This is a genomic window from Ochrobactrum soli, assembly GCF_003664555.1.
Lineage (GTDB): Bacteria > Pseudomonadota > Alphaproteobacteria > Rhizobiales > Rhizobiaceae > Brucella > Brucella teleogrylli.
In genome coordinates this window covers 286,022-401,364 of the sequence record NZ_RCHH01000001.1, presented here as the reverse complement: position 1 = coordinate 401,364, position 115,343 = coordinate 286,022, and the positions used below count along the sequence as shown (strand labels likewise).

The following is a 115,343-nucleotide window of genomic DNA, read 5'->3' as shown; positions in this document are numbered from 1 at the left end:
AATAGTCCGCTTCCAACTCTTCCGGAAGCAAAGCCTTCTCGCCCTCCTCGCACCGCCAGGTGTCTCCGTCGCGATGCCAGATCGTCATGGCGATCTGTTCCGAAAACTGCGGCATTTGCAGGCACGGGAACTTGTTTCCGGGATTGAAAGCGAACGATGCGCCATCGAAAATCAGCTCATCCTGACCACCAACCTGATTGGCGTAAAGCATCGGCAGTTCGGACAGCATCACCTGCTTCAAAACGACCTGATACCGGCGGTCCATCTTGGCGCGGTGATAGGGTGAACCATTCGGCACGAGCAGGAATTCTGCACCGCTTTCGGCAAGCGTTTCGGAAACGCCGAGATCGCCCCAGATATCCTCGCAGATCGGAATACCGATGCGCACGCCACGGAAATTGACTGGTCCCGGCAGCGGACCCGGCTCGAATACGCGCTTTTCATCGAATTCGCCGTAATTCGGCAGATCGACCTTGAACCGCTCAGCAATCACTTCGCCGCCATCCAGCACCATGACCGAATTATGCAAGCCACTCTCGCGGCGCAGAGGGGTTCCGATGATAACGCCCGGCCCACCATCCGCCGTATCGGCTGCAAGGTCTCGGACGGCCTTCTCGCAGGCTTCGACAAAAGATGGTTTCAGCACCAGATCCTCAGGAGGATAACCGGCAATGAACAGCTCTGTGAACAGGATCAGATCGGCTTTCATGTCGGCAGCCTGCACGCGAGCCGCGCGGGCCTTGGCCAGATTTCCGGCAATATCGCCCATGACGGGATTGAGCTGCGCGACTGCAATACGAAGCATAATGAGATTCTCACCAACACTATTTCTGCGCAAGATTTAGCGTGGGAGTGGAGGGGATGCAATGACCGGCACGCCTCCCCTCCGGTGTTTAATCTGCAGATGAAAACGAAATATCCAGAGACCACTTCAATCAGAAGAGTTTTCCTCCAGAAACTTGCGTAACATCAACCAGAAGCTATTTTCTATTCGCAAATGGATTGATGGCTGTCGCGAAGCAACCGACATACCCCCAATCACTTGAACTTTTTGCGCAGTCTTGTCCGCACTTAAACACGTTTTCACCGGAAAGAACACAAGCATTCGCCGATGCAGCACCAAAAGAGAAAACAGAAGCCACAACAACAAAAGACATAATAAACTTACTCATCAGTATTTCTCCGTTTTTAATTTACGTTTTCAGAATACGCAAATTGAAAAATTTCAAAATACCAATAATAATTAAATTACTAGCAAGATATATTTAATTTATAAAAAAGAATATTATAAATTATAAATATATAATAATGCGATATATCCCTAAATCGTTGCAGGGAATAAATCACACCATATCTGCCTTCGGGGATCTGAGGATACAACGTGTATAATCCGCCAAGTTTTCACAACTATCGCAATGATGTGCATTCGGCTGCGACGGTGCAGTATCCGCAGCATTGGCATCAATAAAATAAAGCCCAGCTGAAATTAAGAACACCAAAAACAAAAAAAGATAAATTATTCTCGTCATTTATATCTCCTGGAATCAACCCCAAAGAAGATATCAATTATAGAAATCCGCAAAACCGCAATTATGAACGAACTTTTGCTATTTTATCTATTTCAACTGCCATTATATTTATTTTAATAATAGAAAGACGATATGATTATATAGCCCCATGTGGCCACAACAAATATAATCGCGATCAGCACGGCCAATGAACCACAGTCCTTGGCAATCTGGATTTCCTTATGAAAATCGCGGGACACCGCATCGCATGTCGCCTCTATGCCGGTATTCAGAATTTCGACCATCATCAGAAACAGGATCGAGCCGGTCATCAGCAGGAAGGCCAGCCATGTGGGCGCAAGGAAGAAAGCGACAGGCAAGGAGACCAGAAACAATACCAGTTCCTGTTGCACGGCTTTTTCATTGCCCGCGAGATATTTCAGCGCGCGCATTGAGTTCAGAAAAGCCAGAAAAATGCGCTGCATAAATACCCCCAGAAGCCATGGACACGATTTCGCGCTTTGCCGGAGAATGCTTTAGACAACTCTGCTTCAAAAGCAACAGGGCGGAGATCGAAACCTCCGCCCTGCCCAAATGATTACAATCCAAGAGCCTTTCAGGCGCTTGCGACCTGCTTTTCAGTGCCCGCATCGCGCTCCTTCTTGAGGAGTTCGGCCAGCAGGAACGCCAGTTCCAATGCCTGATCGGCGTTAAGGCGCGGATCGCAATGCGTGTGGTAGCGATCCTGAAGATCGTCTGCGGAGATGGCGCGGGCGCCGCCCGTGCATTCCGTGACGTTCTTGCCGGTCATTTCGACATGAATACCGCCCGGATGCGTGCCTTCGGCGCGATGGATCGCGAAGAAGGATTCTACTTCCTTGAGAATGCGGTCGAACGGACGCGTCTTGTAGCCGCCAGCGGTGATCGTATTGCCATGCATCGGATCGCAGGACCAGACGACCTTGCGGCCTTCCTTTTCGACAGCGCGGATGAGCTGCGGCAGGTGATCGCCCACCTTGTCGTAGCCGAAGCGCGCGATAAGCGTCAAACGGCCAGCTTCGTTTTCCGGGTTGAGCAGGTCGATCAGGCGGATGAGATCATCCGGCTGCAAGGACGGGCCACACTTGAGACCGAGAGGGTTCTTGATACCGCGGCAATATTCGATATGTGCATGGTCGGCCTGGCGCGTGCGATCACCGATCCAGATCATGTGACCAGACGTGCCATACCAGTCGCCCGACGTGGAATCGACGCGGGTGAGCGCTTCTTCATAGCCGAGTAGCAGCGCTTCATGGCTCGTGTAGAAGTCAGTCTCGCGCAGCGAATGGTTGCTGTCAGACGTGATGCCGATAGCGCGCATGAAGTGCATCGTTTCCGAAATGCGCTGCGCCAGAGCCGTGTAACGTTCAGCCTGTGGGCTCTTGCCGACGAAGCCGAGCATCCACTGGTGCACGTTTTCCAGATTGGCATAGCCGCCCTGCGCAAAAGCGCGCAGCAGGTTCAGCGTTGCTGCGGACTGGCGGTAAGCCATGTCCTGGCGCTGCGGATCGGGCGTGCGCGAGGCTGCGTCGAAATCGATACCGTTGATGATGTCGCCACGGTAGGACGGCAGCTCGACGCCATCCTTCGTTTCCATGTCCGTCGAACGCGGCTTGGCGAACTGACCGGCAATACGACCAACCTTCACCACCGGTTTGGAAGCACCGAAGGTGAGGACGACGGCCATTTGCAGGAACACGCGGAAGAAGTCGCGAATATTATCCGCGCCATGTTCAGCGAAGCTTTCGGCGCAATCGCCGCCCTGAAGCAGAAATGCCTTGCCTTCCGCCACAGCGGCCAGCTGCTGCTTAAGCTTGCGCGCCTCGCCTGCAAAAACCAAAGGCGGATAGGTGCGAAGACGGGCCTCAACGTCGGTCAGAGCCTGTGCGTCCGGATAAAACGGCACTTGCTTGATCGGTTTGTTTCTCCAGGAATGCGGGGTCCAGTTCTTCGTCATTAGAGCACCTGTTTTGCGTTATCCGCTCGATAATCCTCGGATTATATCCTCCTTACACGAAAGCCGGAATTCCAATCATGCAGCCTGCACCTGAAGAAGATGCCAGCCACATGTCTAATCCCGGCGTGCGTGGGTCGCGCTGATATAATGCACGCGCGGGTTTTATACCAGCAATAATCGTTAATGATATTCTCCTGCGGCGAAAGGGTCAGCCTTCGACCTTTTCGCCATTTACGACGCGATAACTTGGCTTGTACATCGTGACCAGTTCTTCGGCGGCGGTCGGATGCACGGCCATGGTGCGGTCGAAATCATCCTTGGTCGCGCCAGCCTTCAGCGAAATCCCCAGAAGCTGCCCCATTTCACCGGCATCCGGTCCCATAATATGGGTGCCCAGGACGCGGCGGCTTTTGGCATCGACGACGATCTTCATCAGCATCTTTTCGTTGCGGCCCGAAAGCGTGTTCTTCATCGGACGGAACAAGGCGCGATAGACTTCGACTTCCGGATATTTCTTCGCTGCCTCTTCCTCGGTCAAACCGACAGTGCCAATTTCGGGCTGGGAAAAGACAGCCGTTGCGATCAATTCATGATCGGGCTTGGTCGGATTGTCCTTGAAAACTGTTTCAAGGAAGCACATTGCCTCGTGAATGGCCACAGGCGTCAGCTGCACGCGGTTGGTGACATCGCCGACCGCCCAGATATTGGCGGTGCTGGTGCGCGAATAGTCATCCACTTCCACGGCGCCGAGCTTGTCCAACTTCACGCCAGCGGTTTCAAGGCCGAGTCCTTCCGTGTTGGGCATGCGGCCAAGCGCCAGCATCGCCTGCCCGGCTTCGAGTGTCTCGCCATTCGACAGGGCAATGGACAACAGGCCGTTTGCCTGCTTCGTAACCTTCTCGAAAACCGCCTCACAAATGATGCGAATACCCTTGGCTTCCATGGTTTCATGCAGCAAATGGCGAACATCGCCGTCGAAACCGTTCAGGACTTCCTTGCCGCGATAGACAAGTGTGGTTTCCACGCCGAGACCATGGAAGATATTGGCGAATTCGACCGCGATATAGCCACCGCCCGCGATGACAATTGCCTTTGGCAATTCATCCAGATGAAAAGCCTCGTTCGAGCTGATGCAAAGCTCATGGCCGGGCAGAGCCGCGTGCGGGTTCGGACGTCCACCGGTGGCGATCAGAATATGTTCAGCAGTAACGCGTCGTCCATCAGCCTTCAGCTCGACCGTATGTTCATCGACGAGCACGGCGCGACTTGCAAAAATCTCGACCTTCGAATTTTCAAGCCCCTTGCGGTAGAGCCCTTCCAGACGGTCGATTTCCTTGTCCTTGGCAGCGATCAGCTTCTTCCAGTCAAAGCTGCTTTCGCCCACCCTCCAGCCGTAACCGGCGGCGTCCTCGAAATGTTCGGGAAACTGCGAGGCATAGACAAACAGCTTTTTCGGTACACAGCCGCGAATGACGCAGGTGCCGCCCATGCGATATTCCTCGGCCAGACCGACCTTCTTCCCCATGGCGCCCGCCAGTCGGCCTGCGCGCACACCACCGGAACCGCCACCGATAACAAAAAGGTCGTAGTCATACCCGGCCATGGGGAATCTCCTTCAGAATTACTGACGATGATATGTAGGCAAAAGAAAAAGCCCGGCCAAGTCGCCGGGCTTTCAAATTATTTGATCTGAGCCGTGATTTACTGCTGTGCAGGCTGCTGCGTCTGCTGGCCAGCTGCCGCACCGGCCTGAGCGGCCAGAACTTCTGCAACATCGCGAGCGAGGTCACGGGCAACACCATTTTGCCAGACATTGGCGGCCTTCACGACTTCACGGGTCACAATCGGGCCTTCCGACAGAAGCTTCTTGCCAGCTGGCGAGGTGTAGAAGGTCGAGATCGCCTTCAGTTCCTCTTCCGAAAACGCCTTTGCGTAAGCGCGTGCGGATTCGGTTTCGAGGTCCGAACGGCGGGCAGCGAGAGCCAGAGCCTTTTCATCGACGGTCTTGGTGATCAGACCTTCGAGATTGGGGTCCTTCTGGATCAGCTCGCCCTTGAGCGCGCGGGCTGCGTTCGGCAGAATCTCGTCGAACTGCTCGGTCGCGTGGATCGCGGAGATCGCTTCGCGGGCAGCCTGCAGATGGGCATCAGTGATTTCCTGCGCCGAAGCCGCATGAACGCCGGCCATCAGGGCGAATACGGAAAGCGGTGCAATCAGACGACGAAAGCCAGTTGCCGGGATCATATGCTCAATACTCCGTTCAATCAGTTCAACACCAGTAATAGCACTGGCAGTTCAAGACCGGTTCAGGGTTCGGATGCCGTCGGTGCCTGCAATTACTGCCGCACGCGCCAGCCCGATGAAAAGTCCATGCTCGACGACGCCGGGAATGGCGAAGAGAGCGTCAGATAGTGTCTTTGGCTCGGGAATGCGGCCAAAAGATGCATCGACGATGTAGTGTCCACCATCCGTTACAAAAGGCGAACCATCTTTTAAGCGCAGGTTCAGCGGGCCTGCAAGGCCGCATTTCGCGGCTGCCGCCTCGATTGCGCGCATCGTGGCGCCAAGACCGAAGCGGTTGACCTCGATGGGCAGCGGAAAACGACCCAGGGTTTCCACAACTTTCGATTGGTCGGCAATGACGATCATGGCGTCCGAGGCTGCGGCCACGATCTTTTCGCGCAACAGCGCGCCGCCGCCGCCCTTAATGAGCGACAGTTCGGAATCGACTTCGTCCGCGCCGTCAATGGTCAGATCGAGATGCGGAGTTTCTTCCAGCGTCGTCAGCGGAACGCCCAGTTCCTGACACAGGCTGGCGGTGCGTTCAGAGGTCGGCACGCCGACGATCTTGAAGCCGCCCTGCACTTTTTCGGCCAGCAGACGCACGAATTCTTCTGCCGTGGAGCCCGTGCCGATGCCAAGACGCATACCATCCTTGACATGCGTCAGCGCCTCGGCTGCGGCGGCGATCTTCAGCTTGCGTGCTTCGTCCATGAAAGAAATCCTAGCATATCCTCCGGGTTGAACCGGCGGATTCTCGTCCCAATTCGGTTCGCGTCTAGCATGCGCAGGCATGACAACAAAGCATCTATTTAAATATGACGCAGAATTTCACATCTGCGCGACCGGACTACCTGCCCTTGAGCCGTTGCACGCTATCGGTTACGTATGCCTGACGTCATCTATCCGAAAGAGACATTATGTCCGTTGCCAGTGCCAAGCCCATCATCGTTTTCGATCTCGACGGCACACTCGTCGATACCGCGCCGGACCTTCTCGACAGCCTCAATCACTGCCTGTCCATTTCCGGTCTCAAGGCCGCCGATCGGGCAGCGTTGCGCCGGTTTGTCGGTCAGGGCGGACGCACCATGATCGAACGCGCTTTCGCGGCGCAGCAGACGCAGATCGATGACACGCGCCTCGACCAGTTGGTGGAAGAGTTTCGCGAGCATTATGCGGACAACATGCCCGGACATTCCGTGTTCTTCCCCGGGGTACTGGAAGCGCTCGACCGCTTTCAGGCGCATGGCTTCGAGCTGGCTGTCTGCACGAACAAGTTCGAATCTCTTTCGGTCAAGCTGTTGACGTCAATGGGCGAAGCCGCGCGCTTTGCCGCGATCTGTGGGGCGGACACTTTCGCCTGGCGCAAGCCGGACCCGCGCCATCTGACCGACACCATTGCGCGCGCTGGCGGCAATCGTGATCGCGCGCTGATGGTCGGCGACAGCCGCACGGATATCGACACGGCCAAGGCGGCGGGTATCCCGGTAGTAGCCGTCGATTTCGGTTATACTGACCTTCCGGTCCAGCATTACGAACCGAGCCGGGTGATTTCGCATTATGACGAATTCACCCTCGAAATGGCCGAGCAGCTGATCGACGCGGTTGCAGACCCCGTCTGAAAGGATCGAGAACGGTGAAAAATACAGTTTCTCAGTTTGTTACGCTGGCTTTTTCAACCGCTATGGCATCAGGCGCTTTCGCTCAGGAAAAATCCGCGCCCGGCCTTCCGGGCGTTGAACCGCAAAAGCCTCTCGTCTCGGCGCCACCGCCCGCCCCGGAGCCGGATGGAACGCCAGCAGGCAGCTGGAAGAATTTTCGGGTCGGCAATACCGATGTGTCTGTCTCGGGCGATATCATTATTGATGTCGGCACCGGCAGAGGCGGCTCCCGTCACCGATAATCCTTAGCTTCGCGCTGAAACTGCCAATGCGGACCAGACGGCGGGCAGCAGGTCGGGCAAGTCTTCAGCGATCAATCCGTGACCGAAGCGCCGTCCCGCATCGGCATGAACCCAGACTGCCGCGCAGGCCGCCTCAAGAGGCGGCATCCCCTGCGCCAGCAGACCGGCCACAATGCCTGCCAGAACATCGCCGGAACCGGCGGTCGCCAAAAACGGCGTTCCATTTGCATTGATCGCGGCGCGACCATCCGGGGCGGCGATGACCGTATCCGGCCCCTTATAGATCACCACCGCATTGGCAAGGGTAGCCGCCTTACGGGCCTTATCGAGCTTTGACGCATCATCCTTGGCCACATCCGGGAAGAGCCGACGGAATTCTCCCTCATGCGGCGTCAAAACAAGCGCTGTCGCCGCGCCTTTTCGCGCCTCAAACAATTCTCGCGGATTCTTTTCGAATGCCGTTATGCCATCCGCATCAAGCACCAGCCCATTGAGCGCCGGAAATGCCGATGCCGAGCGCCCGCCCAGCATCAGGGCATGCTCGCGTGCGAATGCTGCGTTTCCGTAACCGGGGCCGAGCACAGCCGCCGCGACTTTTCGATCTGCGATGAACTCCCGTACATCGCTGGCACTGCGGGTTTCGCGCACCATGATGCTGGTGACATGCGCCGCATTGATTGGCACGGCATCCGGTGGCGACAATAGCGTTACGGCTCCCGCGCCGCTTCTGGCCGCAGCCAGTGCCGACAGCCGCGCTGCGCCCGTCGCGTGCATGCCACCAGAAAAGACGGCGACATGTCCGCGGCTATATTTATGCGCATTGACGTTCAAGGCAGGCAAGCTATCCACCCATAAAGCGGGAGCATTTTCGTGCGCCTGCGGGCGGATCGTGTCCAGCACACGGTCTGGAATGCCGATATCCGCCACATGCAGAACGCCGCATAAGGCCCTGCCCGGCTGCAGCAAATGGCCGGGTTTCTTGCGGAAAAATGTGACGGTTGCCCGCGCTTTGACCGCCGCGCCCAGGAGTTGCCCGCTGGCGCCCGACACGCCGCTTGGCAGATCGACGGCGATAACCGGAATGTCTGATGCGTTGATCGCGTCGATGGCCACGGCTTCGGCCCCATGAACCTCACGCGTCAGTCCTGCACCGTAAATGGCATCGATGACACCGGAAAAACTGGCGGGCGAAAATTCGTTGATGCTGCGCACCTCGCCCTTGTGAAACAGCGAGGCACGAAGCGCGTCGCTGCCTTTTCGCGGCGGCGCGACGCTGAAGCACACGACCTCGAAACCCGCTTCCAGAAGATATTGCGCTGCGACATAACCGTCACCGCCATTATTGCCCGGTCCGCATAAAACCGCGACCGGCCCTTTGTCGGCGAACATGCGTTGTGCGACTTCCGCCACCGCCCGCCCCGCCGCCAGCATCAGCGAAAAGCCGTCACGCACCCCGTTATCCATGGTCCAGCGGTCCGCGGCTGCCATTTCATCGGGGTTTAGCAATTCCAACATCGCGCACCTGTTTCGTAAGACGGATTTCGCGGTGATTAAACACGCGGCAGAGCGCTTTGTGCAAGAGAGCCTATATTTGTCGCAAATTGATTACTTTTTAATCATACATTCAATATCAGGATAGCTCTTCCACACCCCAACGATAGGCACCTCCTTGCAAAGGTGCCGCCTTTAGTGCCACTCTGCTAAGGAAATGGAAGAGAAGAGAAAATTTTGCCTAGTTTTTTCAAACTGGCACGCTTCATGCTTCTCCAACAGTGAAACGGGCACAACGCTCATTTCTGAAGAAAAGCGGAGACCATTCTCTGATGAAAAAGATCGAAGCCATCATTAAGCCCTTCAAACTCGATGAAGTGAAGGAAGCCCTTCAGGAAGTCGGCTTGCAAGGCATCACTGTCATCGAAGCCAAGGGCTTTGGACGACAGAAAGGTCATACCGAGCTTTACCGCGGTGCCGAATACGTCGTCGACTTTCTTCCCAAGGTGAAAGTCGAAGTCATTGTAGCGGATGAAACCGTGGACAACGCGATTGAAGCCATCCGCAAGGCAGCCCAGACGGGTCGCATCGGCGACGGCAAGATTTTCGTCTCCAACATTGAAGAAGTCATTCGTATCCGCACCGGTGAATCCGGCGTCGATGCCATCTGATTAACACCTGCATACCTCTCCTTCGTCGTGCAAACAGGGAATTAAAATGACGACCGCCAACGATATTCTGAAACAGATCAAAGACAACGACATCAAGTTTGTCGACCTTCGCTTCACCGACCCGAAGGGCAAGCTCCAGCACGTTACGATGGATATCGGCCTCGTTGACGAAGAAATGTTCGTTGACGGCGTCATGTTTGACGGCTCCTCGATCGCCGGCTGGAAGGCCATCAACGAATCCGACATGGTTCTGATGCCTGATCCGGCGACGGCCCATATCGACCCGTTCTTCGCCCAGTCCACGCTGGTCATTCTTTGCGACATTCTCGAGCCGATCTCGGGCGAGGCTTACAGCCGCGATCCGCGCACGACCGCAAAGAAGGCAGAAGCCTACATGAAGTCGCTCGGTATCGGCGACACGGTCTATGTCGGCCCGGAAGCTGAATTCTTCGTCTTCGACGACGTCAAGTACAAGGCAGATCCGTACAATACCGGATTCAAGCTCGATTCCACCGAACTGCCGTCCAACGACGACACCGACTATGAAACCGGCAATCTCGGCCACCGTCCGCGCGTCAAGGGCGGCTATTTCCCGGTTCCGCCGATCGACAGCTGCCAGGACATGCGTTCCGAAATGCTCACCGTTCTGACGGAAATGGGCGTAACAGTTGAAAAGCATCACCACGAAGTGGCATCGGCCCAGCACGAACTCGGCGTCAAGTTTGACTCGCTCGTTCGCAACGCCGACAAGATGCAGATCTACAAGTATGTCGTGCATCAGGTTGCCAATGCCTATGGCAAGACCGCTACCTTCATGCCAAAGCCGATTTTCGGCGACAACGGCTCGGGCATGCACGTTCACTTCTCGATCTGGAAAGACGGCAAGCCGACCTTTGCTGGCAATGAATATGCTGGTCTGTCGGAAAACTGCCTGTTCTTCATCGGCGGCGTCATCAAGCATGCCAAGGCTGTGAACGCATTCACCAACCCGTCGACCAATTCGTACAAGCGTCTGGTTCCGGGCTATGAAGCTCCGGTTCTGCTGGCCTACTCGGCACGCAACCGTTCGGCTTCCTGCCGTATTCCTTTCGGCTCTTCGCCGAAGTCGAAGCGTCTTGAAGTCCGCTTCCCGGACCCGGCTGCCAATCCGTATCTCTGCTTCGCAGCGCTGCTGATGGCTGGCCTCGACGGCATCAAGAACAAGATCCATCCGGGCCAGGCCATGGACAAGGATCTGTATGACCTGCCGGCAAAGGAACTGAAGAAGATCCCGACCGTTTGCGGCTCGCTTCGTGAAGCGCTCCAGTCGCTCGACAAGGATCGCGAATTCCTCAAGGCCGGTGGCGTGTTCACCGACGACCAGATCGACTCGTTCATCGAACTGAAGATGGCCGAAGTGATGCGTTACGAAATGACCCCGCATCCGGTCGAATTCGACATGTACTACTCGGTCTAATAACGGAGATGCGGGAGCGCTTGCGCTCCCGCCATTCCATGAGTTACCGAGGGGAACGACGCGTTTTTAAAAACGCGCAAAAGAAAACCCGGCTTTATGGCCGGGTTTTCTTTTTGTAATCAATGCTTTGGATAAACTATTTGAGAAATAGTTTCAGTTGGCTCAAAGCGCCTTGAGTACCCGCGCTGCGATCATCATTTCGACCGCGCGCGCCTTGCGCCGTGCAGCCGCTTCCGCGTCTTCGCCCCACTGTTCGGTCGTCCAGTCTTCGTCGATATGCGCCAGTGCCCAGCCGTCTTCGGCGGATACTTCGCCCTTGGCGATGGCCAGCGCGATGATGGCCGAACCGGTTAGCGTCGTCATCGTATGGAGCGAAGCAAGCGCAATCGGGTCGGTGAATGCGGACAGATGAATGCCAAATGCCGTAATCGCCTCACGCGACTGCTCCACATGCATCACGCCTTCGGCAAGCGTAAAGCGCGCGCCCAGCGTTTCCGCCCAGTCGATCAGCGGGTCCCACCGCGCCGTCTGGCGCGACACCAGTTCCTGTGGCGCGTCGGCGCGATAGCAGAGCAAATCCGTGCCTGCGAAACGCAATATGTCTTCAAGCACCGCCTGCGGGTCCTGCGCGATGCCGTCAATGGCCGTGTTCACAAGGCGCGTTGCGGGCATTTTACCCGGATCGATAACCTTTTCCTGCGCACGGAATTCTTCAGCAACGATCTCTGCCGCCGAAGCCGTCGGAAGCATGAGGAGACTGCGCGCTGGTGTCTTTACCGGGCGACCGTCGAGATGAACGGCAAAACCACCTTCCACTTCAGCGACTTCCACCTGCTCATAGAACCGCTTCGGCAGTTGCGCCTGCATCAGCTTCTGCGCTCGTATGATGGGATTCTCGTCGGAAAGCTGCTTTCCGGCTTCAAGATCGCTCAAAGTATCACGCATGGGGTCTTTCCAACTTTTAAAAGTGCATCCATTGCTTTCAGCAGCGGATGAAGGTCGTGCGGCGTAGCCAATATGTGGTGCGCACCGGCTTCGACGAGCGCATGCCGGTCATGATAACCCCATGACACGCCCGCCGCCATGGCTCCTGCCGAGCGCGCCATCTGCATATCGTAAATCGCATCGCCGATAACAATGGTTCGGTCGGGTTCTATCCCCATTTCCGCGCAGGATTCAAGCACCATCGCCGGATGGGGTTTGGACGGGCAGTCGTCCGCCGTGCGAATGACCAGAAAATGCTTGCCGATGCCATGGCGTTCGAACACCGCATGGACGCCGCGACGCGATTTGCCCGTGACGATCCCCAACAAAAGATCGTCCCGCTCGCCGAGTTCGGTCAGAAGCGGCAGAATGCCGTCATAGAGCGGCTCCGAGAAATCCGGCGCCTGCCGCAGTCGCACGAAATTATCCTTGTAGCGCTGCGTCAACCAATTGACCTGTTCATCAGGCTCGCGGCCCAGCAATCGCGCAATGGCCAACGGAAGCGACAGACCGATGATGGAATGCGTCTGGGCTTGTTCCGGTGGCGTCAATCCCGCATCGGCAAAGCTCTCTGCCATGCAGCGATGGATGAAGTCACCGCTATCGACCAAAGTGCCGTCGCAATCGAAAAGAACAAGTTTCATCGTGCTGCTGCCGCCTTTGCCGGTCGATTGATGATTATCAAGCCAAGGCCGATCAGGATCAAGGCTGCGAATATCTTCAAGCTCAAGGCCTCGCCGAGCACGATTCCGCTCAGCAACACGCCAAAAGCGGGCGTGAGAAAGGCAAAGTTGGAAAGCTTCGACGCCGGATAGCGATTCACCATCCAGAACCAGAGCGGATAGGTGAATGCGACCACAAAGAAGGACTGAAACAGCAGCGAGATTACCGAAAGAACATTCGGATCGCGCACGAGTGGGCCGGCAAGGCCGATAAACGGTAGCGGCACCAACGTGGCGACGACCAGCTGATACAGCAGGATTTTCTCAGGAACGGCATAAGCGAGTTTGCTGCGCTTGATGACCAGCGTGGTCAGCCCCCAGAGAATGCCCGAAACAAGCGCCAGCAAATCGCCATAGAACGCATAGGGCCCCGGTCGGCTGACATGATCAGAAAACACCACAAACACACCCAGAAACGCCACGCACATGCCGATGAACGCCCGGATCGACATGCGCTCGCCGAGCAGGAAATGGCTGCCGATCGCCACCCAGAACGGCATGACATTCATCATCAGTGTCACGCGACTGACGCTGGTGAGGTCCATCGCGAGAAAAATCAGCACAAACTCGGTGCCAAACAACAGCCCCGCAAGAATGCCCGGCAGCAGGGTTCCATCATTTCTGAACAGCGGAATGCGCCGCCAGAAACACCAGAAAAACACGCACATGCCGCCCAAAGCGGAACGCCCGGCGGCCATCAGCATCGGATTGAAACCCTGATTGCCGATCTTCACGGCAACCTGATTAAGCCCCCAGCTGAACATGATGAAGATGACCAACGCCACGGCCAGCCCATCGAAAGAAGCCCGGCCCGGCGCCAGCGCTTCAACTTTCCCCTGCCCCATTTTCGCACCGAAATCGTCAGTTTGACTTTATTGGTTAATCTTCCGCACTGTCCTCATCGAAACCAAGCAGGTTCCACGACTGAACCATGTGCGGCGGCAGCGGCGCGGTCACATCAATGATCCCGCCCGATGGGTTGGGGATGCGGATGCGGCGCGCATGCAGATGCAGGCGCTTCTGGATGCCGCCGGGAAACTCCCAGTTCTGGTCGGCTTCGAAATATTTCGGATCGCCGATGATCGGATGACCGATATAGGCGGCGTGAACGCGCAGTTGGTGCGTGCGGCCCGTATAGGGCTCCATTTCCAGCCATGTCAGATTGTTGCCAACCTTTTCGATGATGCGATAATAGGAAACTGCGTGATCGGAATCCGGTTCGCCATGCTGGCAAACGCGCATCTTGTCGCCATCGGGCGTCTGTTCCTTGACCAGCCAGGTCGAAATCTTGTCTTCACGCTTGCGCGGTACACCCTTCACCAACGCCCAGTAGGTTTTTTTGGTATCACGTTCGCGGAAAGCGGCGGTCAGAGCCTGCGCCGCGCCGCGCGTGCGCGCCACCACAAGCACGCCCGATGTATCGCGGTCGATGCGATGAACAAGACGCGGCTTTTCGCCCTTCTTGTTGCGCCACGCTTCCAGCATACCGTCAACGTGACGGGTCAGTCCTGAACCGCCCTGCACGGCGAGACCCGCTGGCTTGTTGAAGACAAACACCTTCGGATCTTCATAAATCAGCATCTGCGAGAGAACGTCGCCGTCCTGCTGGCTGCGGATGGTACGCGCTGTGACTGGGCCAGTTGCCTTTTCATCGACACCGAGCGGCGGGATGCGAACCATCTGGTTCGCCTGAAGGCGCGTATCGGCCTTGGCGCGACCGCCATCGACACGAACCTGACCTGAACGCAGCAATTTTTGCAGATGGCCGAAGCCCAGCCCAGGAAAGTGAACCTTGAACCAGCGATCGAGGCGCATGCCCGCTTCGCTTGTATCCACAATCTTCTGTTCGACGCCTGCCATGAGAAACCCGATCAATATCTTTCTGCCACGCGCAATCGGCGTGTCTGAGTGTTATTCCTGTCAATAGACGTGAGTTTCCACGATTGCTAGTGCTCTGATGCCGACATTTGATTTCCGCCATCCTCAGAGCGGATTTTGACGCCGAATTCGAATGCGTGGCGTAGAATTCCATAAAACTTGAATCTGCAAGCTTTAAGTTTAGTTTTCGCTCATATTGGCGCGAAATCCGCTGAATCTTCACACTCAGTTACATACGTTTTTAATTTATGGCCGGTTTTGACACCCCATAGCCACTTCTTGCAGTCATAGAATATTGATACAAAGGCGGGGCTATACCATGTAGCCCCGTAAATAGAACGAGCGGGAGTGCGAAAGTGTCATTGCTCAAAATATACTGGCGAGCCATGGAATATCTTGCGGTCGAGAAAGCCGCAACGATATCGATGTGTGTCGCGAGTGTCCTTGTTGCCCTTGTAACGCTGGCCGAGCCTATCCTTTTCGGTAAGGTCATTCAGGCCATTTCCGACAAGGGAGATATCTTCTCCCCGCTGTCGATGTGGGCAGCGCTTGGCGTTTTCAACATCATCGCAGCCGTTTTCGTGGCGCGTGGTGCGGATAGGCTCGCGCATCGCCGCCGTCTCGGCGTAATGATCGACTCCTATGAGCGCCTGATCACCATGCCGCTTGCCTGGCATCAGAAGCGCGGCACGTCGAATGCCCTGCACACGCTGATCCGCGCGACGGACTCGCTCTTCACGCTCTGGCTCGAATTCATGCGTCAGCACCTGACCACGGTTGTGGCGCTGGCGACGCTTATTCCGGTTGCCATGAACATGGATATGCGCATGTCGCTCGTCCTGATCGTGCTCGGCGTCATTTATGTCATGATCGGCCAACTGGTCATGCGCAAGACCAAGGACGGCCAGATGGCCGTTGAGAAGCATCATCACAAGCTTTTCGAACATGTCAGCGATACAATCAGCAATGTTTCGGTCGTGCAGAGCTATAACCGCATTGCCTCTGAAACGCAGGCGCTGCGCGACTATGCCCGCAATCTGGAAAAGGCACAGTTTCCGGTTCTCAACTGGTGGGCACTTGCCAGCGGTCTGAACCGGATGGCTTCAACCTTCTCCATGGTGGTCGTGCTGGTTCTCGGTGCCTATTTCGTGACCAAGGGTCAGATGCGCGTTGGCGACGTGATTGCCTTTATCGGCTTCGCACAGCTGATGATCGGCCGTCTCGACCAGATCAGCGCCTTCATCAACCAGACTGTGACGGCACGCGCCAAGCTCGAAGAATTCTTCGAAATGGAAGATGCAACTGCCGACCGTCAGGAGCCGCAGGACGTCGCCGATCTGGAAAACGTCAAGGGCGACATCGTCTTCGACAATGTCACCTTCGAGTTCCCGAATTCGGGTCAGGGCGTCTATGATGTTTCCTTCGAGGTGAAGCCCGGCCAGACGGTGGCCATCGTCGGCCCGACCGGTGCAGGCAAGACCACGCTGATCAATATCCTTCAGCGCGTGTTCGATCCGGCTGCTGGTCGTGTGCTGATCGACGGCGTCGATACGCGCACTGTCAGCCGCCGCTCGCTGCGCCATGCGATTGCCACTGTGTTTCAGGATGCCGGTCTCTTCAATCGTACCGTGGAGGAAAATATCCGCGTCGGTCGTGAAGATGCCACGCATGAAGACGTCCATGCCGCAGCCAAGGCTGCCGCCGCGCACGACTTCGTTCTTGCCAAGGCAAACGGTTACGACACGGTTGTCGGCGAGCGCGGCTCGCAGCTTTCGGGCGGCGAACGCCAGCGTCTGGCGATTGCACGCGCCATCCTGAAGGATTCGCCGATCCTCGTGCTCGACGAAGCGACAAGCGCGCTCGACGTCGAGACCGAAGAAAAGGTGAAGCAGGCTGTGGACGATCTGAGCCAGAACCGCACAACCTTCATCATCGCGCACCGTCTTTCGACGGTACGCTCAGCGGATCAGGTTCTGTTCATGGACAAGGGCCATCTGGTCGAACGCGGCAGCTTCGATGAGCTTGCAGCCCGCGGCGGTCGTTTCTCCGATCTGCTCCGCGCCGGTGGTCTTGCTCTGGAAGACAAGCAGGCCAAGCCCGCAGAAGGCAGTAATGTGATGCCTTTCCCGGCCCGTGCCTGATCGCTGATGACAGCAAACACGAAAAAGCCCGGCAGAGATGCCGGGCTTTTTCGTTTTAGAGCGGGATTTCAAACCGGAGTCCATCATATCCGGGCTCAACATTCTCAGGCGTTTCACGCAACACCGTCTCATAATCCAGCGGCACATGCATGTGTGTGAGGATTGCCCGCCTGGGCGCGAATAGTTCGATCCATTCCAGCGCCTGTTCAAGCGAGAAATGGCTCGGATGCGGGCGATATTGCAAGGCACCAAGGATCAGCACATCGGCGTGGCGGATATGGCGCAGGCTCTCATCCGGGAACGCGCTGACATCCGTGCAATAGACAACATTGCCGATGCGGAAGCCGAGCGACTCGATATCGCCGTGGATCTGCCGGAACGGCTCGAACCGGATCTCACCACCCGCGCCGTCGATGGTGAAGGGTGTTTCGGCTGCAATATCATGCATGCTCAGGATCGGCGGATAGCTTGAGCCCGCCGGCGTCTCAAAACAATAGCCAAAGGCGTCGTAGAGCCGGTTACGCGTGAAGCGGTTGGCATAGACATCCATCAGCCGCCGATTATCCACCACATAGGTGCGCAGATCGTCGATCCCGTGAATGTGGTCGGCATGCGGATGGGTATAGACCGCCGCATCGAGCGCGTGCACGCTGGCATTGATCATCTGCGTGCGAAAATCCGGCCCCGTATCGATCACCACCGTGGTGTGGTTGCCGCTCTCATTAAAACGCTCAACCAGCAGCGAGGTACGCGTGCGACGGTTTTTCGGGTTTTGCGGATCGCATTTCCCCCAATCGCCATTGACGCGCGGCACGCCGGGCGACGAACCGCAGCCCAGAATCGTAAATCGCAGGCAATTTCGGGGAGAAGTCACGCTCAAACTTCCTCTGAAGGCCGGGGCATCTTGGAGAAGAGCCTGAACACGTTGTCGCTCGTGATGCGGGCGACTTCTTCATTGCTCACGCCAATCGTCTCGGCCAGCATGGCAGCGGTGTGCTGCACGAAAGACGGTTCGTTGCGCTTGCCACGATGCGGCAGCGGCGCAAGGAACGGCGCATCCGTTTCCACCAGCAGACGGTCACGCGGAACGATGGTCGCAATTTCGCGGATTTCCGGCGAGTTCTTGAAAGTCAGAATGCCGGAAAACGAAACATAGCCGCCCAGTTCAACACCTTTTTCCGCCAGTGCGCGACCGGACGAGAAACAATGGAGAATGAAGGGAAACGCGCCCTTGGCGGTTTCTTGCTCCAGAATTTCGGCCATGTCGTCATCGGCGCTGCGCGCATGGATGACCAGCGGCAGTTGCGTGCGGCGCGCGGCTTCGATGTGGACGAGAAACCCCTGGCGCTGCGCTTCCGGCGGAGCGTAGTCGTAATGATAATCGAGACCCGCCTCGCCTATGGCGACAACTTTCGGGTGTTCCGCGAGGCGCACCAGATCGTCAGCCGTAATGTCCAGTTCTTCATGCGCATTGTTCGGATGGGTGCCGACCGAGCAGTAGACGGACTCGTAAGATTCAGCGATGGCGCGGATCGTATCGAATTTACGCACCCGTGTGGAGATCGTCACCATGCGCTTGATCCCGGCGTCGAGCGCGCGCTGCACAACAGCATCGCGCTCCGGCTCGAAATCGGCAAAATCCAGGTGACAATGGCTATCGACAAGCATCATCGCACTCAGTTCTGCTCTTCGGTTTCCACATAGCGCGGGAAGACCGGCTGCGGGGCTGGCAGATCGGCGCCACCGATGAGCTGGCTTGCTGCCACGTCAGTGAACTGGCGCTTGTCGGCAGGGATGGCCAGAATATCGAGCAGCTTTTCCGCCGACTGCGGGATGAAAGGCTGCACCATGATGCCGACACGGCGAATAACTTCCGCCGTCACATAAAGCACAGTGCCCATGCGCGCCGGATCGGTCTTGCGCAGTGCCCATGGCTCCTGCCCGGCGAAATAGCGGTTCGCTTCGGCGACAACCGCAAAGATCGCGCCGAGCGCCAGATGCAGCGCCTGATCATCCATGGCCTTGCGCGCTGTTTCCAGCGCCGCATTGGCCTGATCGAGAATGGCCTTGTCGGCATCCGAGAATTCGCCCGGCTGCGGCACCTTGCCTTCGCAATTCTTGGCGATCATCGACAGCGAACGCTGTGCAAGATTGCCGAGGTCATTGGCAAGATCAGCATTGGTCCGGTTAACGATGGCGTCATGGCTGTAGCTGCCGTCCTGACCGAACGGCACTTCGCGCATCAGGAAGTAGCGTAGCTGATCGAGGCCGTAACGCTCCACCAGACCGAACGGATCGATGACATTGCCGAGCGACTTCGACATTTTCTCGCCGCGGTTGAACAAGAAGCCGTGTGCAAACACGCGCTTCGGCAGCGGAATGCCTGCCGACATCAGGAATGCAGGCCAGTAGACGGCGTGGAAACGCGAAATATCCTTGCCGATGATATGCGCATCGGCAGGCCAATAGGCCCACTTGTCGCTGGTCGTATCGGGATAGCCGAGTGCGGTGATGTAGTTGGTCAGCGCATCGACCCAGACATACATGACGTGCTTTTCGTCGCCCGGCACCGGAATGCCCCAATCGAAAGTGGTGCGCGAAATCGACAGGTCCTTCAGACCGGACTTCACGAAGCTCACAATTTCATTGCGGCGTTCGGCAGGCATGATGAAGCCCGGATTCTTTTCATAAAGATCGAGCAGCTTGTCCTGATATTGCGAGAGACGGAAGAAATAGCTTTCCTCTTCAACCCACTCGACAGGCGTGCCTTGTGGACCGTAGCGAACATTATCCGCGCGGACTTCGGTTTCTTCCTCGCCGTAATAGGCTTCGTCGCGAACCGAGTACCAGCCCGCATAGCCGCCCTTATAGATGTCGCCATTGGCGGCCATTGCCTCCCAGATGGACTGGCTGGCCTTGTAGTGACGCTCTTCGGAGGTGCGGATATAATCGTCGTTCGAGCTGTTCAGAACCTCGGCCATGCGACGGAAAGCTTCGGTATTGCGGTCTGCAAGCTCGCGAGGCGTGATGCCTTCCTTGCGCGCGCTTTGCAGCATCTTGATGCCGTGTTCGTCCGTACCGGTCAGGAAATGCACATCCTTGCCGTTCAGGCGCTGAAAACGCGCCATCGCGTCGGTTGCGATCAGTTCATAGGCATGACCGATATGCGGCTTGCCGTTGGGGTAAGCAATCGCGGTGGTGATATAGTATTTTTCGCGGCTCATTATGGACCCGGTCTTTCGATGTTTGAAAGCGCGCCTGACCGTTTGCGGGAACGATCACCAGACACACACAAGAAAAAATCGTCGGCTGTGACATAACCCATGTGAGCAGTCATGTCACGCCGCAGTGCAGCAAGTTGGGCCGATCTGAAGCTATGATCCAGCGCCAGTGTGAAAAGCGCGATGCGTCTTCTCCAGCAAGATCACAACCGCTTGCTTGCGATCAAGATTATAGGTTTCAGCATCGATGATCTCGCGACCGAGATCGCTCCAAAACCGCGACCACTGATCGGCCTCCCGCAATTGCCCTGCCTCGGCGCGCTGGCGCGCTTCCGTGGCGATGCGCTCCATCAGATGATCGCGGAAAAGTTGATACTGAATTTCCGCCTCACGCCCCGTCAGGACGCTGGCCAACGCCTGCGCCTTGGGCAGATCGAAGGCCGGCCTCTCCAGTATCCCATCGACGGTGTCGGAAATCTCAATGCCGCCATGCGCCAGAAGCAGAAGCGCCTTGCGCACGCTGCCTTCGGCGCGTTCCAGAAGCGTCGGCGTGACACCGGATGCATCCAGCCCGATATGCGCGCCGACATAAGTCAGCGCATCCTTCATGGCCCTCTCGTCCAGCGGACGCAGCTGAATGCTCTGGCAGCGGGAACGGATGGTCGGCAAAAGGCGACCGGATGAATGCGACACCAGCACGAACAGCGCGCGCGCTGGCGGTTCTTCCAGTGTCTTCAATAGCGCATTGGCCGCATTGCGGTTCATGTCGTCAGCGGGATCGACGATGACGATGCGCCAAGCATGGTCCGAGGCGGTGCGGGTCAGAAAATGCGTGACGCGACGGATTTCCTCGACCGTGATACCGGTGCGGAATTTGCCGGTCTTCTGGTCGAACGGGCGATTGATATGCAACACTGCCGGGTGCATGCCACCCGCGATCTGCCGCCAAAGAGGCCTCGAAAAATCCGGCGTACCGATATCTTCCGGCGCATTGGTCTGATCGCCGTGGGTCAGCATATGCCCCGCCAGATGGAAAGCGAGCGTCGCCTTGCCGATGCCCTGCTCGCCCTCGAGCAACAAAGCATGGTGCATCCGGCCTTCGCGATAGGCCTGCGCCAGAAAGCGTGTCACCTCCCCGTGACCGGTCAGATAATCACTCGCGGATGGTCCCGGAATACCTTCAATGGAATCATGCGCCTTGGGGACGTCGAGTTCGTCGATCACAACAGCCCCTTCTTTTTCAACAATTCGCTGGCCAGTGCGCCGATATCTTCAGCTATTTCTTCCTGCGATCGATCAGCTGCAACAACCTTGCAGCGCTCTGGCTCCGCAGCCGCAATGGCCAGAAATGCCTGACGGCGCGCCTCATGCACGGCAATGTCTTCCTTCTCAAATCGATCCGCAGTCTCGTTACCGCGCCGTTTTCCGGCACGGGAAAGCCCTTTTTCAGCCGGAATATCGAGAATGATTGTCATGTCGGGAACAGCACCGTCGATTGCAATACGTTCAATGGCTGCCATATAGGTCGCATCGAGATTGCCCGTCACGCCCTGATAGGCACGGCTGGAATCGATAAACCGATCACACAGCACCACGCGCCCTTCGGCAAGCGCCGGGCGTATCAGCTGGTCAACATGATCGGCGCGGGCAGCAGCGAACAACATTGCCTCCATGGCCGGACCATAGCTTTCGGCATTGCCGCTCAGGATGACGTGCCGCACAGCCTCTGCGCCCGGCGAACCACCGGGTTCGCGCGTAATGACGGGATCAAATCCGTTTGCGCGCAAATACTTGGCAAGCAAGGCGATCTGCGTCGACTTGCCTGCACCCTCGCCGCCTTCGAATGTGATGAATAATCCTGACACTCTGGCTTCCGCATTACGTTCTGAAAAGATTCAATAGCTACAAGAACTTGATTCAAGTTCATACCGGCCTTTGGCGGTGAGGTCGAGAATTTTGAGCATGTCCCGAAAACTGTCTAAAGATATTTGCGCAACCAGCCGGTCGAAAGTTCCACCGCGCTGCTCCATGCTCTTTGCGCAAGACTGCCTTTCTCGACGGATTGCGCAGCAAACAGCGGCACTTGCTGAACCATATTGCCGTTGAGATCAAACTCCAGCATACCGACCTTGCTTTCAACTGCGACCGGCGCATGCAGCGGCCCCTCATAAATGAACCGTGCCTTCAGCTTTTCCCGCCCCTCTTTGGGCAGCAGTAATTCGACATCGTCCTTCACTTTCAGCGAAACACTGGCCTGTGTCCCGCCGAAAACCTGCGCTTCACCCACAATATCGTTTGCCGAATAAAGACGCATATCGTCAAACGACGTCATGCCCCACTGGATCAGCTTTCTGGCTTCCTCTTCGCGCTCCTTGACGCTGGCAAGACCGCTCAACGCAAGAAACAGCCGCCGCCCGTTCTGCTCAGCCGATACGACTAGAGCGTAACCAGATTCTTCCGTGTAACCGGTGCCCATGCCATCCGCGCCAACATCCAGCCGCAAAAGCGGATTGCGGTTGCGCTGGGTGATGTTGTTCCAGGTAAAGGCTTCCTGCGCGTAATATTTGTAGAAATCCGGGTGAGCCGAGTGAATATGACGTGCAAGCTTGGCGAGATCATCCAGCGTGACAGACTGTCCGTTTGCTGGCAAACCGGTCGAATTCACAAACACGGAACTGGAAAGACCAAGTTCCCTGGCGCGCTGGTTCATCCGTTCCGCGAAGCTTTGCTCGCTCCCAGCCATCCCTTCAGCCAGAATGATTGCACCATCGTTAGCCGACTGAACAATCAGCCCCTGAAGAAGATCCGCGACGGTCGGTGCGGACTTGATGCGGGCGAACATGGTCGAAGTACCTGACGGAGCACCGCCGGTGCGCCAGGCATTTTCACTGACGATGTAAGGCGTTTCGAGTGTGGTCTGGCCCTTTTCCAGTGCTTCAAACACCACTTCCGCTGTCATCAGCTTGGCAAGCGATGCGGGCGGGATCGGCGTATCGGCGTTCTTTGACAGAAGGACCGTACCACTGCGGTCATCGATCAGCAGGGCTTGCGGAGCCTTGGTCACAAGCGCGGTCTCGGCTGGCGCGGCAACGGTCGCCAAAGGCAACAGAACGGCAGCGATTCCCACCGTTCCTGCTGTTAAAACGCCTGCGATTCTTGAATGAAGCCCCATGGAAATCCCGTTACGACAGCAAGGATGCAAGCTTACGCAACGAATTCGACCAAAATCAATCCTTCAAACCGCATCACTCAAATATGATGCGACTGAGGGATTAATCCATACGGACAACGAATGCATTCTTGGCCCCAGCCTTCCATGCCGCGCGCAGCAGGGCATCATTGCCGCCATTTTCTGCAACGGCCGTGAGTTCGTAGAACTCGCCCGTTTCAGTCGGCACTTTGGTGCGGTTGACTTTCGCCGTTTTCTGTAAGGCGCGCTGCATCTTTTCAGCCGCTGCAAGCGTGTCGAACAGACCGAGTTCAACATATTCGCCGTGCTCTTCGGCATTGCGGCGCTTCCATGCATCCGAAACAGCGCTTGCCGTCAGGATGCTGCCATATGTGCGTTCTTCCGTATAAGCGCTCGCTGCGATCCGGTCAGATGCATAGCCCGCCAGTCCGCTGATGTGACCCGCATTGGCCACACCAAAGCTTCCATTCGGCTTGCGCGACGGCAGAGGTACGTTCGGTGGCAAAACCGGCGCCGGACCCGACGCATCGCCATAGGCCGGATTAACCGAGAACGGCGATTCCTGCGGAACAGGTGCGGAAACCGGCATGGGTGCGCTTTGCGGCGCCATGGCAGGTATCGGAACAGCAGATTTCGGCGAGGTTGGCGTCGGGCCGTTCATGGCCATCATCACGCCCGTCGCAGGCTGGCCGATCATATCGCCGCCAGCCGGACGATAGGATGCCATCAGATAGGCATCATCCTTGCCGTCGAGCGGTGCACGCCCGACATATTCCACCTTCACATTGGCCGTGCCGTGATGCTGGTAATCGAGCATTTCCGCCGCTTTCTGCGACAGATCGATCACGCGATTATATTCGTAGGGACCGCGATCATTGACGCGCACGATGACTGAGCTACCGGTATCCATATTGGTCACGCGAGCATAGCTCGGCAACGGCATGGTCGGATGCGCTGCGGTCAGATGCGTCATGTCATAGACTTCGCCATTGGCAGTGAGACGTCCATGAAAGGCCTCGCCATACCAGGACGCACGACCGACGGCGGTATAATTTTTGTCTTCTTTGGGATAATACCAGCGGCCCTTGACCTTGTAAGGCTGGCCCGTCTGATCTCGTCCGCCCCCACGGGGCATAGGCTTGCCGGTGCCGTACGCAACACGCGGGCTTGCCTTCACGCCATATTTGGATTCTGCAAAATATTCCTTGGAGCGCTTCGGCTTCGGCTTGGAAGTCGGCGGTGTCGCGCAACCGGCCAGAGCAACGGCCATGGCCATGAAAGTCATCATGGCGACCGAGCCGCGCTTATCACGCAACATCGCCGCCTTCTCGCTGACCGAAATTTTCAGCCCACGCTTCGAACTCATACGCCACACGCCCGCTACTCGACACGCAGCCAAAAACGCTGGCTGCACTTTACATAAATCCAGTGATGTCACCGATTTATTGACGGATCATTAAAACTTTCAGAAAAGCCGTCATTTGAGTCGCCACACGCACAAGATGATTAACGGAACCGACGATCACCGCCTTGAATTGTGGAACCAATCTGCCTCCCACAGAGTTGGAAATACACAACAAGGAGAACACCATGTTTCGAGCACTCATTCTTTGGCTTCTGGGCGTACCATTCATCCTCGTGCTGATTATCTGGTATTTTTTCTTCTAAACACGGAACATTCGCAGGACTACTCCGTTTTAGAAGTGGCTCTCTTGACCTCTGAGCCAGTCACCTAACGTCATGATTAGGCCCGCGCTTCATAGCTGCGGGCCCTTTTTTTGGCTCGAGTTTACCGGTCGCGCGCCGGTTAAGTGGGAATAAGCGCGTTGATGGCCTGCCGGTGGAGCTTGAAATGCGCCGGTGTCCAGGTGGAAAGCTCGCCATCGGTATTCACCGCCCGCGGCTTCTTGGTGCGGATAATCACTTCCGTCGTCGGAAAGGCGCGCACATCATTCCATTTCGACTGCGTGCCGCGTCGCAGGCTCGGCAGTAAACGAAGCAGATGCCACCAGTGATCAACTTCGAGACTGTAGAAATCCAGCTTGCCGTCATCGATGGCCGCGTCCTTTTCAACGGCCATGCCACCACCGTAAAACTTGCCGTTGCCGACGGAAACCTGCAACGTTTTGATCTTTTCGGTGATGCCATCATGTTCGAGATAGGCAGTAAACAGCTCTGACCGCATCAAAATGCGCGCCGCGACGATACCATAGCCGAGCTTGCCCCATTTCTTTTTCGCGTCCGCGCTCAGTTGCTGCGCAAGTTCCGCGCTGAAACCGATACTGGCGACGTTGAAATAGAGGTGACCGTTCACCTCGCCGAGATCGATGGGATGCACCTTATAGGTCGCAATCTGACGGGCCGCCTCCACCGGATCGGCAGGAATGCCCACGGTTCGGGCAAAATCATTAGCTGTTCCGAGCGGCAAAATGGCGAGCGGCATGGCGGTTTCCATAAGCCCCTTTGCAGCCGCATTGAGGGAACCGTCACCGCCGCCGATGACGACCAGATCATGGTCCCGCTCGCGCGAAATGACATCGGAGATCGTTTCGCCCTCGCGCGGCTGGTGCTCGAACAGTTCCAGCCCACCGCGCTCAAGTTCCGTCCTCATCGCGCCGCCGAATCCTTTCCCATTACGGGCATTGGGGTTCACAATCAGCAATGCGCGACGCTTCGTTGTCTTTGCCATAGAGTATCCGTCGGGTCCGTTTCGTTTCGCTCACCGCAAGTTGCAGCAAGTCGTAAAAGGCTTGTTCAGCAGATGGCGACGGATCGGCGGATATCAATATGCGCAAATGCTAATTCTGCTACCTTTGACAGCAAAGTGAAGACTGTAACAGCATGTGATCGCGTCAGCTGAGCGACTTTTCGCAGGCCCCACCCTGCCGCCGCAATCTTACAGATTGACGGGTGGATAAAGAGAACATAGCTTGTGCCCAAGAGTGCCAAACTCTCCAATCTGATCGAGCCCGATGTGGCTTCAAGATACTGAAATATCTTGCAGATTGCGGGTATGATGTAATGGTAGCCTGTCAGCTTCCCAAGCTGAATGCGCGGGTTCGATTCCCGCTACCCGCTCCAGTTTTTCTCAAATCTTCACAATCAATGACTGTTGCGACTACGTCTCGACGCATCGCATCGCGCACAGCTCTATACTTAAAATCCAGATCATTACTCAAATATAAGTATATTATAATTTAGTAATTTATAATATTTATTATTTGCTCCCTAATACTTGCCGTATTAACAATTTTCATTTCAATATAGAATTCCGAATTATTTAAGAACGAGATAGTTCATGCAGCGATATTCGATTCTGATTTCAGTGGTAACGAGAAATCGCCCGGCGATGCTCGCCGCACTTCTCAAGTCATTGGAAAGCGTCGTGGCGCCGGAACAGGTGTCGCTGCATTTTCTGGTCGTCGAGAACGATTCCCGCAAATCGCTGGATGAGCAGGTGACGGCTTTTGCCGCGCGCATGCCGCATCATATCGTGCAGTATCGGATCGAACCGAGGATCGGCATTTCGCACTCCCGCAATTGCGCGCTGAACCATGCCGTCGATAACGGCCACGATTTTCTGGTCTTCATCGATGACGACGAAATTCCAGAACCAAACTGGTTGATTGAACTCTTTGCTGAGCAACATAGGGAGAGCCTGGATATCGTCGGCTCGCCGGTGCGCCCGATGCCTGTCGAGGGCAAATTGAACATCTGGCAGAAATTCGTCTGGTCCGGGCTGGACCGCCTTGCCAGTCGCTCGGAGCGGAAATCTCGCGCGAAATGGGAAAATGGCCTGGCTGGCGGCATCAAGGTCGCTACGGGAAGCTGGATGGGCAGGCTCGATTTCTTTCGCGAGACGGGACTGCGATTCGATTCCTATTTCGGCCTGACGGGCGGCGAAGACTGGCATTTGTGGGCCAAGGCCAAAACGCTCAATGCGAAAACGGGATGGGCGCCGGACGCCATCGTCTACGAGACTGTACCGCTCAGCCGCCTGACCCTCGCCTATCACTTCCGCCGTAATCGCGATCACAACACGACGGAGTTCATTTCGTCCTACAAGAAGAACCCATCGCGGGCGCTCGGTAAACTGCCTTCGCTGCTGGCCAGCCGCAGCTGGAAATTACTGGTTTCGGTTCTCTCCATTCCGCTGAAAGGCGCGCCGGCAGTGCTGGCCTCCGCGACAGCGCTTGGAGGTCTTGTCGGGTTGCTCCGCGGCTGCCGAGGCAAGCAATCCATGCATTATGCGAAAACGACCGGGCACTGAGCATTTTTTCGAAAGTGAGCGGTTCTCGTAATAGATGGAACAAACAAAAACAGCCCCGTAAGACGGGGCTGTTTGCATTTCAAAATCTGGGCGGGCAATCAATACCAGCCGACAGCGACCTGCGCTTCTTCGGACATACGGTCTGCGGTCCATGGCGGATCGAAGGTCATCGAAACTTCGACCATGGAAACCCCTTCCACCGCTCCAACGGCGTTTTCCACCCAGCCCGGCATTTCGCCAGCCACCGGGCAGCCGGGGGCCGTCAGGGTCATTTCGATCTTTACGGTACGGTCGTCTTCGATATCGATCTTGTAGACAAGGCCAAGCTCGTAGATATCCGCCGGGATTTCCGGGTCATAGACGGTTTTCAAAGCCGCAATGATGTCATCCGTCATGCGCAGGAGTTCTTCCTGCGGAAGAGCGGAGGCAGAGAAAACAGCGCTGCCTTCGGCTTTCGCCGTTTCATCGGCAGGCTTGGTTGCAGCCTGATCCTGAACTTTTTGTTCCATCTCGGTCATCCGAAAAACTTCCTCGCCTTTTCCAAGGCTTCCGCCAATGCATCCACTTCAGCGCGGGTATTGTACATGGCAAAGGATGCACGGCATGTAGAGGTGACGCCAAAGCGTTTCAAGAGGGGCTGTGCGCAATGCGTGCCCGCGCGCACCGCCACCCCGGCCCTGTCGATCACCATCGACACATCATGCGCATGGATGCCTTCCAGCGCAAACGAGATGATCGCGCCCTTGTCCGGCGCATGACCGAAAATGCGGAGCGAATTGATTTTGCCCAGTTGTTCGTGGGCGTAATCGCGCAAATCTTCCTCATGGGCGAGAATGGCGTGACGACCAATCTTTTCCATATATTCGAGCGCCGCACCAAGACCGATTGCCTGAACGATGGGTGGCGTGCCAGCTTCAAAACGGTGTGGCGGATGATTATAGGTCACGTATTCTTCCGTGACTTCCTCGATCATTTCGCCGCCGCCCTGGAAGGGGCGCATCTTTTCCAGCATTTCGGCGCGACCATAAAGGACACCGATACCGGACGGACCATAAACTTTGTGGCCAGTGAAGACATACCAGTCGCAGCCCAGATCCTGCACATCGACCGGCAGGTGCACCGCGCCCTGACTACCATCGACCAGAACCGGAATGCCCCGCGCGTGGGCAAGCTCGACGATCTTCTTGATCGGCGTCACGGTGCCAAGCGCATTGGACATATGCGTGATGGCGACGAGCTTTGTGCGATCGGTCAGACGCTTCTCGAATTCCTCGATATGGAATATGCCCTGATCGTCCACCGGAGCGAAAACCAGCTTGGCGCCCTGCCGCTCGCGGATGAAATGCCACGGCACGATATTGGAGTGGTGCTCCATGATCGAGGTGAGGATTTCATCGCCCTCGCCGATATGTGGCATGCCGTAGCCATAGGCGACAGTGTTGATTGCTTCGGTGGCATTCTTGGTGAAGACGATCTCATCGACCGAACCAGCATTCAGAAAACGCCGCACAGTTTCGCGCGACTTTTCATAAGCATCGGTTGCAGCATTCGACAAAAAATGCAGGCCGCGATGCACATTCGCATATTCGTTGGAATAAGCGTGCGTCACCGCATCGATGACGCTTTGCGGCTTTTGCGCCGAAGCGCCATTGTCGAGATAGACAAGCGGCTTGCCGTGGACTTCGCGCGACAGAATTGGAAAATCCCGGCGGATGGCTTCCACGTCATAGGCCGCAACAAGCGGATTCTTCTGGTCCATGATCGTTCCTTTTGCCGTTCGGCAGGAAGGACGGCGCGCACATCTGAGCGCACCGCCCTATTCAATCAGGCATGAACGGCGAGCCAGTTGGACAGCACGGATTCCAGCGCTTCCACCAGCGTTTCGTCTTCCAGCTCTTCAATGATCTCGGCGATGAACGCCTTGATCAGCAGGCCACGCGCCTCGTTTTCCGGAACACCGCGGGCCATCAGATAGAACAGATAGTCCTTTGAAAGCTCGGCAACCGTTGCACCGTGACCGCAGGCCACGTCATCGGCAAAGATTTCGAGTTCCGGCTTGGCGTCGAACTCGCCTTCGTCCGAAAGCAGAAGCGTGTTGCAGGCCATGCGGGCATCGGTCTTCTGGGCGATCTGCGCAACGCGGATCATGCCCTGGAAAACGCCGCGCGCGCGGTCCTTCACCACATTGCGGATGATCTGGGTCGAACGGGTGTTCTCCACCAGATGGCCAACCGTCATGGTAATGTCGGTGTGGGTGTCGTCGGCCAGAAGATTGAGGCCGCGAAGCTCGAAGTCGGAATCTTCGCCCGTCACATTGACGTGCACTTCCTGACGAACCAGCTTGCCGCCCGCATTGACGATGTAGAGCGTGAGCTTGGAGCCTTTGCCAATCGTCGCATTGAACTGCGAAAGCTGCGTCGCCTGGCCGAAATCACGCAGGATAACCCAGAGGACTTCTGCGCCGTCGCCAACCGACACATGGCTCACCGATGTCGAGAAAGCATCGCTCTCACCGCCATTCTGGCGCTCGATGATCGTTGCCTTGACATCCGAACCGATGCGAACCGGGAAACGCGTGTGGCTCTGCCCGGCCTTCTGGATGTTCTGGATTTCGAGAGGCGCTTCTAGCTCGGTGCCGTCGGCAATCGAAATCATCCAGCCATCGCTGACATAGGCAGCGTTGATCTGGCCAATCGTATCGTCGGTGCCGCGCGCTTTAAGCTGGAGTGCCAGCGAACCGTCGGCCAGCGCTTCGCGAACCGGGGTTAGCGAAACGCCTTCCGGCGCCTTGGCGTCGAGCGCAGCGCCATTGCTGGCGGCAAGAATGGTGGAACCTGTGAGCAAAGCCGCAAGCGGCTTCGTACCGGCGGCGCTATCAAAAGGCGCGACGCCCTTCAAAAGCGTACGGAAATCCGTGTAATGCCAGCTTTCGACGCGGCGCGACGGAAGCCCGTTGCTCTTGAGCAGCTCAAGCGCCGTATCGCGTGCGACGACGACATCGCCATTGCCCGACAAATCGCCGATATAATCGCCAAAATTGTCGATCAGCGCGCTTTCAGCGGGCGTCCTCGGCTTTGCGGTCTGAGCGGTCTGGATATTCATAATCCAATCCTCCTCAGGCTGCTTCGCCGATTACTTCGGCATAACCGTTTTCTTCCAGATGCAGTGCGAGGCTCTTGTCGCCAGATTTGATGACCTGGCCCTTGTAAAGCACGTGCACGCTATCGGGAACAATGTATTCGAGCAGACGCTGATAGTGGGTGATGACGATCACGGCGCGATCCGGCGAACGCAGCGCATTGACGCCTTCCGAAACGATCTTCAGCGCATCGATGTCGAGGCCGGAGTCGGTTTCGTCGAGCACGCAGAGGCTTGGCTCCAAAAGCTGCATCTGAAGAATTTCAGCGCGCTTCTTTTCGCCGCCCGAGAAGCCAACATTGAGCGGACGCTTCAGCATGTTCATGTCGATGTTGAGGCCGCCGGCGACGTCCTTCACGCGCTTGATGAATTCCGGAATCTTCAGTTCCGGCTCGCCGCGCGCCTTGCGCTGGCTGTTCATCGCGACTTTCAGGAATTCCATCGTGGCAACGCCCGGTATTTCCATCGGATACTGGAAAGCGAGGAAAATGCCCTTGGCAGCGCGTTCTGCCGGGTCGAGTTCGAGGATCGACTCGCCGTTATAGAGAATGTCGCCTTCGGTCACTTCGTAGTCGTCGCGACCAGCGAGGATGTAGGACAGCGTGGACTTGCCCGAACCGTTCGGACCCATGATCGCAGCCACTTCACCCTTGTTCACGGTGAGGTTCAGGCCACGGATGATCTCGGTATCCGTGTCGGCGATCTTTGCATGGAGGTTCTTGATCTCAAGCATGAATGTAAACCTTGTTCTAATGCCAGGAAAAGGCTGGCCAGAAAAATCAATGGGGAAGAGGCGTGTCGATTGGTTAGCCGACACTGCCTTCAAGCGAGATGCCGATCAGCTTCTGGGCTTCGACGGCGAACTCCATCGGCAGTTCCTGAATAACTTCCTTCACGAAGCCATTGACGATGAGAGCGATTGCCTCCTCTTCCGGAATGCCGCGCTGCATCACATAGAACAGCTGGTCTTCGGAAATCTTGGAGGTGGTTGCCTCGTGCTCGAACTGCGCCGTAGCGTTCTTCGCTTCGATGTACGGCACCGTATGCGCGCCGCAATCGTTGCCGATCAAAAGCGAGTCGCACTGGGTGAAGTTGCGGGCATTCTCGGCCTTGCGATGCGCCGAAACCTGTCCGCGATAGGTGTTGTTCGACTTGCCAGCCGAAATTCCCTTGGAAATGATGCGGCTCGACGTGTTCTTGCCGAGATGGATCATCTTGGTGCCCGAGTCGATCTGCTGATAACCGTTCGACACGGCAATCGAGTAGAACTCACCGCGTGAATTGTCGCCGCGCAGAATGCAGGACGGGTATTTCCAGGTGATGGCGGAGCCGGTTTCAACCTGTGTCCAGGAGATCTTGGAATTGTCGCCACGGCAATCGCCACGCTTGGTGACGAAGTTGTAGATGCCGCCCTTGCCGCTGCTATCGCCCGGATACCAGTTCTGGACCGTCGAATACTTGATTTCGGCGTTTTCCATCGCAACCAGTTCAACCACGGCGGCGTGCAGCTGGTTTTCGTCGCGCTGCGGTGCCGTGCAGCCTTCCAGATAGGAAACATAGGCGCCTTCATCGGCGATGATGAGGGTGCGCTCGAACTGGCCGGTGTTCTTCTCGTTGATGCGGAAATAGGTCGAAAGCTCCATCGGGCAGCGAACGCCCTTCGGAACATAGACGAACGAACCGTCGGTGAAGACAGCCGAATTCAGCGTCGCATAATAGTTGTCCGACACCGGAACAACCGACGCTAGATATTTCTGCACCAGTTCAGGATGTTCACGGATAGCTTCCGAAATCGAGCAGAAGATCACGCCCGCCTTGGAGAGTTCTTCCTTGAAGGTGGTTACGACCGACACGCTGTCGAACACGGCATCGACGGCCACGCGGCCGGACGCATATACATTGTCTGACGGATTGCCGTCGATTTCGCTCGGATCGCCCTGCTTGCGCACGCCCGCAAGAATTTCCTGCTCGCGCAGCGGAATGCCAAGCTTTTCGTAGGTCTTGAGAAGTTCCGGATCGACTTCATCCAGCGACTTCGGGCCGCTCTGGTTCTTCGGGGCCGCGTAATAATAGGCGTCCTGGAAATCGATCTTTGGATAATCGACACGCGCCCAGCTTGGCTCTTCCATGGTGAGCCAGCGTTCATAGGCCTTCAGACGCCATTCCAGCATCCATTCCGGCTCATTCTTCTTGGCGGAGATGAAGCGAATGATATCTTCGTTCAGGCCCTTGGGAGCCTTCTCTGCTTCGATCGTCGTTTCGAAGCCGTACTTGTACTGATCCACGTCAAGGCCGCGGACCTGATCAATGGTCTCCTGCACTGCAGGCATTGGCGTTCTCCATCCTCGTCGGGGTCAAGGCCCGACAGTTGCAAACGTCAAGGTGATATGTCTTGAACAATACCGCCTCAATATAGTGTGCGTGACGCTTCTTTAAAACCTCTCTAAACTAGATTTCAAGCGCCGCACGTAAATTTGTCCGAAAAATTCAAGAATATTTTGGGAATGACGTAAACCCGGCAGCCATTCCGGCGTTTAAACACACTTTCGCCGCCTATTTCCTGCTTTCGTAACGCTCAACGATTTTGCGCAGGACTGTGAGAAACGCTGCGACCGAATCCATGCTCACATCCGGTTCCAGCGACACACGGATCGCGCCGGGGCCGTCCTCATGGCCCATGGCCGCCAGCACGTGGCTTGGACCGACCTTGCCTGACGAACAGGCCGAACCCGCCGAAAGCGCTATTCCGCCAAGGTCGAAGGCGATCTGGACTGTCTCGGCCTTCTGGCCATCGAGCGAAAAGAACGTTGTGTTCGGAAGACGATCCACGGCCTTGCCGTAAATCACTGCCCCGGGTGCGATTTCCAAAATCCCCGCTTCCAGTCTGTCCCGCATATCGGGAGACCAGCCGCCACTTTCAAGCCGCGCTTTCGCAACGGTTGCAGCAGCGCCGAAGCCCGCAATCAGCGGCAAGGCTTCTGTACCGGCACGGTGTCCCTTCTCCTGACCGCCGCCGCGCACCAGCGCACGCGGCATCATCAGATCGGAAATGGCAATAACCGCACCGACGCCTTTCGGGCCGCCGATCTTGTGGGACGAAACGATGAGATAATCGCCGCAATTATCTGAAATATCGAGCGGAATACGCCCTGCCGCCTGAACGGCATCGACGACATAAATGCCGCCCGCAGCCTTCACGATAGCGGCAATCTCTGCCACGGGCTGAACGACACCGGTTTCGTTATTCGCGGCCTGCACGGCGACCAGCGGCAAGCCCTTGCTTTTGTCATGGGCAGCAAGCGCTTGCTCCAGCACATCGAGCCGCAAAATGCCGTTTGCATCGACAGGCAATGTCGTGATGCTGTCAGCGGCAAACTGACCGCCAGCGGTCATGCAGGGGTGTTCTGTCGCGCTGACATAAAGATGCGAAAGGCGCACCGGCGAACGCCCCATCATATAATTCGGAGTCAAAAGCGTCGATGCAGCTTCGGTCGCGCCGGAGGTAAAGAAGACATGTTCGGGCTTGGCGTTGACCAGCGACGCGACGTTGCGGCGCGCCGCTTCAACCAGCGCGCGGGCAGCGCGGCCCTCACGATGCACGGAGGACGGATTGCCCGTAATGCTCAACGCCTCGATGACCGCATTGCGCGCTTCATCGAGCAAAGGCGCACTGGCGTTATAGTCCAGATACAGCCTCTTGCCGCTCCCGTTCACCGTCCCTATCTCCTAAATAACGTCAAGAATGAGCTTCGAGCGCAATTTCCTTGAATTTTCAATCGGGAAAAGCCTATTAAGCCATTACTGCGTGCTGAACTTCAGGTTCAGCCTGTCCAAATTTCAAATCGGTTCTAGAAGCGGCGTCCCCCAACGTCAAGTTCGCAGCTTCGGTCCGATCATCCCGTTACAAGCGGAGTACACATGCCAGAAGTCATTTTTAACGGACCAGCCGGACGCCTCGAAGGCCGCTATCAGCCTTCCAAGGAAAAGAACGCGCCCATCGCGCTCATCCTGCATCCGCATCCGCAATTCGGCGGCACGATGAACAACAAGATCGTCTACGATCTGTTCTACATGTTCCAGCAGCGCGGGTTTACGACGCTGCGCTTCAACTTCCGCGGCATCGGTCGCAGCCAGGGCGAATTCGACCACGGCGCGGGCGAATTGTCGGATGCCGCGAGCGCGCTCGACTGGGTGCAGGCCCTGCATCCGGATTCCAAGAATTGCTGGGTTGCCGGTTATTCCTTCGGTTCCTGGATTGGCATGCAGCTTCTGATGCGCCGTCCGGAAATCGAAGGCTTCATCTCGGTCGCACCGCAGCCGAACACCTACGACTTCTCGTTCCTCGCGCCGTGCCCTTCGTCCGGTCTCATCATCCATGGTGATCAGGACAAAGTCGCACCGCCCAAGGATGTGCAGGCGCTGGTGGATAAGCTCAAGACCCAGAAGGGCATCACCATCACGCAAAATACGATTGAAGGCGCCAACCACTTCTTTGCCGGCCATGGCGATCAGCTGATCGAGGAATGCTCGGAATATCTCGACCGCCGGCTGATGGGCGAACTGGTCGAAGCGCGCCCGAAGCGTCTGCGCTAAACAACAAAATCGGTCGCAAACCAGATTGACCTGGTCTTATCCGGCGGATCGCTCCGCCGGATTTTTTGTGCATATTGATTTCGTCAGATCGATTCGTTTCTCAGCAGGTGCGCCATGCCGGTCTATGCCCTTCTCGCCATTGCCATCTGCTCCGAAGTCATCGGCACATTGAGCCTCAAGGCGTCGGAAGGGTTCACCCGGCCCATTCCATCTATTATTGTGGTCGTCACCTATGGGCTTGCCTTCTATTTTCTATCCCTGACATTGAAGACTATTCCCGTCGGCATTGCCTATGCAGTCTGGTCGGGAATCGGCGTCACACTGGTCGCACTGATCGGCTGGCTCGTCTTCGGTCAGAAGCTCGATTTTGCCGCCGTGGCGGGCATGGCATTGATTATCGCAGGCGTAGTGGTTCTCAATCTGTTTTCAGGCACAGCACAGCACTGAACAATCGAAGCTGTTGACGAAACCTGCGCAAATTGCGTGTTTCGCCAGACGTTCGGGAGTTTCCTTGTTATTGGCGGTTGATTGGTGCTAAAGGCCAACTTATCACTTTGTTGTAAGCATCCGCTTACTCCAGTTTCAACTTCGCCTTACCAGTCAGGAAAAAGGAATGTCCGGTTTCAAATCCGATTTTCTTCGCACGCTTTCCGAGCGTGGCTTCATTCATCAGATTTCCGATGAAAGCGGCCTCGACGAATTGTTGGCCAAGGAAACCGTGACGGCTTATATCGGCTTCGACCCGACGGCACCAAGTCTGCACGCGGGCGGTCTTATCCAGATCATGATGCTGCACTGGTTCCAGCAGACCGGCCACAAGCCGGTGGCCCTGATGGGCGGCGGCACCGGCATGGTCGGCGATCCGTCCTTCAAGGACGAAGCGCGCAAGCTAATGACCGAAGATACGATTGCCGAGAACATTGCCGGCATCAAGCGCGTCTTCGCCAACTACCTCACCTTTGGCGACGGCGCCACCGACGCGCTGATGGTCAACAATGCCGACTGGCTGCGCAACATCAATTACCTCGAATTCCTGCGCGATGTGGGTCGTCATTTCTCGGTCAATCGCATGTTGTCCTTCGATTCGGTGAAGATGCGCCTTGACCGCGAGCAGTCGCTGTCCTTCCTCGAATTCAACTACATGATCCTGCAGGCTTACGACTTCGTGGAACTGAGCAAGCGCCATAATATCCGCCTGCAAATGGGCGGCTCGGACCAGTGGGGCAATATCATCAACGGTATCGACCTCGGCCACCGTATGGGGACGCCGCAGCTCTATGCCCTGACCTCGCCACTGCTGACCACCGCTTCCGGCCAGAAGATGGGCAAGTCGCTGGGCGGCGCCATCTGGCTCAATGCGGACATGCTGAGCGCCTACGACTTCTGGCAATACTGGCGCAACACCGAGGACGCAGACGTGGAACGCTTCCTGAAGCTCTACACGACGCTGCCGATGGATGAGATCGCCAAGCTTGCCGCGCTCGAAGGTTCTGAGATCAACGAAGCGAAAAAGATCCTCGCGACGGAGATAACGGCTATATTGCATGGCCGTGATGCCGCCGAGGAATCCGCCGAGACGGCACGCAAGACCTTTGAAGACGGCGAACTGTCTGAAAATCTTCCGACGGTCGGCGTCCACAAGGCAACGCTCAATAGCGGCATCGGCATTCTGGCGCTGATGGTTCTGGCAGAACTCTGCACCACCAACGGTGAAGCCCGCCGTCATGTTGAAGGCGGTGCCGTGCGCATCAATGACGAGCCGGTCACCGATCCGCGCATGACGATCGACGCCGGTGCGTTGAACGATCAGGGCGTCATCAAGCTGTCGCTCGGCAAGAAGCGCCACGTGCTTATCCGCCCGGCCTGATCTGGCCAGCCCAATAATTGAAACGAAAAAGCCTGGCTCCTTGCCCGGCTTTTTCACATCCGTATTATCGGCGCTAACCCGCTTTAAAACTCGAAGATCGAGCGGAAGATGCCTGGCGCAATGATCGAAATAGGATTGACGATCACCTGCGGCTGTTTTGCGCTTCCCGAAAGCTTGTAGGTGATGCCGATCAGGCCACGGTCGCGACCATTGCCCAGCAGCATACCCACGATAGGCACTTCCCCGAACAGGCGGTTCACACCATAGGCAGGCATGAAGGTGCCGGTGATCGCCATATTGCCTTGCTTGTCGTAAAGCGTTCCCTGGAACGTTGTGCCGACCGATGGTCCGCGCACCACACCCTTCGACAGGTTGAGATAGCTATCGCCCTTTTCAATCAGCGAGAAGCCCCGCTCGACATCGACGCGCGACACGTCAATGTCACGCTTCACCGCCTGATTGAGGCTTGCACCACCGGTTGCAGGCGGGCTCGACACGAGCTTGGCCAGACGCGGCTCGTTGATGATCGCGAAGTTGCGGGCATCGATCTGTCCACGCAGCGGGCCATCGCCCTGCGCCGCAAGCCCAACGGTTATCTTGCCGCCGCGCATCTTGTCATAGAAATCGAAAAAGCGCAGCACCGCGCCCGCATCATTGGACTGGAGCGAAATTGAGCGGGCATCGCCCTGATCATTATTCGTCGCGACGAATGATTGACCGGACGAAGTCTGGGCGTTGACGGAAACACCCGCAATGCGATTGCCGGAGCTTTCATAGGAAATAGCGACATTGCGCAAGGATTCGCCGTTGAAGCCGCTGACTTCATCGACCTGCGCGCTCACGACCACACGCGGCCCCTTGCTTTTGCCGCCGCTGCCCTTGCCGCCCAGATCTGACGCCTGCTTGATCAAGGCCCGCGCATCGAATTGCGATCCGCGCACATTGACCCGATAGCCATTGGCACCCTTGGTAGCCTTGACCGACAGACGGTCATTCCGGTTGAGACGCAATTCGCTGAAATCAGCCGACTGGAAATCGCCCTTGGCAATCGACAGATCGCCCTTTACGCCGAATGCATCCCCAGTGAAGACCAGATTGTTGATATCGATCTTGCTCTTGTCGTCCGGATTCTGGATGAAATCGAAGGTGGCCTTGGCCGGTATGCCAGCGCCCTTGCGCCAGCCAAGCCATGACAGGTCCACCTGTGTTCTGCCAAGATCGGCCGTGACGTGGCGCTTACCGCCTTCCGCCATGCCGAGATCAACCGACATTGGCCCGGAAAAGACGGAGTTCAGCCCCGGAAACACCGCATTGCGTGTCTTGTCGTCGATTTCCAGCTTGATCTTCTGATCGCGCTTGGCCGGTCCGGACAGATTAACCGGCTCGGTCATCGTCACCTTGCCGGGCACGCCATCGAGTTTAGCATCAGCGGTGATGACAGCGGCGGTCTGGTCAACCTTGATCGTGCCTGTCGCATTGCTGACATTCGATCCGCCCACCGGCTTTGCGATATCCAGATTGTTGAAGCCGATATCGGCGCTCCATTTCAAAGTGCCGGGCGGCGGGTCCTTCGACACGGCAAAGCTCACCTTCACCTGCGCCTTCACATCGCCCGATACGTCTTCCGGTAGGAAGGGCACGTTTTTCAGAACATCAATGGGCTTTTTACCGGCAATCTCAGCGATGGCGGATGCATCGCCCGAAACCGTAATATCGAGATCGGAAATAACCGGACGCTGCGGCCCCCAAGGAATGATGAGCGTGCCGTTGGAAACGTCGGCCTTTCTGTTTTGCGCCGTATAGACGACCCCCTTGGGGAGCTTGATCGTCGTATGCGCACCGCGAACGGTGATCACGCCATCGGCATCGCGCACCGGCGGCAATTCACCGACCACGTCAAGACGTGTATCAAACACCTTGAAATCGCCTTTGATTTCATCGCCCGTCAGCGGTGGCGGCAGACCCGGACCGTTAAAGCGTCCGGCAGCCAGCGAGATGTCGATCTGGCTATCTTTCAGCGTGCCGCCGTAAAGGTTTTTCAGAACCCATTCACGCGCGCCATCGGCCACGTCGATGGGCCAGAGATGCTTGGCGTCAGCCACAGGCATTTTAGGAATGCGCAGCATGAAGATCATTTCAGGCGAGCCATTGCCGAACGCCATGCCGCCCTGCCCGTAAAGCTGACCGTTTTCGGTCTGCACATCGAGATTGGCAAACTGCACACGCAGCTGATCAGCCAGAAAACGACCAGATATGCGGGTTGCGAAGGACAGCGGCTGCTCTGTAGACTCCGCTGGCATGCTCGTCGCCGAACTGGTCAGAACCTCGAAACGATAGGCCGGACCGTCCTCATTGCCCGCATCCTCCGGTTCTGGCCCGAATGCGCCGTTGAACTGCGCCTGAAGTCCCCCCAATTGCAGCCGCGATTGCTTGATCTCGATCTTGCGGCTACCCACCTGATGCTCAAGGCTCAAAAGCGCACTGCCGCGCACGTCCTCGACCCGCCCCATCTGCATGTCGATGCCATCGACGCCCAGATCAACGCCAAGGCGTTCGGGCCGGTCGCCCGTCGCGGCTGTGCCGGAAAGCGTAATTTTTGCCTGACCGTCCAGCTCGAAATGCGCCGGATTGATCCTGTTGTTCGCCATGACAGGCGTTACTTCAGGCGGCGATCCGAGCTTAACGGGAATATCATTGATGTTAAGCGCGAAGCCCTGAAGGCTGTTATCAGCAACATCGCGATCAATCTTGCCGTCAATCGCGATCCTCTTGCCCTGCCAGAGCAGATCACCCGTGATGGCGATCTTGCCTTGATCTTCCACCAGTCGCGCAGTCTTGATTTCCACGGATTGCTGAGCATCACCTGCATTGAAGCGGATGGTGCTGTTGAAAATGCCAATGGCGCGGGTGTCCTGCTGGCGCAAAAGCTCGACGCTCTTGCGCATTGCCGCGAAAATTTGCTCCGAAACCGCATCGAAATCGACGATGCCGCGCTCATCGTAAGGCAGGGACTTCCAGAAACCGTCGCCCTTCGCCTCCGGCATATCGAAGGTCACGCCCTCGACTTCGAGCTGCGCCACGCGCACCGAGCCGGTCAAGAGCGGCAGAGGCGCCAGACCAAGGCGCACAGACCGGATGCCTTTGATTTCAACGCCCTGCCTGGGGTCGGTCACGGAAACGTCCCGCGCTTCCATGGCGACATGGCTATCCTGATCGAGCGAAAGCGCGGCGCTGCCAATCGAAGCGGACGCGCCATCGCCCAGCACGCCGACCAGAGCCTTCTGCGCTTCATTACGCAAAAGCTCGCTGTTCACGCCGCCACGAAGAATGAGAAAACCCGCACCACCGACCAGAACGAGCAGAATGCAAATCGAAACGAAAGCATGGGAACAACGCGAAATAAATGACCGTCCCGAGCGCAACGGGCCGTCTGCGAGACCATCCGCGCCATCAGCGGCCAGACGCTCGATTCTATCCATCTCCCGCTTCGTGAAGCGGATTCGTTTCGGTTTTTCTGTCAACAACCCAGCCGGATATCAAGTGCTGCAATCGACGACGCTTCATAAGATGAATCATGAAACTATCGTATTGAATTGATTTTACTCACCCTTTCCATCTGAGACGGTGCCTGCGGTTTGCGCTTGCGTCCATTTTCCGACATTTCGCCAATCTGCGAAACGATGCGGTTTCCATGGTTGCACAAGCGTCACTCGAATGCGATAGCTCGGACTGTAACAGGTGATTTCCATGCTAATCCATAAAAGAAAGGCACAGATATGGCTCATCCCCAAGTTGGCGAAACGGCACCGGATTTCAGCTTGCCGTCAGATGGACTTTCGGGAAGCGGTCAACTCACCCTTTCGTCGTTGAAAGGCAAGCCTGTCGTCCTCTATTTCTATCCCAAGGATGACACATCGGGCTGCACCAAGGAAGCGATTGCCTTTTCACAATTGAAGCCGGAATTCGACAAAATCGGTGCGCGGGTAATCGGCCTGTCGCCAGACAGCGCCACGAAACATGCCAAGTTTCGCAAAAAGCACGATCTGACCGTCGATCTCGTCGCAGACGAAGAACGCACAGCTCTGGAAGCCTATGGCGTGTGGGTCGAGAAAAGCATGTATGGCCGCAAATATATGGGCGTCGAGCGTACAACCTTTCTGATCGATGCCGCTAGCCGTATCGCACGGGTCTGGAACAAGGTGAAAGTTGCCGGTCACGCCGAAGACGTGCTGGAAGCGGCTCGCGCCCTATAGCCCGACGGAGTGTATCCTGTGATGCGCGAGACCAAGGCCCCCGAACAAACGCTGCGTGGCAATGCCATTCGTGCCATTGCTGCAGCCGATCTGGACGACAAAGTCCGCCTCACGCGCGAGACGGCGGCGCGCTGGTTCGGGCGCACGCTTTCGGTGCGAAGCCCGCTCGACCCGCCTTTGCCAGATCGTCCGGGCCGTCCGGACAAGCCGGAGCTTGTCCCGCCGCGCATGATGAAGAAGCGCTCGCTCCACACGGAGCATGGCCGTATCGCGCTGATGCACGCTCTTGCGCATATCGAGTTGAATGCCATCGATCTGGCGCTCGATATCGTGGCCCGCTTTGCAGCCAAGCCCATTCCGCGGAGCTTTTTCGATGGCTGGATGAAAGTCGCTGATGACGAGGCGCGGCATTTCACTTTGCTGCGCAATCGCCTGAAAGACCTTGGCGCCGATTATGGTGACATGCCTGCTCATGACGGGCTGTGGCAATCGGCGCATCAAACGCGCAATGATCTGGAGGCGCGGCTGGCCGTGGTGCCGCTGATACTCGAAGCGCGTGGGCTGGATTTGACGCCGTCGCTTCTGGAAAAGATGATCGAAACCGGCGATCATGAGACGGCAGCGATACTGGACATCATCTATAACGACGAGAAAACCCATGTCGCGGTCGGCGCGAAATGGTTTCGCTTTTTCTGCGCGCGTAATCGCATCGATCCGGTCGCCCGCTTTCAGGAACTGGTACGCACCAATTTTCGCGGCGATCTCAAGCCGCCGTTCAACGATTTGGCACGGGCCGAAGCCGGACTGACGCCGTCCTTTTATCGCAACCTGTCTCCGGTCTCGATCTGAGACACTTTCCGGCCCGCATGGCTGGCGCAAGCCACGAATGCAAAGCTTTATTAACCCTAATAAGTTGTAATCAAACTTAGGGAATCGGTGCGTTTTCCAGAACGTTCCGCCAGAATTTTGCAGTTCGCATCCGTGTTCAGGTTCCGAGCTGCTCTATCGGGGGGCATGTGGGTGCCATGACGAATAAACGGGCGAAAACAACGGGAAAGACGGTCTTCGGTGAACGCAAGGAACCGCCTGTCGTCATTATCGCTCGCGGCGAGAAAATCAGCCATTTCACGTTTCGCCCTTGGATGGCCATTGCAGGCGGAGCGGCGTTTCTGGCGCTTTCAACTGCCTATCTCGGCTCCACCGCCTATCTCGTGCTGCGCGATGATCTGATCAGTTCCAGCATTGCGCGACAGGCACGCAACCAGCAGCTTTATGAAGACCGGATTTCGCTGCTGCGCACGGAAGTGGACCGCATTACGAGCCGCCAGATGCTTGACCAGCAGGTCATGGAAAACAAGCTCGCTGAACTCATGCAGCGACAGCAGACGCTGAGCGCGCGCGATGGCAAGCTTGCGCCTTTGCTGGAACGGGCATCGAAGTTGCAGCCAATGCCGGATATGCCGACACAGCCCGTCCCCTTCGCCGAAGAGCATAGCCAGCTTATCCCGGATGAGGCGATTGGCGAGCGGGACTTTCCCGGCATCGATCCGATCATAACCGGGCCTGTGCCCGCGAATGTCAAACTGGAGCGTCGTGCCGATGCGGGACCGCTGGGTCTGCGTCTTGCGGGCGGCATGTCAGGTGAATCCACAATCGAGACCTCCGACAAGTTGCTTGCCACCATCAACCAGACCCTCCATCGCATCGAAAGCGAACAGAATGGCAAGGTGCGCAATCTGGCGGATGCCGCTTATGAAAAAGCCGACACCATCGTCGACACGCTAAATTCCGCCGGGCTTCGCATCGAAACCTCGGACAAGGCGCATTCTGCCATGGGCGGCCCGCTGATTCCGATTTCAGCGCCCGGCACAATCGTCAATGATTTCGACATGCAGATCCGCAATCTCGACAGTGCACTGGAACGGCTCGATAGCGTTCGCAAACAAATCACGGCGATGCCGCTCGCGAACCCTGCCCCCGGTATGCCGGTGACGAGCCTTTTCGGATATCGCAGCGACCCGTTTTTCGGCAGCGCAGCCTTTCATTCAGGCATCGATTTTCGCGCCGCCTATGGCCAGACGATCCGGGCCACGGCTGCCGGAACGGTCATGAAGGCAGGACGCTTTGGCGGCTATGGCAATATGGTCGAGATTGACCACGGCAATGGTTTTGCCACACGCTTTGCGCATCTCTCGCAGGTTCTGGTCCGCGACGGGCAGAAGATCACCCGCGGCATGGTCATCGGTCAGGCGGGCAGCACCGGGCGTTCGACCGGGAGTCACCTTCATTATGAAGTGCGCGAGAACGGTCGTCCCGTCAATCCGGTCAATTTTCTCAAAGCGGGCAAACAGATAGAGCCGCTGCTTTAACAACAGCCATAAAAAACCCGGCGCCGAGGCCGGGTTTTTGTTATTCGCGGATTTCGAACAGATATCAGTCGATATCGTCGATCATCTCGCCACCACCCTGAATGCGGTGTGCGAGCGCTGCTTCCATGAAAGGCGTTACCGCGCCATCCAGCACTTCCTGCGGATTGGTGCTTTCCACGCCGGTGCGCAAATCCTTCACCAACTGGTATGGCTGCAGAACGTAGGAACGAATCTGATGCCCCCAGCCGATATCCGTCTTGGTGGCATTGGCTGCGTCCGTCGCTTCTTCGCGCTTTTTCAGCTCTTCCTCGTACAAACGCGCCCGCAGCATCGACCATGCTTTTTCACGGTTCTTGTGCTGCGAACGTTCCGCCTGACACTGCACCACGATACCGCTCGCGATATGCGTGATACGCACTGCGGAGTCCGTCGTGTTGACGTGCTGACCACCGGCACCCGATGCACGATAGGTATCGATGCGAACGTCTGCTTCCGTCACCTGCACATCGATATTGTCATCGATCACCGGGTAAACCCAGATACTGGCGAAGGACGTATGGCGACGCGCATTGGAATCGTAGGGCGAGATGCGGACCAGACGATGAACGCCTGATTCGGTCTTCATCATGCCGTATGAATTGTGCCCCTTGACGAGAATGGTCGCGGATTTGATGCCCGCTTCATCGCCATCGTGCACTTCCATCACTTCGACCTTGCGGCCGTTGCGTTCTGCCCAGCGCGTATACATGCGCAGCAGCATCGACGCCCAGTCCTGGCTTTCCGTGCCGCCGGCGCCGGCATGCACTTCGACATAGGTGTCGTTGGCATCGGCTTCGCCCGACAGCAGCATGTCGATCTGGCGGTGATCGATCTCGACCTTGAGTTCGCGGATGGTGTTTTCCGCGTCGTCGATGATCGACTTGTCGCCTTCCTCCTCGCCCATGGCGATGAGTTCGATGCTGTCGTTCAATGTCTGGGTAAGCTGATTGATACCGTTAATGCTGTCTTCCAGCTGCTGGCGCTCACGCATCAGCTTCTGGGCTTCCTGGGCATCATTCCAGAGTGTGGGATCTTCGGCCTTCTGATTGAGATAGCCGAGACGTTTTATCGCCTGATCCCAGTCAAAGATGCCTCCTCAGCAGGCTTATGGCCTGCTTGATTTCGTCAACCAGCGTCTCGATTTCCGCGCGCATGGGCAAATCGTTCCTTCAGTAATTCCTATTTCAATGGGAAACCAAACCGGACGCAAAGCCCGGCTCGTCATTTCCAGCGTCGGACAGCCTGTCCAAGCGCCGCGGACCATAGTGACGCGGCCACGCTGTGTAAAGGCCAAAGCCCTGTAACCGGATCAGTAAAGTCCGCCCGAGCCGGAGTTGATTGCACGGGTTGCTTGCGGCGATTGCGGTGCGACAGGCGCGCCTTCACGGAACGAATCCATACCGATGACCGAATAGCTGTCGGATGGTCCCGTGCCCGGCTTGAAGGCTTCCATGATCAGATTCGGGTCACCCTCATTGGTGCGCATACCGGTCTTGCGGTTGATCGCAATCAGCGTCATGCCTTCCGGTACGCGGAAGTCCACCTTGGGCGTTCCAGCCAGCGCCTGCTCCATGAAGGATTTGAACACAGGAGCGGCCAAGCCGCCGCCGGTATTGCCGCGTCCGAGCGATGTCGGCGTGTCGTAGCCCATGAATACGCCGACCACGAGGTCCGGCGTAAAGCCGACGAACCATGCGTCCTTTTCGTCATTGGACGTGCCGGTCTTGCCAGCCAGCGGACGGTCGAGGCTCTTCAGAATCTGCGCCGTGCCGCGCTGAACAACGCCTTCCATCATTGATGTGATCTGATAGGCCGTCATCGGGTCCAGCACCTGATCGCGATTGTCGATCAGTGTCGGTTCTTCCTGATTGGCCCAATCCTGCGCATTGCAGCCTTCGCACTGGCGCGCATCGTGCTTGAACACGGTCTTGCCGTAACGGTCCTGAATACGGTCGATCATCGACGGCGTGATGCTCTGGCCACCATTGGCGATGACGGAATAGGCCGTTACCATGCGCAGTACGGTGGTTTCACCCGCGCCGAGCGACATGGAGAGAACCGGCAGCATCTTGTCGTAAACGCCGAAACGTTCGGCATATTCAGCGACAAGCTTCATGCCCATGTCCTGTGCCAGACGCACGGTCATGACGTTACGCGACTGCTCGATACCGTAGCGAAGCGTGGACGGACCGGCGAATTTGCCCGAATAGTTCTTCGGCGCCCAGACACCGAGCGTACCGCCCTGATTGACTTCCAGCGGACCGTCCAGAACCACGGAAGCAGGCGTATAACCATTGTCGAGCGCCGCAGCGTAGACGAACGGCTTGAACGACGAACCCGGCTGGCGATAGGCCTGTGTGGCGCGGTTGAATTCCGATTCCGCATAGGAGAAGCCGCCGACCATCGACAGAACACGACCCGTATGCGGGTCCATGGCGACGAGAGCGCCTTCAAGCTTCGGCGGCTGCTGAAGCCGATAGCCGTTGCCTTCCTTCGAGACATAGATGATATCGCCAGTGTTAAGCACGCCTTCCGGCGACTTCGCACTGCTGCGCTTGCCATCGATATTGGTGACGCGCATCGCCCACTTCATGTCGTCGGCGGTGATAAAGGCGCGCTTGCGCTCCTTGCTGCGCGATCCGGACGCTTCGACTTCCGGCTGGAGGCCGATATCGGCACCGGCAGCGGAAACATTCAGCACAATGGCGAGCTGCCATTCCGGAACATCCGAATAGGATTGCATGTCGCCGAAGGCGGTGCCCCAATCATTACCGAGATCGACATTCTTCAACGGCCCGCGCCAGCCGCGTGCCTCGTCATAGCGCAGAAGCGCAGACTGCAGTGATTTGCGTGCTTCGACCTGCAAGGTCGGGTTCAGTGTCGTGCGGACCGACAGGCCGCCTTCATACAGGGCGTCGACACCATATTTCTGGATGATCTGGCGGCGCACTTCCTCGGTGAAATATTCCGATGCGAAGACATAGTGCATATCGCTGCGCGATGTGACGCCGAGCGGCTGCTTCTTCGCGTCTTCCGCCTCCGCTGTCGTGATATAGCCGTTTTCGGCCATACGATCGATCACCCAGTTGCGGCGTTCCATGGCGCGGGCTGGCTGGCGGAAGGGATGATAATTGTTCGGGCCCTTCGGAAGTGCTGCGAGATACGCGCTCTCCGCGATGTTCAGTTCGCCGACCGACTTGTCAAAATAGGTCAGTGCCGCGCTGGCGATACCGTAAGAGCCAAGGCCGAAGAAGATTTCATTCAGATAGAGTTCGAGAATGCGATCCTTGGAATAGGCCTGCTCGATACGCATGGCCAGAATCGCTTCACGAATCTTGCGGTCATAGGTCTGGGTCGAGGACAGGAGGAAGTTCTTCGCGACCTGCTGCGTGATGGTCGATGCGCCCATCGGGCGGCGACCCGAGCCCATATTCTTGACGTTGGTGATAACGGCGCGTGCCAGACCACCGAAATCGAGACCATGATGTTCGTAGAAGGTCTTGTCTTCGGCGGAGATGAACGCAGCCTTGACCCGGTTCGGCACAGCCTGGATTGGCAAGTACATGCGACGCTCGCGCGCGAACTCCGCCATCAGGCTGCCGTCCGATGCATGAACGCGGGTCATGACCGGCGGCTCGTACTTCGCCAGCACCTCATAATCGGGCAAATCTTTGCTAAGGCTTCCGACGTAAAGGGCAACGCCGCCTGCTGCCAGAAGCATCAGCACCGTACCAATCCCGAAGAAATAACCGATAAGCCTTACCATATTTGCGGAATCCTGCCGTCAGATTATGCCCATGATAAGCGTCAATGCGCCAACCGCCAACCCACGAGCCCCGTAAGGTTCATGGTATCAGGCTTAGTGACCATCAAATGCGTCAAACGCAAGATCGTTTATGCGTTTTAACAGAATTAACATCTTTAGGCTCGGTCCCGGAATAAAAATACGACAAACTGTTGCATGCATGCATCGTCGTGCTGGTGCTCAACCTTTTGTTACGATTGCCGGGCGCCGTAACGTTTCGAACGACTTGATTGCCAAAGCAAGTCGGTCAGCAAGTTTTTTCCGCCATTCCGGGTTGCTTATGAGTTTTTCGTCTTCTGCATTCGACAGATAGCCGATTTCGATCAATACAGAAGGCACGTCCGGGGCGCGCAGCACCTGAAATCCGGCAAAACGGTGCGGATTGTTGATGAGATTAACCTGCCCCTGCAATTGTGCGATCACCTTTTCCGCAAAGCTCAGCGAGAAGCTATGGGTCTCGCGGCGCGTCAGATCGAGCAGGATATCGGCAACTTCCGGCACTTCTTCCGGCGCGGTGCCTCCCAGATTGTCGGATTTGTTTTCACGTTCCGCCATGGCGCGCGCTACCGCATCCGACGCCTTGTCGGAAATCGTATAGACCGTCGCGCCGCGAATATCCTGCTGATTGATCGTATCAGCATGGATGGAGATGAACAGATCGGCCTCATGCTGGCGGGCGATGCGGACGCGTTCGGACAAGCGAAGATAAGTATCGTCGTCCCGTGTCATCAGAACCTGAATGTTCTTTTCCTGCGCAAGACGGTCGCGCAATTCGACACCGAAGGCGAGCGTCAGGTCTTTTTCCTTGATACCGCTCAGGCTTTCAGCACCGCTATCGATGCCGCCATGGCCCGGATCGATCATCACCGTAAACGGTCGGGTCTCGATCTTGGTTGATTGAGCAGAAAGCGCAGCCTTGCGCTCGGTCGAACTCGTGATTTCCGAACGCCCTTGCAGTTGTGCAGTGAATTCCCGGTCGGACGTTGCGACCATATCCGCCACAAGACGATAACCCGACGCGCTTTCATTTTTCAAAACGCGCAGATTTTCCACCTTGAAGGGGCCACGCAAGGTCAGGATAAGGCGCGAACGCCCCTTCCCCGCCAGTCCGTAACGAACATTGGAAACCAGACCTCTGGCTTCAAGGCTCTTTTCGTCGAACCCGAAACGGGTTTCGGGCAACTCGATCACCAGACGATGGGGATTGTCGAAAAGGCGCGTCGTCAGTTCCGGCTCGCGGTCGAACATCACGACGATGCGGGTGCGCAGATCATCGCCTGCCATGCGAAAAGTGAGCGCCGTCAGCGGCTGTCCGGACTGATCGGCGGCCAGAGCGGCGCCCACCTGAAAGAGCCCCACAAAGAGAAAGACCGCAAGCGCCAGCCATTGCCGCACAGTTGCAGAGATTGTCGTTGCTTTTTCACCGTTTCGAAAATGCATTCGCCATCACGATCGAATAATATTGAATTGGTGACACCGAATAGCGATGCCCGCGCTTTTATGTGCGCCTCAATGCGCAACTGTCCACCCGACCCGCTGCACGCAACTCATGAAACTGTCGTACAGAACTACGGTTAACGAAGGATTTCCAGCCGCAATTGAGCCGCGAATATGACCTACATTCGGGTTACGACGAAATTGCGATGCGAATGTCAACTGATATTCGTACTTGTCATCATGCATCCGACGCCATAAAAGCTAATGCAGGTTACGGGTTAGCTGTCAGAATCGTTTGCCGGTTTTCGAATATGACCGGAGAGAACGAGAGCGAGAACAGTGGTTTATACGCTCACAGTCCCGGTGGCCGGAACAGAATTCAGTGGAGATGTGGCTCCCCCGCCCTCCACTTTTGATTGGTCGATTGCGCATTGTTACGCGCTGTCGCCACCGCATCGAACTTAAAGCCGGGTCCGGCTTCAGGATAGAACGGTGCGTGGATTTGAGAATTTAAGGTGTCCTTGTGCGTCCAGTTAGACGCACGGCGCTTTAACGCTCGAGAAGAGCAATGAAATCGGCCCGGTCTCCGGGTCATATATTGAGGTCGTTTCGTTCGGAACAGCTATGGGTCTAGTAAGACTGACCATCGCAAGCCTAAAGACCGTGATCGCCACGTGGCCGTCGCGCGTAAAGGCAGCAGCTTATGTTCCGGCGAACCCAGAACCATCCGGCAGATGCAATACGGTTAGGTCGGCAGCCTTCAGGGCTTCCTCCGGCGCACGTGTTTTGCGTCTTCGCGCCGGTAGGAAAGACACTAATGTCCAACAAAATGCTCATCGATGCCTCCCACCCGGAGGAAACCCGCGTCATTGTTACGCGCGGTAACAAGATTGAAGAATTCGACTTCGAGTCGGAACACAAGAAGCAGCTGAAAGGCAATATCTACCTCGCGCGGGTCACGCGCGTCGAACCTTCGCTTCAGGCTGCATTTGTGGAATATGGCGGCAACCGTCACGGTTTCCTCGCCTTCTCGGAAATCCATCCCGATTATTACCAGATTCCGGTCGCGGATCGTTTGGCGCTGCTTGAAGCGGAAGCCAAGGCGCAGCGCGCCGAAGACGACGATGATGACGAGCCGCGCGCCAAGAGCGAACGCTCTGGCGAGCGTTCGGGTGAACGGTCGAATGACCGCTCGCGTCGCAATCGCCGCCGCGGTGGACGCGACAACCAGAACAAGGGACAGGCCAGCGCATCGGATAACGGCCTGCCCGCAGCCGAGCCCGTCGGTCCCGGTTTTGCGAATTATGTGCCTGGCACACCTGCAAGCGCCCTGTCGCATAAGGGCGACGTGATTTCGGAAGCCATCGACAATGGCGACGAAGACGATGTCGAGCATGAAGAAGACATGGTCGAATCGGTCGGTTCGGAAGATGCGCTGGAAGAACTGCCGACGCATACCCGCACCCATCGCCGCCAGTACAACATTCAGGAAGTCATCAAGCGCCGCCAGATTCTGCTGGTGCAGGTGGTCAAGGAAGAGCGCGGCAACAAGGGCGCTGCTCTCACGACCTATCTGTCGCTGGCCGGTCGTTATTCGGTGCTGATGCCGAACACCGCGCGTGGGGGCGGCATTTCCCGCAAGATCACCCAACCGCAGGATCGCAAGCGACTGAAGGAAATCGTCAAGGAACTCGAAGTGCCGCAGGGCATGGGCGTGATCCTGCGTACCGCTGGCGCCAATCGCACCAAGGCGGAAGTCAAGCGCGACTACGAATATCTGATGCGCCTTTGGGAAAATGTCCGTACGCTGACCTTGCAGTCGACGGCGCCGTCCCTCGTCTACGAAGAAGGCAGCCTGATCAAACGCTCGATCCGCGACCTTTATAACAAGGACATCACGGAAATCCTCGTTTCCGGCGAGAACGGCTATCGCGAGGCCAAGGACTTTATGCGCATGCTCATGCCGAGCCATGCCAAGGTGGTCCAGCCCTATCGCGAACAGGTGCCGATCTTCACACGCAATGGCGTCGAAGCCCAGCTCGACCGCATGCTGCTGCCGCAGGTGACGCTGAAATCGGGTGGTTACCTGATCATCAACCAGACTGAAGCGCTGGTTGCCATCGACGTCAACTCCGGTCGCTCGACGCGCGAACATTCCATCGAAGACACCGCGCTCCAGACCAATCTGGAAGCAGCCGAAGAAGTGGCGCGCCAGCTGCGCCTGCGCGACCTTGCCGGCCTGATCGTCGTCGACTTCATCGACATGGAAGAAAAGCGCAACAATCGCGCTGTCGAAAAGAAGATGAAGGACTGCCTGAAGGACGACCGCGCCCGCATTCAGGTTGGTCGCATCTCGCATTTCGGCCTTCTGGAAATGTCGCGCCAGCGCATTCGCGCATCGGTGCTGGAAAGCACGATGCAGGTTTGCCAGCATTGCGGCGGCACCGGCCATGTCCGCTCGGACTCGTCGATGGCGCTGCATATCATTCGCGGCATTGAAGATTATCTGCTGCGTCATTCGGGCTTTGACATCAATGTTCGCACGCCAGCGGCTTCGGCGCTTTATGTGCTGAACCACAAGCGCCAGTTGCTGGCCGATCTGGAAGGCCGCTTTGGCGTCGCCATCAGCATCGACGCCGATGAAAGCGTCGGTCACCAGCATTTTGCGATCGACAAGGGCGCGCCGTCCACCCGTCCGGTGACACAGCCTCCTGTCCAGCCGATGGCCTATATCGAAGACGACATCGAAGATCCTGAAATTCCGGTCGAGGAAGACGAGGAAGAAGAAGACGTCAAGGCCGAAGCGCCGGCTCGGGAAGAGCGCAGCGAGGAAGGCGACCGCAAGCGTCGTCGCCGTCGTCGCCGTCGTGGCGGCAAGGATCGCGACAACCGCGAACAGACCGCTCAGGACAATGCTGCCACCGAAGATGCCGAAGACGATGCGGATGAAGGCGATGAAGCTTCTGAACCGCGGTCGGATGCCGCTTTGAGCGACGATGATCGCCGTAAGAAGCGCCGTCGTGGCCGTCGCGGTGGACGCAAGAATCGTCGTGAAGACGAGGTGCGCGGTCGCAAGGTTCCTGATCCGGAGTTTGTCGGCTACACGCCTGTTCTGCCGGTAAAGGCCGAGGCCGCTATTGAAGCTGCTGCAGCCGAAGTCGTCGCTGCCAAGGCCGAAATTGTTGAGGTTGTGGAAGCGGTTGCTGTTGCAACGGAAGCTGCCGAAGCGCCGGCTGAAGCCGAAAAGCCAGCCAAGGCTGCCCGCAAGCCGCGTGCCCGCAAGTCTGCAAAGACTGAGGAAGCCGCAGATGAGGTGGTTGCTGCAGAAGTCGAAGAAGCCCCTGTCAAGCCAGCCCGGAAGACCCGGTCTCGCAAGAAGGCCGACGACGCCGCACCGGAAGCCGTAGAAGCGCCTGAAGCCGTGGAAGCTGATAAGCCGAAGCGCCGCACCCGCAAAGCAGCTGCCAAGCCGGTAGAGGTTGAAGAAGGCGCTGCCGAAGCTGTTGAAGTCGAAACCGAAGTGGCTGTGATCGAAGAACCGGCCAAGAATGTTGAGCCTGTCGTCACATCGAGCGAGAGTGACGAACAGAAGCCGAAGCGTGGCGGCTGGTGGCAGAAGAAGGGTTTCTTTTAAGCTCTGCCCGAACATCAGAAATAAAAAAAACCGGCGGAAACGCCGGTTTTTTTGCATCTTTGGTTTCAGGCTGACTGTTGCGGAAGCCAATCTTCCAGGCGGCGAACCGCTTCCTGCATTTCCTCGACTTTTCCAGCATAGGAAAAGCGCATGGTACGGTGGCCATCCAGCGGATCGAAATCGCGGCCCGGCGTTGCGGCGATGTTGATCTCGGCAATCATCTTGCGCGCAAATTCCATGCTGTCATTGGTGAAGCGTGAAACGTCGCAATAAGCGTAGAATGCACCGTCCATCGGTGCCGCGAGTTTCAGCCCCATTTGCGGCAGGTGTTCCAGCAGGATGGCGCGGTTCTGGCGATAGCGATCCTTGATGCGCTCCAGTTCGGCAGTGGCGTGGAAAGCCTCGATGGCCGCGCGCTGCGAAAGCTCTGGCGCGGAAATATAAAGGCTTTGGCTCAGCCGTTCGATGGCGCGAACATCGCCCTCCGGCAGAACCATCCAGCCGATACGCCAACCCGTCATGCAGTAATATTTCGAGAACGAATTGATGATCGTGACATCGTCGGCGATTTCAAGCGCCGTCACATCGTCGGTTTCATAGGAAAGCCGGTGATAAATTTCGTCCGAAATCACGCGAATGCCAAGCGAACGGGCCGTATCGATGATCGCCCTCAGTTCAGGCTTGGCAATGACTGCGCCTGTTGGATTGGCCGGGCTTGCAAATAATACGCCCTTCAACGGCTTTTCGGCGTGCGCAGCCGCCAAAGCCTCGGCAGTCAGCGCCGCCGATGAGCCATTGCCGGTTGGGATTTCCACCACTTCCAGCCCAAGCGCTGTCAGAATATTGCGGTAAGCCGGATAGCCCGGGCGCGTGATCGCCACCCGGTCGCCTGGATCGAAATAGACGACAAAAGCCAGATTGAAGGCCGCCGAAGAGCCGGTCGTAACCGCTATTCGATCTGCCGAAACGGAAACGCCGTAATGATCGGCATAATGCGTGGCAATCGCTTCACGCAGTTCAACCAGCCCCAGCGCGTCGGTATAGCCGATGCGCCCGTCTTTCAACGCCTGTTCGGCGGCCTGCCGCACGATTTGCGGTGCCGGATCTGCGGGCTGGCCAACCGCCATCGAAATGATCGGATGACCTGCCGCGCGGCGGCGGTTGGCTTCGGCCAGAACATCCATGGCGTGGAATGGCTCAACCGCGCTGCGGCTAGAAAGACTGATCAACTTTACCTCCAGAACATTGCAGGCGCTCCGCTGGAGCCGCCGCACGGACACAACACAACATCACCGCCGTATAAACGCCGGATTGCTAAAGCAACAGCGCTTTTAGGAAATTGGGTACATTGTCTTGGATGAATGCTTGTAAACGACACCGGTAGCGCAGTCATAACGCGCTTTGGGGTCTACAGATTGATGGCAACAATATCGGAATTGACCGGATATCAAAGTCGGCAGAGATTGCACGCCCGATATCCGACTTTTAAGATCATGCTGCCTTGTCGAGATATCGTTTAAAAAGCGCTGAGACGGCTATAAGGTCCTGAACCGGAACTTGTTTCCCGATACGATGAATGAACCGATGCGAGATTCGCATGAAATGACGAGGAGGACGACGAGCATTATGGCAGCATTGATCGCGCCGTTCCCGACTGGAACCTTATCCTTTGGACGATTTGTCCGCCGTTCTGTGGCCGCACTTTCAGCACTTGCCGTGGCGGTGACGGGAGTTATGCCTGCATCCGCCCAGTCGCGTGGTGTACCGATCGTGCGCGACGCGGAAATCGAAGCACTGGTTTCAGATTATGCCGCGCCGATCCTGAAGGCCGCTGGTCTTTCCAGCCGTGGCGTGCGCGTCATCCTCGTCAATTCGCCGAGTTTCAACGCCTTTGTCGATGGGCGGCGCATTTTCATCAATACCGGCGCGATCATGCAGGCCGATACGCCCAATGAAATCATCGGCGTGATCGCGCATGAGGCGGGCCATCTGGCGGGCGGGCATCAGGATCGCCTGCGGGAACAGTTGAGCCGCGCGCGGACCATGGCGGTGATCGGCATGTTGCTCGGCGTGGGCGCAGGCGTTGCAGGCGCAGCAGCAGGCAGCGGGTCTGCAGCCGGTGCAGGCGGCGGCATCGCGCTTGGCAGCGCCGAGGCGGCAATGCGCAGCCTGCTCAGCTATCAGCGTACCGAGGAAATGACCGCCGACCGTATGGCAGTCAATTATCTCAATGCGACCGGGCAGTCGTCCAAGGGAATGCTGGACACGTTCCAGCGTTTTGCCTCCGCCCTCTCCCTGTCAGGCACGCAGATCGATCAATATCGCATCAGCCACCCGCTTCCGCGTGAACGTATCGCCAATCTGGAAGAACTGGCCAAGAAGAGCCCAAACTTCAACAAGACGGATTCGCCCGCACTTCAATTGCGTCACGACATGGCACGCGCCAAGATTGCCGCTTATTCGGGCAATATGGGCGCGCTGCAACGCATGTTTCGCAGCAATCCCGGCGGGCTTCCGGCGCGCTATGGCAGCGCCATCACCACCTATCTGAACGGTGCTGCGCGTTCCGCCCAGCCCAAATTCGACGCGCTGATCAAGGAACAGCCGAAGAACCCTTATTTCTTTGAAATGCGCGGCGAAGTTCTCATCAAGGCGAATGATGCCGCCGGCGCAGCAAAGGCTTTCCAGACCGCCGTATCGCTCGACCCACGCAAGTCTCCGCTGCTGCGCATGAGCTACGGACGGGCACTCATGCTGACGGGCACAAAGGCGAACATGCCAACCGCGATCAAGGAGATCAAAGCGGGCATTGCTTCCGATCCCGAGTTTCCGGGCGGCTATGGATATCTCGCGCAGGCCTATGGCCAGCAGGGCAATATGGGCCTTGCAGACCTCGCAACCGCCGACATGAACTTCTATGCGGGCAAACTTCAGGATGCCCAAATATTCGCAATCCGCGCACAGAAGCAGCTGAAATCCGGCTCGCCGGACTGGTTGCGTGCGCAGGACATTATCAATACGAAGAAAAGCAAATAACGCCCGACATAGTCCTCCTGGCAGGGCGTATTTTTAAACGGATTGGAATTTGAAGATGAAGAACGCAGTTTCCATCACGCTGGCAAGCGGCATTGTCGGTCTGGCAGCGCTGGCTCTTGGCTATGGTGCGGGTCTGTCGCGCCATTCGGCTGCGCCCGTCGCCCCAGCAGCAGCGGCAGTAACAGCTGAAGCACCGCTTAACCAGCAAGCCATTGAAAATGTGGTGCGCAACTATCTTCTCAAGAACCCAGAACTGATGCTGGAAGTGCAGACCGCGCTCGAAACCAAGCAGGCGCATGACGCGCAGGAGCAGGTCAAGAAGGTGCTGGCTGCCAACCAGAGCGCACTTTACCACCCCGAGCATGACGCAGTTTTTGGCAATCCGAACGGCGACGTAACCGTCTATGAGTTCTTCGATTACAATTGCGGCTATTGCAAGCGCGCCCTGCCCGACATGCAGGCCATCCTGAAAAACGATCCGAATGTTCGTTTCGTCATGAAGGAATTCCCGATCCTCGGCCCAGATTCGGTGAAGGCGCATATTGTTGCGCAGGCCTTCAAGGCGCTGATGCCGGAAAAATATGCTGAATTCCACGGCGTATTGCTGGGCGCACAGGAGCGCGCGACCGAGGCATCTGCGATTGCCGATGCCGTCAAACTTGGCGCCGATGAAACCGCACTGCGCGAAAAGATGAAAGACCCGGCGATCACCGGCGCTTTCCAGGATACCTATCAATTGGCAACGCAGCTCAACATCACCGGCACGCCGTCCTATATCATCGGCAGCGAGCTGGTGCCGGGCGCCATCGGTGTCGATGGTCTGGTGGAGAGAATCGCCGCAGCACGTACCGCCGCCAAGAAGTAAAACTGACACCTGTGCCCGATACGCTTTTCCCTGACAGGCGTTTCGGGCACAGACTTATCAAAACTCGGTGATAACCGGCGATTAAAGCAAATATGCCGCAATGCCGGTGCATCTCGCAAAGAATAGCGGGAAAAACCGGTCAGGCAGGACATCTGCACTGAATTATAGGGTTTCGGCTTGCATCCAAGCTCTCTATATGGAAAGCGAAGTGTTACTAAATTTTCGTGGTAACACGATATCGGTTGCAAAGGATTTGGCGCGGACACAATGGCAAAGACGGTTTTTGTTCTAAACGGTCCCAATCTCAATCTTCTGGGAAAGCGTGAACCGGGGATTTATGGCGTTGCGACGCTGGCCGACATTGAAGAGGCTTGCAAGCGCGAATCCGGTTCTCTCGATCTTGACGTTGATTTCCGCCAATCCAATTATGAAGGCGATCTGGTCACTTGGATTCAGGAAGCGGGCAAGAAAGACGCCTATGTCCTGATCAATCCGGCGGCCTACAGCCACACTTCAATTGCCATTCACGACGCGATCCGCTCTGCAAAGGTCACGGTTGTGGAAGTGCATCTTTCGAACATTCATACGCGTGAGGCCTTCCGGCACCACTCTTATGTATCCGCAGTCGCCAAAGGCGTCATTTGCGGCTTTGGCGCGGAAGGGTATCTGCTCGGCCTACGCGCGCTCGCGGCAATTGCCAAAGAACAAGAACACAACGGGCAAAGCGTAAAAGGGGCCTGATATGTCCAGCAAAAACACTGTCATCGACAAAGAAACCATCCGCGATCTGGCGGATATCCTCAACGATACCGACCTCACGGATATCGAAATCGAACATGGCGATCTGCGCATCCGCGTTTCGCGCAATGTAACGGTTCAAGCCGCAGCGACCGTTTATCCGGCCGCAGCACCGGCTGCTGTTGCAGCGCCTGCCGCCGCTCCGGCAGCCGCCGAGCCGACCAAGGCTGAACTGGCAAAGAATGCCGTTCCTTCGCCGATGGTTGGCACCGCCTATCTCGCTCCGGCACCGGGCGCCCGCAACTTTATCGAAGTCGGCACACAGGTGAAGGAAGGCCAGACCCTCCTCATCATCGAAGCCATGAAGACCATGAACCAGATCCCCGCCCCGCGCGCCGGGACGGTCAAGGCCATTTTGATTGATGACGCCCAGCCGGTTGAATTCGGCGAACCGCTCGTCGTGATCGAATAAGCGTCGCACAACCATTGTTTGACGTGTCTTCACTTCACGAAACGGGAACTGGCAGCAAGCGCATGTTTCAAAAGATCCTCATAGCCAATCGTGGCGAAATCGCTCTTCGCGTGCTCAGAGCCTGTAAGGAACTGGGCATCAAGACGGTCGCCGTTCACTCCACGGCAGATGCCGACGCGATGCATGTCCGTCTGGCGGATGAAAGTGTTTGTATCGGACCGCCGCCCTCGCGCGACAGCTATCTGAACATTCATCAGATCGTTGCTGCTTGCGAGATCACCGGCGCCGATGCGATCCATCCGGGCTACGGCTTCCTGTCCGAAAACGCAAAGTTTGCGGAAATTCTCGAAGCACACAACATCACCTTCATCGGCCCCACCGCCTCGCATATCCGCATCATGGGCGACAAGATCGAAGCCAAGCGCACAGCCAAGCGCCTTGGCATTCCGGTCGTTCCTGGTTCCGATGGCGGCATCACCGACGATGTTGAAGCTGCCCGCGTGGCCAAGGAAATCGGCTTCCCGGTCATCATCAAGGCTTCGGCCGGTGGTGGCGGTCGCGGCATGAAAGTGGCGCGTACCGAGGAAGACCTGTCGGTTGCGCTCGCAACCGCTCGCTCAGAAGCTGCTGCCGCTTTCGGTGACGATGCCGTCTATATCGAGAAATATCTCGAAAAGCCGCGTCACATCGAAGTTCAGGTCATGGGCGATGGTGCGGGCAACGCGATCCATCTGGGTGAACGCGACTGCTCCTTGCAGCGCCGTCACCAGAAGGTCTGGGAAGAAGCCAACTCTCCGGCTCTTAATTCGGAAGCGCGCGACAAGATCGGCATGATCTGCGCCAACGCTGTTGCCGAGCTTGGCTATCGCGGTGCGGGCACGATCGAGTTCCTCTATGAAAACGGCGAGTTCTATTTCATCGAAATGAACACCCGCCTGCAGGTGGAGCATCCGGTCACGGAAGCCATCACCGGCATCGATCTTGTGCATGAGCAGATTCGTGTCGCTGCGGGTCTCGGCCTTTCGGTGAAGCAGAAAGATGTGCGTTTCTCTGGCCATGCCATTGAATGCCGCATCAATGCCGAAGACCCGCGCACCTTCACGCCATCGCCGGGTCTCATCACCCACTACCATACGCCTGGTGGCCTCGGCATCCGCGTGGATTCCGGCGTTTATTCCGGCTATCGCATTCCGCCTTATTACGACAGCCTCATCGGCAAGCTCATCGTGCACGGACGCAACCGCGTCGAATGCATGATGCGTCTGCGTCGTGCGCTGGACGAATTCGTGGTGGATGGCGTCAAGACGACCCTGCCCCTGTTCCAGGAGCTGATCGGAAATCAGGACATCGCCAATGGTGCCTATGATATCCACTGGCTGGAAAAATATCTGGCCAGCCAGTCTGAGAACGAAGGCGCTTAAATAAGTGACTGCAGGAGCAAAACCGGACGACTATATAATCGAACCGGAATTGCTCCTGCGCGCTTACGCCACCGGGGTTTTCCCGATGGCCGAAGAGGCGGATGATCCAGAGGTCTTCTGGGTACGCCCTGAAAAACGCGGTGTTATTCCGCTGGATGGTTTCCACATCCCCCGCAGCCTGCAAAAGACCATTCGGCAGGGCATTTTCGATATCAGGCTGGATAGCGATTTCGAGGGCGTCATAGATGGATGCGCCAGCGGGGTCGGCGAACGTGCGCGCACATGGATCAACGGTCCAATCCGCGAAGCCTATGGCAAATTATTCGAAATCGGACATTGCCACACAGTCGAGGCATGGCACGAGGGCAAGCTGGTCGGCGGCCTTTATGGCGTGACGCTCGGGAGGGCATTTTTCGGTGAGAGCATGTTCACACGCAAGCGTGACGCTTCAAAGGTCTGCCTTGCTTATCTGGTGCAACATCTGGTCAAGCAGGGTTTTCTGTTGCTCGATACCCAATTCACCACGCCGCATCTAGAGCGGTTCGGTGCAATCGAAGTTCCCCGCAAGAAATACGAGAAAATTCTCGAGCAAGCCCTCGAAGGTATTGCCCTTTTCTAACTGTCGGAAGGTGGTTTGATCAGTTCTGCTTTGCCGCCGGTGCCGGAACGTCGGACTTCTGCTTGCAGTCTTTCAGCCAAACGTCATAGATCGGATGCTCAACGGCGTTGAGACCGGGACTGTCTGCGAACATCCAGCCGGTGAAGATACGGCGTATTTTGCGATCCAGCGTAATTTCCTCAACCTCGACAAAACTGTCGGTGCGCGGCGCTTCATTTTCGGTGCGGGAATAGCAAACCTTCGGCGTCACCTGAAGCGCGCCGAATTGAACCGTCTCATTGATATAGACGTCAAAAGTCGTAATGCGGCCTGTAATCTTATCCAGCCCCGAAAACTCCGCGACCGGATTGGAAATGCGTTCTGCCTGAGCAGCGTGCAAGCTGCCAACAGCGGTAAAAAGCGAAATCAGGGCCACATATGCAGCCTTCTTGATTCTGTTCTTTCCGTTGCCAGCCGTGCCGGGGGAATGCTTCGTCAAAACGGAAACCCGCATCAAAGTTTGTCGAATAAACTGGAATAATTCCTAGGCATGAAATGTGACGATTCGTTGCTCTGCTGCAAGTTGCAATGCCACGATCACACCCTCGTCGCCTGTCTATCCCGGCTTTTTAAGTGAAAAAACAAGCAAGGCGACGGCAAATAAGAAAATCCGGCGTGAAAATCACGCCGGATCGTAAACTTTGTCAGTCTTAATTACCCGGCGTCCAGGCGTCATATTCGCCCGTCACACGTGGACGCTCGGCCGGTTCCGTACCCGGACGCGCAATCGAGCCCTTGGGACGATAGGCGAGCGGGGAGCCGGTCAGGTTCTGCAAATGCGGCTTCTGCCAGTCGCGCGGCTTGTAGTCTTCCTTGCTTGGCGGCGTATCGACACGATGATGCATCCAGCCGTGCCAGCCCGCAGGAATTGCACTCGCTTCCGCATAGCCATTGAAAATGACCCAGCGGCGCGTGCGACCTTCGGAGTCCTTGCCACCCTGATAGTAGATATTGCCGAACTCGTCCTCACCGACGCGCTCGCCCTTGCGCCACGTATGAAGGCGGGTGCCGAGCGTCTGGCCATTCCACCAGGTGAAGACTTGCGTAAGAAATTTCATCATGGCCTTTTCCAGATCCATCATCTCGCAGACAGCCGAAACTGCCGCTTTATTCTTGCTTATGGCCCTATCGTCCGATCAAGGCAAGGGTCAAGTTGCCGCTGTCACAAGAGTATGAAGAGCGTCACACGCTCCAGCCCTCGAGCGACTTTTCCATGACCAGAACGGGTTCCTTGCAATTCGGATCGCCCCAATCTTCGTTGCGCCCGACCGTGACATAGCCCTTGCGTTCGTAGAACCTCACCGCCTTGGCATTCTTCTCGATGACTTCGAGCTTGATCGTGCGCACATCCGGGAAAGCCATTTCGATTTCCGCAAGCAGCATCGTGCCGACGCCCTGAACCTGCACGTCGGGGCGCACATAAAGCTGGTGCAGCGATACCTTGCCTTCCTCGGACTGGCTGGCGAAGGCCATACCATCAATGCCACCCTCGCCGTTATCGGCGACGATGAATTCCGAATAAGGCTTGCGCAGATTGGCTTTCAGCGCGGCAACACTGTGCCACTGGCCGGTGACGGCGTTGACCATCTCCCGGCCCAGAATGTCGTCGAAAGTCGCGTGCCAGGTCGAAACCAGCAGTTCGTGCACTGCCTTCAGATCGGCCTCGGTGGCGCTTCGAACCCACATTACTCCTCGATCCCGAGCTTGGCCTTAACCAGATCATTAACAGCCTGTGGGTTGGCCTTGCCGCCCGTCGCCCTCATGACCTGTCCCACAAACCAGCCGGCCAGCGTCGGCTTGGCCTTGGCCTGTTCGACCTTGTCCGGGTTGGCCGCAATGATATCGTCAACAGCCTTTTCGATGGCGCCGGTGTCGGTGACCTGCTTCATGCCGCGTTCTTCAACGAGCTTCTTCGGGTCTCCGCCTTCGTTCCAGACGATTTCGAACAGATCCTTGGCGATCTTGCCGGAAATCGTGCCGTCCTTGATGAGATCGATCACCGCGCCGAGCTGTTCCGGGCTGACCGGTGATTCCTCGATGCTCTTGCCCGCCTTGTTGAGCGCGCCGAGCAGATCGTTGATGACCCAGTTGGCCGCAGCCTTGCCATCGCGACCGGCAGCGACAGATTCGTAATAGTCGGCAATCGCCTTTTCCGTGACCAGAATAGAGGCGTCGTAGATCGAAATGCCCTGCTTTTCGACCAGACGCTGCTTCTTTTCATCCGGCAGTTCCGGCAGTTCGGCAGCCAGCGCATCGACAAAGGCCTGATCAAATTCGAGCGGCAGCAGATCCGGGTCTGGGAAATAGCGGTAGTCGTGCGCTTCTTCCTTGGAGCGCATCGAACGGGTTTCGCCCTTCACGGGATCAAACAGGCGCGTTTCCTGATCAATCGAACCGCCATCTTCCAGAATGGCGATCTGACGGCGGGCCTCATATTCGATGGCCTGACCAACGAAGCGGATCGAGTTGACGTTCTTGATTTCGCAACGTGTGCCGAACTCGCCACCCGGACGACGCACGGAAACATTGACGTCGGCGCGCATGGAGCCTTCGTCCATATTGCCGTCGCAGGTGCCGAGATAGCGGACAATCGTGCGCAGCTTGGTGAGGTAGGCGCGTGCTTCATCCGACGAGCGCAGGTCCGGCTTGGAGACGATTTCCATCAGCGCCACGCCAGAGCGGTTCAGATCGACATAGGACATGGTCGGATGCTGGTCGTGCATCGACTTGCCCGCGTCCTGTTCCAGATGCAGGCGCTCGATGCCGATCTCCACATCTTCGAACTGGCCCTTATTGTCGGGGCCGACCGAAATCATGATCTTGCCCTCGCCGACAATCGGCTGCTTGAACTGCGAAATCTGATAGCCCTGCGGCAGATCGGGATAGAAGTAGTTCTTGCGGTCAAACACCGACTTCAGATTGATCTGGGCATTGAGACCGATGCCCGTGCGGACGGCCTGCTTGACGCATTCCAGATTGATGACCGGCAGCATGCCCGGCATGGCGGCATCCACCAGAGACACATTGGCGTTCGGATCGGCACCAAACGACGTGGAAGCGCCGGAGAACAGCTTCGACTCGGACGTGACCTGCGCATGGACTTCCATGCCGATGACGACTTCCCAGTCGCCGGTGGCGCCGGAGATGAAGCGTTTCGGTTCCGGTATGCGCGTATCAATAAGGGACATGCTGGCTCGCAAATATTCTGATTGAGCTAAAAACGGATTGATTACTGGCTAGAGCAAAGCCCCCATGGATGCAAGCTTTTCAGCCGTTTATCCGTGGGTTGAAACGGAAAAGGCCGCGCAATGCGCGGCCAGTTCCAAATTCGCTAGATAGAAAAGATTAAGCCTCTTCGGACTTGTCTTCGTCGGCCTTCTTCTTAGGAGCGGCCTTCTTCTTCGGTGCAGCCTTCTTTGCAGGCTTTGCTTCCGAACCGTCTTCGTCTTCAGCCGTCAGCTCTTCCTTCGAGACCTTCTTGTCGGTCACGTTGATGTTGGCGAGCAGATGATCGACGACCTTTTCTTCGAAGATCGGGGCGCGGAGGTTAGCCACGGCATCCGGCGTCTTGCGCAGGAAGTCGTAGATTTCCTTTTCCTGGCCCGGATAGCGACGAACCTGGTCATAAACGGCGCGCTGCAGTTCTTCTTCCGACACTTCTACGCCAGCCTTCTCACCGATTTCGGAGAGAACGAGGCCGAGACGAACGCGGCGTTCAGCGAGCTTGCGGTATTCTTCGCGAGCAGCTTCTTCCGTGGTTTCTTCGTCTTCGAAGGTGCGGCCAGCCTGCTGCAGGTCGAAGTTGATCTGCTGCCAGATGTTGTTGAATTCAGCGTCAACCAGCTTCTGCGGGGTTTCGAACTGATAATCGCCGTCCAGAGCGTCGAGAATCTGGCGCTTTACCTTCTGGCGGGTGATCTGGCCGTACTGGCTTTCGATCTGTTCGCGAACAACCTGACGCAGACGCTCCAGCGACTCGATGCCGAGCTTCGTCGCAGTTTCGTCGTTGAGTTCGAGTTCGTTCGGCTTGGCAACTTCCTTGACCTTGATGTCGAAGGTGGCTTCCTTGCCTGCGAGATGCGCTGCGCCGTATTCAGCCGGGAAAGTCACGTTGATGACCTTTTCGTCGCCAGCCTTGACGCCAACAAGCTGTTCTTCGAAGCCCGGAATGAACTGACCCGAACCGAGAACCAGCTGTGCGTCGTTGTCGGCGCCGCCGTCAAACGGCTCGCCATCGAGCTTACCGAGATAGTCGATCGTGACGCGATCTTCGTTTTCGGCCTTGCCCTTCTTGGTCTCAAAAGTGCGGGTCGACGAAGCGATACGCTTGACCTGCTCATCGACTTCCTCATCGGTGATGTCGACGACTTCACGGGTCACGGCGATCTTGGAGAAATCCTTGACTTCGATTGCCGGCAGAACTTCGTAGTTCAGCGAGAAAACGAAATCGGCCTTGCCGTCGAGAACCTTTTCGGCTTCTTTTTCGTCTTCCGACATGATGACTTCAGGCTGGGTGGCCGACTTTTCGTTACGGTCTGCGAGAACCGAACGCGACGAATCGCTCAGGATTTCGTTGACGATCTCGGCCATGAACGAACGGCCATACATCTTGCGCAGGTGACCGGCAGGCACCTTGCCCGGACGGAAACCATTGATCTTGGCGCGACCGCGCGCGGTATCGAGCCGCTCAACGAGCTTGGCTTCGAGATCTCCGGCCGGAACCACGACTTTAATCTCGCGCTTCAGCCCTTCATTGAGCGTTTCGGTAACCTGCATGTTCAAACCTTCACTTCTTGTCATTGTCCCGCCGTTTCCGGCATTTTGCCTCAAGACGCGGGAGAGAAATTCTTTGGCCTTATGGCAGTTGGTGCGGATAGAGGGACTCGAACCCCCACGGTCTCCCGCCAGAACCTAAATCTGGTGCGTCTACCAATTTCGCCATATCCGCTTCTGAACCGAAGCGCATTCTTTAAGAACGCACCAAATTCGTCTCAGATCTTGAACTGCCCTCGAAAGCGCGCGTCTCTATATCATCCAATTTTCCCGGTTCAAAGGAAAAAAGCCGCCTTCCCGGTATAGATTTTCCGGGTTTGGCAAGACGAAACGCTTCCGGCACTCTGCCCCTCTATATAGCGATCATTCCGCGCATGCCAAGCCTGAGATAAACTTCAGCTTGACGCGGCAATATAAGAGTGGCGAAACCGCTGGAAAACCGATCAATAGAGCGGTTCTTCATAGAGTTGCCGCCCTTCGTCCCGCAAAGCCTTGATGACCGCAGTGCCGCTGTCATCGACAGCAACGACAACGGAAATCCGGCTTTCACGTTGCCCGATCTCGATATCGCGACCCTGCCCTTCAGGAACATAATAGCGTTCGATGCCGAAATTGAGGCGGATGGTCTGATCCGGATAGCCCGAAACCGGATAAGTCGACTGGCCGCGAATCTGCACTTCATCCGGCGCCAGATCGGTGAACGGGCTGAGCGCCGCCCGCGAGAAATGCCATAGCTTTTCTGCATCCGGCTTTAGCGCCACATAGACCGTTCGTGGTTCGCCCGTGGGTTTACCCTGCACATCCTTGCCCATGACACTGGAAATTGCGTAGCCGAGGATGACGTAATCGCCGCGCATCAGATCGCGCGGATCGACCGGCTCGGTCTGCAACACGATTTCATGGCCTGAACGCAATATGGATGCGCGCTGTTCGATACCCGCATAAAGAATGCCGCTCTGCAGCAAGGCGGAGACGGCAGCACCAATATAAAGCCACTTCCTGCTCATGACTGGTTCCCCGCTTCGCGTTTTTTACCGAACCGCCGTTCCATCCGGCGGACAAAGGCCGCCAGCAGCAGCACGAGGACGCCTGCGGTCAGGAAGAAGCCCGACGTACCGATCATCGTGCCCACGGTCGTGAATGCCAGATAAAGCACCTGAAACGAAAACGCCGCATAGGCGATGGAGCGCAGTCCGCCATTGTCGCGACCACACAGGGCGATAGCGCCAATCGATAGGCCGAGGATCAGCATACTATAAAGAACATCCTGATCGAGCGAGGCAGAGCCGCCTGACGAAGAGAACATATGATTGAGCTGCAGAATGCCAAGCGACAGCAGGGCCAGCATCAGCCCATAAGAAGCCAGCGGCTGCGCGAAGCGGGTGAGCCGCTCCATCGTGTCATGTGCAAATGCATCCGCCAGCATCAACGCGATGCCGACCGCAATCATGAGGCACAGGATCACGTCGTTTTCATTCTGAACGTAAACCAGCAAGGCCCAGCCGATTGCGAACAGGGCCCAGAGATGGGCGGCATGGCGCGAACGCGTGAGGAGTGCTGCACCGACGCCGACCAGCAACAGAAGCGGACCGATCCAGCGATAGGCCAGCTCACCATTGTCAGCCGATGTGCCGTCAAACACGAATGTCGAAAGATAAAAACACGCAACGCCTGCACCGAATGCAGCCAGAACCGGCGCACGCAGCAGGAAGGCTGACGCAAGCACGCCCAGGGTCCAGTAGACGGCGGCGGAATGAACATCGCCGGACACGTGATACATCTGCCCGACAAGCGCGATACCTGCGCCGAAGGATGCGGCACCGACGACATAAAGAGCGGACGAGAACACCTTGTCGCCCCTCGCCTGTCGCCATGCGCCGCCGAGATAGCCGATCCAGATAAGTGCAAGCACCATCCCGATCCGCATCAGGCGCGGCATATCCTGCCAGTTGGCGGCAACCAGCATGATGACGGCTGCGCCCAGAAGCAGACCGCCAAGCGTGGCGAGCACCGCACCCAAGCTGAAACCCGTGGCTCGTTTTTCAAGATCCGCATTCAGGCGCGACGCGGTAACCGCATCGATCAGCCCTTCCTGCTGCCAGCGCTCAACCAGGCGCTCCACTGAGATTGAAAAAGACAAAATGACTCCCGGGTCAACGAACTGAGATGGCGGTCGCAACCGCAACCGGTTGAGAACATATAAGAAACTTCGCAACCAGCAAACCACCCGATCAAATCGCATTGCGGCAATTTTGTGCCGGAACAGTCCAATCGATTTAAAGCGTCGTGCAGGAACCGCAAGGCAGCTATGCAAAGTCGGCTCTGCAACTTGCAAAAACAATAGCTTATATCATGGGCAACAAAAGAGATGAATTGAACCCAAGCGATAGCATCGCACATTGAAGGATTAAGATCATGAACCTGTTTCGCTCTTACAACAACTGGCGCCGTTACCGTGAAACCGTCAGCGAACTGAACCAGCTTTCGACTCGCGAACTGAACGATCTCGGCATCTCCCGCGCCGACATCCCTTACGTCGCTCGTCAGAGCAAGGCTCGCTAAGCATCAAGCTGAAGACCGAAAAGCTGTTCGCGACGATTGCACTACGCTGAACGCCTTTCGATGAAAATTTCAGATTGAAGTTTCGCGCTGTGAATACCACCAGGACTGGATCCTCCTCCCGCCAGCCCTGGTTTGTTGCCAAGCCATCCTCCTCCCAGGCTTAGCGACAACGAGACCGGTTCTCCTCCTCCCAATCCGGTCTTTCCATATGGCATCCGTCGCACCTCCTCCCGCGACGGATGCCATTTGTTTTTCTGGACCTTGCTCGCCCATTGATGGCCGCCAGCAAAGGCGATATGGGAAGGACCATGACAAACACATCCGATCTCACCCCCATTCACGTCGTTGGCGGCGGTCTCGCTGGCTCCGAAGCCGCCTGGCAGATTGCGCAGGCAGGCGTTCCTGTCGTGCTGCATGAAATGCGTCCCGTGCGCGGCACTGATGCGCACAAGACCGAACAACTGGCCGAACTCGTCTGCTCCAATTCATTCCGCTCGGATGATGCCGAAACCAATGCTGTCGGCGTACTGCATGCGGAAATGCGCCTTGCAGGCTCGCTCATCATGGCCTGCGCCGATGCACATCAGGTTCCGGCGGGCGGCGCGCTTGCTGTGGACCGCGAGGGATTTGCGCAAGCCGTAACCGAAAAGCTTGAGGCTCATCCGCTGATTACCATCAAGCGCGAGGAAGTCACCGGCCTGCCGCCGGAAGAATGGGGCACGACCATCGTTGCCACCGGCCCGCTGACCGCGCCGTCGCTTGCCGAAGCCATCGCTGCGGAAACGGATGCCGATGCACTCGCCTTTTTCGATGCGATTGCGCCCATCGTGCATTTCGATTCGATCAATATGGATGTCTGCTGGTTCCAGTCGCGCTACGACAAGGTCGGCCCCGGCGGCACCGGCAAGGACTATATCAACTGCCCCATGGATAAGGAGCAGTATGAGGCGTTCGTGGCGGCGCTTGTCGAAGGCGACAAGACGGAATTCAAGGAATGGGAAGGCACGCCCTATTTCGATGGCTGTCTGCCGATTGAAGTCATGGCGGAACGCGGACCCGAAACGCTGCGCCACGGCCCGATGAAGCCTATGGGCCTGACCAATGCGCATAACCCGACCGTCAAGGCCTATGCGGTTGTGCAACTGCGTCAGGACAATGCGCTTGGCACGCTCTACAACATGGTCGGTTTCCAGACGAAGCTGAAATACGGCTCACAGACCGGCATCTTCAAGATGATTCCCGGGCTGGAAAATGCCGAATTCGCGCGCCTCGGCGGTTTGCATCGTAACACCTACCTGAACTCCCCCGTGCTGCTCGACAGCGTGCTGCGCCTGAAGTCGCGTCCGACACTGCGCTTTGCCGGCCAGGTGACGGGTTGCGAGGGCTATGTCGAATCATCGGCCATCGGCCTTCTTGCCGGTCGGTTCACCGCTGCGGAGCGACTGGGCAATGCTGCCGTCCCGCCACCGCCGACAACCGCCTTTGGCGCACTGCTTGGGCACATCACCGGCGGCCATATCGTCGCTGACGATGCCGAGCCTGGCAAGCGGTCGTTCCAGCCGATGAATGTCAATTTCGGTCTGTTTCCGCCGGTCGAAGTGCCGAAGGAAGAAGGCAAGCGTCTGCGTGGCAAGGAAAAGACCATCGCCAAGAAGCGTGCGCTTTCCGCCCGCGCGCTTGCAGATTTCCGCACATGGCTGGAACAGCTGGCCTGACGGTCAGAAATTGGCGCGAAGCATCAGCCACTGCTTACGGATAGCCGAAATATCGGCTGTCCGTTCTGCCGCCCTGCCGCCAAGGCGTTCAATCGCTTTCAGATAAGCTGGCACGATGGCCATCGGCAAAAATGCCGGTGCAAGGCTTTTTGGCAATGTCGCCCTTGCCTTATCGAAAATCGCCAGATGTTCCCGCGCCAGTGCCAGCATGACGCTGGCCACGCGCTCAAAAGCCGACGGATCGTCGTTGGCAAAAAATGCTTCGCGCGTCACGCCGACCGATGCCAGCATGTCGGCTGGAACATAGAGCTGGCCGCGACGGCGATGAATCGGCAATAGGCGAAGCAGGCCTGTCGTCGCCTGCGCAACGCCCGCGTGACCGGCGGTTTCACTCTGCGCCTGCGCGGCGTCACGATCCAGAATAAAGCCGGCTAACTGAATGATTGCCGAAGCGGTCTCACCGCAATAGCCTTCCAGATCGTTACGGCTTGGCATCGGATCGTCATAGAGATCGAAGATACGCGCCTCGCAATAATTGTCGAAAGCGGAGCGCGGAAGCTCGTATTTGTCGATTGTTTCGACCAGAGCAGCGGCAACCGGGTGCGCATCAGCGCTGCCCCTCGCCTCGCCATTGATCAGATCGCGCCACCATTGCAGACGTACTTCGCCCGGCAACGGCTCATGAACAAGATCGCGAATGCGCGCCACTTCCGCATTGAAGGCATAGAGTGCCGCCAGCCCGCCGCGTTTATCCTCCGGCGCATAGAGCACCGACAGATAACGGTCCCGGTCAGCCTCACGAAGAAGCGCCAGGCAATGTGCCTCATTCTGGTTCATGATCGTTATTCTACTGCAATAAGCGCCGCCGCAACCGCGCGATCTTCCGCCAGCAGCACATTATAGGTCCGCACGGCAGCACCTGTGCTCATCGGATCGGATGAAATGCGATGCTCGCGCAAAACAGCGCGCACGTCTTCTGGAATACGCCGCAGATCCATTCCGGTTCCAACCAGCAGAATTTCAATATCCGAAGCCTGCTCCAGAATCAGCTCCAGATCGGCCCGCGAAAGCACCGGCGGCATTGCAGGCTTCCAGCCGTGAATACCGGAGGGCAGACACAGGATCGAACCGCGATGCGACATTTCGGCGAAACGAAAACCACCATCGCCATAAGCATCAATGGGCGCGCGCCCCGGAAAATGCGCTTCGCGTATTTCTATTCCCTTGGCCATTCTCAGCTTTCCAGATTGAGCGACTGTGCAAGTTCGTCGCCCATTTCCTCATCCTGCTCAGGCCCGCGCGGCTTCAGTCCAAACTGAACCAGCAGCGGTGCGGCGATGAAGATCGACGAATAGCTCGCCACAATAATGCCGACGCTGAGCGCCAGCGCAAACATGCGGATATCCGCGCCGCCAAAGGCGTAAAGCGGAATATGCGCGAGGAACGTCACGAAAGACGTCAGCAAGGTACGCGACAGGGTCTGGTTGATCGAGGCATCGATGATCGCAGGCAGCGGCGCGCTGCTGTAGCGGCGCAGGTTTTCGCGAACGCGGTCATAAATCACGACCGTATCGTTCAGCGAATAGCCGATGATCGTCAGGATTGCCGCGACGCTCCACAGATTGAATTCCATGCGGAAGACAATGAACATGCCTGCGAGAATAACCACGTCATGCAGGGTCGATAGCACGGCGCCAAGCGCCAGTTGCCACCGGAACCGCACCCAGACATAGATGAAAATGCCGATTAGCGACAGGACAACGGCCAGAATACCGGCGCGCGACAGCTGTTCGGAAACCGTCGGGCCGACGACTTCCACACGCTGGAACGAATAATCCTGTTCGAACTCACCGCGCAGTTTTACAGCGACCGTCTGTTCGGCGTCATCACCGACTTCCTGGCTGCCGATGATCACAAGCGCCGAGCGCGCCGATTTGGCGGGCAGAACACGGGCGCTGTCGATATTTAGTTCGGAGAGACGGTCCTGAATATCTTCCAGATTGGCGTCACCGCTGCGCGCCTGAAGCTCGACCATCGAACCGCCACGGAAATCGATGCCGTAGTTGAAGCCGATATTCACAAACAGCGCCACCACGATGGCGCAGGCCAGCACGGAGATGCCGAGCGTAATGAATTGAAGGCGCATGAACGGAATATGCGTCACCGTCGGCACCAGCTTGAGGCGGCGCTTCGGCACTTCCTTCGGCTTTGCCGTGCGCACCCATTGGGCGATCAGCAGTCGGGTAAAAGTCAGCGTGGTGAACAGCGTCGTGCCAATACCAACCGCGACGGTCAAAGCAAAGCCATGCACCGTGCCGGAACCGAGCAGGAACAGAACCAATGCGGCAATGAGTGTTGTCAGATTGGCGTCGATGATGGTCGACAGAGCGCGGTAGAAACCGGATTCCATCGCCTGCACGACGGAATAGCCCTTGCGGCGATCTTCGCGCACGCGTTCATAGATCAGAATATTCGCGTCAACCGCCATGCCGATGATGAGCACCAGACCGGCAACGCTGGCGAGGCTGATGGAAGCGCCGATCAGCGACATCACCGCAGTCAAGATGATGATATTGACCACAAGCGCGACCATGGCGATGACGCCAAGAACGCCATAGGACAGCACCATGAACAGGCCGACGAGAAGTGCGGCCAGAAGTGCAGCCGTCACGGCAGCGCTGGCATAATCCTCGCCAAGTGCCGAGGCGATGGTGCGCTCTTCAAGCACGGTCACAGCCTGTGGCAACGTGCCGGAACGCAGAACCACGGCCATATTGTTGGCAGCCTGCAAATCGAAGGCGCCTGAAATCTGCAATTCGTTGGTATCGAGCGGCTCGCTGATGACCGGCGCAGACACGACCTGATTATCGACCACGATGGCAAAGCTCTTGCCCGTCGCATTGGCGGTCAGCTCTGCCAGACCTTTGCGGCCCGCGTCATCAAGGGTCAGGGTAATAACCGGTTCATTATCATCGGAAGAAAGCGTGGCCTTCGCGTCGGTGATATTCGCGCCGGTGAGAACGGGCTGTTTCTTGACGAGATAACCGACCGGCGGATCGTCATAGGAATAGACGACTTCGCTACCCACCGGGGGCGCGCCGCGAATGGCGTCATCCGGCGAAACGGAATCATCCACAGCGTGGAATGATAGATCGCCGCGAATACTCAGAATGTCTTTCAGAAGCTGCGCATCGTAAAGGCCCGGAACTTCGACGCGAATCTGGTTGCGCGCTTCGGTTTCCACAACGGGACGACCGTAACCCAGTTCCTCCAGCCGCTGCCGCATGATCTCGGCACTGTGTTCCAGATCGTTGCGGCCTGCATTTTGAACCTGCAGAACAAGGCGGGAGCCGCCGGAAAGATCAAGGCCGAGCGCGACCTGCTTCTTCGGCAGGAAACCGGGCAGATTCGCCAGCGTTTCACGCGAGAAAAAATTAGGGGAAGCGATGACGAAGCTGACGAGAACCGCCAACCAGATCAGGGCCGATTTCCAGCGTGAAAAATAGAGCATAGAGCAGCAATTCCGTTTCAGCTTGGCCCGTTTTGGCCTGGATAGGGCATGCCGGGGTACGAATGCGCACCGCTCTCCGGCCTTGGGTCATGCGCGCATACAAAGGTCGCGCCGACCGAATATTGCACGGGCTCCGGTTAGTGAATGCTTACCGGAGCCCGTATCATCTCAAAAAGAGATTACTTGTTCTTATTATCGGCGACTGGTTCGCCCTTGACGCGCACATCCATCAGGGTGCTGCGCAGAACCTTGATGCGAACGCCTTCGGCGATTTCGACTTCGACTTCATTGTCGTCGACGACCTTCTGCACCTTGCCGACGATGCCGCCGCCGGTGACAACCGTATCGCCACGGCGCACTGCGTTCAGCATTTCCTGACGCTTCTTCATCTGGGTCCGCTGCGGGCGGATGATGAGGAAATACATGATGACGAAGATCAGGATGAACGGCAGAATGCTCATGAGCATGTCTGGGCCAAAAGCGCCGCCGCCAGGTGCTTGAGCGAAAGCCGGTGTTACGAACATTAGGAACTCCTCTGAAGTCTCAAAGACAATTTGTTAAGGGCATTACAATGGTTGGCGCGCCAAATGCAACCGACGATCATCCCGCCTGCGCCAAGGTCGCACACTTTTCGCCTCCGCTGTGACATGTTAAGCCGTTCAGACACCACTAGGGGCATGGAAATGACGACCGAAGACATACTCAGCCAGAAACTGGACCGTTTGATCGCCGCGCTCGAACGTATCGCACCACCAGAAGCCAAAACGCCGGACCTCGACGCCGCAGACTGTTTTGTCTGGGCGCCGGAACGATTGACGCTTGATCCGGTGAAGCGGGTTAACCGCGTGGATATCTCCCTGATCCGTGGCGTAGATTTGGTGCGCGACCAGCTTGTAGACAATACCCGCCGCTTCGCAAATGGCTATCCGGCAAACAACGTTTTGCTATGGGGCGCACGCGGCATGGGCAAATCCTCGCTGGTGAAGGCCGCGCAGGCCAGCGTTAACGCCGAACTCACGTCCCAGAAGCCGCTTAAGCTGATCGAAATCCATCGCGAGGATATCGACAGCCTGCCGACGCTGATGAACATGATCAAGGATACGGAATATCGCTTCATCCTGTTCTGCGACGACCTTTCCTTCGACCATGACGACACGTCTTATAAGTCGCTCAAAGCCGCGCTCGAAGGCGGCGTCGAGGGCCGTCCGGGCAATGTGATCTTCTATGCAACATCGAACCGCCGCCACCTCATGCCGCGTGACATGATCGACAATGAGCGTTCCACGGCGATCAACCCGTCGGAAGCGATTGAAGAGAAAGTTTCGCTGTCGGACCGCTTCGGCCTTTGGCTCGGCTTCCATAAGTGCAGCCAAGACGATTATCTCGCCATGGTTGACGGCTATGCAGCCCATTTCAAACTGAACTACGATCAAGCCAAGCTTCACGCGGAAGCGCTGGAATGGTCAACCACGCGCGGCAACCGCTCGGGGCGCGTGGCCTGGCAATATGTGCAGGACCTTGCTGGCCGCCTCGGCGTTGCAATGTAAGAATAGAAAAAGGCGGGCTTTTCGGCCCGCCTTTTGATTTACATCTCTCAGCGCAATCAGCTTTCCAGATATTTGGAAGGATTGACCGGCGAGGAATTCTTGCGCACTTCAAAGTGCAGCTTCGGCGACTTCGCATTCCCGCTCATGCCGGACTTTGCGATATCTTCGCCACGACGAACCTTCTGGCCGCGCTGCACCAGTATCTGGCTGTTATGGCCATAGACCGTGACAAGACCGTTGTCGTGACGGATCAGAACCGTCTGACCGAATTCCTTCAAACCGTCGCCAGCATAGATGACGACGCCGTTTTCAGCGGCCTTAACCGAGGTTCCTTCCGGAACCATGATATCGATGCCATCGCTGACAGCAGTGCCTTCACGCTGACCGAAGCTCGCCAGAATACGACCGCGAACCGGCCAGCGCATCTGAGAAATACCGGTGGAAGAAGGCGCTGCGGCCTGATCCTTCTCGGCATCCTCGATCACCTTGTTGCTCGCTTGCGGCGGCGTATAAGGCTTGACGCTTCCAGCCGCTTCCGGCGCTGCGGCAACAGCCTTGGCCGGGCTTGCGGGCTGCGGCGTGACAGCGGCAACTTGCGTTACAGCAGCAGCACCGGCTGCCGGGATCACCAGCGTCTGGCCGACGCGGATTGCGCCGTTAGACAGGCCGTTGGCCTTCTTCAGGTCGTCAACCGGAACGTTGTGCTTCTGTGCGATAGAGAACAGCGAATCGCCGCTCTGGACCGTATAGCCGCCCTTTGGTGCAGGCGGCGTTGCCGTGTTCGCGCCAGCCGATGCCAGATCGGTTGCGGCAGCAGATTTCTTGCCGTTAACCGAAGGGACTGCGGGGACAACAGCTATGTTGTTGTCCGTCGGGCGCGGGGCACCCTGCCCCGGCGTTGCCGGAAGCTGGCCCAGAACCTTTTCCTTCGTGCCGTTCACGGCATTATGGGTCGTCGTGGCAGCGCTTGCCACGCGGGTCTCTGCGCCATTGACCTGATTGGCCGTCATATCGCGGGCCTGACCAACCTGGTTCTGCATCTGCGTTGATGCCGCAGCGACTGGTGCCTGAACCGACTGGCGCGCTGCGGCGACCGGTGCCGCCATCGGAGCGGAAGACACCGCAGAAGGCGCCGGAAGGGAATTGCGCTGTACCGTTCCGCTGGAAACCCGCGGGGCTGGCGCTATTGGGGCGGACGCATAAACATCGCCTGCGGGCTGTTGCGCAACGCGCTGATTGGACGTCGAACCGGTAAAGATGCCGTCTGTGAAACGCATCGTATCGGAACTGCACCCGGCTCCAAAGCCGGCAATCAGAACAATTGCGACATTCCGCAGGAGACGTTCGGACGTATGATGCAAAATTGGGAAACGCATGTTCAACTCGTCCATACTCGAAACTCAGTAAGACGATTAAAGCGCGTTAATGTTACTCGCTGGTTAAGAACGGCCCAACTTTGGAAAAAGATTCACCAATTAAACACCATAAGCCCGCATTGGCGCGCGGCCATCATCGGTGGGCACTGAAACACATGACGGGTAGATTGGAAAATGTGAATCTTCAAAGAACCGAGGAAACGCCTTCAATGAAGGGCTGATAGCGAACAGCCATCAGGTTTTCCTGCTCGAAACGGCTGCCAACCTTCGAGATTCGCGTCACGATCTGTTCGCCGTCACCGGGACCAATCGGCGTGATGAGAACCCCATGCGTTGCAAGCAGCTCCACGAAATGACGCGGCACTTCCTCGCAAGCCAGCCAGAGAATGATTCGGTCGAACGGCCCGCCCGGCATGCCATGCCGTCCATCGGCATGCTTGACCATGATGTTCTCACGCTTGAGCGAGACGAACTGCTGCAAGGCATGGTCGCAGAGTTTGCGATAACGCTCTACGGTCGTCACACGACCGGACAGCAATGACATGACAGCGGCGGTAAAGCCCGATCCCGTGCCGATTTCCAGCACGCGATGGCCGGGTTCCAGCTTGAGCGCGGCTAGCACACGCGCCTGATCGTCAATGCCTTCGATATATTCGCCGCAATCGAGTGGCGCCGTGCGGGTGCTATAAGCCAGATGCGACCACGCCGAAGCAAGAAAGCTCTGGCGTGGGGTCGCTTCAATGGCCGCAAAGAGGCGCGGATCATCAATGCCGCGCGCGCGCATGCGCAAGACGAAGGATGCAAATCCTTCCCGGTCCGAAAGCCTTGGCCGCTCAGACGTTGCCTGCCTCATGCTTCCCCCCGCTTCAAGCTTCAAGACCAAGCGCAGAGCTCAGTTCTGCACGAACCTTATGCGCCGTCAGGTCGAGGTGCAACGGCGTGACCGAGATGCAGTCGGAGCGGATGGCGGCCAGATCGCTGTCGTCGGCGACCGGAGCTTTGCCGCGACCGAACCGCAGCCAGAAATACGGGAAACCGCGACCGTCGCGGCGCTCATCAAGACGCGCATCGTGGCTAAGCTTGCCTTGCGCCGTCACGCGGGTGCCCTGCACTTCATCCGCACCGCAATTCGGGAAATTGAGGTTCAGCAGAACGCCTTCCGGCCAACCGGCTGCGACCAGCTTACGGATCAGGTCTGGCGCGTGCGCTTCAGCTGTTTCCCAAGGAACTATCCGGCGGTCGCCTTCATAATCATATTCCTGCGACAGGGCGATGGAGCGAATGCCGAGCAGCGTTCCTTCCATCGCACCGGCCACGGTGCCCGAATAGGTCACGTCGTCTGCGATATTCGCACCGGAATTGACGCCGGACAGGATGAGGTCCGGCGCACCCGGCAGCACATGACGGACGCCCATGATGACGCAATCGGTCGGCGTGCCGCGCAGCGCGAAATGGGTATCGTCAATCTGGCGCAGGCGCAGCGGCTCCGACAAGGTCAGCGAATGCGCCAGACCGCTCTGGTCGGTTTCCGGCGCAACCACCCAGACATCATCCGAGAGCTGTCGTGCGATTCGCTCCAGAACTGCGAGGCCTTCAGCGTGGATACCATCATCGTTCGTCAGCAAAATTCGCACGTCTTCACTCCTGCTTTAATTATTGAGATCCTGAATCACGCAGCCTTTTCAATGCGCGTGAGGCCGCCCATGTATGGCTGCAATGCTTCAGGAATATGAATGCTGCCATCTTCCTGCTGGTAATTTTCCATGACGGCAATGAGCGCGCGACCGACCGCAACGCCAGACCCGTTGAGAGTGTGGACGAAGCGCGTGGACTTCTCGCCCTCCGGGCGATAGCGGGAATTCATACGGCGACCCTGGAAATCACCGCAGACCGAGCAGCTGGAGATTTCGCGATAGGTGTTCTGACCTGGAAGCCAGACCTCGATATCGTAGGTCTTCTGCGCGCCAAAGCCCATATCGCCGGTGCAAAGCACGACGGTGCGGAACGGCAGTCCAAGACGCTTCAGCACTTCTTCGGCGCAAGCCGTCATGCGCTCATGTTCGGCAATCGAGCTTTCTGCATCGGTGATCGACACCATTTCCACTTTCTGGAACTGGTGCTGGCGCAACATGCCGCGCGTATCGCGCCCGGCGGAACCGGCTTCCGAACGGAAGCAAGGCGTCAGCGCGGTGTAGCGCTGCGGCAGGGTCTTCACATCGACGATTTCGTCGGCGACCAGATTGGTCAGCGGCACTTCCGCCGTCGGAATCAGCCAGCGCCCATCCGTGGTGCGGAACAGGTCTTCCGAGAATTTCGGCAGCTGGCCGGTGCCATAAACGGCCTCATCGCGCACCATCAAAGGCGGCATGGTTTCGGTGTAGCCATGCTGCGTCGTGTGGAGGTCGAGCATGAACTGACCAAGCGCACGCTCAAGACGCGCCAGACCGCCCTTCAGAATCGTAAAGCGCGCACCGGCGATTTTCGCGGCGCGTTCGAAATCCATCATGCCGAGCGCTTCGCCCAGCTCATAATGCTCCTTTGGCTGGAAGGAGAAATTGCGCTGATTGCCGACGCGGCGAACCTCGACATTGTCGGCTTCGTCCTTGCCAAGCGGCACATCGCCAAGCGGAACATTCGGTATTGTCGACAGCGCGTCGTTCAGTTCCTTGACCAGCCGACGCTCTTCTTCCTCAGCGTGAGCGAGGAAATTCTTGAGCTCGTTTACTTCCGCTTTCAGCTTATCGGCGGTGGCGGTGTCTTTTTCAGCCATCGCCTTGCCGATTTCCTTCGAAGCGGCATTGCGACGTTCCTGTGCGGCTTGAACCTTGCCGACATTTTCGCGGCGCTTTTCGTCGAGCGCGATCAGTTCGGACGAGAGCGGCCCTGCCCCGCGCTTTGCAAGCGCCTTATCGAGGTCTTCAGGGTTTTCGCGAATCCATTTGATGTCGAGCATGGGAAAAGCCGTTTCGTGAAATTTGAGTACAAGCGGGCCGCAAAAGCTGCGGCCAGCGGAAATCGTAGTCTACGATCAGGAGGAAGAAGCGTCGTTTTCAGCTTCTTTTGCGTTCTCTGCTTCGTCGCGTTTCTTCTCGATCATACGAGCCACGATAATGGAAATCTCGTAGAGAAGGATCGTCGGCAAGGCAAGACCGATCTGGCTCGCCGGATCGGGCGGCGTCAGAACGGCGGCCACGACGAAGGCGATCACAATCGCATATTTACGCTTGTCCTTCAGGCCCGCCGAAGTCACCAGACCAACACGCGCCATGAGGCTGGTGATGACCGGCAACTGGAAAACCAGACCGAAAGCGAAAATGAGCGTCATGATGAGGCTCAGATATTCCGAGACCTTCGGCAGAAGCGAAATCTGCACTTCCCCCGCGCCGCCCGTCTGCTGCATGGCCAGGAAGAACCACATCACCATCGGGGTGAAGAAGAAATAAACGAGCGCGCCGCCCAGCAGGAACAGAAGCGGCGATGCAATGAGGAATGGCAGGAACGCCATACGCTCGTGCTTATAAAGCCCCGGCGCTACAAACTTGTAGATCTGCGCTGCGATGATCGGGAATGCGAGCACAATACCGCCGAACATCGCCACCTTCACCTGCGTGAAGAAGAACTCCTGCGGTGCGGTATAGATCAGCTCGGCCTTGGAGCGGTCCATGCCTGCCCAGTCGATGGCCCATTGATAAGGCACCACAAGCAGATTGAAGAGATGCTTTGCGAAGGCAAAGCAGAACACGAATGCCACGAAAAATGCCAGGATTGCCCAAATGAGGCGGCGGCGCAGTTCGATCAGGTGTTCAAGCAAAGGTGCAGCACTCTGCTCGATTTCATCCTCGTCACGGGTCACGCTTTGGTTCCTGTCTTCTTGGTGGTCTTTTTGGCAGGAGCAACCGCCTTATCGGCGGCTGGCTTTGCTGTATCCGCCGCTTTCTTTGCCGCGGATTTCACCGCAGCCGGTTTTGCAGCAGGCTTTTTGACAGCAGCAGGTTTCGCGACCGCAGGCTTTGTCGTCTCGGCCTTGGCCTTTGTCACCTTCGGTGCCGCTGGCGCAGCTTTTGCCGCCGTTTTGCGGGGCGCCCGCGCAGCCTTGGCAGGCTTTTCCGGGGCAGTGTCTGCCTGAACCGGCGCAGATACAGGAACAGGCGTTCCGCTCAAATCGACCGGTGTGGTCACTTCCGCAACCTTGTCAGGCGTCGCAGGCGACATGGAGGTCGAGGATTTGATGCTCGATTTCAGGTCTTCGCCTGCACTTCGAATCGGATCGAAAACCTGCGTCAGCTTGGAGCGCGGATCGAGCTTGCGTGTTTCGTCGATGATATTCTTGACGTCTTCCAGTTCCGCCTCTTTCAAGGCTTCGTTGAACTGGTTGCGAAACTCGTTGGCTGTCGCGCGCATGCGCGCCGTCGCCTTACCGAAGGCTCTAAGCATCTTCGGCAAATCCTTGGGGCCGACGACAACGATCATCACGATCGCAATGACCAGCAATTCAGACCAACCGACATCGAGCATTTTATACCCCGCGCAATGCGCGCGCGTCCCGTCTTTCGGCGGAAAACCGCACTTTTACAGATGACAAACATGCTGCGTATCCATCGCGATACGCAGCATTCTTGATCCGATAGATCAGGACTTGGTGGTTTTCTTGACGGTGTTGACGGTTTCTTCCGCCTTGGCGTCGATCGTGCGACCGTCATCCCCAGCGTCCTTGGCAGCGTCTTCGTCGTTCATGCCCTGCTTGAAATTCTTGATGCCCTTGGCAACATCGCCCATCAGCTCGGGAATCTTGCCGCGGCCAAAAAGAAGCAGCACAACCGCCAGAACGATCAGCCAGTGCCAGATGGAAAAGCTACCCATTTCATTCCTCTCATCGCTGCTTAAACGCAGCCTGTTCCTGCAATGTCGATAGTGATTTAAGCGCTTTCAAGCAATCTTTCAAACGGAAGTATAGCTGTGAAGGCAGATGTGACGATTTTATTCGTCGCATGTGTCCTCTTTATGTGCAGCGAATTGTGGATCATGACGAGATTGGGCCTATTTCACCCTTTAGGAGCCAGCAGGCCGAGGCCTTCAAGATCGATATCCTCGAGCGGCTCTTCTTCGTCGGTTAGCTCATCCGGATCGATATTCGGCACCGGAACAGCAAAGCTTGAAGGCATGCGGGCGGAAAGAAGCCCTGCCCCGCGCAATTCTTCCAGACCCGGAAGATCGCGGATTTCCGGCAACCCGAAGTGGTCGAGAAACGATTCCGTCGTGCCATAGGTGACCGGACGGCCCGGCGTGCGGCGACGCCCGCGCAGCTTGATCCAGCCGGTTTCCATCAACACGTCCAGCGTGCCTTTCGACGTTTCGACACCGCGAATATCTTCGAGTTCAGCGCGCGTGACCGGCTGGTGATACGCAATGATCGCCAGCACTTCCATTGCAGCTCGCGACAGTTTGCGCTGCTGCACCGCCTCACGGCTCATCAGGAAAGCGAGATCGGGCGCGGTACGGAACACCCAGGCCGCACCGACCTGCACCAGATGCACCCCACGCGACTCATAGACTTTCTGGAGATGCTGCAAGATCGGAGCAAGCTCGGCTCTTGGCGGCAGGCGTTCCTGAAGGGCGCGCTCCGACACTGGTTCGGCGGAAGCAAAAATGATCGCCTCGACGATGCGCGCCAGATCGGCCAGTCCATTTGCCGGAAGCTGTGCTTCCTCAAATTCATCATCCATCTCGAATTCCGCCAGCGGGCGTTCGGCCTCAGACATCCTCGTCCTCGTCAAATTCGCTTAAACCGGGCTTGGCCCGCATATAAATCGGCTCGAACGGCGCATTCTGGCGAACTTCAAGCTTGCCTTCACGCACCAGTTCCAGACTGGCGGCAAAGGAGCTTGCGAGCGCCGACGCCCTTTCCTGCGGCGACAGCGCATAGTCGATGAGAAAACGGTCGAGCGAAATCCAGTCGCCGATATCGCCACCCATCAGGCGCACCAATGCGACACGGGCTTCTTTCAACGACCAGACGGCACGTTTGGTAATCTGCACATTCGTCACGGCTTGCCGCTGCCTTTGGGAAGCGTAAGCCGTCAGAAGATCGTATAGCGAGGCAGAAAACTGGCTGGCGCGATCGACCATCACCACTTCCGGCATGCCGCGCGCGAAGACATCGCGCCCCAGCCGGCTGCGATTGACCAAAGCGGCTGCGGCATCGCGCATTGCCTCCAGCCGTTTCAGACGAAATTGCAAGGATGCCGCAAGTTCTTCGCCGGTCTCGCCATCATCCCCTTGCTGCTTTGGAATCAGCAGCTTGGATTTCAGATAAGCGAGCCACGCCGCCATCACGAGATAATCGGCGGCCAGCTCCAGCCGGAACGCCCGGGCCTGCTCCACGAATTCGAGATATTGCTCGGCCAGCGCCAGAACGGAAATACGCGCCAGATCAACACGCTGGTTGCGCGCCAGATGCAGCAGAAGATCGAGCGGACCTTCAAAGCCCTGCACGTCGATCAGCAAGGACGGCTCGCTTTGAGCCCGTTCGGCATCGCTTTGCCACAGCGAATCCATCGGCACGAGCGTACCGTCTTTTCCGTCCGTGTTCGTTCCTGATGCCGCCAAACCGCTAGCCTCTCGATGCGCAGTCGTCACTCACGCTGCCCGGACAAGCCGGGCAACGCATCTTTGCAGTTTACCAAGTTTTAACGATTACGCTATCGCTTCGAATATACCATTGAATTCTGCGCGCAGTTCATCTTCATCCGAAAGGTCCGGATCACCGGCGTAGACTTCGGCCAGATCAGCGCGACGCTTCGACTTGCCTTCAAGGACCGGCACGCGGGCGGCGACCTGAACCAGTTCCTCCATCACGCCTGCGCAATAAAGCACGATATCGCAGCCTGCTCCGGTGATGCCCCCAGCGATATCGCCGAGTTCGCCGGAGAGCGCTTTCATCGAAATATCGTCGCTCATGATGAGGCCATCGAACTCAATCACCTGACGGATGATCGTGTTGATCACGGTCGGCGACAGGGTGGACGGACGCTGCGGATCGAGCGCGTCGAATACGACATGCGCCGTCATCGCCATCGGTAGATCATTCAACGCCTTGAACGGCACGAAATCATGCGCCAGCAATTCGCTCAATGGCGCGTTCACCCGGGCCAGTTCCTTATGCGTATCCGCAAAGGCGCGGCCATGGCCCGGCATATGCTTCATGACCGGCAATACGCCGCCCGCCAGCAAGCCCTCGGCAGCGGCACGGCCCAATTCAGCCACCGCATGCGGATTCTTGGAATAAGCGCGGGCGCCGATCACATCATTTGCGCCCTCGACGGGGACATCGAGCACCGGCAGGCAGTCGGAGGTGACGCCAACCTTCAAAAGATCGAAGGCGTGCAGACGCGCATGCAGCCATGCGGCGCGCAGGCCCGCTTCGCGGTCACGCGTATAGATCGCTCCAATCTCTCCAGCAGAGGGATAGTTCTGCACAAGCGGCGGACGCAGGCGCTGCACGCGCCCGCCTTCCTGATCTATGAAAACCGGAGTCTGATCGCGCCCCGTCACCTCGCGCATATGCGCGGTCAGTTCGGCAACCTGTTCAAGACTTTCGACATTGCGCGCGAACAAGATAAAGCCCCAAGGCCTCTCATCGCGGAAAAAGGCAACTTCATCCGGTGTAAGTTTTGTCCCCGAAACACCGGCAATCCAGGCCTTGCACTGTTTCATGCGAATATCCCTCGTCTTTTCCGCAAATTAGAAATTTGTTCTAACGAAAATTCCATGCACTTGATAGTGCATATGAAAAGGGCGGCCTCAAGCCGCCCTGTTCCTGTCTATTGCCGTGGCTTACCGCGTTACAAGGCAGCTGCCCCCAGCCGACTTCAACCGTCCGCAGAGCGCGTTGGCATCGTCACGCGAACCCGCCTGAACGCGGACACGGTAGTAGGTGCCCTTGCCCGGAATGTCGGCGCGCTTGATATCCACGCCGCGTCCGCCGATCACATTGGCGTATTTCTGCGCCATGTTGGAATAGGACTTCTGCGCCAGTTCGGCAGAAGGCTGTGATGCGATCTGGATGAAATATCCACCGGCACCGGCTGCCGATGCAACCTGCTGATTGGCCGCCGGAGCAGCAGCGGCAGGCGCTTGTGTCTGCGTGCGCTGCGGAACATTGCCCACGATATTGACCGGCTGTTCAGCCGGGCGCGACGGGACAACCGGAGCGCGAGCTGGAAGGCGCGGCGTTTCTGCAACCGGCGCCTGAGCAACAGGGGCTGGCGCGGCGGGCTGCGGGGCCTGCTGCGGCGCAGGTGCCGAAGATTCCGGCACGGAGTTGCCCGAAGCAATTGCCGCGATTTCGTCACCACCCACCGGAGCGGAAGGCTGTTCCGAAGGCTGGGGGGTGTTGTTGGCCGTCTGCGGTGCGGGCGATTCCGGCTGCATGATCGTACCATCCGGGCGAACGATCATCGTTTCAACTTCGCGCGGCTGGATCAAAGGCGCATTTTCCTGCGCGTTCTGATTACCGGTATTGGCCTGACTGTTTTCAGCCGACAAATCCGGCGTATCGGTCATGGCTTCATTGTCGTCCGTGCCGGAAATATCAACCGGCTCCTCGCCTGAGGTGATCAGTGATTTCTGTTCCGGATTGTTCGGCAAGGTGCCTGCCACACGGTCATAGACCGCCTTGTCCTGGTTCGGCACCGTTGCGCCACCTGGGTTTTCCGGCTGCATCTTGATCGGCTGCGTGTCGGCACGAATGACGACCGGCTCTTCCGAGCCGCCGCCCATGAAGTGATATCCGATACCGCCGAGCAACACGACTGCACCGGCAACACTTGCCAGAATCAGGCCGCGACGACCGCGTACCGGACGGTTGCGATAGGCTTCCGACGCCTTGCCAAGATCGTCTTCCGGCTGCATGGCGGCACGCGCGCCATAGTCACCACCTTCAACGGTCTGTGCGCCCTGAGCAGCCCAGTGATTGTAGAAATCATCCTCGCTGCCAGCTTGCTCGCCTGCATTGTACTGGCCAGTCTGGCGCGGCTGCGCACGGCCATAGGAGGCAGCGGATGCGGCAACGGCAGCGCCAAGGCCCGCCGCGGCAGCACCTGCGGCAACACCGGCGTTCGGCAGATAGCTGGATGCGCTTTCGCGGAAAATATCCTCAAAGGCTTTGTCGGCTTCGCTCTGCGCTTCCGATGGGGTGTTCAGCTCATCGACGCCAACCGTATTGAAGACCTCGGCAAATTCAGCTTCGAGATCACCAAGACCGGCAGCGGTTTCCTCTTCACCGTAATTAACTTCCGGCAGATCCAGCGAATGGGTCTGCTCAACCTTGTTTTCGGCAACGCTCAGCGTTTCCACATCCGGCGCGGGTGCGCTGGCAGCCTGCTGCGCGCTGGCAAAATGCGGCATCGATGTGGACGGACGATAATCCTCGTCCGACAGCACCGCATGCGCATAGGCGGGCGCGGCTGCACTGTTTTCAACGCCGCCCAGATCAAGATCGTCTTCGTTGAAGAAATCATCACCGCCAAGCAGTTCTTCATCGGTCGCCTTGAGCGGTTCCGATTCGGAATAATCACCCGAAGGCTCGAAACCGAAATCGTCTTCGGTCAGGCTCAGCTCATCAAGGTCGGACAGATCGTCATCGGTGCCTTCCGCTGCGGTCGCTGCGGAGAAAGCTGGTGCGTCGAAGGAGAAATCATCATCGAACGAAAAATCGTCGTCTTGCGCTGCAACTTCGTTCGAAGCTTGTTCCGAACCCGTGAAGGCGGCGTAAGGCGCTTCCGCCTGACCAACCGGCTGCGCTGCCGTCACTGGCATTTGCGCAGCAATGCCTGAAGCAAAGTTGCCACGGGTGTAATAGGGATAACCGGATGGCTCCGTGCGCGCGACAGCTTCGTGCACCGGCGCGGCAGCTACCGGCTGATGCGGTTCTTCAAAGGTCTGCTCATCCAGTTGCAGTTCGTCGAGCTCGAGATCGTCAAATGCAGGCTCGGCTGCTTCCTCGCCCGCATAGGCATGATCCTGCGCGGACGCGTAGGACACGGCCTGTTCCGGCTCGTAAGCTGGGGTCTGCGGAGCATAGGATACCGGCTCCGGCTGGTAGCCATAAGCGCTGTCATTTGCGGATTGGGGCTGTGGCTCATCACCGAACAGCAGGTTTTCCAGTTCGTCCTCAAGCGACAAGGACTGATGCGCAGGCTCGACATCATAAGACGGCGTAGCAGGCTCAACGGCCTGCACTTCCCAGTCGCGGCTTTGCGCAGTCTGGGTCAAATAGGATTCTTCGTGCGGCTCGATAGCCGGCTGATAAATCGTCGGATCAAATGCACCGGCTTCGGTCGCATGGCTTCCACGCGCACTATCCAGCGATTCGCGATTATCATAGGCCGAGTTCTGCGCCGCATAAGGATCGCCATACGAATCGCGGGCGCTCGAATAATCGGCATAATCGAACTGCTGAACGGGTTCAGTCCGTTCGATATCTTCGAAGTCGTCCAGTTCAGGCGCAAGAACGGATGCACCGCTATCCAGATGCAGGTCGAGTTCTTCCTCAAGAGCCGAAGCAAGTTCGTCTTCATGCACCAGCGGTTCGGCACCGCGATAATACTGCGCGCTGTAGCGCTGCTCCTGAGCGGCCTCGGCCTCGGGCTCCACAGGCTGGCTCTGGCTGGCCGCCGGTGCGTAATCGTCGAAGTCGCCGAGAAGCTCGCGCTCAAGGTCAAGCGACGCATCGAAGTCAGGCTCCGCGCGCTCACGCGCCAGTTCATCTTGCGATCGGCGCTCGTTCCTAGCGGAATGATCACCTTGAGGCGCGCCAAAGTCCACGATTCGCGACAGTTCCATCAGCGGATCGTCTTCGTGCAGCGGACGCTCGCCGTAATTACGGGGATTTGCACTGCTGTCCGTCATGGTGTGTTCCTAACTCAAACCCTGGACGCCGCAAGACGTCACCTTACATTGCTTATTAGCGAGGCAATGTGGGCAAAAGTTGACGGTAGTTTCCTGCACCGAAAGACCAGAACGGGATAAACCAACACCTTCGGTTCATCCCGGTCCTTTCTCGTTAGACTTAATCGTCTGCACCCGAAAGCTTCGTTTGACTTAACGAACCCTCGATCAGTCGATCAGTCCTAGCGCATTTCCGTCGGAGCATCAGCCCCGATGATCGTCAAACCTGACGTCAGCACATCGGAAACAACCTGTACCAGCCCTAGCCTGGCTAATGACAAGTCTGGATCGTTAACCTTAATAAAACGTAAGTCCGGGTTCTCTGTGCCCTTATTCCATTGCGAATGGAACGCGCTGGCAAGATCAAACAGATAAAAAGCAAGACGATGCGGCTCCTGATGGATCGCCGCTGCTTCGATCAAACGCGGATATTCTGCAAGCTTGCGGACGAGTGCGATTTCGCTCTCGTCGGTCAGCTTGTCGAACTGGGCAGCCATCGCCACACGATCCAGATCAGCGAGACCCAACTGGTCGGCAGCCTGACGGAAAACCGAGTGCGAACGCGCCGATGCATACTGCACGTAGAACACCGGATTGTCCTTGGACTGTTCCGTCACCTTCGCAAAATCGAAATCGAGCGAGGCATCGTTTTTCCGGTAAAGCATCATGAAACGCACCGGATCACGGCCCACTTCGTCCACGACATCACGCAGGGTGATGAATTCGCCCGAACGCTTCGACATGCGCACCGGTTCGCCGTTACGGTAGAGTTTCACCAACTGGCAGATCAGCACCGTGAGCTTTGCCTTGCCGTCGGAAACAGCACGCGCGACAGCTTCAAGACGCTTCACATAGCCGCCATGATCGGCGCCCAGCACATAGATCATCTCGTTGAAGCCGCGGTCGTATTTGTCCTTGAAATAGGCAACGTCCGCCGCAAAATAGGTGAAGGAGCCGTCAGACTTCATCAGCGGACGATCGATATCGTCACCCACTTCGGTCGAGCGGAACAGGGTCTGCTCGCGATCTTCCCAATCTTCCGGTAGCTGACCCTTCGGGGGCGGAATCTTGCCCTTATAGACGTGGCCTTTCAGCGTCAGATCGTTGATCGCATTGCGAATCGCTCGCGCATGGTCAGCATGCAACTGGCGTTCGGAATAGAACACATCATGATGGACGTTCAACGCTTCCAGATCGGCGCGGATCATCGCCATCATGGCATTGATCGTGGTTTCCTTGACGATAGCCAGTGCTTCCGTCTCCGGCATTTCCAGAAGCTTGGTGCCATATTCCTTGGCAAGCGCCTGCCCCACCGGCACGAGATAATCGCCCGGATAGAGACCTGCCGGAATTTCACCGATGATTTCGCCCAGTGCTTCGCGATAACGCAGCATGACGGAGTTTGCGAGCACGTCGATCTGCGAGCCCGCATCGTTGATGTAATATTCCTTGACGACGTCATAGCCCGCAAATTTCAGCAGGTTGGCCAGCACGTCGCCGACGACGGCGCCCCGGCAGTGACCGACATGCATCGGGCCGGTCGGGTTTGCCGAAACATATTCGACATTGACCTTATTGCCCGCGCCAAGCTTGGAGCGACCGAAATCCGTGCCTTCATTGAGCATCGCGGCAAGCTCGCGCTGCCAGTAGCTGGCCTTCAGACGCAGATTGATGAAGCCCGGACCTGCAACATCGACCGTTTCAACATCCTCGTCGTTCTTCAAGGCTTCGGCGATACGCACCGCAAGTTCGCGCGGATTCTGCCCCACGGCCTTGGAAAGAACCATGGCCGCATTGGTCGCTATATCGCCATGGGTCGCATCGCGCGGCGGCTCGACACCAACGCGCGAAAGATCGAGTTCACCGCCATCTTTCGGTTTCAGATCAATATCTTGCAACGTCTTTTTGATACGTGCGTCGAAATCTGCGAAGATATTCATGGTCTGTCCTGTCAGGCTGTCGTCCGGTGTCGTGATTTGCGTATTCCGGAGTCGGCTCGTTCGATTAGGTAGTTGTGTTGCAGGGGCCTTTTCAGCCTCGCCAGCACTTCGTTTGGCCCCGATTAAGCTAAATCGGGGGTATGGTCAAACAATCGTCGGTGTTCGCGCACGGCAAAATTGTCAGTCATCCCCGCCAGATAGTCGGCCACACGGCGCGCGCGTGACGGGATATCCAGCGTTTCGCAGCCCGATTGCCACTCGGGCGGCATGATCGACGGATCGGCAAAACAGGCATCGAAAAGGTCCTGCACAATTTTGTCCGCCGCCTGCCGACGCACCACCACGCTGTCATGAAAATAGAGGTTCTTGAACAAAAACCGCTTCAGCACTTTTTCCTCGTCACGCATCGTCGGCGAAAACGCCACCAGCGACCGGGACTGGTTATGAATATCGGTAAGGCTTTGCGGCTGCGCGACAGCAAGGCGACGCTGCGCCTCGGCAATCACATCCTCAACCATGATGGTGATCTGCCTGCGGACCAGTTCGTGGCCGGTGCGCACCGCATCGAGATTGGGATAGCGTCCGCGCACCACATCAAGCAGCCGCTTCGTCAGGGGCACTTCGTCCAGCGCGTCGAGCGTCAGCAGGCCCGCGCGCAGGCCGTCATCAATATCATGGGCATTATAGGCGATGTCGTCGGCAATCGCCGCGCATTGTGCCTCCAGGCTGGCAAAACGGCCCAATTCGAGATCGTAGCGTTCGTTGAAGTCCAGAATTGGCTGCGGCACTGGCTCATCCGAATGCACAGCATGCGGCCCGACCAGCGGACCATTATGCTTCACCAGACCTTCCAGCGTCTCCCAAGACAGGTTGAGACCGTCGAAATCCGCATAACGATGCTCAAGCTTGGTGACGATGCGCAGAGACTGGGCATTGTGATCGAAGCCGCCATAATCCTTCATGCGCTCGTTGAGCGCGTCCTCGCCGGTATGGCCAAAGGGCGTATGGCCGAAATCATGTACGAGTGCGACCGCTTCGGCGAGGTCTTCATCCAGCCGCAACGCACGGGCCAGCGCGCGCGCAATCTGCGCCACTTCAATCGTATGCGTCAGCCGCGTGCGGTAATGATCGCCCTCATGCGCAATAAAAACCTGCGTCTTGTGCTTCAGGCGACGGAAAGCGGTGGAATGGATGATGCGGTCGCGATCACGCTGAAACGGTGTGCGCGTCGGGCTTTCCAGTTCCGGCACCAGTCGTCCACGGCTTGAGGCCGGATCGCAGGCATAGGGCGCGCGTTCGCGATAACCAAAGCCTATTCCTTCCAGCGACATTGCGATGCATCCTTCACTGTAATATGATTACACCAAACATTGACTTCTATCGGTAGCGTTCATAGCTATCAGAGGAATATGAAGGCAAGTCTGCGATAATGGGCAGCAGGGGAAAATCACGCTCCAGCCCAGCAACTGCAAACGGATGAGACCGATGACAGGCATTACCGTTTCCGATTCCGCCGCAAAGCGGATCGCTAAAATTCTCAATTCCGAACCGGACAAGACCGCGCTGCGCGTTTCTGTCGAGGGTGGCGGCTGCTCCGGTTTTTCCTACAAATACGATCTCGTCGACGAACAGACCGACGACGACATCGTCATCGAAAAGCTCGGCGCGAAGGTGCTGATCGATTCGATCTCGGTTCCTTATATGGACGGCTCGGAAATCGATTTCGTTGACGATCTGATGGGACAATCGTTCCAGATCCGCAATCCGAATGCGACCGCCTCTTGCGGTTGTGGCACAAGCTTCGCGATTTAGACGGTCCAGAACGCACCGCATAAAAATAAACCGGCTGCCTCGTGGCAGCCGGTTTTGTTTTGTCAGACTTTCACCGAAGCGACCGTCGCATCGATATGGTCCACCAGCGCGTCGGGCAGACCAAGACGTCCAGCCAGCATATCGAGATAGCCACGCTCCGCCCGGCTATCGGGATCGATGGTCAAACGCGAGGCGGTGTAAAGCTCCACCTTCTGCTCTTCTGTTTGTGCGGCGGCGACCAGTGCGTCGAGATCGACGGGCTCTGCCAGTTCTTTCTGGAAAAAAGCTTCCGCATCGTCATCAAGCCCCGAAATCTGAAGCTTTTCCATGATGCGCGCGCGCTCCGCGTCGTCGATATGGCCGTCTGCCTTGGCGGCGGCGATCATGGCCTGGATCAGCGTCAGGGCAAAACTGTTGCTCATGGCTGGCGAATGCGGGTGAAAAGGAGAATCGGCGGGCGGCGGCGGAAGCAGTTCCTGCTCCTTTGCCACCGGCTGTTCCACCGTTTGCGGCGATTGACCGGACTTGTAGTTCTTATAGGCCAGATAGCCGAGACCGGCGATGGCCGCAATCCCGCCAACAGTGGCGACATTGCCTGCCAGCTTGCGGCCCGTCTTGGTGCCAAGAACCGCAGCGGCGATAGCGCCAGTCGCAAGCGGGTTCTTCTTGGCCAGATCACCCACCTGCCCGGCTCTGTCCTTCACGCTCCCCGACATGCCTGGTATTTGCGATCCCAAAAACTGGTCGAGAAGTTTCTTGGCGTCGAACATCGTCATCTCCTGTCTGGCTCCATTGAGTCCGAGATAGGAACGCGATGGCGACAATACAAATACAACCGGCATCGAAATATGCACTTGGCTGCAATTTCTGTGATGAGGCCTGCGCCGTGCTTGCCCTCACCCTTTCAAGCGCCTAATCATTGAGCCATGAAGATTGCTACGTGGAACATCAACGGCGTCAAGGCCCGCATCGAGAACCTTCAGCATTGGTTGAAGGAGTCTTCGCCCGATATTGCCTGCCTGCAGGAAATCAAGTCGGTGGACGAGCAGTTCCCCCGCCTTGAGCTTGAGGCGCTTGGCTATCACGTCGAGACCCATGGCCAGAAAGGTTTCAACGGCGTCGCACTTCTCTCCAAGAAGTCACCCGATGAGGTCAATCGCGGCCTGCCCGGCGATGACAGCGACGAACAGGCGCGTTTCATCGAAGGCGTCTACTCGACCGATAAAGGCGTCATCCGCGTCGTCTCACTCTATCTGCCGAACGGCAATCCAATCGATACCGAGAAATTTCCCTACAAGCTTTCGTGGATGCGGCGTCTGGAAGCCTGGGCGAAGGATCGTCTGGCGCTTGAGGAACCGCTTGTGCTGGCTGGCGACTATAACGTCATCCCCGAGCCGCAAGACGCGAGAAACCCGGAGGCATGGCTTGGCGACGCTCTGTTTCAGCCGCAATCACGGCAAGCGTTTCGCAAGCTCGAAAATCTCGGTTTCACCGACGCTATTCGAGCGGCGACCGACGATGACGGCATCTATTCATTCTGGGATTATCAGGCCGGTGCCTGGCAGAAAAACAACGGCATTCGCATCGATCATCTGATGCTCTCGCCGGAAGCGGCCAATCGTTTCGTATCGACCGATATTGAAAAACACGTTCGCGGCTGGGAAAAGCCATCTGACCACGTGCCGGTAACGGTCACGCTGTCGGTTTAAGACACTGGAAGCTTAGCACTACAGTTGCAAATTCGTCAGGCCGTGGCGAAAAGAGTGATTTTCGAGCACCGGAGCGCAGAAAATTGCTCTTTACAGACCGGCATCACGAATTTGCAACTGTAGTGTCAGAACGACCCTTTGGTCGTCATATCGCTCGCAAGAGCCACAGCATTCCGGCGATCAGCTTCACCGACAATTGAGAAAGCCTGTTCCTGCATTTCGCGGATCCAGGTGCAATCCTCGGCGGCGCAACGCTCAGAGGCAGCCGTCATGAAAGCCAGCCCGCGCACGGTCTTGCCCGCCTGAAACAGCATGTTTCCAAGCATGGCCTGAGCGCTGACATTGCCTTTATTCGCAGCCAGCTGGAACCAGCGCGCAGCCTGAACCGAATTGCGCTCTCCGCCCTCACCGGACAGAAGCATCTTGCCAAGTTCAAACTGGGCGGCAGAGTCACCGAAATTCGATGCAGCTTGCACGTAAAGATCGCGGGCGACACCAAGATTGGCGCGTACCGGCGAACCCGGAATGCCGCGTTTCACATAGCCGGCCAGCGCGACCAGCGCGTCAGCGACATAGGAATCGTTCTCGGAACCCGGTTCGGACCCCTCACGCACGATCTTTTCGAAAATCTTGTAGGCTTCGTAATCGTTTTCCGCCACGCCGTCGCCATCGGCATACATGCGCGCCAGTTTCCACTTTGCACCCTGATGACCACGCTCGGCGGCATAACGCAGCGCCTTGATCGCCTCGTCCTTGTGGCCGTTCTTATAGGCGGAGAAGCCGAACTTGAAGAGTTCAAACGGGCTGCGCGACTTTTCAGAATCGTCGTTCAGATCAAAAGCAAAGGCACTGTTGCAGGCGATGGCCAAACCAACAGCCATGGCGATAACAGGATATGAAAAACTACGACTACGCATCACACGCCGGTCTTTCACAATAGTTGGCACAAATCGTGGAGAAAGATTTCATTACACGCAGAATAGCCACGCTTTTCGTCAAGACTGAGACCCGATCTTGGCCGAAAAAAGCCTTACCATCATTGGAAGGAATCGGAGCGGCGGCGGCAAGGTTTCCCTTGCTTGCAATCGGTGTGCTCTGCAACAACGCGCTCTTGCTCATTCCTGCCTAATCCTGCGGGAGCCTTCGCTCCAGATTGTTTGACGGCTTTTGCCTTTCCTTGACGGATGATGTCCCTTTGTGGCGGGAAATAGGCAAAAATGACCGTAGTTCTTTCTAACCTAAAGTAACGGTAAAGACTGTTGCCGTTTGACAACAAACCGATTGTTGTTGATCCCTTTGAATATGCTCCCCATGAAACAGAACGCTGACGATTGTTTCCGTCTGAGGGCCGCATAAAATAGAACGCCTATGACACCGACGATTGCAACCAACCGGATCCCATGCGCAATTACAGACGCCCCTATCGGCGCCCCAATAGGCGAAACAACTCCGGCACCCGCAAAAGCGGAATGGGAGGTCTTCGCAGCATCATACTGACTTTATTGTTCTTTTCAGCTATCGTTATCGGCATTTCATACTTGCCGAATGAAAAGCGCCCGACCGAAACGCGCGATGGGTCGGTCTATGTCATAGATGGGGATACGGTGATCATAAACAAGGTGCATATTCGCCTGAAGGGTATCGACGCACCGGAGATGACACAGAGCTGCGAGCGAAACGGCAATAGTTACGATTGCGGCAAGGAAGCTCGCAATTTCTTGCGGGCAAGAATCGGAAGGGCAACGATTCGCTGCGAGACCGAGGGCTTTGACCGTTATGGCCGCGACCTGGCGCGTTGTTATCTCGGAGAAACCGACCTCAATGGCTGGATGGTGCAGCAGGGTTGGGCGCTTGCCTATGGCGATTATGACCGCGAGGAAACAGACGCCCGCCGCAACAGCCGCGGCATGTGGGCAGGGCGTTTCGAGAAGCCCTCGTCATGGCGGAAGGAAAATCCGCGCGAGGATAAGGATGCGCAGACGGGGAGCGAGACCTCATCGCTGGACCGCAATAGTATCGACGCTTTCGTTTACTATATTAAGGAGCGTATCGCCGCCTTCATCGACCGTTTCCAATGACGACATCCCGAAATCCGGAGCGAAGCTTCGTGGAAGACCTGATCACGCTCAGCCAATCGATCAAAGCCTGCCGCATCTGCCGCGATGAGCCGCTGTTTCAGCCACCGCTGCCACATGAGCCCAATCCTGTCTGTTTTGTCTCCAATACGGCGCGTGTCGCGATCTGCGGTCAGGCACCGGGTATCCGCGTGCACAATACGTCCCTGCCCTTTAACGATCCTTCCGGCGACCGCCTGCGGCAATGGCTTGGAACGACCCGTGAGGAGTTTTATGATCCGGCCCGGTTTGCCATCGTTCCCATGGGCTTCTGCTTTCCCGGCTATAACAAGCATGGCGGCGACCTGCCCCCGCGCCGCGAATGCCGTATGACTTGGCATGACCGGGTCTTCGCTTCCATGCCGCAATTGGAGTTCGTTCTGGTGGTGGGGCAATATGCGCTGGCCTACCACTTGCCCGACTATCGCGGACGCAACCTGACCGAAACAGTGAAGAACTGGCGTCACTTCATTGAAACGCCCAACAAGGCAGGACGGATCGTGCTTCCGCTGCCTCATCCTTCCTGGCGAAACAGCGGCTGGCTGAAACGCAATCCATGGTTCGATGAAGAGGTTGTGCCTATTGTTCAGGCAAAAGTGCGAAGCCTCATCCACGACGATAAATAAATTTTACTGGATTGGTTCTCATAAGAATATTTTTCCTGTAACTTCTGCCGATAGCACATCATAAGGTATGACGTTTCGCACACTCGTAAAGTTCGGGAAACGATTTCTAAAACCGGGAACGGAAACGCATGGACAGGCTCGACAGAAAAATACTGCGCTTATTGCAGGAAGACGCAACATTGGCAGTGGCAGACGTTGCCAAGAAGGTTGGCCTTTCCACAACGCCTTGCTGGCGTCGTATCCAGAAGCTTGAAGAAGATGGTGTCATCAAGCGCCGTGTGGCGATCCTCGATCCGATCCGCGTCAATGCGCGTGTAACGGTGTTCGTATCGGTGCGCACCAGCTCGCACAGCCATGAATGGCTGAAGCGCTTCTCGGAAGTGGTGCAGGAATTCCCTGAGGTTATCGAATTCTACCGCATGAGCGGCGATGTCGATTATCTTCTGCGTGTCGCTGTACCGGATATTGCGGCCTATGACGCCTTCTACAAGCGCCTGATCAGCAAGATCGAAATCCGCGACGTGTCGTCATCCTTCGCGATGGAGCAAATCAAGTACACGACCGAGCTGCCGCTCGACTACATGGTGCTGGATAAGGAAAATAATTGACCTCCCAGTCTTTGAAATGAAAATGAAAAGCCCGGCAGCGCCGGGCTTTTTGTTGTTGTTAGTGCTTCGCGGAGGCTACACCGGCCTGCTCGAAGGTTGCCATGCCGCTATGGCATTGTGCCGCCGCCTTGACGATGCTGGCGGCGAGTGCGGCACCGGTGCCTTCACCCAAACGCATGCCGAGATCGAGTAGCGGCTCCTTGCCAAGCTTTGCCAGCAGCAGACGATGCCCCGGCTCAGCCGACACGTGGCCGAACAGGCAGTGATCGATTGCTTCCGGATTTGCCGCATAGAGTATCGCCGCAGCCGAAGAGGCGACGAAACCGTCGATAATGACCGGGATTTTTTCCATGCGAGCGGCCAGAATGGCGCCTGCCATGGCTGCAATTTCACGCCCGCCGAGGCGGCGCAGCACTTCAAGCGGATCTTTCAGATGCGCCTGATGCAACGCAACCGCCTGACGAACGGCTGCAAGTTTGCGCTGCAACAGATCACCCGTAGAACCTGTGCCCGGCCCCACCCAGTCTTCCGCCGTGCCACCAAACAAAGCGAGCGCGATAGCCGCCGCAATGGTCGTGTTGCCGATACCCATTTCACCGATGCAGAGAAGATCGGTGCCGCCGGCAATCGCCTCCATGCCGAAAGCCATGGTCGCCGCGCAGGTGCGCTCATCCATGGCCGGTTCTTCGGTGATGTCTGCCGTCGGATGCTCCAGCGCCAGATCGAAAACCTTCAGGCCCAGATCATTGGCAATGCAGATCTGGTTGATAGCCGCACCACCTGCCGCAAAATTCTCAACCATCTGCGCCGTGACGCTCGACGGAAATGGCGTAATGTTCTTTGCCGTGACACCGTGATTGCCAGCAAACACCGCGACCAGCGGGCGGTTGATCTGCGGCGTGCGCTTTCCGGTCCATGCGGCGAGCCAGGCTGCGATGTCTTCAAGACGCCCCAGCGAACCGGCAGGCTTGGTCAGAGTTACCTCGCGCTCGCGCACGGCCCTTTCCGCACCCAGATCGGGACCGGGCAGATTGCGGATCAGTTCACGAAAATCGTCAAAAGGAAGGCCACTGGCGCTCATATCGTTCAGTCCAATCGATCATGGGAGATGCAAATCTGTTTGGCACGTCCTATAAGCACTGACACAATTTTTCAAATCACCTCTTCGAGCCAATGGCCCTTGAGGCGAAATATCGCGAGCCCCGAACCCTTCTTTGGGCGATAAAGTGTTGCGGAGCAGTCGTTTGCAGAAAAATGGTTTCATAGGCGATACAATCCGGTCGCTCGGCTTTCTGAGCCGTCTGCCGCTTCCGCGAAGCTGGTTTGAAAACACGGACGATTCGCTATTGCGCAATGCACGCGCCTTCCCGCTTGCCGGTGCTGTGCTGGGCCTGCTTGCAGGCATCGCGCTGATGGTCGCCAATTCACTGCATCTGCCGGCCCTCGCCTGCGGGTTTATCGTAATCGGCGCGCTGGCAGCCATGACCGGCGCGCTGCATGAAGACGGCCTCGGCGACACGGCTGATGGCTTCTTCGGCGGCGCAACGCCGGACCGTCGGCTCGATATCATGAAGGATTCGCGCATCGGCACGTTTGCCGCCCTCACGCTCATCACGTGGGTGGGCATCAAGGCTTCGCTTCTGGCCGCTATTATAGAGCGCGCAGGCCCCGGCTATGCATTGCTTGCTCTCATCGCCTGCGAAGCGGCGAGCCGTTCGGCCATGCTCGCCTTCTGGCATAGCCTGCCCTCCGCCCGCCCCGGCGGGCTTGCGGACAGCGTTGGTGCGCCAAGTTGGGAAACGGTCGTTTGCGGCGCGGCGCTGGGTTTCGTTATTCTGGCGGCGGGGCTGATCCCTTCAGGCGGCGTCCCGTCCGTCATCAATGCGCTTGTTCTTGTGACGCTGCTGCTTGTCGGTTTCGCCCGGCTGTGCATGTCGAAAATCGGCGGGCAGACGGGCGATACTTTGGGCGCTGCGCAACAAATCGCGTCGCTTGCGGTGTTGATCGGGCTTGTCATGGCCCTGTAATGCAACCACATTTCACGCATGAACACGGCGACAATCAAATCACCCTGCATATTGATATGCACGATGGACGCAGAAACCGGCTTTTGTCTCGGTTGCGCGCGCACGCTTGATGAAATCACGCGCTGGTCCCGGATGAGCGCCGAAGAGCAGATCACGGTGCTATCGCTTCTGCCCGACCGGCATGAAATTCTCATTGAAAAGAAAGTAGGCTGATGGGGCGTTTCTTCTGGCTCGTTATTGCCGCTGTCGCAATTGTCGCTCTGCTGCTGATGTCCAATAATGACAGCGGCACCACGATGGGGCTCGACAATGATGTCTTCGCCCGCGCAGCCTATCTTGGCATATGGGGCGTGGTTCTCGCCGCCGGTCTGCTCGGCTCCGGCATCAAGCTTTCGGATTTCGCACGTAATATGGCGGTCTGGGCGGTGATTATTCTCGGTCTCGTTGCAGGCTATCAGTACCGCTACGACCTTCAGGATGCTGCCAGCCGAATTACCGCAGGCCTTATTCCCGGCAGCCCGATTTCCGGACGAAACGCCGAAGGGTCGCTGACCGTCACACTCGCCAAAGCCGCCAATGGCCATTTCGAAGTGAATGGTCGCGTCAACGGCGCGCGCGTGCATTTTCTGGTCGATACGGGCGCATCTTCCGTCGTGCTCTCACAGCAAGACGCGGAGCGCGCGGGTCTGGATACCGCGTCGCTCAACTATAATGTGCCAGTGATGACAGCCAATGGCACCGCTTCCGCCGCCAGCATCACTATCGCGAATTTGCAAATCGGCGACATCGAACGCCAAAATATTCGCGCCATGGTCACCAAGGAAGGCCTCATGACTGGCAGTCTGCTTGGTATGAATTTCCTGCAAACGCTTGGCGGTTTCACGGTGCGTGGCGACCAGCTGATCCTGATTGATTAAGCCGCTTCGGCACTGGCTTCGGTTACAGCAGCATAGGCTTCACGCAGCACAGCGCTGGTAGCACCCGGCTTCGTCGCGTCGGTGGACAACATCTGACGCCAGCGGCGCGCGCCCGGCAGGCCGCTGAACAGGCCCACCATATGGCGACTGACATGGGAAAGCCTGCCACCTGATGCGATATGCCGGTCGGTATAGTCGCACATGGCTTCGATAATATCCGCCATTTCAACCGCGACAGGTTCATCGCCAAACAGACGGGCATCCACTTCAGCCAACAAAGCGGGATTGTGATAGGCAGCGCGTCCGAGCATCACACCATCCATCTGTTCCAGATGCGTTTTGGCTTCATCAAGCGTGGTAATACCGCCGTTGATACCGACGAAAACATCGCCAAGACGCTGCTGCAGGCGATAGACACGATCATAATCCAGCGGCGGAATTTCGCGGTTTTCCTTCGGTGACAGCCCTTTCAGCCACGCCTTGCGTGCATGCACCCACAAGGCGTCGGCGCCTGCGGCAAGCGCCAGATCGACCAGCGCATCGAGCGCCACTTCCGGGTCCTGATCATCGACGCCGATACGACACTTGACCGTGACCGGCACGGAAACAGCCGCCTTCATCGCTTCGACACAGCGCGCCACGACTTCGGGCGTCTGCATCAGGCAAGCGCCGAACGTGCCCGACTGGACGCGATCCGATGGGCAGCCGACATTGAGGTTGATCTCGTCATATCCAAAGCCGATCCCGATCTTTGCCGCTTCTGCAAGCTTCACCGGATCGGACCCACCGAGCTGCAAGGCGATTGGATGTTCTGCCGCATCAAAACCGAGCAGACGATCGCGCGGACCATGGATCGCCGCATCCGCCACAACCATTTCCGTATAAAGCAAAGCGCGCTTCGAAAAGAGCCGGTGAAGATACCTGCAATGTCTGTCAGACCAATCGATCATCGGCGCAACGGCGAAGCGATAGTCCGGATAGTTGCGATTTTTCGACGGTACATCAGTCATTTAGGCATAAATCCTGAGAAGGCGATTCATGGAGCATTTCAGAACAATCGGCTCGATTGCAGGTAATGAGGTCCCAATCTGGCACTCGAACGGCGCAAAAAGCCACACTTGCGCAAAATGTTCAAGTTTTGCGGGTTGGGTTTCGCTTTGCACCTATATAGGAGTTTATCGCGTTCAACGCCAACCAGCGCCGTTATATGCCAAAGACTGTGACTTTGGTCGCATTTGCGCATTATGATCGCGTACTAAAGCATTTCTTCCGATTCTTTTCTCATTCATTCAAGGAAATCCGGCGTGACCTCCCTTTCTCCCTTCGGCAAAACCTTCGATGCCTTCCTGTTTGACATGGACGGCACGATCCTGAGTTCCATCGCCGCGACCGAACGCGTCTGGGGAGAATGGGCCAAGCGTCATGGGATCGATCCGGTTACATTTCTGCCGACCATTCATGGCGTACGCGCAGTCGATACCGTTCGCCGCCTTGATCTCGGCCTTGACCCCGATCAGGAAGCGGCGATCCTGCTGGAAGCTGAAATGGCCGATCTGGATGGTATCGTTCCGATCGACGGTGTCTGCGATTTTCTGAAGGCCCTACCGGAAGATCGCTGGGCGATTGTCACATCCGCCCCGCTTGAGCTGGCCCGACGCCGCATCAAGGCAGCCGGACTGCCGCTGCCGAAAACCATTGTTTCGGCAGAAGATGTCGAGCGCGGCAAGCCGAGCCCCGAATGCTTCCAGCTCGGCGCAAAGAAGCTTGGTTTCGATCCACATCGCTGTCTGGTGTTCGAAGACGCTCCGGCTGGCATCGTCGCAGGCGAATCGGCTGGCGCTTGCGTGGTGGTCGTCACGGCAACGCATCCCCATTCACCGCAGACCTCGCATCGCAGCATAAACAGCTATCGCGAGTTCGAGTTGAACGTGGCCGATGACGGCAAGCTTAGCCTTGCCGCAGCAGAGCCGATGCCGGTTGGGTAAAGATTACATCCGGCAGGATCAGATAACACGTTTCCCCTCGCGCCAAACAGTCTTGATAATCGGCACATGGTCGGCCACCTGAAGGCGTACCAGATCGGCGCGCTTGCCTTCGGCAATTTCGCCGCGATCATCGAGACCCACAGCCTGCGCGGGATTCTTCGAAACCAGACGAATAGCCTGCGGAAGTGAAATTCCATCAAGCACATCGGCCAGAAAGAATGCCGACTGCATCATGCTGGCCGGAATATAATCCGACGAGATGATGTCGAGATGCCCGGCTTCAACCAGCTCGCGTGCGGACACGTTGCCCGAATGCGAGCCACCGCGAACCACATTCGGTGCGCCCATCAGCACCGACATGCCAGATTCTTTCGACGCTCTGGCCGCGGCATGAGTGGTCGGAAACTCGGCCACGCGAATGCCCTGTTCGCGCGCTTCGGCAACGTGATCCAACGTTGCATCGTCATGACTTGCGAGGATCACGCCGCGCTCGTGGCACAGATCGGCAATCGCCTTGCGGGTCGTGGCGGAATATTGCTGCGACTGGCCGATGCGGCGCTCGCAGTAAATCCGAAACTCTTCTTCCGACAGCTTGTTCTTGCCCAGGAAGTAGGCCTTGTAGGCGTCAAGATTGGTGAATTGGCGCTGTCCGGGCGCGTGATCCATCAGCGAGACCAGCCTGATCAACGGATGACTGCCGAAGCGTTCAAAGGCCGAAAGACAATCCGGCGCGGAAACTTCGCAACGCATGTGCAGGAAATGGTCGGCACGCAGCCGTCCCGCCGCACGACCTTCCGCTATTGCCGTGGAAAGCTTGAGCATATCATCGATGCCGGTTGGCGCATCATCATCCAGACCTATGCGCAAGGCGTCGAATACGGTGGTGATGCCGGAAGCAGCAATCTGCGCATCATGCGCCTGCACGGCGGCAATCGGGTTCCAGCGCACTTTCGGGCGCGGTGCATAATGCCCTTCCAGATGATCGGTGTGCAATTCGATCAGCCCCGGCGTCAGGAAGTCGCCTTCCATATCCTCGCCGACCGCTGACGGACCGCTGGCAATGTCTGCGATTTTACCGTCGACGAGCTTGATTGATCCGTCGATAACATCGTCTGCGAGAACGATACGCGCGTTGCGCAGGATAGTTTCATTGGTCATCGCTTACGGCCTCCCCACTGCCCGCTGGGTGCGCGTCTTCGTGGTTCCGCCTGTCAGCGGATGCAGCGAATGGATCTCGAAGGGCGCGCCCTTCTCAGGTTCCACAAACAGAGCGAGATTCGCAACCTCGACCGGGTCGTTCAGCAATGGCGCAAAGAATTCTTCCAGCCTGCGCTCGATCCTGGCGCGGTCACCTTCCGCGACAGGACCCGTGAGCGTCATATGGAAACGGAACTCTTCAAAAACGTATGGATAGCCCCAGCGCTCCAGATTGTGACGCTGCGCTTCGCTCAGGCGTTCAGGGCGGCGCTTGGCAATTTCAGCTTCGTTGAGCGGCGCGCGGAAGCGGTCCAGCGCGACGACAACATCATTGGCGAGTTGGTTCAATGCTGTGACAGGTTCATGCGGCACCAGCGCGAAGAACGGCCCGATGGCCTGAAGCTTCAGGCGTGGAATGACGACCGGCTCGACCGACGAGGCAAAATGCATCAATGCGGACAGGAGTTCGCTTTCCGTCTGATTGTCGTTCAGGCGAAACGGCGCTTTCATCGTGGCGTGGAAACCGTAACGACGCGGCTCTTCAGTCAGCGATGCGATCTCTTCCGTGCCAAGGGAGCGAATCGCCGGCAGCTTGACAGGCTCTCCGCTAAAGGCGTTGCGCCCCAGCCAATTGGCCGCAACCTTCAAAAGCGCATCGCTGGAAGGCGGCGTGAAATAGATTGCATAACGCATTTCAAATCCTTGGTCTGTAACGGTGTCTCACCCCAGCACGGCGCGGGATCGTTACACAACGAATGTGGCAAGTCGATAAAGCCTGTATGACAATGATGGAAGACAACTGACAAAGCGATTTTACATCACAGAAAATTGGTATAGGCGTCTGTAATCGATTTGAGGAGAAAAAGATGAGCGGTTTCGCGTCTATCGGTGAGTGCATGATTGAACTTTCGGGCGGCGAAGGCGACCAGTGGCGCATGGGTTTTGCTGGCGATACGCTGAACACCGCCTGGTATGTTCGCGCGCTGACAGACAGAGCGTTTCCGGTCGACTATGTGAGCGCATTCGGCGAAGACAATTTCTCGCAGAAACAGCGCGTTTTCTTTTCGTCCAACGGCATCGGCATTGCCCATAGCCCGGTGATTGCCGGTGTGCATCCGGGCCTTTATGCGATCACGCTGAGCGGTGCGGAACGGTCCTTCACCTATTGGCGCAGCGATGCCGCTGCGCGCCGTCTGGCCAGCGACAGAGCCGCGCTAGAGCAAAGCCTTTCCGGGCGCGACATCATCTATTTTTCCGGTATTTCGATCGCCATCGTCCTGCCGGAACATCGCGAAACCTTTTTCGACGTGCTGCGGCAATGCCGCGCTGCCGGATCGCGGATCGCTTTCGATCCGAATTTCCGTCATCAACTCTGGCCGGATCGCAAGGCAGCGCAGGAGATCATCAGTGAAGCGATGCGCCTTGCCGATATCGCTCTGCCGACCTTCCCGGATGAACAGGCGCTTTTCGGCGACACCAATGCCGAGGCCTGCGCCGAGCGCCTCATCAGCCTTGGCGTGAAGGAAGTTGTCGTCAAGGACGGCACCGAACCCGCCCTGGTTGCAGCGGGTGGCGAACAGACACTGGTTCCTGCCGTTTTCGCCAATGCCGTGGACACGACCGGCGCTGGCGACAGCTTCAACGGTGCCTATCTTGTCGCGCGCATGGAACGGCTTTCACCCGTCGAAGCCGCGCAGAAGGCCCATGCCGTCGCGGCCCGGGTGGTGGAAACGCGCGGCGCGCTCACGCCCATGGAAACAGCGCGCGCCGCTTATGCCGGATAGCATCCATTAGTCCCGGGTGAAGGCGAAACGGCTCTCCTGAGCGTAGATTTCGCCCGGGTGCAGAATGGCCTGCGGGAAATAGGGATATTCGAGCGAGCCGGGCCAAATTTGCGGCTCGAGGCAGAAGCCCGCATGTTTCCCGTAGGGCTTACCCGTCAGGCCGATGCAATCATTGGCCATCGTATTGCCGGCATAGAACTGGACGCCCGGTTCTGTCGTCAGCACATCCATACGCACACCGGACTTCGCGGCCTTGACAGAAGCGCAGAGCCGCAACGGCACACGCGCCGCCGAAAGACAAAAATTGCTGTCATACTCGACCTGTTTGCCGTTTTCAGCATGGCGGATCGGGCGATAATCGCGGAAATCATATGCCGTGTCCTTGACCGGCAGAACGCGCCCGTCTGGAATCAGCGCTTCATCCACCGGCATATAAGCGTCGGCCACAATCTTCAGCTGATGGTCGAGGATGTCGCTTTCGCCGCCGTCGTCCAGATTGAAATAGCTGTGGTGCAGAAGATTGCAGATCGTCGGCTTGTCGGTCACGGCTTCCAGCCGCACGATCAAGGCGCCATTGCCATTCAGCATATAGGTGCAGCTGATTTTGAGATTGCCGGGAAAACCCATTTCGCCATCTTCGGCAACGGTTGCAAGCGTGACATAATCGGCACCGCTGCCGGTGACTTTCCAGACGCGATTGCCGAGGCCCTTGCTGCCACCATGGAGATTATGGCGGCCGAGATAGTTTGGCTCCACCTCATAAGTCTTTCCGTCCAGCACAAAGCGCGCATCGCGAATACGATTGGCCGAGCGACCCGCAATCGCGCCCAGATGCGGCGAATGGGCCGGATAATCATCAAAATTCTGGTAACCGATCACCAGCGGCGCATCATGCCCGTCAAGACGCAGATCCTGAATGGCCGCGCCCCAGGTGATGATCTTGGCCGTGAGCGGCCCGTTGGAGATGGTCAGCCGGTGAACCGCCTGCCCGTCTGGAGCATGTCCGAAAATTTCCGATGTCACGTCTGCCGCCTGTAAAAGTATGATTTATGGGAACCGCATCAAGCCGCATCGCACGCTCTTAAGCAAGAGGGTTGCTGCTTGATCGCAATCGATTCCTCCGATATTTTTTACATCTATTTCTGTGATAGCGTACAGTATACAGCGCCCATACTTACTTTATATTTCTAATATAAATTAATAAAGGTATTGATATGCGTTCAAACTTCTCGACGATTATGCCCTATATATTTCAGGAAGAAGGCGGCTACGTCGACAATCCGGCTGATCCGGGCGGCGCAACCAATATGGGTATTACTATCGGCACTCTTTCGAAATGGACAGGTCATTCCGAGTCTGCTCAAGACGTCAAAAATCTTACGAAAGACGCTGCAACGGAAATCTACAAAAAGCAGTATTGGGACAAGATCGATGGCGACAGTCTTCCCTCAGGCGTTGACTATGCCATGCTGGACTTCGCGGTCAATTCAGGCCCCGGTCATGCGATCAAGATGTTGCAGCAAATACTTGGCGTTCTTCAGGACGGGTTTCTCGGGCCAGCAACATTTGCCGCACTTTCCGCCCGCTCCCCGCAAGACCTGATCGACAGACTTTCCGATGAACGTGCAGCCTGGCTCAGAGGACTGGCCGCCGCCGCGACCTTTGGCAAAGGCTGGCAGGCTCGTGTCGAACGCGTGCGAACACGCGCGCTGGCGCTGGCGGAAAAGCCAATCAACGATATCGACGCCGCTCATTCGGCAGGTATTTCGTTCCCGCACTCCTATGAACCGGCATATAAGGGGGCCCCGGAGGCTGAACAGCAGAGCGCGTCCATAACCACCACGTTGCAACAGCCGGGATTGCTTGGCACGCTGGCCAGCATCATATCGGGTCTCGTTGCTATCATCATACAGGACGGCCCGCTGGAAACGGCGCTTGCCTGCGCCATGATAGCGCTGTCGCTCATTGGGGTGATCTATTTCGTCAAGCGCTAAAAAAGCCACCAAAACGAGCCATATGAAGTGATTTCAAAAAATTGAGATTGCCTTTATGTTGCGCTTCGCTTGTCTCGTATCTTATATGCGCATCGAATGCCCGGTGATCTTGAAAGTAATATGACTTTCCTCGTGACCGGAAAAACGCTAGACACGCGCATACAGAGCATTTCCAGCAAATGTGCCCGGCACTTTTGCTGGCTGCGAAATGCGACGAAAAAATCAGATGCCTATAATTCGCGGCATCATCAGGAATAAAGGAATCGAAACTTGTCCTCTACTTTTGACAAAGTCGCCGACATCATCGCCGAAACCAGTGAAATCGATCGTGACACCATCACGCCGGAAAGCCACACCATCGACGATCTGGGCATCGACAGCCTCGACTTCCTCGACATCGTCTTCGCTATCGACAAGGCTTTCGGCATCAAGATTCCGCTTGAGCAGTGGACGCAGGAAGTGAACGAAGGCAAGGTTCCGACCGAAGAATACTTCGTGCTGAAGAACCTCTGCGCCAAGATCGACGAGCTGGTTGCGGCCAAGAAGGCCTGAGCTCGCTGAAAAATTGACGGTATTGAAGGGTGGACAGCAATGTTCGCCCTGATTCCGTTTCTGGAGCGCAAGATAGTTCTCGGATAGACCTTGGCCTCATCACGGCAGAACCGGACCCATGCAGAACAATAAAGTCGTCATCACCGGCATCGGCATCATTTCATCACTCGGCGAAGGCGCTGAAGTGCATTGGAACGCTTTTTCGACAGCAGGCAGCGAACCGCGCCTCGAAAAAGAAGCCTTTGCTCCCTACACCGTCCATCCACTCGGCGAAGTCGATTGGAGCCTGCAAATTCCAAAGCGTGGCGACCAGCGCCAGATGGAAACCTGGCAGCGCCTCGGCACCTATGCCGCAGGTCTCGCGCTGCAAGATGCGGGCATGAAGGATGATGAAGCGCTCTGCGCGACCATGGATATGGTTGTGGGCGCGGGTGGCGGCGAACGCGATATTACCGTCGATATGCAGATTCTTGAGGAAGGCCGCACCAGCAATAATCGCGGTGTGATGCTGAACGAGAAACTCTCGACCGAACTGCGTCCGACCCTGTTTCTGGCGCAGCTTTCCAACCTGCTCGCTGGCAATATCTCCATCGTGCACAAGGTGACGGGTTCTTCGCGCACCTTCATGGGTGAAGAAGGCTCCGGCATTTCAGCCATCGAAACCGCGGCAGCCCGCATCCGCACCGGACAAAGCACCCATGCTCTGGTGGGCGGCTCCTACAATGCCGAACATTTCGACATGATTCTCGGTCACGAATTGGGCGGATTGCTCAAGCATGACGGCTGGGCTCCGCTCTGGGAGCGTGACGGCTCGGCTGGCGGCGGCATGATTTCAGGTTCCGGCGGCGTGTTCCTCGTCCTCGAAAACGCCGAACATGCGGCAAAGCGCGGCGCACGCGCCTATGCGGAAGTAGCGGGAATCGCTGCCACGCAAATCCGCCGCGAAAGCGACGATCTTGCAAAGACCGTTCGCGACCTCGTTCTCGAAGCCAATGGCGGCAAAGAGCCTGCTTATGTCGTTTCCGGCGCGTCCGGCGCTCATGACGCGACCAAAGCCGAAAAATCCGTACTCGACGGCTTTTCCGCAGCCTATCGCGGCATATCCGGCCTGACCGGACATTTGCGCGAAGCACAATTCCCGCTGGCGCTGGCGCTGGCCGCCATTTCCGTTTGGAAAGGTGAGGCTTTTGCGCCGTTGAACGCGTCGGAAAAGGCAGCTGATGGAAAAATCAGCGAAGCCGTCGTCACCACTGTCGGAGCAACGCGCGCCGAAGGTGCCGCAAAGCTGGTGAGAGCATAAGATGACCAAATATAAAGACCATCTGGGCCGCCCCATCGTCGCCATCACGGGCGCTGGCGTTGTTTCCTCGCTCGGACAGGGCAAGGAAGATAACTGGGCCGCGCTGACCGGCGGTGTTTCGGGCATTCACAGCATTACCCGTTTTCCGTTGGAAAATCTGAACACGCGTTTTGCGGGCACGGTCGATTTCCTTCCTGAAAGCGAAGTCGGCGCGTCGGCACTGTCGGAAAAGCTGGCACGTCTGGCCGGTGAAGAGGCGCTTGCACAGTCCGGCCTTTCGACAACCAATTTCGGGGGTCCGCTCTTTCTGGCCGCTCCGCCGGTCGAACTCGACTGGAAAAGCCGCTTTGCGCTTGATGCCAGCGTGAAGAACGAAGGTCCTGCAAGCTATCAGCTTCTGCTTGAAGCCTGCCGTCGTGCACGTCACGAGGCACTCTTCAACACGACGCAGTTCGGCTATATCGCCGAACGTCTTTCGGAAGTCTTTGGCACGCGTGGTCTGCCGATCACGCTTTCCACCGCGTGCGCCTCGGGTGCAACAGCGATCCAGCTTGGCGTTGAAGCGATCCGTCGCGGCGAAAGCGACCATGTTCTGGCGATTGGCACCGATGGTTCTGTTTCGGCGGAAGCGCTCATCCGCTTCTCGCTGCTTTCCGCATTGTCCACCCAGAATGAAAAGCCGGAAAAGGCCTCAAAGCCCTTCTCCAAGGATCGCGACGGCTTTGCCATGGCCGAAGGTTCCGGCGCGCTCGTTATGGAATCGCTCGAAAGCGCGGTCGCCCGTGGTGCGAAGGTTCTCGGCATTCTGGCTGGTTGTGGCGAAAAGGCCGACGACTTCCACCGCACCCGTTCCAAGCCGGACGCCTCACCTGCCATTGGCACCGTGCGCGCGGCACTGGCTGATGCTGGCCTGACCGAAGACCAGATTTCCTACATCAACGCCCACGGCACCTCGACGCCGGAAAACGACAAGATGGAATATCTGGCCCTTTCGACGGTATTCGGCGAACGCATCGAATCCATCCCTGTTTCGTCCAACAAGTCGATGATCGGCCATACGCTGACCGCCGCCGGTGCGATTGAAGCTGTGTTCTCGCTGCTCACGATCCAGACGGGGACGCTGCCGCCGACCATCAATTACGACAATCCAGACCCGGCTATCCCGCTGGACGTTGTGCCGAATGTGAAGCGTGAGGCCAAGGTTTCCGCCGTGCTTTCGAACTCATTCGGCTTCGGCGGACAGAATACGAGCCTTGTTTTGGCGGCAAATCCGAATTAATCCGTCCGGCAAAAGAATTTTAAATTTCCTGATGATCCCGGAAGGCGGAAGCTCTCCGGGATCATGCCATGAAAGGAAGAGCCCATGCGCGCTTTGCAGCTTCTCGACGACCGTCGCCTTGAAATCACCGACATTGCACCGCCGCCGCCTCCCGGCCTTGGCGAAGTCACGGTCAAGATCAAGGCGGTCGCGCTGAACCATATCGACGTATGGGGCTGGCGCGGTATGGCTTTCGCCAAACGCAAGATGCCGCTGGTGATCGGTGCGGAAGCTTCCGGCGTTGTCGATGCCGTCGGTCCCGGCGTTTCCAATCTGCTGCCCGGCCAGCTTGTTTCGATCTATGGTGCGCGCACCTGCGGCCTTTGCCGCGCCTGCCGTGAAGGCCGTGACAATCTGTGCGAACATGTCGGCGGCGTTCATGGTTTCCATCTCGACGGCTTTGCCTGCGAGGCCGTGAACCTTCCGGCTCGCCTGCTCGTGGCAGCACCTCCCGGCGTTGACGCCATCGGCGCTGCCGTCGCGCCTGTCACCTTCGGCACGGTCGAGCACATGCTGTTCGACAATGCCAAGCTGGAACCGGGCGAAACCGTTCTCGTCCAGGCTGGCGGCTCGGGAATCGGTTCGGCGGCGATCCAGCTTGCCAAGAAGATGGGCTGCACCGTCATCACCACGGTCGGTTCTGACGACAAAATCGAGAAGGCCAAGGCTCTCGGCGCCGATCACGTCATCAACTATCGCGAAGACCGCTTCGAAGGCGTCGTGCGCAAGCTGACCAAGAAGAAGGGCGTCGATGTCGTCTTCGAACATGTCGGCGCGGATACCTGGGCCGGTTCGATGCTCTGCATGAAGCGCGGCGCGCGTCTTGTCACCTGTGGATCGACCTCGGGCGTTTCGACCAACATGAACCTTATGCAGCTCTTCCAGCAGCAGCTCAAGATTTTGGGCTCATTTGGCTGCCGCATGGAAAACATGGCGGATGCCATGCAGAAAATGGCGCGCGGCATCGTGCACCCGGTCATCGATACGGTTGTCGATTTCAACGATATCGACACGGCCCTGAAGCGCATGGAAGGCCGCGACGTCTTCGGCAAGATCATTCTCCAGATTGACTGAAGCCCGTCCTTGTCATGATGTTCAAACTGAAGCTCCTGCTCTTTCGCTGGTCGCGCAAGCTGAAGCAGTTCAATTACTGGCTCTGGGCTCAGGCCGTTTTTGTGCTGCTTGGCCTGTTGCGCCTGTTTCCGGCGAAAGCTGCCATCAGCTTTTCGGCCAAGGTGGCCCGTCTCATCGGGCCGCTGACGCCGCGCCACAAGATCGCAACCAACAATCTGCGCCAAGCCTATCCCGGAAAGAGTGACGCCGAGATCGAAGTGATCGCGCGCGACATGTGGGATTCCATGGCGCGGCTGCTGGCGGAGTATATTTTCCTCGATGCGATTTTCGATTTCGATCCGAACGCTGCCAAGCCGGGCCTGATTGAAGTCGATGGCATTCCGATTTTCGAACGCCTGCGCGATGAAAAGAAGCCGCATATCTTCTTCACCGCCCATACCGGCAATTTCGAACTGCTGCCGATCTGCGCAGCCACATTCGGCCTGAATGTCACCGCACTGTTTCGTCCGCCGAACAATCCCTATATCGCCAACAAGGTTCTGAAAGCGCGCCATACCAATATGGGCCATCTCGTGCCTTCCAAGGCAGGCGCTGCCTGGGCGCTGGCGGGTATTCTCGGCGATGGCGGCAATGTCGGTATGCTCGTTGACCAGAAATTCTCGCGTGGCGTGCCTTCCACATTCTTCAACCGCCCGGTGAAGACCAATCCGCTGCTGGCCAAGCTTGCGCGGCAATATGATTGCGATGTCTATCCGGCGCGCTGTATCCGCCTGCCCGGCGGACGCTATCGGCTTGAACTTTACGAGCGCATGGAATTGCCACGCGACGACAAGGGCCAGATCGATATCGACGCCACCGCGCAATTGCTCAATGACACGGTCGAGCAATGGGTGCGCGAATATCCGGGCCAGTGGATGTGGTTCCACAAGCGCTGGGGATAGGATTTTTGCTGTTCATATGATACGGGCAAGCCACGCTGCCAAGGAGACTATCGCCATGCGCCCCATCGCCATTGCCCCGTCCATTCTGTCCGCCGACTTTGCCCGTCTTGGCGAAGAAGTCGATGCCGTGCTGGAAGCCGGTGCCGACTGGATCCATATCGATGTCATGGACGGACATTTCGTGCCGAACATCACATTCGGCCCGCAGGTGGTGAAAGCGATCCGCCCGCGCACCAAGGCATTCTTCGACGCGCATCTGATGATTGCGCCGTGCGATCCCTATCTGGAACCCTTTGCCGATGCAGGCTGCGATCTGATCACCGTGCACGCAGAAGCCGGACCGCATACGCATCGCTCGCTGCAGTCGATCCGTGCGCTCGGCAAGAAGGCCGGTATCGCGCTCAACCCGGCAACACCGGTCGAAGCGATCAGCAATATTCTGGACGATGTAGACCTGATCCTCGTCATGACCGTCAATCCGGGCTTCGGCGGCCAGAAATTCATCACGCCGATGCTCGACAAGATCAAGCGCGTCCGTGAAATGGTTGGAGACCGTCCGATCGACATCGAAGTCGATGGTGGCGTGACGCCGGAAACCGCAGGCTCGGTGGTTGCAGCTGGCGCGAATATTCTCGTCGCGGGCTCCGCTGTCTACAAAGGCAATTCGGTCGAGACCTACCGCGCCAATATCGACGCCATTCGTGCTGCGGCGGAAGCCGCGCGTAATCGTTAAACCCTCACTTTCTACAGGACGCTCCCATGATCCCGCGCTATTCCCGGCCAGAAATGGTCGCTATCTGGTCTCCGGAAACGAAATTCCGTATCTGGTTCGAGATCGAAGCCTATGCTTGCGAAGCGCTGGCCGAACTGGGCGTCATCCCCAAGGAAGCTGCCAAGACCATCTGGGAAAAAGGTAGCGTCGCGAAGTTCGACGTCGCTCGCATCGACGAAATCGAAGCCGTCACCAAGCATGACGTCATCGCCTTCCTGACACATCTTGCCGAATTCATCGGCCCCGACAGCCGCTTTGTGCATCAGGGCATGACCTCGTCGGACGTGCTCGACACCACGCTCAACGTCCAGCTGGTTCGCGCTGCCGACCTCCTGCTCGCCGACATGGACCGCGTTCTGACCGCGCTCAAGACCCGCGCCTTCGAGCACAAGGATACGGTGCGCATCGGCCGCAGCCATGGCATTCACGCCGAACCGACCACGATGGGTCTCACCTTCGCGCGTTTCTATGCGGAAATGCAGCGGAACCGCACCCGCCTCGTCGCGGCCCGCGCAGAAATCGCAACCGGCGCGATTTCCGGTGCTGTCGGCACTTTTGCCAATATCGATCCACGCGTTGAGGAATATGTCTGCGCCAAGCTTGGCCTCGAAGCCGAGCCGGTTTCCACGCAGGTCATTCCGCGCGACCGTCATGCGATGTTCTTTGCAACACTTGGCGTCATCGCTTCGTCGATCGAAAATGTCGCCATCGAAATCCGCCACATGCAGCGCACCGAAGTTCTGGAAGCCGAAGAGTTCTTCTCTCCGGGCCAGAAGGGTTCGTCCGCCATGCCGCACAAGCGCAACCCGGTTCTGACCGAAAACCTGACCGGCCTCGCCCGTCTCGTGCGTATGTCGGTCACGCCTGCCATGGAAAATGTCGCTCTGTGGCACGAACGCGATATTTCGCATTCGAGTGTCGAGCGCGCTATTGGACCTGACACCACCATCACCCTCGACTTCGCGCTCAACCGTCTGGCTGGCGTGGTCGAAAAGCTGGTGATCTACCCGGACAACATGCTGAAAAACATGAACAAGTTCCGCGGTCTGGTGCATTCGCAGCGCGTGCTGCTGGCGCTGACGCAGGCAGGCGTATCGCGCGAAGACGCCTATCGTCTCGTGCAGCGCAACGCCATGAAAGTCTGGGAACAGGGTGCCGATTTCCTTGAAGAACTGCTGGCAGACACGGAAGTGCGCGCAGCCCTTTCCGAAGAGCAAATTCGTGAGAAATTCGATCTCGGCTACCACACCAAGCATGTGGATACGATTTTCAAACGCGTCTTCGGTTGAGGAGATTTCGGCTCTGGCACTGCCTTTCCCTCATCCTGAGGAGCCGTTGAAAACGGCACATCATCCTGAGTATGTCGAAGGATCGAAGGAGAGGGAAACAAGCAAAGCGCCTGCCCTCGCCCTCGACACGGCGCTTCGCGCCTGCTCAGGATGAGGGAGAAAACAAGTGTCCGGCTGATCTGAAACGATCACGCCTCAAGTGATAGCCGTATACAAAAAAGCCCCATGTTTTTGAAAACATGGGGCTTTTCTATTGTGGGATATTGGTTCTATCAGGCCTTGGTCTTGATCGTATTGACCACATTGCCCCAAGGATCGACGAAGGAGCTATCGTTACCGCCGCGCGTATCTTCCAGCTCAACCCAGGCAAGTCCGGTACGATCTGCATCACGCTTACCGGCACCGGCGCTCTGCCAGGCATTGGCTGCGATATGGTGATGGTAACGCCCCGTGGACATGAACACAGCCCGGTCGCCATAGGTCTGCACCGTCTCCAGCCCAAGCTCGTTGTGCCAGAAGGTTTCGGCCTCATGCGCATTGCCAACACGCAGGTGCACATGGCCGACAACGGTGTTTTGCGGCGCGCCAGTCCATTCTCCGCCTTCGGTCTTGATGACATCAAGCAGGCCACGCACGTCGAGCGCTTCCGTGCCCATTTTCACGCGGTCACCATTCCAATGCCACTTCTCATGCGGGCGGTCGGAATAAATCTCGATGCCATTCCCTTCCGGGTCAGTCAGGTAGATGGCTTCACTGACATCATGGTCTGAAGCGCCGGCAACCGGCAATTGCTTGTCGATAGCCCGGCGCGACCAGCGCGCCAGATCGCCACGCGTCGGCAGCAAGAACGCCGTGTGGTATAGCCCGGCGCTGCGCGGATCATCCGCGCGAGCAGCGGAAAACTGTTCGATTTCCATCAGTTCGCGATCCCCAGCGCCCAACACGATGGAAGCGCCGCGGCGGCTCATTTCGCGCAAGCCGACAACGTCGCGATAATATTCGGCCAATGTTTCCGCATCGCGTGCCTTGAGACCAATACGCGCCACGCGCATTGGCGTAGTCATGGCAAATGGAAGCGGAGCAACCGGACGGGTCGTCTCGGCAACCGGCGTCTTCAATTGCTGTGTCATATCATTCTCCTTCGACGGCATGTCTGCACGCGCGGGCACTATACCGGCCATTAAAGCAGCTCCCGTAGCGCCAAGCACCGAACGTCTGCTGATTGTCATGGCCTATGCTCTCCTTCGCGTTCTGTTCCCGCTAAACATCGCTGTTTGCGGGATCGTTCACAAGATCGCGATCTGAGAACAGGCTGTTCATCATTCGTAACATTCAGCGGCATCGCCGGTGCTTGAAGAAGTCACAAAGGCAATCTAAATGGGTGCTATGAAAGTCAAAGACGCAGATATCCTCATCATCCCCGGTTACACCAATTCCGGCCCTGACCACTGGCAGACCCGTTGGGAGAACAAACTCTCGACAGCGCGCCGCGTGCAGCAGGCCGAATGGTCGAAGCCGGTTCGCGACGATTGGGTGGGCGAAGTCGTCAAGGCGGCGAATGCGGCCACCAAGCCGATAGTGCTGGTTGCGCACTCTCTCGGCGTGGCCACAGCCCTGCATGCCGTGCCGTTGATCCAGCACAAGATCGCGGGCGCATTTTTCGTTGCCCCGCCAGATGTTTCGAACGAAAGCATCCGCCCGAAGCATTTGATGACCTTCGGCCCCTATCCGCGCGACCGACTGCCTTTCCCGACCATCACGGTCGTGAGCCGCAACGATCCTTTCTCAAGCTTCGAAGCAGCCGAAGATGTCGTGAAGGATTGGGGCGCCATGCTGATCGATGCGGGCGAGTCGGGTCATATCAACGCGGATTCCGGTCACGGACCATGGCCGGAAGGCTCCATGGTGTTTGCGGAGTTTATGACGCAGCTACAAGCACCCAAGCAGCACTGAAACAAAAGGCGGGTTTGAACCCGCCTTTTTGGTAGTCAACAATGCAAGCTAAAATCAGGCGCGAACGGCGTCCACAAGCTGTTGTGCAGCAAGACGGAGGTAGCCGCCCTCATTGCTGACCGTCACGAAACGGAAACCCAGCGGAATATAACGTCGCGCAAATTCCGGCGACGGCGAATAAATGCCCGCGATCTTGCCAGCGGCAGCGGCTTTGCGCGCAATATTGCTGATCGGCTCGACAATGGCGTCGGAATTTGGGTTGGCCTCGCGTCCATTGCTCCAGGCAATCGAGAAATCGGCGGGGCCGACGAAGACACCGTCAATGCCGCGCACATCGAGAATGGCATCCAGCACATCATAAGCGTCACGCGTTTCGATCATCGCGAAAGCCAGCGTGTCCTGATTTGCCGTGGTCAGATAATCGTTGGAGCCGGGTGTGCCATAATCGGCATTGGCGCGGAAAACACCCCATGAACGTTCGCCCACCGGCGGATATTTCATGGCTGCTGCGAACTTGCGCGCATCTTCGGCGGAATTGATCATTGGAGCGATCACTGCCTCCGCGCCGAAATCCAGTGCGCGGCTTGCCATGTCGAAGCGTCCCACCGGAATACGCACCACCGGCGGCTTTCCGGCATTCAGCACGTGACCGACGCTGCGCAGCACACTCGCCTCGTCATGACCGCCATGCTGCATGTCCAGCGTCACGGCGTCAAAGGCGGTGTGTGCAAGGATTTCGACCGTCAGCGGCTCAGGGAGAGACGACCACGCGGAGAGCACGGTTTCACCGGCACGCAGACGCGAAGACAGGGACATAGGAATTTCCTTCATTTCATAAGAACGGCATTTCACAATAGCAGGTAAATAAAAATGGGGTGGAAGCACTAGCCGCACTTCCACCCCATGATATCAATCCTGCTGTATCTGACGGATCGCTTCCTCTAGGAACAGTTGCATTTTTTCG

Annotated in this window: 107 protein-coding genes, 2 tRNA genes and 1 pseudogene (2 of these 110 running past the window's edge); 42 read left to right on the top strand and 68 right to left on the bottom strand. The window is 57.3% G+C overall.

The window, feature by feature from the left end; all coding sequences use genetic code 11:
* From D8666_RS01960 to rpiA, 8 genes are all read right to left on the bottom strand, one after another.
* Positions 1–805: the 5' end (the start) of an NAD+ synthase gene (locus D8666_RS01960; RefSeq protein ID WP_109368920.1), read on the bottom strand. 851 nt of this gene lie to the left of the window's left edge; 805 of the gene's 1,656 nt are visible here — the first part of the coding sequence; the start codon lies at positions 803–805; its stop codon lies off the left edge, out of view.
* Between the two features lie 175 nt (positions 806–980).
* A complete protein-coding gene (locus tag D8666_RS23930; RefSeq protein WP_147437983.1) occupies positions 981–1,172 on the bottom strand; it encodes a hypothetical protein in 192 nt (63 codons plus the stop codon).
* A gap of 171 nt (positions 1,173–1,343) precedes the next feature.
* Positions 1,344–1,529 (bottom strand): hypothetical protein, encoded by a 186-nt coding sequence (locus D8666_RS23925; RefSeq protein WP_147437982.1) that lies wholly within the window; start codon positions 1,527–1,529, stop codon positions 1,344–1,346.
* Between the two features lie 113 nt (positions 1,530–1,642).
* Positions 1,643–1,993 carry a diacylglycerol kinase gene (locus tag D8666_RS01955; RefSeq protein ID WP_109368919.1) on the bottom strand — a complete coding sequence of 117 codons (351 nt, stop codon included), beginning with the start codon at positions 1,991–1,993 and terminating at the stop codon, positions 1,643–1,645.
* Between the two features lie 131 nt (positions 1,994–2,124).
* A complete protein-coding gene (locus D8666_RS01950) occupies positions 2,125–3,504 on the bottom strand; it encodes a class II 3-deoxy-7-phosphoheptulonate synthase (RefSeq protein WP_109368918.1) in 1,380 nt (459 codons plus the stop codon).
* A 208-nt stretch (positions 3,505–3,712) separates the two neighbouring features.
* Entirely contained in the window at positions 3,713–5,107 is a 1,395-nt protein-coding gene (gor, locus tag D8666_RS01945; protein ID WP_121536093.1) for a glutathione-disulfide reductase, read from the bottom strand.
* A gap of 98 nt (positions 5,108–5,205) precedes the next feature.
* Positions 5,206–5,748, bottom strand: coding sequence for a DUF2059 domain-containing protein (locus D8666_RS01940; RefSeq protein ID WP_109368916.1), 543 nt, complete (start codon positions 5,746–5,748; stop codon positions 5,206–5,208).
* Between the two features lie 51 nt (positions 5,749–5,799).
* Positions 5,800–6,498, bottom strand: a complete 699-nt coding sequence (gene rpiA, locus D8666_RS01935; protein ID WP_109368915.1) for a ribose-5-phosphate isomerase RpiA — start codon at positions 6,496–6,498, stop codon at positions 5,800–5,802.
* Positions 6,499–6,704: 206 nt separating this feature from the next.
* Between rpiA and D8666_RS01930 the strand changes: the two genes are divergently transcribed.
* Positions 6,705–7,406 (top strand): HAD family hydrolase, encoded by a 702-nt coding sequence (locus D8666_RS01930; RefSeq protein WP_109368914.1) that lies wholly within the window; start codon positions 6,705–6,707, stop codon positions 7,404–7,406.
* A 62-nt stretch (positions 7,407–7,468) separates the two neighbouring features.
* Positions 7,469–7,687, top strand: coding sequence for a hypothetical protein (locus D8666_RS01925; RefSeq protein ID WP_109370217.1), 219 nt, complete (start codon positions 7,469–7,471; stop codon positions 7,685–7,687).
* A gap of 3 nt (positions 7,688–7,690) precedes the next feature.
* On the opposite strand, the gene D8666_RS01920 is transcribed toward D8666_RS01925, so the two are convergent.
* The gene (locus D8666_RS01920; protein WP_121536090.1) at positions 7,691–9,202 is read right to left on the bottom strand and encodes an NAD(P)H-hydrate dehydratase; all 1,512 of its coding nucleotides are present in this window, start codon (positions 9,200–9,202) and stop codon (positions 7,691–7,693) included.
* A 308-nt stretch (positions 9,203–9,510) separates the two neighbouring features.
* On the opposite strand from D8666_RS01920, the gene D8666_RS01915 reads away from it, so the two are divergent.
* Positions 9,511–9,849 (top strand): P-II family nitrogen regulator, encoded by a 339-nt coding sequence (locus D8666_RS01915; RefSeq protein WP_078338549.1) that lies wholly within the window; start codon positions 9,511–9,513, stop codon positions 9,847–9,849.
* A gap of 46 nt (positions 9,850–9,895) precedes the next feature.
* On the top strand, positions 9,896–11,305 hold the full coding sequence (gene glnA, locus D8666_RS01910) for a type I glutamate--ammonia ligase (RefSeq protein ID WP_109368912.1): 1,410 nt from the start codon (positions 9,896–9,898) through the stop codon (positions 11,303–11,305).
* 162 nt (positions 11,306–11,467) lie between these two features.
* Here glnA and D8666_RS01905 read toward each other — a convergent pair whose 3' ends face one another.
* From D8666_RS01905 to D8666_RS01890, 4 genes are read right to left on the bottom strand one after another with little or no spacing between them, the layout of a single operon-like run.
* The gene (locus D8666_RS01905) at positions 11,468–12,250 is read right to left on the bottom strand and encodes an ATP12 family chaperone protein (RefSeq protein ID WP_121536087.1); all 783 of its coding nucleotides are present in this window, start codon (positions 12,248–12,250) and stop codon (positions 11,468–11,470) included.
* Positions 12,235–12,933 carry an HAD-IA family hydrolase gene (locus D8666_RS01900; protein WP_121536084.1) on the bottom strand — a complete coding sequence of 233 codons (699 nt, stop codon included), beginning with the start codon at positions 12,931–12,933 and terminating at the stop codon, positions 12,235–12,237. The genes D8666_RS01905 and D8666_RS01900 overlap by 16 nt, the downstream gene beginning before the upstream one ends.
* The gene (locus D8666_RS01895) at positions 12,930–13,856 is read right to left on the bottom strand and encodes a DMT family transporter (protein WP_121536081.1); all 927 of its coding nucleotides are present in this window, start codon (positions 13,854–13,856) and stop codon (positions 12,930–12,932) included. The genes D8666_RS01900 and D8666_RS01895 overlap by 4 nt, the downstream gene beginning before the upstream one ends.
* A 34-nt stretch (positions 13,857–13,890) precedes the next feature.
* A complete protein-coding gene (locus D8666_RS01890; RefSeq protein WP_121536300.1) occupies positions 13,891–14,871 on the bottom strand; it encodes an RluA family pseudouridine synthase in 981 nt (326 codons plus the stop codon).
* A gap of 374 nt (positions 14,872–15,245) precedes the next feature.
* On the opposite strand from D8666_RS01890, the gene D8666_RS01885 reads away from it, so the two are divergent.
* On the top strand, positions 15,246–17,030 hold the full coding sequence (locus tag D8666_RS01885) for a glucan ABC transporter ATP-binding protein/ permease (protein ID WP_121536078.1): 1,785 nt from the start codon (positions 15,246–15,248) through the stop codon (positions 17,028–17,030).
* A gap of 55 nt (positions 17,031–17,085) precedes the next feature.
* On the opposite strand, the gene D8666_RS01880 is transcribed toward D8666_RS01885, so the two are convergent.
* From D8666_RS01880 to D8666_RS01845, 8 genes are all read right to left on the bottom strand, one after another.
* Positions 17,086–17,904: an MBL fold metallo-hydrolase gene (locus D8666_RS01880; protein ID WP_109368907.1), complete on the bottom strand. Its 819-nt coding sequence runs from the start codon at positions 17,902–17,904 to the stop codon at positions 17,086–17,088.
* A gap of 2 nt (positions 17,905–17,906) precedes the next feature.
* Positions 17,907–18,698, bottom strand: a complete 792-nt coding sequence (locus tag D8666_RS01875; RefSeq protein WP_109370215.1) for a TatD family hydrolase — start codon at positions 18,696–18,698, stop codon at positions 17,907–17,909.
* Between the two features lie 8 nt (positions 18,699–18,706).
* Positions 18,707–20,254, bottom strand: coding sequence for a methionine--tRNA ligase (gene metG / locus D8666_RS01870; RefSeq protein WP_121536075.1), 1,548 nt, complete (start codon positions 20,252–20,254; stop codon positions 18,707–18,709).
* Positions 20,255–20,404: 150 nt separating this feature from the next.
* Positions 20,405–21,475: a DNA polymerase III subunit delta' gene (locus D8666_RS01865; protein WP_121536072.1), complete on the bottom strand. Its 1,071-nt coding sequence runs from the start codon at positions 21,473–21,475 to the stop codon at positions 20,405–20,407.
* On the bottom strand, positions 21,472–22,116 hold the full coding sequence (gene tmk, locus D8666_RS01860; protein ID WP_121536069.1) for a dTMP kinase: 645 nt from the start codon (positions 22,114–22,116) through the stop codon (positions 21,472–21,474). The genes D8666_RS01865 and tmk overlap by 4 nt, the downstream gene beginning before the upstream one ends.
* Positions 22,117–22,229: 113 nt before the next feature.
* Entirely contained in the window at positions 22,230–23,423 is a 1,194-nt protein-coding gene (locus D8666_RS01855; RefSeq protein WP_121536066.1) for a D-alanyl-D-alanine carboxypeptidase family protein, read from the bottom strand.
* A gap of 100 nt (positions 23,424–23,523) precedes the next feature.
* Positions 23,524–24,807, bottom strand: a complete 1,284-nt coding sequence (locus D8666_RS01850) for a septal ring lytic transglycosylase RlpA family protein (protein ID WP_121536063.1) — start codon at positions 24,805–24,807, stop codon at positions 23,524–23,526.
* Positions 24,808–25,248: 441 nt separating this feature from the next.
* Positions 25,249–26,130, bottom strand: coding sequence for a lipid kinase (locus D8666_RS01845; protein WP_121536060.1), 882 nt, complete (start codon positions 26,128–26,130; stop codon positions 25,249–25,251).
* A gap of 318 nt (positions 26,131–26,448) precedes the next feature.
* On the opposite strand from D8666_RS01845, the gene D8666_RS01840 reads away from it, so the two are divergent.
* Together D8666_RS01840 and D8666_RS01835 are read left to right on the top strand one after the other, a co-directional pair.
* A tRNA-Gly gene (locus D8666_RS01840) sits at positions 26,449–26,522 on the top strand.
* A gap of 217 nt (positions 26,523–26,739) precedes the next feature.
* Positions 26,740–27,711, top strand: a complete 972-nt coding sequence (locus D8666_RS01835; RefSeq protein ID WP_121536057.1) for a glycosyltransferase family 2 protein — start codon at positions 26,740–26,742, stop codon at positions 27,709–27,711.
* 98 nt (positions 27,712–27,809) lie between these two features.
* On the opposite strand, the gene D8666_RS01830 is transcribed toward D8666_RS01835, so the two are convergent.
* The 6 genes from D8666_RS01830 to D8666_RS01805 all read right to left on the bottom strand — a co-directional run bounded on the left by D8666_RS01830 (position 27,810) and on the right by D8666_RS01805 (position 34,563).
* Positions 27,810–28,229: an SUF system Fe-S cluster assembly protein gene (locus D8666_RS01830; RefSeq protein ID WP_109368899.1), complete on the bottom strand. Its 420-nt coding sequence runs from the start codon at positions 28,227–28,229 to the stop codon at positions 27,810–27,812.
* Positions 28,226–29,470: a cysteine desulfurase gene (locus D8666_RS01825; RefSeq protein ID WP_121536054.1), complete on the bottom strand. Its 1,245-nt coding sequence runs from the start codon at positions 29,468–29,470 to the stop codon at positions 28,226–28,228. The genes D8666_RS01830 and D8666_RS01825 overlap by 4 nt, the downstream gene beginning before the upstream one ends.
* Positions 29,471–29,535: 65 nt before the next feature.
* Positions 29,536–30,813, bottom strand: coding sequence for a Fe-S cluster assembly protein SufD (gene sufD, locus D8666_RS01820; RefSeq protein ID WP_121536051.1), 1,278 nt, complete (start codon positions 30,811–30,813; stop codon positions 29,536–29,538).
* 13 nt (positions 30,814–30,826) lie between these two features.
* Positions 30,827–31,582, bottom strand: a complete 756-nt coding sequence (sufC, locus tag D8666_RS01815) for a Fe-S cluster assembly ATPase SufC (RefSeq protein ID WP_078338532.1) — start codon at positions 31,580–31,582, stop codon at positions 30,827–30,829.
* A 73-nt stretch (positions 31,583–31,655) separates the two neighbouring features.
* Entirely contained in the window at positions 31,656–33,179 is a 1,524-nt protein-coding gene (gene sufB, locus D8666_RS01810) for a Fe-S cluster assembly protein SufB (RefSeq protein ID WP_078338531.1), read from the bottom strand.
* Between the two features lie 223 nt (positions 33,180–33,402).
* Complete coding sequence (locus D8666_RS01805; protein ID WP_121536048.1) at positions 33,403–34,563, bottom strand: cysteine desulfurase family protein; 1,161 nt, start codon at positions 34,561–34,563, stop codon at positions 33,403–33,405.
* A 204-nt stretch (positions 34,564–34,767) separates the two neighbouring features.
* Here D8666_RS01805 and D8666_RS01800 point away from each other — a divergent pair, with 204 nt between their 5' ends.
* The 3 genes from D8666_RS01800 (at position 34,768) to tyrS (ending at position 37,309) form a co-directional block, all read left to right on the top strand.
* Complete coding sequence (locus D8666_RS01800; protein WP_078338528.1) at positions 34,768–35,442, top strand: alpha/beta hydrolase; 675 nt, start codon at positions 34,768–34,770, stop codon at positions 35,440–35,442.
* A 114-nt stretch (positions 35,443–35,556) separates the two neighbouring features.
* On the top strand, positions 35,557–35,889 hold the full coding sequence (locus tag D8666_RS01795; protein WP_109368894.1) for a DMT family transporter: 333 nt from the start codon (positions 35,557–35,559) through the stop codon (positions 35,887–35,889).
* A gap of 166 nt (positions 35,890–36,055) precedes the next feature.
* Positions 36,056–37,309, top strand: a complete 1,254-nt coding sequence (gene tyrS, locus D8666_RS01790) for a tyrosine--tRNA ligase (protein WP_109368893.1) — start codon at positions 36,056–36,058, stop codon at positions 37,307–37,309.
* Between the two features lie 83 nt (positions 37,310–37,392).
* On the opposite strand, the gene D8666_RS01785 is transcribed toward tyrS, so the two are convergent.
* Positions 37,393–40,788 carry a DUF3971 domain-containing protein gene (locus D8666_RS01785; protein ID WP_121536045.1) on the bottom strand — a complete coding sequence of 1,132 codons (3,396 nt, stop codon included), beginning with the start codon at positions 40,786–40,788 and terminating at the stop codon, positions 37,393–37,395.
* Positions 40,789–41,085: 297 nt separating this feature from the next.
* Here D8666_RS01785 and D8666_RS01780 point away from each other — a divergent pair, with 297 nt between their 5' ends.
* The 3 genes from D8666_RS01780 to D8666_RS01770 all read left to right on the top strand — a co-directional run bounded on the left by D8666_RS01780 (position 41,086) and on the right by D8666_RS01770 (position 43,931).
* Positions 41,086–41,562 (top strand): peroxiredoxin, encoded by a 477-nt coding sequence (locus D8666_RS01780; RefSeq protein WP_121536042.1) that lies wholly within the window; start codon positions 41,086–41,088, stop codon positions 41,560–41,562.
* A 21-nt stretch (positions 41,563–41,583) separates the two neighbouring features.
* A complete protein-coding gene (locus D8666_RS01775; protein ID WP_121536039.1) occupies positions 41,584–42,411 on the top strand; it encodes a ferritin-like domain-containing protein in 828 nt (275 codons plus the stop codon).
* A gap of 176 nt (positions 42,412–42,587) precedes the next feature.
* The gene (locus D8666_RS01770) at positions 42,588–43,931 is read left to right on the top strand and encodes a M23 family metallopeptidase (RefSeq protein ID WP_121536036.1); all 1,344 of its coding nucleotides are present in this window, start codon (positions 42,588–42,590) and stop codon (positions 43,929–43,931) included.
* Positions 43,932–43,995: 64 nt separating this feature from the next.
* Here the strand turns inward: D8666_RS01770 and prfB are convergent.
* The 4 genes and pseudogenes from prfB to D8666_RS01750 form a co-directional block, all read right to left on the bottom strand.
* Positions 43,996–45,124, bottom strand: a protein-coding gene (gene prfB / locus D8666_RS01765; protein ID WP_121536033.1) for a peptide chain release factor 2 whose coding sequence is annotated in 2 segments (ribosomal slippage) — positions 43,996–45,054 and positions 45,056–45,124 — 1,128 coding nt in all. Because the reading frame shifts where the segments join, the coding sequence is not laid out codon by codon here.
* A 155-nt stretch (positions 45,125–45,279) separates the two neighbouring features.
* Positions 45,280–47,736, bottom strand: a complete 2,457-nt coding sequence (locus D8666_RS01760) for a penicillin-binding protein 1A (RefSeq protein WP_121536030.1) — start codon at positions 47,734–47,736, stop codon at positions 45,280–45,282.
* A gap of 219 nt (positions 47,737–47,955) precedes the next feature.
* Positions 47,956–49,215, bottom strand: coding sequence for an N-acetylmuramoyl-L-alanine amidase (locus tag D8666_RS01755; RefSeq protein ID WP_121536027.1), 1,260 nt, complete (start codon positions 49,213–49,215; stop codon positions 47,956–47,958).
* Between the two features lie 632 nt (positions 49,216–49,847).
* Positions 49,848–50,027, bottom strand: a pseudogene (locus D8666_RS01750) (hypothetical protein); the annotation flags it as partial.
* Positions 50,028–50,029: 2 nt separating this feature from the next.
* Here D8666_RS01750 and D8666_RS01745 point away from each other — a divergent pair.
* On the top strand, positions 50,030–52,846 hold the full coding sequence (locus tag D8666_RS01745; protein WP_121536024.1) for an Rne/Rng family ribonuclease: 2,817 nt from the start codon (positions 50,030–50,032) through the stop codon (positions 52,844–52,846).
* 65 nt (positions 52,847–52,911) lie between these two features.
* On the opposite strand, the gene D8666_RS01740 is transcribed toward D8666_RS01745, so the two are convergent.
* Positions 52,912–54,075, bottom strand: a complete 1,164-nt coding sequence (locus D8666_RS01740) for a pyridoxal phosphate-dependent aminotransferase (RefSeq protein ID WP_121536021.1) — start codon at positions 54,073–54,075, stop codon at positions 52,912–52,914.
* A gap of 397 nt (positions 54,076–54,472) precedes the next feature.
* On the opposite strand from D8666_RS01740, the gene D8666_RS01735 reads away from it, so the two are divergent.
* From D8666_RS01735 to aat, 6 genes are all read left to right on the top strand, one after another.
* Entirely contained in the window at positions 54,473–55,882 is a 1,410-nt protein-coding gene (locus tag D8666_RS01735; RefSeq protein WP_121536018.1) for a M48 family metalloprotease, read from the top strand.
* A 55-nt stretch (positions 55,883–55,937) separates the two neighbouring features.
* Positions 55,938–56,747, top strand: a complete 810-nt coding sequence (locus D8666_RS01730; RefSeq protein ID WP_121536015.1) for a DsbA family protein — start codon at positions 55,938–55,940, stop codon at positions 56,745–56,747.
* A 267-nt stretch (positions 56,748–57,014) separates the two neighbouring features.
* A complete protein-coding gene (aroQ, locus tag D8666_RS01725; protein WP_121536012.1) occupies positions 57,015–57,488 on the top strand; it encodes a type II 3-dehydroquinate dehydratase in 474 nt (157 codons plus the stop codon).
* Between the two features lies 1 nt (position 57,489).
* Positions 57,490–57,957: an acetyl-CoA carboxylase biotin carboxyl carrier protein gene (gene accB / locus D8666_RS01720; RefSeq protein ID WP_121536009.1), complete on the top strand. Its 468-nt coding sequence runs from the start codon at positions 57,490–57,492 to the stop codon at positions 57,955–57,957.
* A gap of 62 nt (positions 57,958–58,019) precedes the next feature.
* On the top strand, positions 58,020–59,378 hold the full coding sequence (gene accC / locus D8666_RS01715) for an acetyl-CoA carboxylase biotin carboxylase subunit (RefSeq protein ID WP_121536006.1): 1,359 nt from the start codon (positions 58,020–58,022) through the stop codon (positions 59,376–59,378).
* A gap of 49 nt (positions 59,379–59,427) precedes the next feature.
* Positions 59,428–59,997, top strand: coding sequence for a leucyl/phenylalanyl-tRNA--protein transferase (gene aat, locus D8666_RS01710; protein WP_109370214.1), 570 nt, complete (start codon positions 59,428–59,430; stop codon positions 59,995–59,997).
* A 19-nt stretch (positions 59,998–60,016) separates the two neighbouring features.
* On the opposite strand, the gene D8666_RS01705 is transcribed toward aat, so the two are convergent.
* From D8666_RS01705 to D8666_RS01670, 8 genes are all read right to left on the bottom strand, one after another.
* Entirely contained in the window at positions 60,017–60,490 is a 474-nt protein-coding gene (locus D8666_RS01705; RefSeq protein WP_109368878.1) for a DUF2155 domain-containing protein, read from the bottom strand.
* 196 nt (positions 60,491–60,686) lie between these two features.
* Entirely contained in the window at positions 60,687–61,097 is a 411-nt protein-coding gene (locus D8666_RS01700; RefSeq protein ID WP_167836027.1) for an NADH:ubiquinone oxidoreductase subunit NDUFA12, read from the bottom strand.
* A 121-nt stretch (positions 61,098–61,218) separates the two neighbouring features.
* On the bottom strand, positions 61,219–61,722 hold the full coding sequence (locus tag D8666_RS01695) for a GNAT family N-acetyltransferase (protein ID WP_121536003.1): 504 nt from the start codon (positions 61,720–61,722) through the stop codon (positions 61,219–61,221).
* Entirely contained in the window at positions 61,722–63,224 is a 1,503-nt protein-coding gene (gene gatB / locus D8666_RS01690; protein ID WP_121536000.1) for an Asp-tRNA(Asn)/Glu-tRNA(Gln) amidotransferase subunit GatB, read from the bottom strand. The genes D8666_RS01695 and gatB overlap by 1 nt, the downstream gene beginning before the upstream one ends.
* A 157-nt stretch (positions 63,225–63,381) precedes the next feature.
* Complete coding sequence (gene tig / locus D8666_RS01685) at positions 63,382–64,812, bottom strand: trigger factor (RefSeq protein ID WP_268967053.1); 1,431 nt, start codon at positions 64,810–64,812, stop codon at positions 63,382–63,384.
* An 89-nt stretch (positions 64,813–64,901) separates the two neighbouring features.
* Positions 64,902–64,984, bottom strand: a tRNA-Leu gene (locus tag D8666_RS01680).
* 268 nt (positions 64,985–65,252) lie between these two features.
* A complete protein-coding gene (locus D8666_RS01675; protein WP_121535994.1) occupies positions 65,253–65,816 on the bottom strand; it encodes a GDYXXLXY domain-containing protein in 564 nt (187 codons plus the stop codon).
* Positions 65,813–66,949: a DUF2157 domain-containing protein gene (locus D8666_RS01670; RefSeq protein WP_121535991.1), complete on the bottom strand. Its 1,137-nt coding sequence runs from the start codon at positions 66,947–66,949 to the stop codon at positions 65,813–65,815. The genes D8666_RS01675 and D8666_RS01670 overlap by 4 nt, the downstream gene beginning before the upstream one ends.
* Before the next feature lie 275 nt (positions 66,950–67,224).
* Here D8666_RS01670 and D8666_RS01665 point away from each other — a divergent pair, with 275 nt between their 5' ends.
* Together D8666_RS01665 and trmFO are read left to right on the top strand one after the other, a co-directional pair.
* On the top strand, positions 67,225–67,371 hold the full coding sequence (locus tag D8666_RS01665) for a DUF1127 domain-containing protein (RefSeq protein WP_078338506.1): 147 nt from the start codon (positions 67,225–67,227) through the stop codon (positions 67,369–67,371).
* Between the two features lie 308 nt (positions 67,372–67,679).
* The gene (gene trmFO / locus D8666_RS01655; protein WP_109368872.1) at positions 67,680–69,086 is read left to right on the top strand and encodes a methylenetetrahydrofolate--tRNA-(uracil(54)-C(5))-methyltransferase (FADH(2)-oxidizing) TrmFO; all 1,407 of its coding nucleotides are present in this window, start codon (positions 67,680–67,682) and stop codon (positions 69,084–69,086) included.
* Positions 69,087–69,089: 3 nt separating this feature from the next.
* Here trmFO and D8666_RS01650 read toward each other — a convergent pair whose 3' ends face one another.
* From D8666_RS01650 to yajC, 4 genes are all read right to left on the bottom strand, one after another.
* Positions 69,090–69,923 (bottom strand): phytoene/squalene synthase family protein, encoded by an 834-nt coding sequence (locus tag D8666_RS01650; protein WP_121535985.1) that lies wholly within the window; start codon positions 69,921–69,923, stop codon positions 69,090–69,092.
* A gap of 5 nt (positions 69,924–69,928) precedes the next feature.
* On the bottom strand, positions 69,929–70,318 hold the full coding sequence (locus tag D8666_RS01645; RefSeq protein WP_109368870.1) for an Mth938-like domain-containing protein: 390 nt from the start codon (positions 70,316–70,318) through the stop codon (positions 69,929–69,931).
* A 2-nt stretch (positions 70,319–70,320) separates the two neighbouring features.
* Entirely contained in the window at positions 70,321–72,597 is a 2,277-nt protein-coding gene (secDF, locus tag D8666_RS01640; RefSeq protein WP_109368869.1) for a protein translocase subunit SecDF, read from the bottom strand.
* Between the two features lie 179 nt (positions 72,598–72,776).
* On the bottom strand, positions 72,777–73,121 hold the full coding sequence (yajC, locus tag D8666_RS01635; RefSeq protein ID WP_109368868.1) for a preprotein translocase subunit YajC: 345 nt from the start codon (positions 73,119–73,121) through the stop codon (positions 72,777–72,779).
* 159 nt (positions 73,122–73,280) lie between these two features.
* On the opposite strand from yajC, the gene D8666_RS01630 reads away from it, so the two are divergent.
* Positions 73,281–74,144, top strand: coding sequence for an ATP-binding protein (locus D8666_RS01630; protein WP_167836026.1), 864 nt, complete (start codon positions 73,281–73,283; stop codon positions 74,142–74,144).
* Positions 74,145–74,200: 56 nt separating this feature from the next.
* On the opposite strand, the gene dipM is transcribed toward D8666_RS01630, so the two are convergent.
* From dipM to D8666_RS01565, 13 genes are all read right to left on the bottom strand, one after another.
* A complete protein-coding gene (gene dipM / locus D8666_RS01625; protein ID WP_121535979.1) occupies positions 74,201–75,535 on the bottom strand; it encodes a cell division endopeptidase DipM in 1,335 nt (444 codons plus the stop codon).
* Positions 75,536–75,704: 169 nt separating this feature from the next.
* Complete coding sequence (locus tag D8666_RS01620; protein ID WP_109368865.1) at positions 75,705–76,373, bottom strand: protein-L-isoaspartate(D-aspartate) O-methyltransferase; 669 nt, start codon at positions 76,371–76,373, stop codon at positions 75,705–75,707.
* Positions 76,374–76,386: 13 nt separating this feature from the next.
* Positions 76,387–77,154, bottom strand: a complete 768-nt coding sequence (gene surE, locus D8666_RS01615; protein WP_121535976.1) for a 5'/3'-nucleotidase SurE — start codon at positions 77,152–77,154, stop codon at positions 76,387–76,389.
* A 35-nt stretch (positions 77,155–77,189) separates the two neighbouring features.
* A complete protein-coding gene (gene serS, locus D8666_RS01610) occupies positions 77,190–78,473 on the bottom strand; it encodes a serine--tRNA ligase (RefSeq protein ID WP_121535973.1) in 1,284 nt (427 codons plus the stop codon).
* 75 nt (positions 78,474–78,548) lie between these two features.
* Positions 78,549–79,373, bottom strand: a complete 825-nt coding sequence (gene tatC / locus D8666_RS01605; protein WP_109368862.1) for a twin-arginine translocase subunit TatC — start codon at positions 79,371–79,373, stop codon at positions 78,549–78,551.
* Positions 79,370–80,035 (bottom strand): Sec-independent protein translocase protein TatB, encoded by a 666-nt coding sequence (gene tatB / locus D8666_RS01600; RefSeq protein WP_121535970.1) that lies wholly within the window; start codon positions 80,033–80,035, stop codon positions 79,370–79,372. Before tatB ends, tatC begins: the two co-directional genes overlap by 4 nt.
* 114 nt (positions 80,036–80,149) lie before the next feature.
* Positions 80,150–80,380 (bottom strand): twin-arginine translocase TatA/TatE family subunit, encoded by a 231-nt coding sequence (locus D8666_RS01595; protein WP_109368860.1) that lies wholly within the window; start codon positions 80,378–80,380, stop codon positions 80,150–80,152.
* A gap of 182 nt (positions 80,381–80,562) precedes the next feature.
* Positions 80,563–81,279 (bottom strand): SMC-Scp complex subunit ScpB, encoded by a 717-nt coding sequence (gene scpB, locus D8666_RS01590; RefSeq protein WP_121535967.1) that lies wholly within the window; start codon positions 81,277–81,279, stop codon positions 80,563–80,565.
* Positions 81,272–82,126, bottom strand: a complete 855-nt coding sequence (locus D8666_RS01585; protein ID WP_121535964.1) for a segregation and condensation protein A — start codon at positions 82,124–82,126, stop codon at positions 81,272–81,274. Before D8666_RS01585 ends, scpB begins: the two co-directional genes overlap by 8 nt.
* Before the next feature lie 87 nt (positions 82,127–82,213).
* Positions 82,214–83,233 (bottom strand): beta-N-acetylhexosaminidase, encoded by a 1,020-nt coding sequence (gene nagZ / locus D8666_RS01580; protein WP_121535961.1) that lies wholly within the window; start codon positions 83,231–83,233, stop codon positions 82,214–82,216.
* Positions 83,234–83,353: 120 nt separating this feature from the next.
* Entirely contained in the window at positions 83,354–86,428 is a 3,075-nt protein-coding gene (locus D8666_RS01575) for an SPOR domain-containing protein (protein WP_121535958.1), read from the bottom strand.
* A 221-nt stretch (positions 86,429–86,649) separates the two neighbouring features.
* Positions 86,650–88,407 carry an arginine--tRNA ligase gene (argS, locus tag D8666_RS01570; protein ID WP_121535955.1) on the bottom strand — a complete coding sequence of 586 codons (1,758 nt, stop codon included), beginning with the start codon at positions 88,405–88,407 and terminating at the stop codon, positions 86,650–86,652.
* Between the two features lie 122 nt (positions 88,408–88,529).
* Positions 88,530–89,738 carry a deoxyguanosinetriphosphate triphosphohydrolase gene (locus tag D8666_RS01565; protein WP_121535952.1) on the bottom strand — a complete coding sequence of 403 codons (1,209 nt, stop codon included), beginning with the start codon at positions 89,736–89,738 and terminating at the stop codon, positions 88,530–88,532.
* 154 nt (positions 89,739–89,892) lie between these two features.
* Here D8666_RS01565 and erpA point away from each other — a divergent pair, with 154 nt between their 5' ends.
* Positions 89,893–90,219: an iron-sulfur cluster insertion protein ErpA gene (gene erpA, locus D8666_RS01560; RefSeq protein ID WP_078338486.1), complete on the top strand. Its 327-nt coding sequence runs from the start codon at positions 89,893–89,895 to the stop codon at positions 90,217–90,219.
* A 62-nt stretch (positions 90,220–90,281) separates the two neighbouring features.
* Here erpA and D8666_RS01555 read toward each other — a convergent pair whose 3' ends face one another.
* Positions 90,282–90,989 carry a tellurite resistance TerB family protein gene (locus tag D8666_RS01555; protein ID WP_121535949.1) on the bottom strand — a complete coding sequence of 236 codons (708 nt, stop codon included), beginning with the start codon at positions 90,987–90,989 and terminating at the stop codon, positions 90,282–90,284.
* A 156-nt stretch (positions 90,990–91,145) separates the two neighbouring features.
* Between D8666_RS01555 and xth the strand changes: the two genes are divergently transcribed.
* Positions 91,146–91,928, top strand: coding sequence for an exodeoxyribonuclease III (gene xth / locus D8666_RS01550; RefSeq protein ID WP_121535946.1), 783 nt, complete (start codon positions 91,146–91,148; stop codon positions 91,926–91,928).
* Positions 91,929–92,053: 125 nt separating this feature from the next.
* Here the strand turns inward: xth and D8666_RS01545 are convergent, their stop codons facing one another.
* Entirely contained in the window at positions 92,054–92,845 is a 792-nt protein-coding gene (locus D8666_RS01545) for a tetratricopeptide repeat protein (RefSeq protein ID WP_109368851.1), read from the bottom strand.
* Between the two features lie 621 nt (positions 92,846–93,466).
* Here D8666_RS01545 and D8666_RS01540 point away from each other — a divergent pair.
* From D8666_RS01540 to D8666_RS01530, 3 genes are all read left to right on the top strand, one after another.
* Entirely contained in the window at positions 93,467–94,006 is a 540-nt protein-coding gene (locus D8666_RS01540; protein WP_235858869.1) for a thermonuclease family protein, read from the top strand.
* Positions 94,003–94,668, top strand: a complete 666-nt coding sequence (locus tag D8666_RS01535; protein ID WP_121535940.1) for a uracil-DNA glycosylase family protein — start codon at positions 94,003–94,005, stop codon at positions 94,666–94,668. The genes D8666_RS01540 and D8666_RS01535 overlap by 4 nt, the downstream gene beginning before the upstream one ends.
* A 128-nt stretch (positions 94,669–94,796) precedes the next feature.
* Positions 94,797–95,276, top strand: coding sequence for an Lrp/AsnC family transcriptional regulator (locus D8666_RS01530; RefSeq protein WP_078338480.1), 480 nt, complete (start codon positions 94,797–94,799; stop codon positions 95,274–95,276).
* Between the two features lie 58 nt (positions 95,277–95,334).
* On the opposite strand, the gene cobT is transcribed toward D8666_RS01530, so the two are convergent.
* The gene (cobT, locus tag D8666_RS01525) at positions 95,335–96,357 is read right to left on the bottom strand and encodes a nicotinate-nucleotide--dimethylbenzimidazole phosphoribosyltransferase (protein WP_078338479.1); all 1,023 of its coding nucleotides are present in this window, start codon (positions 96,355–96,357) and stop codon (positions 95,335–95,337) included.
* Between the two features lie 163 nt (positions 96,358–96,520).
* Here cobT and D8666_RS01520 point away from each other — a divergent pair, with 163 nt between their 5' ends.
* Genes D8666_RS01520 through D8666_RS01510 form a run of 3 tightly spaced genes read left to right on the top strand, consistent with a single transcriptional unit; the run spans position 96,521 to position 98,220 of the window.
* Complete coding sequence (locus D8666_RS01520; protein WP_121535937.1) at positions 96,521–97,303, top strand: adenosylcobinamide-GDP ribazoletransferase; 783 nt, start codon at positions 96,521–96,523, stop codon at positions 97,301–97,303.
* 18 nt (positions 97,304–97,321) lie between these two features.
* On the top strand, positions 97,322–97,516 hold the full coding sequence (locus tag D8666_RS01515) for a DUF1289 domain-containing protein (protein ID WP_121535934.1): 195 nt from the start codon (positions 97,322–97,324) through the stop codon (positions 97,514–97,516).
* Positions 97,516–98,220, top strand: coding sequence for a TIGR02281 family clan AA aspartic protease (locus tag D8666_RS01510; protein WP_121535931.1), 705 nt, complete (start codon positions 97,516–97,518; stop codon positions 98,218–98,220). Before D8666_RS01515 ends, D8666_RS01510 begins: the two co-directional genes overlap by 1 nt.
* Here D8666_RS01510 and dusA read toward each other — a convergent pair.
* The gene (dusA, locus tag D8666_RS01505) at positions 98,217–99,230 is read right to left on the bottom strand and encodes a tRNA dihydrouridine(20/20a) synthase DusA (RefSeq protein WP_121535928.1); all 1,014 of its coding nucleotides are present in this window, start codon (positions 99,228–99,230) and stop codon (positions 98,217–98,219) included. The genes D8666_RS01510 and dusA overlap by 4 nt on opposite strands.
* A gap of 294 nt (positions 99,231–99,524) precedes the next feature.
* Between dusA and D8666_RS01500 the strand changes: the two genes are divergently transcribed.
* On the top strand, positions 99,525–100,205 hold the full coding sequence (locus tag D8666_RS01500) for an HAD family hydrolase (protein ID WP_121535925.1): 681 nt from the start codon (positions 99,525–99,527) through the stop codon (positions 100,203–100,205).
* Between the two features lie 18 nt (positions 100,206–100,223).
* On the opposite strand, the gene D8666_RS01495 is transcribed toward D8666_RS01500, so the two are convergent.
* Both D8666_RS01495 and D8666_RS01490 read right to left on the bottom strand, forming a co-directional pair.
* A complete protein-coding gene (locus D8666_RS01495) occupies positions 100,224–101,363 on the bottom strand; it encodes an alpha-D-ribose 1-methylphosphonate 5-triphosphate diphosphatase (protein WP_121535922.1) in 1,140 nt (379 codons plus the stop codon).
* Between the two features lie 3 nt (positions 101,364–101,366).
* On the bottom strand, positions 101,367–102,095 hold the full coding sequence (locus D8666_RS01490) for a DUF1045 domain-containing protein (RefSeq protein ID WP_121535919.1): 729 nt from the start codon (positions 102,093–102,095) through the stop codon (positions 101,367–101,369).
* A gap of 173 nt (positions 102,096–102,268) precedes the next feature.
* Between D8666_RS01490 and D8666_RS01485 the strand changes: the two genes are divergently transcribed.
* A complete protein-coding gene (locus tag D8666_RS01485; RefSeq protein WP_121535916.1) occupies positions 102,269–103,186 on the top strand; it encodes a sugar kinase in 918 nt (305 codons plus the stop codon).
* A 6-nt stretch (positions 103,187–103,192) separates the two neighbouring features.
* Here D8666_RS01485 and D8666_RS01480 read toward each other — a convergent pair whose 3' ends face one another.
* A complete protein-coding gene (locus tag D8666_RS01480) occupies positions 103,193–104,209 on the bottom strand; it encodes an aldose epimerase family protein (RefSeq protein ID WP_121535913.1) in 1,017 nt (338 codons plus the stop codon).
* Positions 104,210–104,400: 191 nt separating this feature from the next.
* On the opposite strand from D8666_RS01480, the gene D8666_RS01475 reads away from it, so the two are divergent.
* The 8 genes from D8666_RS01475 to purB all read left to right on the top strand — a co-directional run bounded on the left by D8666_RS01475 (position 104,401) and on the right by purB (position 112,426).
* Complete coding sequence (locus D8666_RS01475) at positions 104,401–105,180, top strand: glycoside hydrolase family 108 protein (RefSeq protein ID WP_121535910.1); 780 nt, start codon at positions 104,401–104,403, stop codon at positions 105,178–105,180.
* 270 nt (positions 105,181–105,450) lie between these two features.
* Positions 105,451–105,732 carry an acyl carrier protein gene (locus tag D8666_RS01470; protein WP_078338469.1) on the top strand — a complete coding sequence of 94 codons (282 nt, stop codon included), beginning with the start codon at positions 105,451–105,453 and terminating at the stop codon, positions 105,730–105,732.
* A gap of 118 nt (positions 105,733–105,850) precedes the next feature.
* On the top strand, positions 105,851–107,032 hold the full coding sequence (locus D8666_RS01465) for a beta-ketoacyl-ACP synthase (protein ID WP_121535907.1): 1,182 nt from the start codon (positions 105,851–105,853) through the stop codon (positions 107,030–107,032).
* 1 nt (position 107,033) lies between these two features.
* On the top strand, positions 107,034–108,311 hold the full coding sequence (locus D8666_RS01460) for a beta-ketoacyl-ACP synthase (protein ID WP_121535904.1): 1,278 nt from the start codon (positions 107,034–107,036) through the stop codon (positions 108,309–108,311).
* 84 nt (positions 108,312–108,395) lie between these two features.
* The gene (locus tag D8666_RS01455) at positions 108,396–109,424 is read left to right on the top strand and encodes a zinc-binding dehydrogenase (RefSeq protein ID WP_121535901.1); all 1,029 of its coding nucleotides are present in this window, start codon (positions 108,396–108,398) and stop codon (positions 109,422–109,424) included.
* A 14-nt stretch (positions 109,425–109,438) separates the two neighbouring features.
* The gene (locus tag D8666_RS01450; RefSeq protein WP_121535899.1) at positions 109,439–110,365 is read left to right on the top strand and encodes a lipid A biosynthesis lauroyl acyltransferase; all 927 of its coding nucleotides are present in this window, start codon (positions 109,439–109,441) and stop codon (positions 110,363–110,365) included.
* A gap of 55 nt (positions 110,366–110,420) precedes the next feature.
* Positions 110,421–111,098: a ribulose-phosphate 3-epimerase gene (rpe, locus tag D8666_RS01445; RefSeq protein ID WP_109368833.1), complete on the top strand. Its 678-nt coding sequence runs from the start codon at positions 110,421–110,423 to the stop codon at positions 111,096–111,098.
* A 26-nt stretch (positions 111,099–111,124) separates the two neighbouring features.
* Positions 111,125–112,426: an adenylosuccinate lyase gene (gene purB, locus D8666_RS01440; protein ID WP_121535896.1), complete on the top strand. Its 1,302-nt coding sequence runs from the start codon at positions 111,125–111,127 to the stop codon at positions 112,424–112,426.
* Positions 112,427–112,698: 272 nt separating this feature from the next.
* Here purB and D8666_RS01435 read toward each other — a convergent pair whose 3' ends face one another.
* A complete protein-coding gene (locus D8666_RS01435; RefSeq protein WP_371830779.1) occupies positions 112,699–113,655 on the bottom strand; it encodes a VOC family protein in 957 nt (318 codons plus the stop codon).
* A 157-nt stretch (positions 113,656–113,812) separates the two neighbouring features.
* Between D8666_RS01435 and D8666_RS01430 the strand changes: the two genes are divergently transcribed.
* The gene (locus D8666_RS01430) at positions 113,813–114,379 is read left to right on the top strand and encodes an alpha/beta hydrolase (RefSeq protein WP_121536296.1); all 567 of its coding nucleotides are present in this window, start codon (positions 113,813–113,815) and stop codon (positions 114,377–114,379) included.
* Positions 114,380–114,433: 54 nt separating this feature from the next.
* On the opposite strand, the gene D8666_RS01425 is transcribed toward D8666_RS01430, so the two are convergent.
* Positions 114,434–115,201, bottom strand: a complete 768-nt coding sequence (locus D8666_RS01425; protein WP_209445956.1) for an HpcH/HpaI aldolase family protein — start codon at positions 115,199–115,201, stop codon at positions 114,434–114,436.
* An 87-nt stretch (positions 115,202–115,288) separates the two neighbouring features.
* Positions 115,289–115,343 carry the 3' end of a DUF1476 domain-containing protein gene (locus D8666_RS01420; protein ID WP_109368829.1) on the bottom strand. The gene runs 269 nt beyond the window's last position, so the window shows 55 of its 324 coding nt (coding positions 270–324); the start codon falls outside the window, past its right edge; the stop codon is at positions 115,289–115,291.

Coding starts and splice junctions, on each gene's coding strand:
- D8666_RS23930 (WP_147437983.1), bottom strand. CDS start 1,172: ATGAGTAAGTTTATTATGTCTTTTGTTGTTGTGGCTTCTGTTTTCTCT.
- D8666_RS23925 (WP_147437982.1), bottom strand. CDS start 1,529: ATGACGAGAATAATTTATCTTTTTTTGTTTTTGGTGTTCTTAATTTCA.
- D8666_RS01955 (WP_109368919.1), bottom strand. CDS start 1,993: ATGCAGCGCATTTTTCTGGCTTTTCTGAACTCAATGCGCGCGCTGAAA.
- D8666_RS01950 (WP_109368918.1), bottom strand. CDS start 3,504: ATGACGAAGAACTGGACCCCGCATTCCTGGAGAAACAAACCGATCAAG.
- gor (WP_121536093.1), bottom strand. CDS start 5,107: ATGGCCGGGTATGACTACGACCTTTTTGTTATCGGTGGCGGTTCCGGT.
- D8666_RS01940 (WP_109368916.1), bottom strand. CDS start 5,748: ATGATCCCGGCAACTGGCTTTCGTCGTCTGATTGCACCGCTTTCCGTA.
- rpiA (WP_109368915.1), bottom strand. CDS start 6,498: ATGGACGAAGCACGCAAGCTGAAGATCGCCGCCGCAGCCGAGGCGCTG.
- D8666_RS01930 (WP_109368914.1), top strand. CDS start 6,705: ATGTCCGTTGCCAGTGCCAAGCCCATCATCGTTTTCGATCTCGACGGC.
- D8666_RS01925 (WP_109370217.1), top strand. CDS start 7,469: ATGGCATCAGGCGCTTTCGCTCAGGAAAAATCCGCGCCCGGCCTTCCG.
- D8666_RS01920 (WP_121536090.1), bottom strand. CDS start 9,202: ATGTTGGAATTGCTAAACCCCGATGAAATGGCAGCCGCGGACCGCTGG.
- D8666_RS01915 (WP_078338549.1), top strand. CDS start 9,511: ATGAAAAAGATCGAAGCCATCATTAAGCCCTTCAAACTCGATGAAGTG.
- glnA (WP_109368912.1), top strand. CDS start 9,896: ATGACGACCGCCAACGATATTCTGAAACAGATCAAAGACAACGACATC.
- D8666_RS01905 (WP_121536087.1), bottom strand. CDS start 12,250: ATGCGTGATACTTTGAGCGATCTTGAAGCCGGAAAGCAGCTTTCCGAC.
- D8666_RS01900 (WP_121536084.1), bottom strand. CDS start 12,933: ATGAAACTTGTTCTTTTCGATTGCGACGGCACTTTGGTCGATAGCGGT.
- D8666_RS01895 (WP_121536081.1), bottom strand. CDS start 13,856: ATGGGGCAGGGGAAAGTTGAAGCGCTGGCGCCGGGCCGGGCTTCTTTC.
- D8666_RS01890 (WP_121536300.1), bottom strand. CDS start 14,871: ATGGCAGGCGTCGAACAGAAGATTGTGGATACAAGCGAAGCGGGCATG.
- D8666_RS01875 (WP_109370215.1), bottom strand. CDS start 18,698: ATGCTTGTCGATAGCCATTGTCACCTGGATTTTGCCGATTTCGAGCCG.
- metG (WP_121536075.1), bottom strand. CDS start 20,254: ATGAGCCGCGAAAAATACTATATCACCACCGCGATTGCTTACCCCAAC.
- D8666_RS01855 (WP_121536066.1), bottom strand. CDS start 23,423: ATGGGGCTTCATTCAAGAATCGCAGGCGTTTTAACAGCAGGAACGGTG.
- D8666_RS01850 (WP_121536063.1), bottom strand. CDS start 24,807: ATGAGTTCGAAGCGTGGGCTGAAAATTTCGGTCAGCGAGAAGGCGGCG.
- D8666_RS01845 (WP_121536060.1), bottom strand. CDS start 26,130: ATGGCAAAGACAACGAAGCGTCGCGCATTGCTGATTGTGAACCCCAAT.
- D8666_RS01835 (WP_121536057.1), top strand. CDS start 26,740: ATGCAGCGATATTCGATTCTGATTTCAGTGGTAACGAGAAATCGCCCG.
- D8666_RS01830 (WP_109368899.1), bottom strand. CDS start 28,229: ATGACCGAGATGGAACAAAAAGTTCAGGATCAGGCTGCAACCAAGCCT.
- D8666_RS01825 (WP_121536054.1), bottom strand. CDS start 29,470: ATGGACCAGAAGAATCCGCTTGTTGCGGCCTATGACGTGGAAGCCATC.
- sufD (WP_121536051.1), bottom strand. CDS start 30,813: ATGAATATCCAGACCGCTCAGACCGCAAAGCCGAGGACGCCCGCTGAA.
- sufC (WP_078338532.1), bottom strand. CDS start 31,582: ATGCTTGAGATCAAGAACCTCCATGCAAAGATCGCCGACACGGATACC.
- sufB (WP_078338531.1), bottom strand. CDS start 33,179: ATGCCTGCAGTGCAGGAGACCATTGATCAGGTCCGCGGCCTTGACGTG.
- D8666_RS01800 (WP_078338528.1), top strand. CDS start 34,768: ATGCCAGAAGTCATTTTTAACGGACCAGCCGGACGCCTCGAAGGCCGC.
- D8666_RS01795 (WP_109368894.1), top strand. CDS start 35,557: ATGCCGGTCTATGCCCTTCTCGCCATTGCCATCTGCTCCGAAGTCATC.
- tyrS (WP_109368893.1), top strand. CDS start 36,056: ATGTCCGGTTTCAAATCCGATTTTCTTCGCACGCTTTCCGAGCGTGGC.
- D8666_RS01785 (WP_121536045.1), bottom strand. CDS start 40,788: ATGGATAGAATCGAGCGTCTGGCCGCTGATGGCGCGGATGGTCTCGCA.
- D8666_RS01780 (WP_121536042.1), top strand. CDS start 41,086: ATGGCTCATCCCCAAGTTGGCGAAACGGCACCGGATTTCAGCTTGCCG.
- D8666_RS01775 (WP_121536039.1), top strand. CDS start 41,584: ATGCGCGAGACCAAGGCCCCCGAACAAACGCTGCGTGGCAATGCCATT.
- D8666_RS01770 (WP_121536036.1), top strand. CDS start 42,588: ATGACGAATAAACGGGCGAAAACAACGGGAAAGACGGTCTTCGGTGAA.
- D8666_RS01760 (WP_121536030.1), bottom strand. CDS start 47,736: ATGGTAAGGCTTATCGGTTATTTCTTCGGGATTGGTACGGTGCTGATG.
- D8666_RS01755 (WP_121536027.1), bottom strand. CDS start 49,215: ATGCATTTTCGAAACGGTGAAAAAGCAACGACAATCTCTGCAACTGTG.
- D8666_RS01745 (WP_121536024.1), top strand. CDS start 50,030: ATGTCCAACAAAATGCTCATCGATGCCTCCCACCCGGAGGAAACCCGC.
- D8666_RS01735 (WP_121536018.1), top strand. CDS start 54,473: ATGGCAGCATTGATCGCGCCGTTCCCGACTGGAACCTTATCCTTTGGA.
- D8666_RS01730 (WP_121536015.1), top strand. CDS start 55,938: ATGAAGAACGCAGTTTCCATCACGCTGGCAAGCGGCATTGTCGGTCTG.
- aroQ (WP_121536012.1), top strand. CDS start 57,015: ATGGCAAAGACGGTTTTTGTTCTAAACGGTCCCAATCTCAATCTTCTG.
- accB (WP_121536009.1), top strand. CDS start 57,490: ATGTCCAGCAAAAACACTGTCATCGACAAAGAAACCATCCGCGATCTG.
- accC (WP_121536006.1), top strand. CDS start 58,020: ATGTTTCAAAAGATCCTCATAGCCAATCGTGGCGAAATCGCTCTTCGC.
- D8666_RS01705 (WP_109368878.1), bottom strand. CDS start 60,490: ATGCGGGTTTCCGTTTTGACGAAGCATTCCCCCGGCACGGCTGGCAAC.
- D8666_RS01700 (WP_167836027.1), bottom strand. CDS start 61,097: ATGATGAAATTTCTTACGCAAGTCTTCACCTGGTGGAATGGCCAGACG.
- D8666_RS01695 (WP_121536003.1), bottom strand. CDS start 61,722: ATGTGGGTTCGAAGCGCCACCGAGGCCGATCTGAAGGCAGTGCACGAA.
- gatB (WP_121536000.1), bottom strand. CDS start 63,224: ATGTCCCTTATTGATACGCGCATACCGGAACCGAAACGCTTCATCTCC.
- tig (WP_268967053.1), bottom strand. CDS start 64,812: ATGCAGGTTACCGAAACGCTCAATGAAGGGCTGAAGCGCGAGATTAAA.
- D8666_RS01675 (WP_121535994.1), bottom strand. CDS start 65,816: ATGAGCAGGAAGTGGCTTTATATTGGTGCTGCCGTCTCCGCCTTGCTG.
- D8666_RS01665 (WP_078338506.1), top strand. CDS start 67,225: ATGAACCTGTTTCGCTCTTACAACAACTGGCGCCGTTACCGTGAAACC.
- trmFO (WP_109368872.1), top strand. CDS start 67,680: ATGACAAACACATCCGATCTCACCCCCATTCACGTCGTTGGCGGCGGT.
- D8666_RS01650 (WP_121535985.1), bottom strand. CDS start 69,923: ATGAACCAGAATGAGGCACATTGCCTGGCGCTTCTTCGTGAGGCTGAC.
- D8666_RS01645 (WP_109368870.1), bottom strand. CDS start 70,318: ATGGCCAAGGGAATAGAAATACGCGAAGCGCATTTTCCGGGGCGCGCG.
- secDF (WP_109368869.1), bottom strand. CDS start 72,597: ATGCTCTATTTTTCACGCTGGAAATCGGCCCTGATCTGGTTGGCGGTT.
- yajC (WP_109368868.1), bottom strand. CDS start 73,121: ATGTTCGTAACACCGGCTTTCGCTCAAGCACCTGGCGGCGGCGCTTTT.
- D8666_RS01630 (WP_167836026.1), top strand. CDS start 73,281: ATGACGACCGAAGACATACTCAGCCAGAAACTGGACCGTTTGATCGCC.
- dipM (WP_121535979.1), bottom strand. CDS start 75,535: ATGGACGAGTTGAACATGCGTTTCCCAATTTTGCATCATACGTCCGAA.
- D8666_RS01620 (WP_109368865.1), bottom strand. CDS start 76,373: ATGAGGCAGGCAACGTCTGAGCGGCCAAGGCTTTCGGACCGGGAAGGA.
- serS (WP_121535973.1), bottom strand. CDS start 78,473: ATGCTCGACATCAAATGGATTCGCGAAAACCCTGAAGACCTCGATAAG.
- tatB (WP_121535970.1), bottom strand. CDS start 80,035: ATGCTCGATGTCGGTTGGTCTGAATTGCTGGTCATTGCGATCGTGATG.
- D8666_RS01595 (WP_109368860.1), bottom strand. CDS start 80,380: ATGGGTAGCTTTTCCATCTGGCACTGGCTGATCGTTCTGGCGGTTGTG.
- scpB (WP_121535967.1), bottom strand. CDS start 81,279: ATGTCTGAGGCCGAACGCCCGCTGGCGGAATTCGAGATGGATGATGAA.
- nagZ (WP_121535961.1), bottom strand. CDS start 83,233: ATGAAACAGTGCAAGGCCTGGATTGCCGGTGTTTCGGGGACAAAACTT.
- D8666_RS01575 (WP_121535958.1), bottom strand. CDS start 86,428: ATGACGGACAGCAGTGCAAATCCCCGTAATTACGGCGAGCGTCCGCTG.
- argS (WP_121535955.1), bottom strand. CDS start 88,407: ATGAATATCTTCGCAGATTTCGACGCACGTATCAAAAAGACGTTGCAA.
- D8666_RS01565 (WP_121535952.1), bottom strand. CDS start 89,738: ATGTCGCTGGAAGGAATAGGCTTTGGTTATCGCGAACGCGCGCCCTAT.
- erpA (WP_078338486.1), top strand. CDS start 89,893: ATGACAGGCATTACCGTTTCCGATTCCGCCGCAAAGCGGATCGCTAAA.
- D8666_RS01555 (WP_121535949.1), bottom strand. CDS start 90,989: ATGTTCGACGCCAAGAAACTTCTCGACCAGTTTTTGGGATCGCAAATA.
- xth (WP_121535946.1), top strand. CDS start 91,146: ATGAAGATTGCTACGTGGAACATCAACGGCGTCAAGGCCCGCATCGAG.
- D8666_RS01545 (WP_109368851.1), bottom strand. CDS start 92,845: ATGCGTAGTCGTAGTTTTTCATATCCTGTTATCGCCATGGCTGTTGGT.
- D8666_RS01535 (WP_121535940.1), top strand. CDS start 94,003: ATGACGACATCCCGAAATCCGGAGCGAAGCTTCGTGGAAGACCTGATC.
- D8666_RS01530 (WP_078338480.1), top strand. CDS start 94,797: ATGGACAGGCTCGACAGAAAAATACTGCGCTTATTGCAGGAAGACGCA.
- cobT (WP_078338479.1), bottom strand. CDS start 96,357: ATGAGCGCCAGTGGCCTTCCTTTTGACGATTTTCGTGAACTGATCCGC.
- D8666_RS01515 (WP_121535934.1), top strand. CDS start 97,322: ATGAACACGGCGACAATCAAATCACCCTGCATATTGATATGCACGATG.
- D8666_RS01510 (WP_121535931.1), top strand. CDS start 97,516: ATGGGGCGTTTCTTCTGGCTCGTTATTGCCGCTGTCGCAATTGTCGCT.
- dusA (WP_121535928.1), bottom strand. CDS start 99,230: ATGACTGATGTACCGTCGAAAAATCGCAACTATCCGGACTATCGCTTC.
- D8666_RS01495 (WP_121535922.1), bottom strand. CDS start 101,363: ATGACCAATGAAACTATCCTGCGCAACGCGCGTATCGTTCTCGCAGAC.
- D8666_RS01490 (WP_121535919.1), bottom strand. CDS start 102,095: ATGCGTTATGCAATCTATTTCACGCCGCCTTCCAGCGATGCGCTTTTG.
- D8666_RS01485 (WP_121535916.1), top strand. CDS start 102,269: ATGAGCGGTTTCGCGTCTATCGGTGAGTGCATGATTGAACTTTCGGGC.
- D8666_RS01475 (WP_121535910.1), top strand. CDS start 104,401: ATGCGTTCAAACTTCTCGACGATTATGCCCTATATATTTCAGGAAGAA.
- D8666_RS01465 (WP_121535907.1), top strand. CDS start 105,851: ATGCAGAACAATAAAGTCGTCATCACCGGCATCGGCATCATTTCATCA.
- D8666_RS01460 (WP_121535904.1), top strand. CDS start 107,034: ATGACCAAATATAAAGACCATCTGGGCCGCCCCATCGTCGCCATCACG.
- D8666_RS01455 (WP_121535901.1), top strand. CDS start 108,396: ATGCGCGCTTTGCAGCTTCTCGACGACCGTCGCCTTGAAATCACCGAC.
- D8666_RS01450 (WP_121535899.1), top strand. CDS start 109,439: ATGATGTTCAAACTGAAGCTCCTGCTCTTTCGCTGGTCGCGCAAGCTG.
- rpe (WP_109368833.1), top strand. CDS start 110,421: ATGCGCCCCATCGCCATTGCCCCGTCCATTCTGTCCGCCGACTTTGCC.
- purB (WP_121535896.1), top strand. CDS start 111,125: ATGATCCCGCGCTATTCCCGGCCAGAAATGGTCGCTATCTGGTCTCCG.
- D8666_RS01435 (WP_371830779.1), bottom strand. CDS start 113,655: ATGACAATCAGCAGACGTTCGGTGCTTGGCGCTACGGGAGCTGCTTTA.
- D8666_RS01430 (WP_121536296.1), top strand. CDS start 113,813: ATGAAAGTCAAAGACGCAGATATCCTCATCATCCCCGGTTACACCAAT.